Origin of the sequence: Polaromonas sp. YR568, from assembly GCF_900116715.1 — a bacterium.
Classification (GTDB): Bacteria; Pseudomonadota; Gammaproteobacteria; order Burkholderiales; family Burkholderiaceae_C; genus Polaromonas.
Window position 1 is genome coordinate 1 of record NZ_FPBM01000013.1, and the last position, 98,121, is coordinate 98,121.

A 98,121-nucleotide genomic window follows, 5' to 3' on the forward strand; every position below is an offset into this window, starting at 1 on the left:
TGCCCGCAGCGAAGCGGAGGGACGCAGACAGTAGGGTCGCCTTTTCTTTGCTTACTTTCTTTTGGCGAAGCAAAAGAAAGTGAGTCGCCGCCGGGCGACCCCGGCCAGCAGCCTCAACAAAGGGCAAGAGCGCGCAAGCCGGAGCAAGACCCGGCTACAACTTCAACGCTTCACCCCGAGCCGACTCCAACACATCCCGAGTCCGCACAGCCTCACGACGCGCGGCTTCAGCGAAGTCGTCACCAGCCGACGCATAAATAATCGCACGGGAAGAATTCACGATGATGGGCGCCCCGGCACGCCAGCCGGCCTTGACGGTGGCGACGGCATCACCACCCTGCGCCCCCACGCCGGGAATCAACAGCGGCAAAGTCGGTGCAACTGCCCGCACACGCTCAATCTCCGCCGGATAAGTCGCCCCCACCACCAGCCCAAGCTGACCGTTGAGGTTCCACGGCCCTTGCGCCAGGCGCGCCACGTGTTCATACAGCAGCGGCTCGCCTTCAATGGAGGCAAAGCGCTGGTTCTGCAGGTCGTCGCCGCCGGGGTTGGAGGTGCGGCACAGCAGGAACGCACCCTTGCCTTCGTACTTCAAATACGGTGCGACCGAATCAAAACCCATGAAGGGCGAGAGCGTGACCGCGTCGGCGCCGTAGCGCTCAAAGGCTTCCTTGGCGTACTGCTCGGCGGTGGAGCCGATGTCGCCGCGTTTGGCGTCCAGGATGATGGGCACTTGCGGCGCGACGCGGCGCATGTGCTCCATCAGGCGTTCGAGCTGGCCTTCGGCGCGGTGGGCGGCGAAGTAGGCGATCTGCGGCTTGAAGGAAATCACCAGGTCGGCGGTGGCATCGACGATCGCGGCGCAAAAATCGTAGATCTTGTTGGCGTCGCCCTTAAGCTTGCCGGGGAATTTGGTCGGTTCCGGGTCCAGGCCGACGCAGAGCATGGAGTGGTTCTGGCGTTCTGCGGCGCCCAGCATGTCGAGGAAATTCATGCTTCCTATTGTAAGAAGGTCGCTCCCCAGCGGATTTCGCCCCAAAACGGGACAATCGACGCAAACCACCGACCTACCCTCTCATGCAACTCTCCCAACGCCAACTTGTCCTGCTCGTTCTGCTCACGCTGGTCTGGGGTCTGAACTGGCCGGTGATGAAGATCGGGATTGCGGACTTTCCGCCGCTGACGTTCCGGGCGATCTCGATCTGGCTGGGCATTCCGGTGCTGGGGCTGGCGATGGTGCTGTTGAAGGTGCCGTTCTTCATTCCGCGCGACAAATGGCGTGAGCTCTTCTGGCTGGCGGCGGCCAACATGTTTGTCTGGCATGCGCTCATCATCCTGGCGGTGAAAAACCTGAGCAGCGGGCGCGCGGCCATATTGGGTTACACCATGCCGATTTTTTCGGCGCTACTGGGCGCCTGGTTTTTTGGCGCAAAGCTCAAGCCCCGCAACTGGCTGGGTGTGGCGGCTGCGGCTGCGGGCGTGGCGCTGCTGCTCTGGTATGAGTTGACCAACCTGTCGGGCCGGCCGCTGGGTGTGCTGTGCGCGCTGATCGCCGCCGCCGTGTGGGCGCTGGGCACGCAGATGCTGCGCAAGACCACGATACCGGCCGCCACGCTGACGCTGTCGTTCTGGATGACGGTGATGACGGCCGTGATGCTGACGGTGCTGGGCACGGTGTTTGAGATGCCGCAGTGGAAGGCGCCTTCACCTACGACCTGGGCGGCGATTCTTTATAACGCGGTGCTGATTTTTGGTTTTGCGCACGCGGCCTGGTTCACGCTGGCGCGCGCGCTGCCGCCGGTGGCCTCGACGCTGAGCGTGATGATGATTCCCATCCTGGGCGTGTTCTCAGGCGCGCTGGGCCTAGGCGAAGTGCTGCACTGGCAGGACTGGGCTGCGGTGGTGTTGATGGTGGTGGCGATTGCCTCGGTGCTGGCGCCCAGCCGGGACGCCGCCAAGACTTGAGAAAAATCAGCTGGGCGTACTGGTGACCAGGCTCACGGCCAGGCACAGGTCGTCCCACGCCTTGGCCTTGTCGATGGGGTTGCGCAGCAAATAGGTGGCGTCGTAAGTCAACACGGTTTTGGCGCCGTGCAGGCCATGCACCTGGCCGCGCAGCTTGCCAAAGGGCTCGCTGGACTGCAGCAGGGCTTGTGCGGCCAGGCGGCCCATGACCAGCACCACGTCGGGCTTTGCGGCCGCCACCAGCGCCGGCAAGGCCTCGGGCAGGCTGGCACCCACGCCGGCCGCAGCCCCGCGAGCCAGCGGCGCGAGCAACACCACACCGGCCTTGTTCAAACGCGCGGCGCGCAGCATGTTGTCGAGCAGTTTGCCGGCCTCGCCTTCAAACGGATTGAAGGGTCCGCGCTGCAGCGCGGCGGCCGGCGTTTCAGCCAGCACCAGCCAGCGTGAGCCCTCGCCATGCGCGGCATCGGCGTACAACGCCTGGGCTTCACCCATGCTCCAGGCGCCGGTGGCGGCGGCCTCACGCACAGGGGCCTGCGGTACGGCCGTTACGGGGGCCGCAGGTGCGCGAGCGGGGATGGTCCGCGCAGGAGCGGCTTCACGGGGCGCAGACGCAGGCGGCGCAGCGGGCGCAGGCCTCACTTCAGGCACAAATTCGGCTGCAACGCCCGCAGGACGAGCGTAACCCGCTCCTGAATCAATAGCAGGCGCCGCATCAGGCACAGGCGATGCAGGCTGCCACACACGCACGCCCATCTCGCGCAACATGGCGCGCTGGCGTTTGTCGAGGACGAGGCTCATGGGGTGGACCTCACAGCGCCAGGCTCATGACCACGGCGTCTTCGCGCGCGGAAGGGCCGTTGGGGTAGTAGTTGCGGCGCGTGCCGACATGGCGAAAGCCGTAGGTCTCATACACCGCCTTGGCGCGCACATTGCTCACGCGCACTTCCAGCCACAGCCACTGCGCGCCCTGGCCGCGCGCCCACAGGGCCAGCCCGTCCAGCATGACGCGGGCCCAGCCCTGGCGCTGGTGTTCGGGTGCCACGGTGATGTTGAGCAGGTGCACTTCGTCAACGCCCTTCATGGCGACGAAGTAGCCCAACAACACGGCATTGGGTGCGTTGCCGGCGGTGAGCAGCTGTGCCTGGTAGCCGGCGTTGAGCGAATCGGTGAAGTTGCCTTGTGTCCAGGGGTGGTCGTAGGCGGTTTTTTCCACGCGCACCACCTCGCCCAGCCATTGCGGAGTCATGGCTTCGAACTGGGCTTCGAGGGGCTTGAGGATGGCGTTCATGAAGAAAGGGGCGGGGCCTCGGCAAGGAGCTTGGCGGCCTTGACCCGCTCGCGCTCTTCGGTGGTGAGCGCTACTTTATCGCGAACGTAAAGCGGCAGGGCGAGGTCAGCGCTTACGCACTGGCCGGCGGCTGCCAGTTGGGGCGCCAGGCGCAGCAGCGCGGTGGCGGTGGGCAGGGCCTCGGCCTGCGCAAAAGCGGCGAGCCCGGCAGGCAGCCGGCCGGCGTACACCGCAAAGACATTGCCCGCCAGCAGGCCGGCTGATGCATCGGGCACGCAATCTTCAGGCCGCACCAGCTCGCATTCGCCAAGCGCGCGCCACTGCGCCCCGCTGAAGTCAAAGCCCTGCACATACATCTCGTCTATGCGGGCGTCGAGCAGCGCCGTCACGCGCAAAGACTTTTTCTCAGCGCCATCACCCTGAAAGCGCGCCTCTTCGGCCACAGCCATCAGCGTGTCAATCGGCAGCACGGGAATGCCGGCACCTTGGTTGGCGCCCAGCGCCAGACCCTGCGCCACGGCGCAGGCAGTGCGCAGTCCGGTGAAGGAGCCCGGGCCGCGGCCAAAGGCGATTGCGTCCAGCTCGCCCAGCGCCAGCCCCGCCTCGGCCAGCAGCGCCAGCACCGCCGGGATCAGCGTGGTCGAGGCCTGCGCGCCGCCGGGGCCGCTGTGCTGCCAGATGCGCACGCCGTCGGTCACCGCGACCGACATGCGGTCGGTGCTGGTGTCAAAGGCGAGGAATTTCGAGAATTGGGGCATTAAATCGGGCTCCAGCCCTTGTAAATCGAGCGTGAACGGCTACCAAATTAATAGCGTGTTACATATCCACCGGGAAGAGGTCCGGCGGGCAATCCCCTGATTATCCGCGCCAACGCCTCGCCGAGGCTCAGACGGCCAGCCGCGATAATCCACACATGACCCAAGACCCGCAGCGCCCACGCACGCCGCACCTGATTGCGCTGAGCGTGCTGGCCGCCGCGCTGGCCCTTTTCCAGACCGCCGCCTTCGCGCAAGCGCCGCGCCTGCCGGCTCCAATCGAAAAAGCCCTGTCACGCGCCAAGGTGCCGCGCGATGCGGTGTCCATGCTGGTGGTGGAAGCCGCCACAGGCAAACCAGTGCCGCGCCTGAGCTGGCGCATCGACACGCCGATGAACCCGGCTTCCGTCATGAAGCTGGTGACCACCTACTCGGCACTGGACGCACTGGGCCGCGACTTCACCTGGAAGACGAAGGTGATCCTGGACGGCAGCACCTCGGGCGGGCTGCTCAATGGCAACCTGGTGGTGCAGGGCGGTGGCGACCCCAAGCTGGTGGTCGAGCGCCTGCAGGCCATGCTGGCCGAGGTGCAGGCCGGCGGCGCGCGCGTGATTCGCGGCGACATCGTGCTGGACCGCAGCGCTTTCAGCGTGCCGCCCACCGACCCGGGCGAGTTTGACGGCGAGCCGCTGCGGCCCTACAACGCGCGGCCCGACGCGCTGCTCATCAACTTCAAGTCCATCGTGATGACCTTCACGCCGGATGCGACCAACAGCCGCGCGCTGGTGCGCTACGAGCCGCCGCTGGCCGGCGTGCAGGTGGGCGCCAGCGTGCCCATGGTGCGCGTGGCGCGCTGCGGCGACTGGCGCAGCGAGCTGCGCGCCAGCGTTGAGAACCCGGTCAACATTGAATTCCTGGGCACCTATTCGTCGGCTTGCGGTGAAAAAATCTGGCCCAGCGCCTATGCCGACCCGGCAAGCTTTGCCGCGCGCGCCATCGAGGGCTCGTGGCGGCAGCTGGGCGGCCTGCTGACCGGCGTGGCGCGCGACGCCACGCCGCAAGAACTCGCCATGCTGCGCAGCACCGGCACCATCTCGGGCCAGAAAGCCGCCATCCGGTTTGAGCACCAGTCGCCGCCCATGCTGGAGGTGGTGCGTGACGTCAACAAGTACTCCAACAACGTGATGGCCCAGCACATCTTTTTGACGCTGGGCCTGCATGCCAACCTGGGCCAGCCCAAAGCCGGCACGCTTGAGTCGGCCCACGCCGCGCTGGCCGCCTGGTGGAAAAAAACCCTGCCGGGCACAGCGCCGCCCCTGATGGACAACGGCTCGGGCCTGAGCCGCAATGAGCGCGTGACGGCTGCCGGCCTGGGCGCCCTGCTGCTGCACGCCGCCAAAAGCCCGCTGGCCGCCGACCTGGCCGATTCGCTGCCCGTGGCGGGCGTGGACGGCACGCTGCGCGAACGCGGCAAGAGTGTGGCGGGGCAGGCCTTCCTGAAGACCGGCTCGCTGCGCGATGTGACCGCGATTGCGGGCTACGCCAACGGCAACAGCGGCACGCGCTACATCGTGGTGGGCCTCATCAACCACCCGAACGCCGGCGCTGCGCGCCCGGCGCTGGATGCCTTGCTGGAATGGACCGTCAAAGAGGCCGCCCGATAGCCTCAGGCTAAGTACACGGCTGCAAGTTATCCCTGCCGGGTGTGGACAAAGCTGTTGATGACCGCGCGGCTTGCGGGGCAAAACACCATTTGGCGCGGCCTGCGCCACAATGCCTCAAATTTGGGCAGTTGCCTGCCCGGCAAGACAGGCTGAACGGAGCACCACGATGCAAGCACCCCCTCCCCTCGAAGGTAACAAGGCGTACTGCGTGGTGCAGACCGCCACGGCCACGGAAGAAGAAGCCCAAAGCCTGGCGCGCGGCATTGTGGAAGCCCGGCTGGGCGCCTGCGTGCAGATTCAGGCCATCCAGAGCATTTACCGCTGGCAGGGCGCGCTGTGCAACGAAGCTGAATTTCGCCTGTCGATCAAGACACGGCAGGCGCAGTTTGCGGCGCTGGGGCGCTTCATTCGCGCGCACCACAGCTATGAGACGCCGGAGATTGTGCAGATACCGATCACCGCCGGCTCCGCGGCGTATCTGCAGTGGATTGATGAAGCAACTCAGGGCTGATCGCCCAAGGCATCTTATTGAAGCGAAGAAGACCGGTCACGTGTTCTGCATGATGCAGGCCCGCCTGCGCAGCCGCTATTTCCGGACGGCAAAAATCGCGTCATACGCAGGCTCTGAAAAACCCTGCACACGCTGCTCACCCGCGACCAGAAGCGGAACTCCCTTGCCACCGCCGGCCTGGACCAACGCGGCAATTCCAGCCTTCGTGTCGACGTCGATCTCCTGGTAAGGAACACCCTTGCGGGCCAAATAGGTTTTAGCCAGCTTGCAATAGCCGCACCAAACGGCGGAATACAAGACCACGCCGCTGACGGCCACCGGTGCGGGCGAAGCAGCCCGCATCCTGCGCAACTGCTCGACGTAAGAGGTGCTGACTGCGGGCAGCGCGCTAGTGGGCAGGTTTTCAAACTTCAGGGTTTTCTGGACGCGCCCGTCCGGCGGCGGGCGGTCGCTGTAAACCGTTTTTCCGTCGGGTCCCACGGATTTGTAGAGCGTCTGGGCGTGTGCCGCCATGACCGACAGCCACCCTGAAAGCAGGAGGATGCCAAGCTGCGCGAGGAATCTCATGGAAACACCCCAGCGGCACGCACCGCGCAATTTTGGCGTGGCACGCACTAAGACCGCGCCTCGCGCAGTGACGCCGCCAGCAGCCCCAGGCCCAATGCGCCCACGGCCACCGAGGCGATGCGGTCAGCCGTGCCGCGCGTGCGCGCATAGGCGGCCCGAACCCGCTCGCGCGAGAACAAATATGCCAGCAATGTGTGCCAGCACAGCGCGTTGGCCACAATCATGGCCACTGCCGCGACCTGCAAGGCCGGGCTGGGTGAAGCCGGAAACGAGGCCGCAAACACGCTGCCGAAAAAGAGCGCCGACTTCGGGTTGGTGATATTGGTGAGAAAGCCCAGGCGGAACGCGGCGGCCGATGACACCGAAGGACCGCCATCACCGAGTGCCAGCCCACCCGACCGCCAGAGCCGGCTGGCCACATAGAGCAGGTAAAGGCCGCCGGCCACCTGCAGCACCAGGCGCAGACCCGGAAAGATCTGGAACACGGCATTGACGCCCAGCACCGCGCACAGCGCCCAGATGGCCGCACCCACCGTCACGCCCAGTGCCGCGAACACCGCGCTGCGCGCGCGGTCGCTGGCCGCGAGTTGCGAGACCAGCAACACGTTGGCGCCGGGGCTCATCATGGCCGCGACGTGGAGAAACCAGATGGTGAGGAGGATGGAGAGCATGGGGTCACCTTGAGATGCGGGGTGTCAGCCCATGATAGCGGCCCCGCCAAAAATGCGCTTCAGCTCGCGGCAGCGCGCCCCAGCCGGTCGCGTACGCCGTCCCACTCGGCATCCACCGGCGGGTTTTCGATCCAGATCAGCTTGACGCCTTTGGCGTCGAAGTCGCGCAGCACGGCAAAGAGTTGCTGCGCGGTGGCGAGGGCATCGTCAGGCATGCGGCGGTACAGCACACGCTCCGACTTGATGCGCACAATGCTGCGCGCATACACCGCGATGTGGGCTGCGTCGGCGCCCAGCAGGTCGAGCGCGGTCTGAATTTGCCGTGCATCCATCAGGCGCACCTTGGCGTCGGGCGCGTAATGCGCCTCCAGCGTGCCGGAGGCGCGCGGTGTGTCGCCTACATCCGCATCGCTCTCTTCGAATTCGTCTTTGCCCAGCACGGCCTCACCGCACGCGGCCTCGAGCTGCGCGCGGGTGAGGATGCCCGGGCGCAGCAGCACGGGCCGCCCGCGCGTGCAGTCGACGATGCTGGACTCGATGCCGACATCGCAGGGCCCGCCGTCTAGCACGAGCAGGCTGTCGCCAAACTCCTGCTGCACGTGCTGAGCGGTGGTGGGGCTGACCCGGCCAAAGCGATTGGCGCTGGGGCCGGCCACGCCCGTGTCGCAGGCTTTCAGAAAAGCCAGCGCAACGGGGTGCGACGGGCAGCGCAGGCCAATCGAATCCTGGCCACCGGCAGCAGCTGCCGCCACGCCCGGCTTGCGCGGCAGGATCACGGTGAGCGGCCCAGGCCAGAAGGCTTTCATCAGGCGCGCGGCAAAGGGCGGCACGCTGCTGGCGTAAGCCTCTACATGCGCCGCGTCGGCCACATGCACGATGAGCGGGTGGTCTGAAGGCCGGCCCTTGGCTTCAAAAATGCCGGCCACAGCCTTGTCGCTGGAGGCATCGGCGCCCAGGCCGTAGACCGTCTCGGTCGGGAAGCCGACAAGGCCGCCTGCCTGGATGCGGCGCGCAGCCTCGAGAATCGCTTCAGCGTCCGTGCCGGGAAGAATCATCAGAGGTGGCCCAGGCCCGGCAGGCCGAGGATGGCCGCGGCCTTGCGCGCGGTGGCTTTGACGCCGGCGATGTCGGCGCCGGTGATGTTGAGGTGGCCCATCTTGCGGCCGGCGCGTGCTTCGGTTTTTCCGTAGAGGTGCAGATGCGCACCGGGCAAAGCCAGCACGGCCTGCCAGTCAGGCGTGCGGGCTTTGCCCTGGGCATCAAACCACACATCGCCCAGCAGGTTGAGCATGATGGCCGGCGAATGCTGGCGCGGCTGCGGCAACGGCAGCCCCGCCATGGCGTGCACCTGCAAATCAAACTGCGAGACGTCGCAGGCGTCCATGGTGTAGTGGCCGCTGTTGTGCGGTCGCGGCGCCATTTCATTGACGATCAGCGCGCCGTCGGCACTGCCGTCGTCGACCAGGAAAAACTCGACGCACAACACGCCGACGTAGCCCACATGATTTGCTATGGTTTTGGTAGCCGCCTGCGCCCGCTCGGCGAGGGCTACAGGCATATTTCCTTCATAAGCCTCGGTCACAGCAAGGATGCCGTCCACATGCACGTTGCGCTGCGGCGCAAAGCCGACGATGTCGCCGTTCCAGCCGCGCGCCACGATGACGGAGCACTCGGCTTTCAGCGGCAGCATTTTTTCGAGCACGCAGGGTACGCGTTGAAGGTCAGCCCAGGCGGCGGCGAGTTCGGTTGCATTCTTGACGCGAACCTGGCCTTTGCCGTCGTAGCCCATGCGGGCGGTTTTGAGGATGCCGGGCAGCAAGTTGGCTGGCACGGCTTCGAGCTGCGCCTGCGTTTCGATCACTGCGTAGGGCGCGCAAGTCACGCCGGCCAGCACACCCGATTCGGCAGCGCTGGCGGTGAAGTGCGATTTTTCTTCGATACGGTTTTGCGCGATGCCCACGGCGGCGGCGCCCGGCGCGACGGGCAGGCTGGCGGCCAGTGCCTTCAGCGCGCCGGCCGGCACGTTTTCAAACTCGGTGGTGACGGCGGCGCAGAGAGACGCCAGCCTGGCCAGGCCCGCTTCGTCGCTGTAGTCGCTCTCGATATGGTGATGGCTGACCAGGCCTGCGGGGCTTTGTGCGTCCGGGTCCAGCACCGCGGTGAAGTAGCCCAGGCGCTGCGCGGCGTGCACAAACATGCGGCCCAGCTGGCCGCCGCCCATCACGCCCAGCGTGGCGGGCTGGCCGGAGGCGGAAACGGTGCCGGGAAAAACAGGAAGGCCCGTGGGAAGGCTTGGAAGGCTCATGCGGGGGGCAATGTCATGGCGTGGGCGGCGGCGGTTTGCTCGGCGCGGAAGGCCTGCAGTTGGGTGGCCAGCGCCTTGTCGTGCAGGGCCAGCATGGCCACCGCAAACAGGGCGGCGTTGGCCGCGCCGGCGTTGCCGATGGCAAAAGTGGCGACGGGAATGCCTTTGGGCATTTGCACGATGCTGTGCAGCGAATCGACGCCTTGCAGGTGTTTGCTGGCCACGGGCACGCCCAGCACCGGTACGGCGGTTTTGGCGGCCAGCATACCGGGCAGGTGGGCTGCGCCGCCGGCGCCGGCAATGATGGCCTGCAGGCCGCGGCCCTGGGCGCCTTCGGCATAGGCGAACAGCTCATCAGGCATGCGGTGGGCCGACACCACGCGGGCCTCGTGCGCCACGCCGAACTGCGTGAGGATCTGCACGGCGTGCTGCATGGTCTCCCAGTCGCTGCTGGAGCCCATCACCACGCCCACCAGGGGTTTTGCCGAATTGTTGCTTGTTGTCATGCGGGGACCTTCAAGGCCGGGGTTGCAGGCTGCTTGCCCGTAACCCCTGATTTTAAGGGCAGGCCACCGGTAGGCCGGGCCCTGCGTGCTACGCTCTTGCCTCCCAGGAGACTCACCGGTTGAAACCGGCCCCTGACACCCCAACTCTGCAAGATCATGATCGACGTCACCATTGCCAATTTTGAAGCGGAAGTCGTTACGGCTTCCATGACCACGCCGGTGCTGATCGACTTCTGGGCGCCGTGGTGCGGCCCCTGCAAGTCGCTGGGCCCGATTCTTGAGAAGGTCGAGGTGGAATACGCCGGCCGCTTCAAGCTGGTCAAGATCGACTCCGATCAGGAGCAGCAGCTGGGCGCAGCCTTCGGCATCCGCAGCATCCCGACCTGCATCCTGATGGTCAACGGCCAGCCGGTGGACGGCTTTGCCGGCGCACTGCCCGAGGGCAAGGTCAAGGAATTCCTCGACAAGCACCTGCCGCCGGCCGATGAACTGCCTGGAGAGCCCGAACTGACGCTCGAAGAAGAGCCCACCGACCCCGCCGCCGTGCTCGAGAAGCTGCAGCACGCCGTCGCCGCCAACCCGGCCGACGACAACGCCCGCTTTGACTATGTGAAGCTGCTGTTGCAACTGGGCCGCGAAGACGACGCCAAGGTGGCGTTTGCGCCGGTGATCGCACAGACCACGGTGGTGCGGCGGTTTGACTCGCTCAAGCGCTGGATGGACGCTATTGATTTTGTAGCTGTTCACGCAAATGATGCGGGGGCTGCAGCTGGATTTGATGCCAAGATTGCGGCCAACAAGCGTGATTTTGACGCCCGCTTCGGCAAGGCCCGCTGGCTGATGGCGCAGCAGCGCTGGACCGACGCGCTCGATGAGCTGCTGGACATCTTGATGCGCGACAAGGCATGGAGCGAAGACCTGGCACGCAAGACTTACATCGCCGTGCTCGACATCATGGAAGCGCCCAAACCCAAGGTGGCTGACGGGCAGATTCCGCCGGAAGACCCCGTCGTGGCGACTTATCGCCGGCGCCTCAGCAGCGTCGTGTTGAGCTGAGGCGTCGCCAGGGCCGGCTTGCCGCGGGCTTTAGTGCCCAAACAAAAGCCGGCTGAGGTTAAACGCCATGCCGGCCATAAAGGCCTGAAACACAATGGCGCGCCCGGACCATGGCGCCGCGCCCGGCGCAATGGATCTGGGCCTGTTTCTTCGCCACAGCAGAATCAACAGCGCGGCCAGCAGCGGGCTGAGCAAAGCGTTGAGCCATTGAAGAACAGGTTCACGCAGGGCCAGCAGCGGGATGAAATAGACGCTGGCAAGTCCCAATGCAAAACCGAGCGCCGTTCCCACCAGAAGGTCACCCAATGGATTTGCCTCTGGGCGTGTGCGCAGCGATTTGCGCAACCCAAGGTCAAACAACTCTGAGAAAAGAGTCAGTACACCCTCAATCAGGATCTCGGCGATGAACTCAAACATTGGCAGCCGTCCTGCGCCGAGCTTAGCGGCAGTTCAACCCTTCAAGCGCGTCAGGGCTTCCTGATATTTCGCAGCAGTCTTTTCCACAACGTCGGCCGGCAGGCGCGGCGCAGGTGGGGTTTTATCCCAGGGTTTGCCGTTGATGCGCACGGCCTCCAGCCAGTCACGCACAAACTGCTTGTCGTAGCTGGGCGGGTTCTGGCCGGCTGCGTAGGCGGCTTCATAACCCTCAATCGGCCAATAGCGTGAGGAATCGGGCGTCAGCACCTCGTCCATCAGCGTGAGCGTGCCGTCTTCGTCGAGGCCGAATTCGAACTTGGTGTCGGCAATGATGATGCCCTTGGTGAGCGCGAAGGCGGCGGCGGTGCTGTAGATCTCGATGCTGATCTTTTTAATCTGCGCGGCGAGTTCGGGGCCGACGACCTTCACCACCTGCTCGTAGCTGATGTTTTCGTCATGCTCGCCGGCTTCGGCCTTGGCGGCCGGCGTGAAGATGGGTTCGGGCAGTTTGCCGGCGTTTTTGAGGCCCGCGGGCAGCGGCACGCCGCACACGGCCTGGCTGTCCTGGTATTCCTTCCAGCCGCTGCCGGCCAGGTAGCCGCGCACCACGGCCTCGACCGGGATGGGCTTGAGGCGCTTGACCAGCATGGAGCGGTTCACGACCTGCGGCACTTCAGCCGGGGTGACCACGCTTTCGGGCGACTCACCCGTGAGGTGGTTGGGGCAGATGTGGCCGAGCTTGCCGAACCAGAACAGCGCCATTTGCGTGAGCAGCGCGCCCTTGCCGGGAATCGGCTCGCCCAGGATGACATCGAAGGCGCTCAAACGGTCGCTGGCCACCATCAGCAGCCTGTCTTTGCCCACGGCGTAGTTGTCGCGCACCTTGCCGCGCGCCAACAGGGGCAGGGAGGTGAGGGCTGAGGTATGGAGTGCTTGGGTCATGGTGGGGGCAGCGTAACGGGGGGAGTCAAAGTAAAAAGCCCGCGACTCGCAAGAGTCGCGGGCTTTGAATTATCGCCAATCCGCGCGGGCGGTTGGCGGGTTTATTCACGCCGTCTTAATGGACGACCTGGGCCAACTCGCCCTTGGCGTACTTGGCGGCCACGACCTGCAGGTTGTCGCCCTTGATCTTGGCGCCCTGGCCTTCACAGCCGAACTGGATGTAGCGCTGCTTGCAGATCTGCTTGGCGGCTTCACGGGCGGGCTTGAGCCATTCGCGGGCGTCGAATTTCTCGGGGTTTTCGGCCAGGAATTTGCGCACGGCGGCCGTCATCGCCAGGCGGATGTCGGTGTCGATGTTGATCTTGCGCACGCCGTGCTTGATGGCTTCCTGGATTTCCTCGACGGGCACGCCGTAGGTTTCCTTCATGTTGCCGCCGTATTGGCGAATGATGGCCAGCAACTCTTGCGGCACGGAGGAGGAACCGTGCATCACCAGGTGGGTGCTGGGGATGCGTTTGTGGATTTCCTTGATGCGGTCGATCGCCAGGATGTCGCCGGTGGGCTTGCGGGTGAATTTGTAGGCGCCGTGGCTGGTGCCGATGGCGATCGCCAGCGCGTCGATCTGCGTCTGCTTGACGAAGTCGGCGGCCTGCTCGGGGTCGGTCAGCAGCTGCTCGCGCGTCATGGTGGCGTCGGTGCCGTGGCCGTCTTCCTTGTCGCCCTTCATGGTTTCCAGCGAGCCCAGGCAGCCGAGTTCGCCTTCGACCGTCACGCCGTATTTGTGGGCCAGTTGCGAGACTTTCTTCGTCACGTCGACGTTGTATTCATAGCTGGCGATGGTCTTGCCATCGGCTTCGAGCGAGCCGTCCATCATCACCGACGAAAAGCCGAGATCGATGGCGCCCTGGCAGACAGCGGGGTTCTGGCCATGGTCCTGGTGCATGACCAGGGGGATGTTGGGATACATCTCGATGGCCGCTTCGATCAGGTGCTTGATGAAGGGCTCACCGGCGTACTTGCGGGCGCCAGCGCTGGCTTGCAGGATGACGGGCGCGCCGGTTTCCTTGGCCGCTTCCATGACGGCTTGCACCTGCTCGAGGTTGTTGACGTTAAAAGCCGGAATGCCGTAGCCGTTGACTGCTGCATGGTCCAGCAGCTCGCGCATCGAAACGAGTGCCATGATCAGATCCCCAGAAAGTTAAAAACGCTGCCAGAAAAGGCGGGTTACCGGCGGAAGGCCGTGCAGCGCAAGGGCTGCCTGATGGGCCGTAACCGCGAAGTAACCGAAGCATTGATTCTAACGGCTGCGCAAACCGGGGTTATTGGCAGAACTTGTGCCGCACTTGCCTCCAAATACGCGGGGTAACCGCCTGTAAACGCTAGGAGGACGCAGGCAGCCGGCGCGGCGACCGCACAAATGCCGTGACGCGCTCCAGCACCGGCGCCCGCCCCCTGAGCACCGACGCCATGGACGCGATCAGGGTCACGTGGCTGACGCCGCCAAACAGCTCCGACTCCACCGGCACGCCCTGGCTCTTGAGCCGCTGGGCCATGGCCACGGTGTTGCGCTGCGGGTTGACGGTCCGGTCATCCGCAGCGGCCAGCAGCAAGGCCGGCGGGGACGCTCGGGAAGCATGCGCGAGCGGCTGGCTGTCGGCGGGCGTGCCGGGCCATTCAAAGGCCACTTGTGTCTGCGGGTCGGCAATTGGCAAAAAATCGTAAGGGCCGGCCAAACCCATCCAGCCGGCCAGTTGTGAGGGCTTCATGCCTTCGGCCGCCAGCCAGCGCGCGTCCAGCGCGACCATGGCGGCGTTGTACGCGCCGGCGCTGTGGCCCATCACAAACAGCCGGGCCGGGTCAGCGCCGTACTCGGCCGCATGGTCCCTCGCCCAGTGCACGGCACGCGCGCTGTCTTGCACAAAAGCGGGGTAACGCACCGCCGGGCTCAGGCGGTAATCAGCGACCACGGCGACGATGCCTTGCGAAGCCAGCGCCTCGCCGACAAAGCGGTAGTCGGCACGCTCCCCTTTTGACCAACTGCCGCCGTAAAAAAACACGACCACAGGCGCATTGCGAAGCTCGCCCTGCGGCTGGTAGACATCCAGCCGCTGGCGCGGGTCAGGCCCGTAAGCGATGCCCCCGGTGCGCCGGTAGGTGTCCGTCGCCACCGTGGCATTAAGAAGATCCGCACCCGAACACGCCGTGAGCAGCGCGGGCAACATGGCGAAGAAAGAGCGTCTTGGCAAGGAGGAGTCACTGTTGTGCATGACTCCTTGGTACGCATGCCAAGCGACGATGGATTCAATCGATGCCGTCAGCGAGACTCTTCATGCCAGCTTGCGCCGCGGAACCGGCTTTGCCGGGCCGCAGGCGCTGTCCCCTGCAAGGGGAAAAGGGCTACACGAAGTGAGCCCGATAGGGGTGTGCCAATTTTTCGGCTTTGCCGGGCCGAAGGGCGGGCGGCCCCCTCGGGGGGCAGCGCATTACACGAAGTGAAAAGCGTGGGGGCTCAACCTGCTCTGCAGATTTTCAGCATATTCGTGCCGCCCGGCGCCCCCATGGGTTCGCCGCAAGTGATGGCATAAATATCGCCGCTGTCGACGATCCCGCGTTTTTTCAGGTGCGCCTCGGCATCACCGAGTGCGGTGTCACGGTCGGCGCTGGTGTCCATGAGCAGTGGCCGCACATTGCGGTACAGCGCCATCTTGCGCTGGGTTGCCAGTTTGGGCGTCAGTGCGTAGATGGGAATATGGATGCGGTGGCGGCTCATCCACAGCGCAGTGGAGCCCGAGTCGGTCAGCGCCACAATGGCTTTGCAACCCAGGTGATGGGCCGTAAACAGGGCGCCCATGGCGATGGACTGGTCGATGCGGTCAAAGGTCATGCCGGTGAAGTCGGCGTCCAGTTTCACGTCCTCGGCTTTTTCGGCTTCGGCGCAGATATTGGCCATCTCGACAATGGTCTCCAGCGGATAACGGCCGGCGGCGGTCTCGGCAGAGGTCATGACGGCGTCGGTGCCGTCGAGCACCGCGTTGGCCACGTCGCTGACTTCGGCGCGCGTGGGCACCGGGTTGGTGATCATGGACTCCATCATGTGGGTCGCGGTGATGACCACCTTGTCCAGCTCACGGGCCATGCGGATCATGCGTTTTTGCAGCGCCGGCACAGCGGCATTGCCGACTTCGATGGCCAGGTCGCCGCGCGCGACCATGATGCCGTCGCTCGCCTTGCAGATGGCTTCCAGGTTGGGGATCGCCTCGGCGCGCTCGATCTTGGCGATCAAGCCCGGCTTGTGGCGGAACTCGGCGCCGGCCACATTGCACAACTGGCGCGCCATTTCCATGTCGCTGGCGTTCTGCGGAAAGCTCACCGCCACATAGTCGGCCTGGAAGCTCATGGCAGTCTTGATGTCTTCCATGTCCTTGGCCGTCAGCGCCGGCGCCGTCAGGCCGCCGCCCTGCTTGTTGATGCCCTTGTTGTTGGACAGCACGCCGCCAACTTTGACCGTCGCATGGACCTGTTCGCCCTTGACCTTATCGACCGTCATGACGATCAGGCCGTCGTTGAGCAGCAGGGTGTCGCCGGCCTTGACGTCGCGCGGCAGCTCCTTGTAGTCCAGGCCCACGCCGTTGATGTCGCCGGGCTCGGTGCGGGACGCGTCGAGCACAAACTTCATGCCTTGCTCAAGCTGTACCTTGCCTTCGGCAAATTTGCCGACGCGGATTTTCGGGCCCTGCAGGTCGGCCATGATGGCGACTTCGCGGCCGGCGCGGGTGGCGGCCTCACGCACCAGTCTGGCGCGGTCTATGTGGTCTTGGGCCGTGCCGTGGCTGAAGTTCAGCCGCACGCAATTGACGCCAGCGCGGATCATTTGCTCAAGCAAGGCCGGATCGCTGGAAGCGGGGCCAAGGGTGGCAACGATTTTGGTGCCGCGGCGCTGCATCTTCATGTCTGTCTCCTGTAATTTAGTTTCCTATTTTCACATGAAAATGGTTACAAGGACGTTACGAAAATGGGACTTGCGGCACCGGCTGTCGCCGTGCCGCAAGCGTGACGGGCACAAACCGCTCCTGATAAAGGAGCAAGCCACCTCAGCCCGCCGAGCGCTTTTGCAGGATGTCGAAGGCCGGCAGCGTCTTGCCTTCCAGCACTTCCAGAAAGGCGCCGCCGCCGGTCGAGATGTAATCGACCTGCTTTTCAATGCCGTATTTGGCGATGGCGGCCAGGGTGTCGCCGCCGCCGGCGATCGAAAACGCGCTGCTGTCGGCAATTGCGCGGGCAATGCCTTCAGTGCCCTTGGCGAAGGCGTCGAACTCAAACACGCCGACCGGGCCGTTCCAGACGATGGTGCCGGCCGCCTTGAGCTGGGCCGCCAGGCGGGCGGTGGTTTGCGGGCCGATGTCCAGGATCAGGTCGTCATCGGCGACGTCGGTAGCCGCTTTGACGGTGGCCGGCGCATCGGGGGCAAAGGTTTTGGCGGTAACCACATCGGTCGGGATAGGCACCTCGGCGCCGCGCGCCTTCATGGCGTCGATCACGGCCTTGGCTTCGGCCAGCAAGTCGGCTTCGGCCAGGCTTTTGCCGATTTTCAAACCGGCAGCCAGCATGAAGGTATTGGCGATGCCGCCGCCCACGATGAGCTGGTCGACGTTGTCGGCCAGTGATTTGAGGATGGTGAGCTTGGTCGAGACCTTGCTGCCGGCCACGATGGCGACCAGCGGCCTGCGCGGGCTGGAGAGGGCTTTGGAGATGGCGTCCATCTCGGCGGCCAGCAGCGGGCCGGCGCTGGCCACGGGCGCGTATTGCGCAATGCCGTAGGTGGAGGCTTCGGCGCGGTGCGCGGTGCCGAAAGCATCGTGCACAAAAATGTCGCACAGCGCGGCCATCTTGCGGGCGAGTTCTTCGCTGTTTTTCTTCTCGCCCTTGTTGAGGCGGCAGTTCTCCAGCATCACCACCTGGCCGGGCTTCACGTCCACGCCGTCGACCCAGCCGGAGGCCAGCGGGATGTCGCGCTTCATCAGCTCACCCAGGCGCCTGGCCACTGGCGCCAGCGAATCCGCCGGCTTGAACTCACCCTCCACAGGCCGCCCGAGGTGGGAAGTCACCATCACCGCCGCACCGGCGTCCAGCGCCATCTGGATGCAGGGAATCGACGCACGGATGCGCGTGTCTTCGGTGATGTTGCCCTTGTCGTCTTGCGGCACGTTGAGGTCGGCACGGATAAAAACGCGCTGGCCGGCAGCCTTGCCGCTGGCACACAGGTCGGAGAAACGGATGAAGTTCATGAAGGGGCTCGCAGAATGAAAAAGGCTTTGGGCTAAAGCGCCCAAAGCCCTAAATTGTAGGTGGCTGGAAACACCCGACTCGTCAGACAAGGCCGGGGGTGCGCCCCAATTTCAGCATGAGCCGCGGGACTGGCTTTGCCAGACCGCAGGCGGGCGGCCCCCTCGGGGGGCAGGGAGCTACACGAAGTGAGCGACCGTGGGGGCCATATTCACCAGCCAAGCCCCATATGCAGCGGCAAATACACCGCCATCCCAGCCAGAATGGTGCCCAGCACGCCGTGCCGCCAGTAATACCAGGCCGTGCCGGCGAGCACGGCAAAGAGCCGCGCGTCTTTCCAGGTCGCAATGAAATGGCCCTGCGTCATGACCATTTCCGGCACGATCACGGCGGCCAGTGCCGCGATGGGCGCGTAGTGCAGGCCGCGCTGCGCCCAGCCGGGCAGCGTCCAGGGTTTGCTGGAGAGGAAAAAGAAGGAGCGTGTGATGACGGTCATCAGCGTCATGCCGATGATGGTGACCACCGTCCAGAGATCGGTCTGGTTCATGCGGCGTCTCCGGTGCCGGGGGCGGGCGCGGCAGGTTTGGCCGGCGCTTTTTCGAGCAGCAGGCAGACCGCGACGGCGGCGGCGATAGCCACCAGGATGTTGAGCTTGAGCGGCAGCGCGAAAGTAGCCACAGCGGCCGCACCGGCGATGCCGGCCGACACCGCGCGCAGTCGGGTGGTGGCCAGTGAGCACATGATGCCCAGCAGGGCCAGGATACCGGCAAAGCCCAGGCCCCAGGACAGCGGGATGGAATTGGCCAGCGCAATTCCCACCAGCGTGGCACCCACCCAGCTGACCCAGCTCATGCCGCAGCTGCCGACCCAATAGGCGTCTTGCGCTTCGATGCCGGCGGCGTCGGTGGCCGGGTGCGGGTAGCGTTTGGTAAACAGCACGTAGTTCAGGTCGGCCATGCCGTAGCCGCTGGCCATGCGCCGCCACAGGCTTTGGTGCATCACATAAGGACGCAGGTGGGCGCTGAACACCATAAAGCGCAGGTTGACGCAAAAGGAGGTGGCCAGAATCACCCACATGGGCGCGCCGGCCACGATGAGCGGCAGGGCCGCCAGCTGCGAGCTGCCCGCAAACACCAGGATGGCCATCAGCAAGACTTCGGTAAGGCTCATGCCCGACTTGACCATGGCCACACCCGTCATCAGGCCCCAGGCGGCAATGCCCGGCGCGACGGCGGCGAGCTCACTCACCCCCACGCGGAAGTCGGGGTGCTTGAACAATGCTTTCACAAAACCTTCTTTCTACTCATACCGATTGGCGGGCCTGCGGCTGGCTGAATATCATGCCGGGCCGGATATCAAAGCCCCGCAGAAAATCAGCCGCATCCAGCGCCTTGCCCCCGGCTTTTTGCAGGCGTCTCACGCGCAGCACGCCATCGGCCGCAGCAATGTCCACGCCTTCGGCGCCGGCGGCCAGCACCTGGCCCGGCTGCGCACCTGCCGGCAGCGCCGCGCCGGCTAACACTTCAGCCTGCCAGAACTTGAGCGTCTGCCCTTCCAGCACGCCGGCGGCGCCCGGGAAGGGGTTGAAAGCGCGGATGCGGCGCTCAATCGCGGCCACGCTTTGCGTCCAGTCGGTCAGGGCTTCGTGTTTTTCAATTTTGTGGGCGTAGGTGACGCCCTCTGCCGGCTGGACGGCCGGCTTGAAGCCACCGCAAGCGGCGAGTTCCAGCGCCTCGACGATAAGGCGTCCGCCCAGATCGGACAACCGGTCGTGCAGCGTGCCTGTGGTGTCTTGCGGCACGATCCGGAGTTTCTCGCCGAGCAGCATGTCGCCGGTGTCCAGCCCGGCATCCATCTGCATGATGGTGACGCCGGTTTCGGTGTCGCCGGCTTCGATGGCGCGGTGAATCGGCGCGGCGCCGCGCCAGCGCGGCAGCAGCGAGGCGTGGATATTCAAGCAGCCCAGCCTGGGCGCATCCAGAACCCACTGAGGAAGAATCAGGCCATAAGCCGCGACCACCATCACGTCAGCCTGCGCGGCAGCAATGGCCTCGCGGGCTGCGGCGGCGTCATCAGGGAATTTGCCATCGAGCCGCAAGCTGCGGGGCTGTGCGACGGCGACGTGGGCGCTTTCAGCCCATTGCTTGACGGGCGACGCCTGCAGCTTCATGCCGCGGCCGGCGGGGCGGTCGGGCTGGGTCAGGACAAGAGGGATGTCAAAACCGGCTGCATGCAGTTTTTCCAGGGCCACACGGGCAAACTCTGGGGTACCTGCAAAAATAACGCGCATGGGGTCCGATTCTAAGGACTCTCAGGGAAATCCCGCGGCGCAGGCCGCAAAGCCCCGCATCCCCGAACGCATCCCGCATGCATGGCCGGCAGCCCCGGCACGCGGGGCTGGCACTTAACGAACAGCGTCGCGCTCTTCGTCCTTTTTCTGCTTGATCATCTTGGTCTTGATGCGGTTGCGCTTGAGCGGCGACAGGTATTCGACAAACACCTTGCCCATCAAATGATCCATTTCATGCTGGATGCAGACAGCCAGCATGCCTTCGGCTTCATGCACCTGGAGCTTTCCGTCCAGGTTGAGCGCCTGCACCTTGATGGCGATGGAGCGCTCCACGCCGTCATAAATGCCGGGCACCGAGAGGCAGCCTTCGTCGCCCACACGGGTTTCTTCGCTGGCCCAGGTGATTTCGGGGTTGATCAGCACCAAGGGCTGGTCGCGGGTTTCGCTCACGTCGATGACGATCAGGCGCTCATGCACGTTCACCTGGGTGGCCGCCAGGCCTATGCCCTCCGCGCCGTACATGGTCTCAAGCATGTCGTCGACCAGCTTGCGCAGGCGTGCGTCCACAGCCGCCACGGGTTTGGCCACCGTGTGCAGGCGGGGGTCTGGATAACGAAGAATGGTCAGCTGGCTCATGGGGAAGGCAAGGGCAAAGGGAGGGATGTGGGAGAGATGTCGCTATTTTCGCCACTTTTCCCGGTTTTTCAGCATCCCAATATTCCCAGAATCGCTTAATCGTTGCTTAATCAAGGGCTTAGGTACAAAATCGTTAGTGATTTATCAAGATATAGACGCGGCTTTTTCTGCCCGGTTTCACCCGGGTAGTGTCTGCCAGCCTCATAAAAGCGCCGAGGGCTTACAAAGATGCAAACAATTTTTGGTCGTTTCAGTCAAATTTCAATAGCCACCGCCGCCCTCCTGGGCGTGACAGCCGGCCTGCATGCCCAGAATTTCCCCATTACCCCCGCCCAGAAGGCCACGGCCAACCAGGTCGCCCAGGCGGGCGTCCCCCTGAGCGAGCTGGCGCCGAACGCGCCGGACAACTACACCGTCAAGCGGGGCGACACGCTGTGGGCGATTTCCGGCATCTTCCTCAAAAGCCCCTGGCGCTGGCCCGAGCTGTGGGGCATGAACCTGCAGGACATCAGCAACCCGCACCGTATTTACCCCGGCCAGCAGCTCTACCTCGACAAGACCGGCGGTCGCGCCGTCTTGCGCACGCAGCAGGCCAGCTCCAGCGAGGGCCCGCCCTCAGACACCATCCGGGTGTCGCCGCGCACCCGCTATGAAACACTGGCGGACACGTCCATCCCCGCGCTGTCCCCCAACGCCATCGAGCCATTCCTGGCGGAAGCCATCATTGTTGACGGCGCCGCTTTCGCCCGCGCACCCCGTATCGTGGCGGCCCAGGAAGGGCGCGTACTGCTCAGCCGTGGCGACCGGGCCTATGCCCGCGGCGAATATGTCGGAGGCGTCCCTACCGGCAAACCGCTGAGTGATGCCAAGGGCCAGCCCCTCGACTACCGTGTTTACCGCGACGCCACGGCCCTGAAGGACCCGACGACCAACGAAATCCTCGGTTACGAGGCCCAGTACATCGGCAAGGCCGAATTGATGCGCGGCGAATCCGTCGCGCAAGTGACGGGCAAAGACGGCAAAGCACAAACAGAAATTGTTCCCGCCACCATTGACATCACTGCCACCAAAGAAGAAATGAGAATCGGCGACCGCCTGGCCCCCGAACCTCCCAGGGAATTGGTGGGCTATGTGCCGCACGCGCCAGCAACCCCGATTACCGGCCAGATTGTGTCAATTTACGGCAATGCAGTGGCGAGCGCATCGGAAAATCAGGTCGTGGTGATCAACCGCGGCGCCAGAGACGGGCTCGAACGCGGCCACGTGATGGCGATCCTCAAAGACGGCGAAAGGCTTGCCGACAAAACCGACAGCGCGCGGCCGCAGATCAAGCTGCCGAATGAACGCAACGGCCTGATGATGGTGTTCCGCACCTTCGACAGGCTGTCGTATGCGCTGGTTCTGCAGATCACCGACGGTGTGAAAGTCGGCGACCGGTTTAGCAATCCCAACTGACGTCGCCGGTAGCGGTGCGCCCGGGGCGACGCTTGCACAGGGCAAGGCGCGCGGTGCTTGGGCTGGCCGGTCCCTTTTGGCCGGCCGCACACTTTGCCGACGCTTCACACAGAAACCACTGACTTGGATACGCAAGAGCTTAGGGCCTGGCTACGCCTGACCCTGTCTCCCGGAATCGGGAACAACACCGCACGCAAACTGCTGGCCACCTTCGGGTCGGCGCAGGCCATTTTTGCGCAGAGCGCCGATGCCTTGGGGCAGATGGGCACTGGCAAGCTCGTCAAGGCGGTTCAGACCGAACCACCCGGTTTGGAGGCCTTGCTGACAACCACCCTGGAATGGCTGCACGCCGAAGATGACCGCCTGATTGCCACACTGGGCGATGCGGCGTATCCCGCGGACCTGCTCAATATCGAAGATCCGCCCCTGATGCTTTACATGCTGGGCGCGCGTGCAAAGAAAGTGCTCACCGCCGGCCACAACACGGCGCCTCACATTGCCATCGTCGGAAGCCGCAATCCGACGCCGCAAGGAGAAACCAATGCACGGCAGTTCGCCAGGGCTTTCGGCAGTGCCGGCCTGTGCGTGGTGTCCGGCCTGGCCCTGGGCATTGATGGTGCGGCGCACGACGGCGCGCTGCTGGGAGGCGGGGACACCATCGCGGTGGTCGGCACCGGCCTGGACCGGGTGTATCCCAAAAAGCACCTGGCGCTGGCTCACCGGATTGCCCAGCAGGGCATGATCATCAGCGAGTTTCCCCTCGGCACCCCTCCGCTCACGGCAAATTTTCCGAAGCGAAACCGCATCATCTCCGGCTTGTCTCTGGGCACGCTGGTCGTCGAGGCGGCGCTGCAGTCCGGCTCGCTGATCACGGCTCGCCTGGCGGCGGATCAGGGCAAGGAGGTTTTTGCCATCCCCGGCTCCATTCACTCGCCGCAGTCACGCGGTTGCCATGCGCTTCTCAAGCAAGGTGCAAAGCTCGTGGAAGTGGCGCAGGACGTGCTCGAGGAATTGAATCTCATGGCCACCGCCACAAGGCCTCTTGCAACCGGCACACAAGATGATGGCGATGACGAGGCAGAGGCAGAAGAGACCTGCGCCGAAACGCCTCTATTGCAGGCATTGGGGTTTGATGCCGTGAGCCTGGACGCACTGCAGGCGCGAACCGGTCTTGATACGGCGCGGCTGCAGGCGCAATTGCTGGAGCTTGAACTCGAGGGGCGGCTTGCGCGCCTGCCCGGCGGCTTGTTCCAGCGCCTGGCCGCCGGCTGATACCGCCGCGCTTCGCGTCTGGCAAAGGTCTGGCAAGTGCGCTTGACACACCGGCCTGCATCTGCGTTATATTGGGTACATGTTTGAAGTACTGGTGTACGTCTACGAGAACTACTGGCAAGGTGACGCTTGCCCCGAACTTCAGCGACTCAGCCGCAAACTCACGGCGGCGGGATTTGACGCCGAAGAAATACAAGCCGCCCTTGTGTGGCTTGACGGCCTGAATGTCGCGGCCCAGGGCACACAAATCAGCCTTCCCGCCAAGACACCGGAGGGCCCGGAACCTGCCACCTCCAATGTTCTTGCCCACCCGATTCAAGCGCAATCCGCAGGCAGCCTGCGCGTCTATTCGGTGGCAGAACAAGTGCACCTGGGTGCGCAAAGCCTGGGATTTGTGAGTTTTCTCGAATCATCAGGCGTGCTGCCGCCCCATATGCGTGAGATCGTGATTGACCGTGCCATGGCGGCGCCGGGCGACCCGGTCACGCTGGACGACCTGAAGATCATCGTCCTCATGGTGTACTGGAGTTTCGGCGAAGAACCCGACGCACTCGTGCTGGACGAGCTTTGCGACGACACGGAATTTCGCCTGGCGCACTGAGCATTGGCCTTGCGCCATTCGGGGCCAATGCGCCCCACCTCAACCTCTGAATAGACCTACCCGAGCAGGCGCTCGGGATTGGCATCCAGCTTGGCCAACGCATCGCGCGTAGCGCGTACGGTCAGCGCTTCTTCCTCTGTCGGCACCAGCAAACCAGCCTGCAAGTAGGCCGCCAGCCGGCGGGCCTGGATCAGGAAATGGCGGCCGTCGGTGGACGCGAACAGGTGCAACTGTTTGCGGTCGCTGCACCAGGCAAATTGCACGTGGCTGACTTTGCCGTTGTGGTCCAGGCTGAACCAGGTACCCAGCTGAAGCTCTTTGGCCCACGCGCGCATCGCTTCGGTCGGGTGGCTGCCTCCGTCGGCAATCACCTCGATGTCCGCGGCATCGATGCCGATCATGGTCACCAGGCTGTCGGTATCCAGCGGCAGATCACCGACATCCTCGTCGGACAGGTAATCTTCCAGGTTCGTCAGCCGCTTGGCCATGGCCTCGACCTTCTCCATTGAAATGGAATCTGTCTTGGACATAAAGGCATCGGCCAGGGTGTCGCTGATGATCTTCAGGTGGGCGTCCTGCTCGGGCGTTCCCAGACCCAGCATGCCCATGCCCATGCGCAGCAGTTGCAACAGTTTGGGCAGGTCGGCGATGACGCGGGCGCGGTCATTGCGATTGGGCTTGGCGCTTGCCGCCCACACCAGGTCGGCGGCGGCCCGCTTGAGCGTCAAGGTTTCCTCATGCTGCGGGCCGTTTTTCATGCCTGCAATGGCCAGCACCTCGGCCCACACCTTGAACAGGAACTCGCGGATTTCATCGCGCACCGGCATGTCATTGAGCATGTTGCGCATCTCAATGGTGTACTGGATGGTCATGGTCTCTTTTTGCTCGACCTGCTGGGCCACGCTCACCACACGGGCCGCGCTGCCGTGCTGTGAAAGAAACCTGGAGAGGAATTTGTCAAACTCGTCGTACACCAGCTGAAACACCCTGCGCCCGGTCTCAGGGTACTGCTCGATCACCTGAACCACGCGCTTGATTTCGGACTCCAGGGCGCCGCCCGAAATCGTGACGTCGAACCCGAGCACGCAGGAACCCATGCGGTCAATCAGGCGGCGCGCGGGGTGTTGCAAGGATTCGAAAAACTCGGGCTCGGAAATCGCCACGCGCAACACCGGCATCTGCAATCTCGCAAACCATACACGAACCACGGGCGGAATGCGGTCCTCCGCCAGAATGCTCTGGAACATCAGGGCCACAATCTCAATCGTCGCCTTCTCGGAGGAGGTGGACGCCGCCTCTTTGAGTTTGCTGGCACGCTCGCGCAGCACACCCACCGCCTGGTCGACCTGCACCTGGCCATAGACCTGGCCCTGCGGGTCTGCAAGCAGTGTGCGCTCGACCTCGCTGTGCTGTGCGCGCTCCGCGCTGGCCATGGCCTGCGCGAGCGGCGGTGATGCCTGGCTGGGTCGCGTGTCATCAAATCCCGCCACCTGGTTCGACAACAGCCGCTTGAGATGCCCCATGACACCTTGCGCGCGCATGCGGGCCCTGGCCAGCGGCGTGGTGGCGGTCTGCATGCGGGTTTCGTCGTAAACAGGATTGCCCGTGCCGGAGGCCTGCGGGCCTGTCGCTCCATCTGTTTTTTCGTGGTTTTCGGCCTGGCTGCCGGAGCCCGAACCGCCTGGGCGGCCCGTCCCACCGGAGAAGCCTGATCCCCCACCACCTCCCGGGCCAGCCTGACCTGCCGCGCCGCCAGAGCCGCTTGCACCGCCCGTGGAACGGCCACCGCCCGAACCTGTTGCACCACCGGCGCCGGCCGGCCCGCTGCCGCCGCGCCCTCCGCCCTGGTACCCGGATTGCGCACCGTTTCCTGAAGCGCCGCGGCCGCCGCCCGGGCCTGTGGCACCGCCGCCGCCCCGGCCAACACCGCCTCCAGCACCACGCCCGGAATGACCGGAAAAATCGGATGCACCGCCGCCTCCGGTTTCACCGCCGTAGGCCGAGCCACCTCCGCCCATCCGCGAATCAGCCGCAGAAGCGTCCCCGCTTCCGGTGGCGCCTCGGGGCTTGGAGGCTTCCTGGGAATTTTCGGGGACCTGCGGCTTGCCGGCAGCACCGGAAGTGACGGCAGACGGTGTGCGTTTGACGAGCGGCCTGAGGTCAATCTCGGCCATCACACCCTGCTGCACCAAAAACTCATTGGTCGCGTGGTAGGTCTCAAGAAGGTGCTCACCCATTTCCTTCTGAACCTGGCTCTGAACCGTGAGCCAGACTTCGCGAGGCAGCGACGCAAGGCTCCATTGCTCAACCAGGTGCTGGGCCAGCACTTCGGGCCGGAGGATGTCCTGCTTGTGGAGCTCGGCAATCGACTCCAGGCTCTGGATGCGCAGCCTGAGGTCGTTGAGTTCCCAGCTGGCGAAATCCAGCAACCGCAAGGCCAGACGGGAGGCAAGAATCTTGTCCTCCATCACGTCGTTGCCCATGAGTTCAAATTTGCCGCTGTCCAGGAACCTGGCGGGCGAGTTAGCGGCGGAAATCGTACGGGCCCCAGCCCAGGCGGCCGTGGTGCCGCGCACCCAGGCGTCGCCGCTTTTCTGGAACGCCAGCCAGGCATCCCGGCGGTCCTGCATGTCGCGGGCGCTGCCCGGCTCATCGACCAGTGCGGAGAGCCGGTCCTGAATGCTTTTTGCCAGTGCGGGCAGTATCCGTGCGGCACGCTCCGTGAACAGCGCACGTGCCTGCTCTACCAGAAGACCGCTATTTTTGTTACTTGGAGCCACAACCGCCCTGGATGATTAGCCTATAGCTTACACCGTGGCACCTGCATTCGGGTCGTTAGGGTCCTCATCTTTTTTGGTGTTTGCCTTGATGAGATCTTCTCGTTTGATGCCCAGCCACATCGCAATCGCCGCAGCCACAAAGACGGACGAGTAGATGCCGAACAAAATACCGATGGTTAAGGCCAGGGCGAAGTAAAACAAGGTGGGGCCGCCAAAAAGCAACATGGACAAGACCATGATCTGGGTCGAGCCGTGGGTAATGATGGTCCGGCTGATGGTCGAGGTGATCGCGTTGTCGATGATCTCGACCGTGGTCATCTTGCGGTAGCGGCGGAAGTTTTCGCGGATCCGGTCAAAGATCACCACCGATTCGTTGACGGAGTAGCCCAGCACCGCCAGCACGGCCGCCAGCACCGCCAGCGAAAACTCCCACTGGAAGAATGCGAAGAAGCCCAGAATGATGACGACGTCGTGCAAGTTGGCGATGATGGCCGCCACCGCGTACTTCCACTCAAACCGGAAGGCGAGGTACACCATGATGCCGAATACCACCATGCCGAGCGCCTTCAGGCCGTCATGGGCCAGCTCTTCGCCGACCTGCGGGCCGACAAACTCGGTGCGGCGAAGCGTCACATCCGGGTTGGCGGCCTTCAGCGCGGCCAGGACCTTGTCGCTTTGCTGCGCGGTGCTCACGCCCTTCTGGGCCGGCAGGCGGATCATCACATCACGCGAAGTTCCGAAATTCTGGACCTGCACATCGGTCAGGCCCAGGCCGGCCACGGTATCCCGGATTTTCCCGACATCGGCCGCCTGGGTGTAATTCACCTCCATCAGGGTGCCGCCCGTGAACTCCACCGACAGATGCAGGCCGCGGGTGAACAGGAAAAAAACCGCCAGCGCAAAGGTCGCAAAGCTGATGACGTTGAAGATCAGCGCATTGCGCATGAACGGGATATCACGTCGGATTTTGAAGAATTCCATCTGGGGTCCTTGGGAAACTCAGGAAAAAAGGCCGTGATTACTTCGTTGCCACCGTGCCGGACGTGGCAGGCCGCCACACGGTACCGATGGAAACCGACTTGAGTTTTTTCTGCCGGCCATACCAGAGGTTGACCAGGCCGCGCGAGAAAAACACCGCCGAGAACATGCTGGTCAGGATGCCGATGCAATGCACCACGGCAAAACCCCGCACCGGGCCAGAGCCAAAAGCCAGCAGCGCCAGGCCGGCAATCAGCGTAGAGATGTTGGAGTCGAGGATGGTCGCCCAGGCCCGCTCGTACCCCGCATGGATGGCCGCTTGCGGAGAAGCCCCGTTGCGCAGCTCTTCCCGCACCCGCTCATTGATCAGCACGTTCGAGTCGATGGCCATACCGAGCGCCAGCGCCATGGCCGCCATGCCCGGCAAGGTCAACGTGGCCTGCAGCATGGACAGCACGGCGACCAGCAGCAGCAAATTGACAGCGAGCGCCAGGCCGGAGAAAAGGCCGAACAGCATGTAGTAGGCGGCCATGAACGCCACGATCACCACAAAGCCCCAGGACACACTGTGAAAGCCCTTGGAGATGTTGTCTGCGCCCAGCGTGGGGCCGATCGTGCGTTCTTCGATGATTTCCATGGGCGCGGCCAGCGAACCTGCGCGCAGCAGCAAGGCCAGGTCATTGGCCGCATTGATGTTCATGGCGCCGGAAATGCTGAAACGCGTGCCCAGCTCTCCGCGGATGGTGGCCACCGAAATCGCCTGGCCCTTGCCCTTTTCAAACAGCAGGATCGCCATCGGCTTGTTCAGGTTTTCGCGGCTCACATCGCGCATCACGCGGCCGCCCTTGGCATCCAGGGTCAGGGAGACGTTGGGTTCCTGTTTCTGCGATTCGAAGCCGGCCTGGGCGTCCGTCAGGCTTTCGCCGGTGACCAGAATCTGCTTTTTCACGATCACCGGGATGCCGTTGGTGTCGAGGAATTTTTCCGAGCCGAACGGCACCATGCCGCCGGCGGCCGCCGCCTGCCCTTCGGCACTGGCGTCGACCAGCCGCATTTCCAGTGTCGCGGTGCGGCCCAGGATTTCCTTGGCCTTGGCCGTGTCCTGCACACCGGGCAACTGAACCACGATGCGGTCTATGCCCTGCTGCTGGATCACCGGCTCGGCCACGCCGAGCTCATTGATACGGTTGTGCAGGGTCACCATGTTCTGCTTGAGCGCCTGGTCCTGCACGCGGCGCGCCGCCTCGGGCTTGATGGTGGCGGTCAGCTTGTACTCGGTGCCGTCCGGTGTATCCACGGCCTGCAGGTCCGGGAACTGGTCTTGAATCAGGGCCTTGGTGGACGCCAGCGTGGCGGAATCGCGAACCTTGATCTCGATGGTCTGGGCGTTGCGGCTGATGCCGCCGTGCCGGATGTTCTTTTCCCGCAGGGATGAGCGGATATCGCCGGCCAGGGATTCAGCGCGCTTGGTGAGCGCAGCCTCCATATCCACCTGGAGCATGAAGTGAACACCGCCGCGCAAGTCCAGCCCCAGGTACATCGGGAAGGCGTGAAGCGAGGTCAGCCAGGCCGGCGAACGCGACAACAGGTTGAGCGCGATCACGTAGGAAGGATCCTTCGGGTCGGGAATCAGGGCCTTTTCGACGGCGTCCTTGGCCTTGAGCTGCGTGTCGGTGTCGCCGAAACGCGCCTTGATCGAGCTGCCTTCGAGCGTGATCGCATCGGCCGTGATGCTGGCGTCCTTCAGGGCCTGCTCCACTCTGGCCATGGTCGTGCTGTCGACCTTGACGATGGTCTTGCCGCTGGAAACCTGGACGGCAGGCGCCTCGCCAAAAAAATTGGGCAGTGTGTACAAGGCCGCGATCAACAGCGCGACCACAATAATGGCGTACTTCCAGGCCGGATAACGATTCATGAGAGGGCTGTTCCTGGTGACAAACGAACAAAAAGCACAAAAAAGGGCGCCTGGCTTGAAGTCCGCCCTGCATCGCAAGGCCGCTCGGCCTTTCGACGCTTTTGGGTTCTTTAATTACTTGGCCGGGCTGATCGCGCCCTTGGGCAGGACCTGGATGATGGCGCTGCGCTGCAACTGCACTTCAACGCCTGGCGCGAGTTCGAGCGTCAGGTAGACGTCGCCCAGCTTGGTGACCTTGCCCAGCAGGCCGCCGGCGGTGGCGACTTCATCGCCCTTGGCCAGGGCGTCGATCATGGCGCGGTGCTCTTTCTGTTTTTTCATCTGCGGACGGATCATCACGAAATACAGCACCACAAACATCAGCACCAGCGGCAGCATGCCCGTGAGCGAGGACATCATGTCGCCGCCGGCAGCAGCGGCAGGGGCGGTTTGGGCAAAGGCAGAAGAAATGAACACGGCTAACTCCACAACGTTTTAAAACAAACTGGCGAGCGCCGTCCGGACTCGGACGGGGCGCAGAGCCCACGATTGTATGCGGCGGCCTGCCGCACGAAGGAGGTAACTGGCGCGCGCCAAGGGCTTTTCAAGCCGGGTTTACGCGCAAATGTCGGGCGCAGCCCACGCCGGGCTGCGCTTTGGGGTGCGGCACCGTCCCGATATGCGGGTATCGGGCCGCTATTGGCCCGGCGTCAGGCCGGTGCCGCCCCGGATTGAGCCTTAAGCAGCCTGCCGCTGGCCGGTTGCCTGGGGCTGACGAAAGGACGCCATCAGCGCCGCCCATTGCGGGCGCGCGGCGGCCAGGTGGCGCGCCTTGACATGGCCGTAACCCTTGATCATTTCCGGGATCCGGGCGATTTCGACCGCAACGGCATGGTTTTCAGCGCTCAGCCCCGCCAGCACCTCTTCCATGCTGGCGCGGTATTCCTCAATCAATGCCCGCTCCGTGCGGCGCTCTTCGGTGCGGCCGAAAACGTCCAGCGGCGTGCCGCGCAGGCCTTTGAGGCGGGCCAGCACCTTGAAGGCGCCCAGCATCCAGGGGCCGAATTGCTGCTTTTGCAGCTCGCCCTTGTCGTTGGTGGACGCGATCATCGGAGGCGCCAGGTGGTAATTGAGCTTGAAGTCGCCTTCAAACATGCCGTTGACCTTGTCCAGGAAGCCGGTGTCGGTGTGCAGGCGCGCCACCTCGTACTCGTCTTTGTAGGCCATGAGTTTGAAGAGGTAACGGGCCACCGCCTCGGTCAGCAGCGTTTTGCCCAGCGGGGCTTCTGCGGCGCGCACCTTCTCGACAAAGGCCTGGTAGGTCTGCGCATAAGCCGCATTCTGGTAGGCCATCAGGAAGTCGACCCGCTTGGCCAGCATGTCGGCCAGCGCGGGGCGCTTGACGAACTCGATCACCTGGGCCGCCTTGAACAAAGCCTGCACCGCGGCCAGGTCGTGCGCACAGCGACGGCCCCACTCAAAAGCGGCCTTGTTGTTGTCGACCTGCACACCGTTGAGCTCCATCGCGCGCATGAGCGCGGCGTGCGACAGCGGCACCCGGCCTTTTTGCCAGGCAAAGCCCAGCATCAGCGGGTTGGTATAGATTGAATCGCCCACCAGTTGCACCGCCACCTGCTCGGCATCGAAGCTGCCGAGCAAGTCAGCGCCCACTGCGGAAGTCACCGCCGACTCGCAATTGCCACCGGGGAATTGCCAGGCCGGGTTTTTCACAAAGGCTGCCGTCGGCGTGCCGTGCGAGTTCATCGCCACGTAAGTGCGGCCGGGCTGCATGACCGTCAGCGTGTACTTGCTGGCCGCCACGATGGGGTCGCAGCCGATCACCAGGTCGGCTTTTGCGGTGTCGACTTTGGTGGTGTAGATGGCTTCCGGCCGGTTGGCGATCTGGATATGGCTCCAGGTCGCGCCGCCTTTTTGCGCCAGGCCACCGGCGTCCTGCGTAACCACGCCTTTGCCTTCGATATGCGCCGCCATGCCCAGCAACTGGCCGATGGTGATGACGCCGGTGCCGCCCACGCCACCGACCACGATGCCCCAGGCGTTTTCAGCCACCGGCAGCACGGGTTCCGGAATCGCGAACAGGCTGCTCGGGGCACCCTTCTTGTCCTTCTTGGGCTTCTTCAGTTGCCCGCCTTCGACGGTGACAAAGCTGGGGCAAAAGCCTTTCACACAGGAGTAATCCTTGTTGCAGGTGTTCTGGTTGATGCGGCGTTTGCGGCCGAATTCAGTCTCCAGCGGTTCCACCGAGAGGCAGTTGGACTGCACCGAGCAGTCACCACAGCCTTCGCACACCAGCTCGTTGATGACCACGCGCTTTTCCGGGTCGGCCAGGGTGCCGCGTTTGCGGCGGCGGCGTTTTTCCGTCGCGCAGGTCTGGTCGTAAATGATGGCGGTCGTGCCCTTGAGTTCGCGGAACTCGCGCTGGATGCGGTCCAACTCGTCGCGGTGGTGCACTGTCACGCCGTCCAGCAGCGGCGCGCCGTCGTACTTTTTCGGCTCGTCGGTCACGATGACCAGCTTGGCCACGCCTTCGGCGCGCAGGCTTTGCATGATCTGCAACACCGAATGGCCTTCGGGCCGCTCGCCGACCTGCTGGCCGCCCGTCATGGCAACCGCGTCGTTGTAGAGGATCTTGTAGGTGATGTTCACACCCGAGGCGATGGCCTGGCGGATCGCCAGCAGCCCGCTGTGAAAGTAGGTGCCGTCGCCCAGGTTGGCAAAGATGTGTTCGTCGGTCGTGAAAGCCGCCTGGCCCACCCAGGTCACGCCTTCGCCGCCCATCTGGGTGAAGGTGGAGGTGGAGCGGTCCATCCAGGTCGCCATGTAATGGCAGCCGATGCCGGCCACGGCGCGCGAGCCTTCAGGCACGCGCGTGCTGGTGTTGTGCGGGCAGCCGCTGCAAAACCAGGGTGCGCGCTCGCCGGTATCTGATTTACCTTCAGCCAGCGCGCGTTCGCGCCCCTCGATCACGGCCAGCCGCTCATCCATGCGCGAAATGATGTCGGCGGGCACGCCCAGCTTTTTGAGGCGCTTGGCAATCGCCTTGGCGATGATGGCCGGCGTGAGGTCGGCCTTGGCGCGCAGCAGCCAGTTGTCGCTCGGGTTGGAGCGGCCCCATTCGCCGCCGGACTGGTCGCCTTCGGGCTCATCAAACTTGCCCAGCACATTGGGGCGCACGTCGGCGCGCCAGTTATAGAGCTCTTCCTTGATCTGGTACTCGATGACCTGGCGTTTTTCCTCCACCACCAGGATCTCTTGCAGGCCTTGGGCGAAGTCACGCGTGATTGTGGCTTCCAGCGGCCAGACCACGTTGACCTTGTGCAGGCGAATGCCCAGCTGGTGGCAGGTTTCTTCGTCCAGGCCAAGGTCGGCCAGTGCCTGGCGCGTGTCGTTGAAGGCCTTGCCGCTGGCGATCAGGCCGAAGCGGTCTTTGGGACCGGCGATGACGTTGTAGTTGAGCTTGTTGGCGCGGATGTACGCGAGCGCCGCATACCACTTGTAGTCCATCAGCCGGGCTTCCTGCTCCAGCGGGGGATCAGGCCAGCGGATGTGCAGGCCGCCGGGCGGCATTTCAAAGTCTTCAGGGATGACGATCTTCACGCGGTCCGGGTCGACCAGGATGGAGCTGGACGACTCCACGACCTCCTGGATGGTTTTCATGCCCGACCAGACGCCGGAAAAACGGCTCATGGCAAACGCATGCAGCCCCATATCCAGGATGTCCTGCACGTTGGACGGGAAGAACACCGGCAGGCCGCAGGCCTTGAAGATGTGGTCGCTCTGGTGGGCAGCGGTGGAGCTCTTGGAGACATGGTCGTCGCCGGCAATGGCGATCACGCCGCCGTGTTTGGCGGTGCCGGCCATGTTGGCGTGCTTGAAGACGTCGGAGCAGCGGTCCACGCCCGGGCCCTTGCCGTACCAGATGCCGAACACACCGTCGAATTTTTTGCTTTGCGGATACAGGTCGAGCTGCTGCGTGCCCCAGACGGCGGTGGCGCCCAGCTCTTCATTGACGCCGGGCTGGAACACGATGTTTTGCGCAGCCAGGTGCTTTTTGGCGGCCCACAGGGCCTGGTCATAGCCCCCCAGCGGCGAGCCGCGGTAGCCGCTGACAAAACCCGCTGTATTCAGGCCTTCGATGGCATCGCGCGCACGCTGCAGCATGGGCAGGCGGACCAGCGCCTGGACGCCGCTCATAAAGGCGCGGCCGTGGTCAAGCGAATATTTATCGTCGAGAGTGACGGTTTCGAGGGCCTTGCGGATGTGCTCAGGTAGGGGCGCGTTCATATTCGTGGGTCTCCAAAACTGTTTTTTAGTACCGCCTTGTGGGCAGCGTCAGCAGAAGGGTCAAAACCCGGTTAGGGCCAGCCCTCTATGTGCATGCAAAGTGTATGCCGCAAGCCCTGATATGTCTTTGCTTTGTTTGCCTGATTTAGCCCACTTTCAGAAAGAATCTTGCTGTAAAGTGCCATATATGGAAACATTAGACAAGTTTGACATCGCCATCCTGAATGAGTTGCAACTCGACGCACGGTTGACGAATACGGAACTGGCGTCCCGCGTGGGACTGTCGGCCGCGCCCTGCTGGCGGCGGGTGCGGGCGCTGGAGGAGTCTGGCTTTATCACCGGCTACCGGGCCGAGATCAACCGCCACAAGATCGGGCTGGGCGTGCTGGCTTTTGTGCGGCTGGACGCCGACCGCAACAGCGGCGACGCCACACGCCAGCTGGAAGAAGCCATCAAGAAGCTGCCTGAGATCGTCTCTTGCCACTACATCAGCGGCACCGGCACCTTCGAGCTGCAGGTGGTGGCGCAAGACCTGGAGGCCTTCAGCAAGTTCGCGCTGCAAAACCTGATCAACCTGCCGAACGTCAAAGACCTGCACACCAGTTTTTCGCTCGGCGAGGTCAAGGCCAGCAGCGCCCTGCCGCTGGGGCATCTGGCGCGCAACGGATCGTCGTGAGGAATAGAAATGACCGTTTTCCTCAATCAAAATCTAAATCCTTGACTATCATTTTCATAGCGTGAAGTTTTCTTTACTCCCTCTTCCGCCACATCATCTGGAGCCCGACATGCCGAAATCCCGTTACGCCGCCTCAGCGATTTTTTCAATGCTTCTGATGGCGCTGGCCCCAGTGACATTTGCGCAGCCAGCGATGAATTCAACAGCAACACCGGAACCGCTGCCCATGCGCAACCTGCAGATCGAAGTGCGCCAGGTGCGAAACAACGCCCTGTCCCAAAGTGCGCTGGGCGCGCAGGGCGGCGTTACCTTGCAACCCGGCCGCTCGGGCGCCAACGTCAACATCACGGCGCAGGACAACCAGCGCAGCGATTCGCGCGACCTGGTCCAGCGCGTGCTGGTGCTCAACGGCCGCAACGTCAACATCAACCTGGGCAACAGCCAGCCGCTGCGGCTGGTGCAGGCGCGTCAGGCGAGCACCGTGTTCATCGATGCCAACAGCGGCTTTGCGGCCAGGCCGACCTGGTACGGCGGCGACAGCGCGGAGCTGGAACTGGCCGCGGGGCAGGCCAGCCGCACAGGCTCGTCACCGATGGCGCCCTTGTCCTCGTCATCGACCAACACTTCGCTGAGCGTGCGTCTCGGGGAATGGGTCACCGTGGCCGAATCGGACGACGCCGGCGCCGGCAGCAGCAGCGGCATCGCCGACAGCCGGCAGTCCACACGGCGCGAGGGGATGCGCGTAGAAGTCCGCCTCTCCGTGCGTTAAAAAATTCAGTCGCGCACGCAGCGGGCCGACAACGGCAGCATCGGGTAATGCAACCGGGCCTCGCGGCCACTGGCGCCCAGGCCAAACTCGGCGCGCATGCGCGGGTTGCTGTAAACCGTCTGTTGCGGCCCCTGCCCGCCGGCGTCACGGTTCAGGATGTCGTGGCCGCCGGGGCCGTCCAGCACCGCCGTGTCGTCGATGAACTTGACCCGGAACTCGATGCCGTGCTCGCAGCGGTACAGCGGGCCGCCACCCCCACCCTGCCAGTTGCCGCCGCCGGCGCAGCCGCCCAATGCCGCCGCCAGCAGCGCTGCAGAGATGTTCCATGGTTTGTTCATGATGACTCCTGGGGAGTGGTTCAGCGCGGCCAAAGCACCCAGAGCCTGAGCGGCTGGTTCATGCGCGCGGCGAACTGGCCGGCCTCCGGCCCGGTGCCGGCAAAGTAGTCGGCCCGCACCGCGCCGGTGATGGCGCTGCCCGTGTCTTGCGCCAGCACCAGTTTCTGCAGGCTGCCCGCACCGCCGCGCGAAGCCAGCCACACCGGCGTGCCGTAAGGGATGCTGCCCGGATCCACCGCGATAGAGCGCCCCGGCGTCAGCGCCACGCCCTGTGCGCCCTTGGGGCCGAAGGCGGCGTCCAGCTCGCTCAACGGCTGCTCCTGGAAGAAGGTGTAGCGCGGATTGCTCCAGAGCATCTGCTGCACACGCTGGGGCGGGTTTCTGGCGGCCCAGGCCTTGGTGGACTCCACCCAGGGCGTGGTCATGCGGCCTTCGCCCTGGTCCAGCAGCCACTGGGTGACGCTGCGAAACGGCTGCTCGTTGGAGCCGGCATAGGCCACGCGGATCATGCGCTGCGCGCCGTCAGGCTCGGTGATGCTCAAGCGGCCGGAGCCCTGAATGTGCAGCGACATCGCCTCGACCGGGTCCGCCAGCCAGGCGATTTCGCGGCCCTTCAGCGCAGCCCGGGCCTCGGGCAAGGTATCAATTTCCTGCCGTGAAAACCAGGGCTTGCGGCTGCCCAGCGAGGCCGGCGTGCGGTACAGCGGCACATCAAACCCCGCGCCGGGCTGGCGACTGGCCTTGAGGACGGGTTCGAAATAACTGGTCAGCAGCCCGTCGGCCGCGCCTTGCGGGCTTTCGACCCGGTAAGGCTGAAGGCGGCTCACCATCCAGTTGCGCTGCTCTTCGGCGGAGGCAATGCTCAGGCGGCGGACCTCGGCGCACAAGGGCGCAAATACCGGGCCGGGGCGCTCGCAGCTTTTGAGCCAGGCATTCCAGGCCTCGAACAGCTGGTCTTCTTCAAACCCGGGCAGTTCCGCCCAGCGAACCGGCACCCAGCGGCTTTTGCCCTGGACGATGGACGCGGGCAAGGGGCCCGAGTCGCCGGGACGGCTGCCCGCGGCCGGCGGCGCCCCGGAAGAGGTCGGCGAAGGCGGCAAGGGCGGACTGGCGCAGGAGGCCAGCAGCACGGTGGCGATAATCGGCACAAGCCGCGTCAGCCGCATGGAGCGCCCGGCGCGTATGGATGGAATCCAGGGAAATATCATGGCCTTACTTTTGCTCGAAGCCCTAGGGGCGTTGCTGCTGCTGGTGTTCATTGTGTGGTGGACGATGTTTTCAGGCCGCAAGAACGGCGAACTGAAGGACCCGGAGCAACCAGCGCCCGGTGCGGAATCCGACAAGAAATAAAACCGGAAATCGGCGAGAAGCGGCTACAGGCTGCGCAGCAGGTTGGCCAGCTCCACCGCCGACTTGACGCCCATTTTGTCAAAGACGCGTGCGCGGTGGACTTCTACCGTCCGCACGCTGATGTCGAGCTGGTCGGCCACGAGCTTGTTGGGCAGGCCGCCCACCACCAGCCGCATCACGTCACGCTCGCGGTCTGTGAGGCCGTCAAGCCGGGCCTGCAGGCTGGTGGACTCGCTGTGCTGGGACAGCGCCGCCGCGGACAGGTTGAGCGCCTGCTCGATGCGGTCCACCAGGGCGTTGTCTGAAAAAGGCTTTTCGCAGAAATCAAAAGCGCCGCGTTTGACCGCGTCGACAGCGGTGGGCACGTCGGCGTGGCCGGTCAGGAAAATCACCGGCAGGGTCGGCAGCAGGCCGTAGCCGATCAGTTTTTCGAACATGGCCAGGCCGCTGAGCCCCGCCATGCGCACATCGAGCAGCAGGCAGGAAGGCGCCTTGACCTTGAACCCGTCAGACACCCGTGCATCGAACGCTTCGGCGCTGTCAAAGGTCTCGCTCAGCAGCCGCCGCGAGCGCAGCAGCCAGGCGAGCGCATCGCGCACGCTGGCATCGTCATCGACGATATAAACCGTGGCGTCGTAAATAGGTTCCATGCAAATCCTTCAGGGTCGCTCTGATCCGGCATCCTGAGCCAGCGCCGCGGGCAGGGTAAAACTGAAAATCGTACCCTGAGGCTCGGCCGCCTCGAACCCGAGGAAGCCGCCGTGCTGTTCTATCACGGTTCGGCACAGACTCAGCCCCAGGCCCATGCCTTCTTCCTTGGTGGTGAAGAAAGGCGTGAAAAGCCGCTCGGCCACATCCTCGGCAATGCCCTGGCCGCAATCGATCACCGCAAATTCGACCCAGCGGCTGTGCGCATTGGAGGCCGCGGGGCGGATGCGCAGTGTCAGCACCTTCCCTGGCTGCGGCGCCGCGCCGCCGGGCGGTGCGCCTTCAGGCAAATTCTGCATGGCCTGCATGCCGTTGCGCGACAGGTTGAGCAGCACCTGCTCGACCATGGTGCGGTCGCACAGCACCGGCTCGCAGCTTTCATCGACTTCAATCACCACACGCACGCCGAGCTTGCGCGCCTGCAGGCTGACCAGCGGCATGATGGCGTCGAGCAGGGCGCGCGGCTGCACCGCCTCGCGCACCTGGTCGCGCCGGCGGACAAAGTCATGCACGCTTTTGATGACCTTGCCGGCGCGCTCGGCTTGCTCGGCAATGCGGCGCATGGCCAGCTGCAGGTCTTCAGACAGCGGCGGCGTGGGCGCCGCGGCGGGTTTCTCGGCGGCCGTCTCACCTTGCAGCAGATTGAGCGAGCCGGTGGCGTAGCTGGAAATCGCGGCCAGCGGCTGGTTGAGTTCGTGGCTGAGCAGCGACGCCATCTCGCCCACCATCGCAAGCCGCGCGGTGGCCTGCAGGCGGTCCTGGCTGGCGCGCGAGAGTTCCTCGACCCGGCGCTGCTCGCTCACGTCCAGGATGGCGCTCATCCAGCCGGTGTGTTTGCCCACGGCGTTGATCAGCGGGGCCTCCATGATCAGCACGGGGAAACGCGTGCCGTCGCGCCGCATGAACACCGACTCGTGGCCTTCGCGCGGCAGGTTGTTGCCGGCCAGGCGGATTTCCTGGCGCTGCTGGTACATGCTGGCCAGCTCCGGCGGCCAGTACGGGGACGGAAAGCTGTGGTTGAGCAACTCCTTGGCCTCCACGCCCACCATCTTGCAAAACGCCGGGTTCACATAGGTGATGCGCCCCTGCAGGTCGCGGGCGCGCAGGCCTGTCAGCACCGAGTCTTCCATGGCCTTGCGAAAGGCCAGGGCCTCGCCCAGGTCGTTTTCGACCCTCAGCCTGCGCCGCATGTCCCGGGCGAACAGGAAAAGCACCGCGATCAGCGCCAGCGACATGGCGGTCACCAGCGCGGTCAGCACGTTGGGGAAAAGGGCGGGCGTGCCCAGGCGGCTTTCCATGCGCACGACCATGGTGTTGCCGGGCAGGTCCAGCAGCTGCTGCGCAATGTAGATGCGGCTGCCCTTCGCGGGAACGCCATGCAGGGCCAGGCGCGTGCCGTCGGCCTCGGTGAAGGACAGGCCGACGCCGCGGGACAGCTGCTTGCCCACCAGCTCGCTCAGGATGTCCTGCAGTGAATACGTGGCGATCGTAAAACCGGTGATGCGCCCCGCCGCCACGATGGGCAGGCACATGTCCATCACCTCCAGGCCCAGGCCGTTGGGCTGCGGCATGAAGTAGCTGGTGGAATAGGCCGAGCCGCTCAGGCGCCGGGCCGTGGTGCAGGTCAGGCTCACATCGGCCTGCATGCTGCTGCGGCCCAGCCGCTCAAACACGGACGTGCGGTAAGGCGTTTCAGCAAAGGCCTGCACCTCGAGGGCTTCATTGCGCCATTCGAGCCGCATGATCTCGCGGTGCTCACGAAGCAACTCGATCGCGGACTGATGCCAGGACGAGGGCGTGCGCTCGCTGGACTGCAGGGCCTGGAAGGTCTGGATGTTGCGCGTGAGCTCCGAGCGGATGTCCGTGACGGTTTCGCTCGCGTCGTGCTCCAGCCTGCTTTGCACCATGCTGGACTCGTAACGCCCCGCCAGCCAGACCAGTATGCCCAGCAAGGCCACCACCAGGGTGACCATCAGGACCCAGAGCGACCATCGGCGGCTGTCCCTGCTGACGCCCCGCGCAAACGAAAACTTCACGGGGACTGCCTCACAGCACGCAATGCGACAGGGCGGGCAGGCGGCCCCGCACGCCCTGCAGGTTGGCACTCTGGACTTCTGCCATCACCACGCCCGCCTCTTCGGCGCGCTCCGCCAGGATCTGGCCCCAGGGGTCGACCACCATGCTGTGGCCCCAGGTGCGGCGGCCATTTTCGTGGGTGCCGCCCTGGGCCGACGCCAGCACATAAGCCAGGTTTTCGATGGCGCGTGCGCGCAGCAAAACTTCCCAATGCGCCTGGCCGGTGGTGTAAGTGAAGGCGCTGGGCACCAGCAGCACATCGGCCTTCAGGGCGCGGTACAGTTCGGGAAAGCGCAGGTCGTAGCAAACGCTCATGCCGACGGTGTAGCTGTGGCCGTCGCGCGAAGGCAGATCGAAGCGAACGGGTTGCGCTCCGGGCTCCAGCACGCGCCTTTCGTCGTAGTCTTCCTGGCCCTGCGCGAAGCGAAAGAGGTGGATCTTGTCGTAGCGGGCCACACATTCGCCGGAAGGCGCATAGGCCAGCGAGCAGTTGCGGGCACGCGCGGGGTCGGCCGTCGCCATCGGCAGCGTGCCGCCCACGATCCAGAGCCCCAGTTCGCGCGCCGACCGGCTCAGGAAATCCTGGATCAGGCCTTTGCCGGGCGTCTCCTGGAACTGAAGCTTGTCGGTGTCTTTGCGGCCCATGATGCAGAAGTACTCGGGCAGCACGGCCAGCTCCGCGCCTTGCGCCGCGGCCTGGCCCAGCAGCTGGTGAGCCACCTGCAGGTTGTCCTCGATCCGGGTGCCCGACACCATCTGAATGGCAGCTATTTTCATGATCAGCGCGTCTCCGTAGATGCTTCGCCCGGCTTGCCTTCCGCCTGGGCCTTGCGGTCCAGCTTGGTGACTTTCGGGTCGGACCAGGCGCCGTCGATATGGAACTCCTGGGTGGCCGCCTGCATCAGCGGGCGGCGCAAAAACATCTGCGCCAGGAAGCTGCCCAGGCCGATGGCCGGGTTGATCGCGGTCGCGATCAGGGAGGCTGTGCCGGCGTTGATTTCCGGCACCACCACCACCTTGATATTTTGCGTTTCCTTGGCAATGTCGGCGCTGCCCTCCATCAGGACGGCGGCATTGACGCCGCGCATCTGCAGGTTGTTGGTATAGGCCACACCCTGGTTGATGTTGACGTCGCCGCGGACAAAGTCAAACGCGAATCCTTCGGAAAAAACATCCCTGAAATCGAGCGCCAGCCGCCGCGGCAGGGACTGCAGGCTCAGCACGCCCAGCAGCTTGGCGATGCCCGGGTCGGCCTTGACGAACTGCCCGGACTCGACGTTGATGTTGAACTGCCCGCTCATGGTCGGGTAGTCCAGGCTGAGGGGCGAACCGACCCAGGCCACCTGGCCCTCCAGCTTGCCCTTGCCGCGGCGAATCACATCGCCCATGCCGAAGCGCTTGAGCAATGCGCCTGAATCGGCGATGTCGAGCTTGAAGTTCATCACGGTGCGCCGCCGCTCCGACGGCGCGCGCGCCCCGCGCGCACCACCGGCGGCTGCAGCCGCGCCGGCCTGCGCATTCAGGGCCACCCAGTTGCCGGTGGCGGTCAACACGGCCTCGGGAAGCGTCACATTAAATTTGTTCAGCCGCCATTCACGGACACCTTCGCGCGCCGCTACCGACGCGCCGCGGTTGACGGCATCGATCTCGACGCGACCCAGCTTTTTGCCGCGCAGCTCGAGGTCTTCCACCACGACGTCAAGGGCCGGAATGCTGGCGGGCTGCTCATTCAGGATGGCCTCGACGTCGCTGGCGGTTCCGGTCTCCAGGCTCAGGCGCGACAGCCGTGCGTACACGCGCCCCGCGCCAATGCCGCCGGCCTGGCGAAACTCGACATAGCCATTGAGTTCGGAGGCGTCGATATTCGCCCGCCAGGTGAGGCCTTCGCGAGACCCCCCGACCACGACATTGTTGAGCTTGCGCCCTTCAATCACGAGCTCTTTCGCGCGTATGGCCATCACGGTCGGCATGTAAGTCAGCGCGGCAACCGCCGCTGCGCGGTTGGTGGCCGCGGTGGCCGCCGCCGGCGGCGGCGCGGCAAGCGCGCTGCTGCCGGAGGAGTCTGTCAGCAAGCGCTGCCAGGCGTCCAGGTCGACATGGGCCAGGTTGATGTTGGCCGCGACACCCGCTTCCTGCATGGGCGCCGTCTCGCCCGGCTCCAGCCCAACGCCGATTCCGCCCCGTATCACCCGCGGCTCAGCGCCGCTCACGTCGCGCACATAGCTGACGGTCGCCACGCGCCCGAGGGTGACCGAGAGCTGGTCCTCCAGTTTTTGCCCCGGCGCCAGGGAGGCCTGCAGCAGCGTATTCTCAAATCGCAGCGGCAGCGCCGATTCAGCGGTTTTGACCAGGGGCGCGGGCAGGTTCAAAGCCATGCCTTGCAGGCTGCTGGAGATGGTGACCTCAGGCTGGCCGCGGCGAAAACCCAGGGTGGCCGTATAGGGTGCGCTGCCGCTGGCGTTTTGGGCCATGCGAGCCAGCGGCCCCAGCTCTTTGGCCTGGCGCAAGCCTTCGGCGGTGACGGTTCCCTGGCCTTTGAAGGACGCGACGGTTTCGGTCTCTACGCTGCCCGGCGCACGCGGCTGCGAGCGCATGCCGCCGTCAAAACGGATGTCGCCGCCCAGCAGCCGCGCCTGGCCCCCCGCAACGGAGAACCCGCGCTCGCTCACGGTCACCACGCCCCGCAGCCGCGCCAGCGTGGGAACGGCAGGTGCAAACTGCACGTCGTTGCCGGACAGCGTGACGGTGCCGTCCACATTGGATTTATCAATGGAATGGATGGGAAGCTTCAGGCGAAAGCGGTAATCGCCCGTGCCGGTCGCCACGGCCTTGGCCAGCACATGGTTGGTCATGTTGCCCACCGGCGACTGGTTGACGAAGCCCAGCGCGTCGGACAGCGCGCCCTTGATGTCCACATTGACCTCCACCGTGGAGTCGTGGGTCAAATCCGGGATGCGGGCGTCCGCCTTGACCAGCTGCAGGCCCGGCAGGCCGGCGACCTTGCCCGTGGCGCCGTTGATCTCCAGCGCCGCGCGGTTGAACACCAGCTCGCCGGTGAGTTCGGTCAGAGCAGGCCAGGCGGCCGCGCCGGCCGGCTGTATGGTCTTGGGCACGTAGGCAAAGTGCCCGTTGCGCACCTTGGCCGACACCCGGAACTCGCCGTGCGCCGGGTTCTTGAAGGGCAACTCTTCGACTGGCCCCTTGACCTTGAATTTCACGTCGCTGACCTGACCCTGCACCACGGCGTCCCGCACGTAATGGCGCACGGGGTCAGGCAACACCAGCGGCAAATAGCGGTGAACCCGGTCGCCGTCACCCCGGCTCAAGGCGCCCTGCAAATCCAGCACGCCGGGAAAGCGGTGATCCGGCGCGCCTGCGGCAGGCGCGGGGCCGGCGCCCACATCGGCCGTGTGCCAGCTGATCTGGGCGTCACCCTGCGCGTCGGCATTGGAAAACTGCAGGTTGCGCAGCTGGGCTTCTATCTTTCGCCCCGAAAACTTCCACTGGGCGTCCGTCGACAACTGGTCGAACGGCACCACCGGGTCTTCAAAAACGCCCGGCAAGGCCAGCGCACCATTGGTGATTTTGACTTTGGCCTGCCCGCCGTCCTGCGTCAAATCGAAATCAATCGCCGCGCCGCTGATACCGGGCCGGCCGGGCCGGGGGTGCGCCGGCGCCGGGCCGGCAGCGGCCGGCTGGGTCGACTGGGCCGGCGCTGGCAGCGCGGCCACATTCAGGCCGACCACACGCCCTTTGGCCGCATAGGTGGAGGGCGCGTCCATTGGCCCCTGCCAGCGGGCCTCGACGGTTTCGACCAGGCCCTTGGGAGCGAAAGAAGCAATGAGCGCGTGCGTAGGCGCATCCAGCGGCAGGCGGTTGGCGATCTGTGCCAGCGCGGCGAGGTCTAGCCTGTCGGCCTTGAATTCGGTGTGCTGCGGCGCGCCGGCCTCGTCGCCGGTATGCACCAGCGCCACATTGCCGCCTGGCCACTGCAGGCCGTCGCGCGTGCGAAAGCGCAAGCCTTCGGTGTTGAAGTCAAAGCCGTTGGCGCGTTGCCCGCCGCCAATGCGCCCGGCGACCGATTCAAACGCCAGCGGCTGGAGCTTGGCGCCCAGCCTGGCGTCCACGTCCTGCAAGGCCACGTCGGCCGTGCCGCCGATGATCTGCCCCTTGCTGACGTCCGCCCAGGCGCGCAGCGCGCCATTGCCGCGAATCAGCTCCACGCCCAGCGTGTCCACGCTGACGTATTGCCTGACGCGGGAGGCATCGACACGGCCGAAGTCGGCAAACATCTGGCCGCTCCAGCCCTCGAAATTGCCCGCATCGGTGGACAGCAGCGATTGCCGGAATATGCCCCTGAAGCTGAAGCGGTCACCCCACTCCGGCGGCGGCGTGGCGTCCAGCCGCATCAGGTGGCGGCGGCGCGCATTGCGCATCACCCAGTCGACCTGCGTCAGAGCCAGCGTGGGCGCCTTCTGCAATTCGTCGGTCCAGCGCACGGTGCCGCCCTTGATCACGAATTCGGTCTGGGAGAAAAACCAGTCGGCCGCGGCGCTCTGGCCGCCGGCGCGATTCTGCGACACGTCCAGCCCGCCGACATAGATTTTCCCGTCGGCGGCGCGGCGGATATCGAGTTCAGGCTTGTCGATATACAGCTGCTCAAAACCCAGGCTCCAGATGGACGACGGAGACAGCGCACCCAGCAGGCGCGGCAGGCGCAAGGCTTCGCGGCCCTGGGGGTCCAGCAGCGTCACATCACGCAGCTCGAAGGAGGGGATCATTCCCTGGGAATGGGCGGTGATTTCACCGATGCGTACAGGCACCCCCAGGGCCTTGCTGGCCTCTATTTCAAGGCGCGGACGGAATTCCCCGATTCGCGGCACAATCCAGCCATGCAGCACGATCCAGCTCAGGCCAAAGAGCACCCAGGCCCCTGCGACGAGCCATAGCAAAATGCGCACGGCGAAAGCCAGCCATTGCAGGCGCCGGGGCAGCAAGGCTGGCATAGGGATAGTGCTGGGAATCGTTGGCTCCATTGACATGAGAATTATGACCGCCGGGGCCAGTGTCCGCCCGGCGGGAGACCATGAAGTTTTGTGAAGTAGTGTGATGACAGTCGTCCCAACCGCCCGCCTTGAGACCCTACCCGCCACCGGGCCGGCCGCATCGGACTATTCACGGTTCGTCCAGCGGGTACGCCGCCGCTATGCTGGCGAGCTCCCACTCCTGCCTGCCGGCGCGCCTGTGCGTGCGGGCATGCAAGTCACCCTCGACGCACTGCTGGGCCAAGGCCTGGAAATCGGGGCCGCGCTGCGGGTGCTGCGCCAGCTCGTGATGGAGCGGCTGGTGGTGCTTGATTGCGACGGCGCCTGCGAGCACCAGGCCCCCCTGGTGGTGGTGACACGGGCCATGACCGAGCTGGCGGAGCTGGCGCTGGATGCCGCCATGCGCGACTCCAGCCAAAAGCTCGATGCGCTGTACGGCCCGCCGCAGGCCCCCGACGGCTCGCGTGCCCGGATGTGGGTGGTAGGCATGGGCAAGCTCGGTGCGCGCGAGCTCAATGTCTCCAGCGATATCGACCTGATCTACGTCTATGACCACGATGGCGAGACTGCGGGGCGCAGCGATGGCCGCGGGCAGATTTCAAACCACGAGTATTTTTCACACCAGGTCAAATCCGTCTTCAGCCTGATCGGCGACGCCACCGAACATGGTTTTGTGTTCCGGGTGGATCTGGCGCTGCGGCCCAATGGCAATTCCGGGCCTGCCGCTGTTTCGCTCAGTGCGCTGGAGGAATACTTCCAGGCCCAGGGCCGGGAGTGGGAACGCTTTGCCTGGCTCAAGAGCCGGGTGGTCGCACCACTCGAATGCGTGCAAAGCGGCGCCGCGCAGGCCCTGCGCGGGCCGGTGCTGCCCTTCGTGTTCAGAAAGTACCTGGACTACAACGTGTTTGACGCGCTGCGCATCCTGCACAAGCAGATTCGCGAGCATGCGGCCAAGCGCTGCGCGGGACACCCGGAGCGCGCCAACGACGTCAAGATGTCCCGCGGCGGCATACGCGAGATCGAGTTCACCGTGCAGTTGCTGCAAGTGGTGCGCGGCGGGCAATTCCCGGAACTGCGCACCCGCCCCACGGTGGATGCCCTGCAGCGCGTGGCCCGCGCGGGCCTGATGCCGCAAGAGACCGCCGACGCGCTGGCGCGTGCCTACGATTTCCTGCGCAAGGTGGAGCACCGCATCCAGTACCTGGACGACCAGCAGACGCATGTGCTGCCCACACGCGACGACGACCTGGCGTGGATTGCCGAGACGCTGGGCTATGGCAACTGCTGCCCCTTCCTCAGTGAACTCGATGCCCACCGCGAGCTGGTCGCCGGTGAATTTGACAAGCTGCTGGGCGGCAAGGCGGACTGCAAAGGCTGCGGCGGCAAGACAGCCAAGGCCGCGCCGCAGCAGCTTGACGACCTGTTGGCGCAGTTGTCGGAACAATGGCCTGAGAAGTTCCGCGAACGGCTCACGCTGTGGCGCCAGCACCCGCGCGTGCTGGCCCTGAGAGAGGATTCACGCGCGCGCCTGACACGGCTGGTGCAACGCACCGCCAGCTGGCTGGCCGAAGGCGCGGTGACTGAAGAAGCGGCCATACGGATCATCGACTGGATTGAGCCGCTGCTGCGGCGCGAAAGCTACCTCGCATTGCTGCTGGAGCGGCCCGCCGTGCACGAGCGCCTGCTGCGCCTGCTGGGCGCCGCCAGGTGGCCCGCACGCTACCTGCTGCAACACCCCGGCGTGATCGACGAGCTGGCCAGCGACGAACTGCTTAAGGAGCGCTTTGAAGCAACGGCTTTCGCGCGCGACTTGCGCCAGCGCCTGGCCGCACTCAAAAGCACCGGCGAAGACGATGAGGAAACCTGCCTGAACCTGCTGCGCCGCGCGCACCATGCCGAGGTGTTTCGCACGCTGGCACGCGATCTGGAAGGCGTGCTCACCGTCGAGCAGGTGGCCGACGACCTCAGCGCACTGGCCGAAGCCGTGCTGTGCGTGACCACCGACTGGTGCTGGCAGCGCCTGAAGAACCGCCACCGCGAGACGCCGCAGTTCGCCATCATTGCCTACGGCAAACTGGGTGGCAAGGAGCTGGGCTACGGCAGCGACCTCGACATCGTGTTTGTCTATGAGGACGAGGACGAGCGGGCGCCCGAGGTCTATGCCGCCTTTGTGCGCAAGCTGATCAACTGGCTGACCATCAAGACCGGCGAAGGCGACCTGTTCGAGATCGACACGGCCCTGCGGCCCAACGGCAACTCAGGCCTGCTGGTCACGAGCTTTGACGCCTACACCCGCTACCAGCAGCAGCGCGGCAGCAACACCGCCTGGACCTGGGAACACCAGGCCATGACGCGCGCCCGCTGCGTGCTGGGCGATGACGCCCTGCGCAAACGTTTTGACGAGGTGCGGGAATCGGTCATCACCGCGCCGCGCGACACGGCGGCGCTGCGCGGCGAAATCGTCGCCATGCGCGAGAAAGTGCGCAATGCCCACCCCATCAAGCGCGCCCACACTCCGCATCTGTCAGACGGAGAGCCCACCGCCCCCGAGCCCGAGAAGTTCGATGTCAAGCACAGCCCCGGCGGCATGGTGGACGCTGAATTTGCCGTGCAGTTCCTGGTGCTGTCGCAGTCCGCGCAGCACCCGGAGCTGATCGCCAACGTCGGCAATATCTCGCTGCTGCAACGCGCCGAGGTTGCCGGCTTGCTGCCGCCCGGCGTGGGCCAGCGCGCGGCGGCCGCCTACCGCGAACTGCGGCGGGTCCAGCACCGGGCGCGCCTGAACGAAGAACCCACCCAGGTCACCCCGCCCACCTTGCAGGCCGAGTGCGACGCCATCCAGGCCCTGTGGGTTGCCACTTTTAAGTCAATCAACTGATTTAATTCAATCATTTGTTTGATTCATGTGCTTTAATGCGGGCACATGAATGCCGACGTCCGCCCCAAAACTCCCTTGCGCGCCGCAGGCGCCGAAGGCGAAACCCGCAAGCAGCGCTCCGATGGCGCCCACGCCCGGGCCCACCTGCTGCACACGGCACTGCGCCTGTTTTCTGAAAAAGGGTTTGCCAAAACCTCCATCCGCGACATCGCCCAGGCAGCGGGCGCCAACGTGGCGGCGATCAGCTACTACTTCGGCGACAAGGCCGGGCTGTACCGCGCCGTGTTCACCGAGCCCCTGGGCAGCGCACGCGACGACATCGCGCTGTACAACCAGCCCCACTTCACCTTGCGCCAGTCCCTGGAAGGTTTTTTCTCGGGTTTCCTGGAGCCCCTGCGCCAGGGCGAGCTGGTGCAGTTGTGCACCAAGCTGCACTTTCGCGAGATGCTGGAGCCCACGGGTTTGTGGGCCGAGGAAATCGACCAGGGCATCAAGCCCGCGCATGCGGCCCTGGTGAAAGTGCTCTGCCGCCACCTGGGCCTGACCAAAGCCGACGACGACGTGCACCGGCTGGCCTTTTCCATCACCGGGCTGGCGATTCATATGTTCATCAGCCGCGAGGTGGTGGACGCGATCCGGCCCCAGCTCTTCGGCGCGCCTGACGCCGTGGAACAGTGGGCCGCCAGCCTGGTCGCCTACGCGGAGGCGATGGTCGCCGTCGATGAAGCGCGGCGCAAACATTCTCTTGACCACCCAGCGGCTGGCAAGCCGCGCCTGAAAACTGCACACCATGAATAAGCCTGACCTCCGTCGCAAGCCTTTTCGCCTGCTCTCGCCGGGGCCGCTGGGGTCATTGGCGGTCGCGTGCACACTGCTGCTCGCCGGCTGCGCGGTGGACCTTCCCCACCACACGCCGGCCGCGCCTGTCCCCACACAGTGGCAAGCGCCCTTGCCGGCCAGCGGCACCACCGCAGCATTGCCCCACGGCGGCAGCCTGACAGGGTTGTCCCAATGGTGGCAGCAGCAAAACGATCCCTTGCTGGTTGAGCTGATCATGGCCGGCGAAGCGGTGAACCCGGATGTTTCGACGGCACGCTCCAATATCGAGCAGGCGCGGGCGTCGCGCGTGGCCTCTGCGGCGGCCATGCTGCCCACGCTGGACGCTAGCGCCAGCGCCAGCCGCGGGCGATCGGCGCCCATAAATCGAGCGGCAGCGCCGCCGATTGCCACGACACTGGAGGCAGGCTTGCAAACGGCCTGGGAAATCGACCTGTTTGGCCAGTACGCGGCCAGCCGCGACGCCGACCAGCACCGTTTTGAAGGCGCGGAGGCGATGTGGCATGCCGCGCGTGTATCGGTCGCCGCCGAAATCGCGACGCAGTACTACAGCTATCGCGCCTGCGAAAAACTGCTGGACGTGGCACGCTCCGACGCGGCCTCGCGCGCCGAAACCGCGCGGCTGTCGGACCTCAGCACCAAGGCCGGCTTCCAGGCGCCCGCCACGGCGGCGCTGGCCCGGGCCAGTGCCGCGGAGGGCCACGGCAACGCCATCCAGCAGCGCACCTTGTGCGACCTGGACATCAAGGCGCTGGTGGCGCTCACCGCCGTCGAAGAACCGGCCTTGCGGCAAAAGCTGGCCAGCGCGCCGGTTGACCTGACGCAGGAATCCATGGCGCCCGTCATCAGCGTGCCTGCCGAAGTGCTTGCCCAGCGGCCCGATATCTTCAATGCGGCACGCGAAGTGGACGCGGCCCGGCTGGAAGTGGGCAGCGCGCGGGCACAGCGTTTCCCCCGGCTGACGCTGAACGGCTCGATCTACACCACCAAAAGCCGCACCAGCGCTTCCACGCAGCGCTTTGACACCTGGACGGTCGGGCCGCTCCAGCTGACGATTCCGCTGTTTGACGGCGGCGCCAGCGAAGCCAATGTGGAAGCCGCCAAGGCACGCTATGAAGATGCCGCGACGCAGTACCGGGCCAGCGTGCGAAAAGCCGTGCGCGAAGTTGAGGAGGCGCTGGTGAACCTGCAAAGCACCGCCGAGCGTACCGACGATGCCGCCATCGCCGCGCAAGGCTACCGCGCCTCGTTCACCGGCACCGAAGCCCGCTACAAAAGCGGGCTGGCCAGCCTGGTCGAGCTTGAAGACGCCCGCCGCACCCTGCTGGCGGCCCAAAGCGCCGTGGTCACCTTGCAGCGTGACCGCCGCAGCGCCTGGGTGTCGCTGTACCGCGCGCTGGGCGGCGGCTGGACCACTGCCGAGCCGCCGGTGCCGCCCGTGGTTTCAGATGTACCCGCTCCCTTCACTCCCGCCGCCATCACCGCGCCCTGACGCCGCGGCCTGATGACCCTGCCACCTCCATGACAGACCCCTTGCACACCATGCCCAACTTCAAACTCAAACCCGTTGCGATTGCCTTGATAGCTGCCGTCGTAGTGATTGCCGGGGCGGCTGCCCTGTTTATCCCGAAATCCGATGCCAAGCCGGACCCCAAGGCCGCGACTTCCAAGCCGGCCCTGACCGTCGCCACCGCGCTGCCGGTTCAGGTGAACCTGCCGGTCAAGCTCAGCGCCAACGGCAACATCACCGCCTGGCAGGAAGCCGTGATCGGCTCCGAGTCCAACGGCCTCAGGCTGGTGCAGGTGCAGGCCAACGTGGGCGACCAGGTCAAGGCCGGGCAGGTGCTGGCGGTGTTCTCGGGCGACAGCGTGCAGGCCGACACGGCCCAGGCCCGCGCCAGCCTGATCGAGGCCCAGGCCAATGCCTCGGACGCCGCCGACAACGCCGCGCGCGCCCGCACGCTGGCAAGCTCCGGCGCCTTGAGCGAGCAGCAGATCAACCAGTACAACACGGCCGAGCAAACCGCCAAGGCGCGTGTCGAAGCGGCCAAAGCCGTGCTGGACGCCCAGCAGCTGCGCGGCAAGAACACACAGGTGCTGGCGCCCGACAGCGGCGTGATTTCAGCACGCACCGCGACCGTCGGCTCTGTCGTGCCCCAGGGCACCGAGCTCTTCCGGCTGATTCGCGGCGGACGCCTGGAATGGCGCGCGGAAGTCACCTCCGCCGAGCTGGGCCGCATCAAGGCGGGCACCATGGCCACGGTTGTCGCCGCCAGCGGCGCCGAGCTCAAAGGCAAGGTGCGCATGATCGCCCCGAGTGTCGACCCGCAAACGCGCGCCGCACTGGTCTACGTGGATTTGCCGGTCTCTGCCGGCATGGCGTCGCCGGCCAAGGCCGGCATGTTCGCCCGCGGGGAGTTTGACCTGGGCACAACGCCGGCGCTGACCGTGCCGCAACCCGCGCTGGTGGTGCGCGACGGTTTTAACTATGTGTTCAAGCTCAACCCCGACAACCGCATCAGCCAGCTGAAGGTGCAGACCGGCCGCCTGGCCGGCGACCGGCTGGAGATCACCTCCGGCCTCGCAGCCGATGCACGCGTCATCGTGAGTGGCGCTGGCTTTCTGAACGACGGGGACCTGGTCCGCGTCAATGATGAGGCACCCAGCAAGCCCGCAGCGCCTGCCAGCCGGGCGCAAGCCGCTACCAAATAAGGAGCACTCCAGATGAATGTCTCCTCATGGTCGATCAAGAATCCGATCCCCGCGGTCATGCTGTTCGTGCTGCTGACCTTTGCCGGCATGCTGTCGTTCAAGGCCATGAAGGTGCAGAACTTCCCGGACATCGACCTGCCCACCGTGACGGTGTCGGCCTCGCTGCCGGGCGCGGCGCCCGCCCAGCTTGAAACCGAAGTCGCGCGCAAGCTGGAAAACTCGATCGCGACGGTACAGGGCCTCAAGCACATCTACACCAAGGTGCAGGACGGCGGGGCCACCATCACCGCCGAGTTCCGGCTTGAAAAGCCGGTGCAGGAGGCAGTCGACGATGTGCGCGCCGCCGTGGCCAAGGTGCGCGGTGAGCTGCCCGCCGATGTGCGCGACCCGGTCGTGACCAAGATGGACCTGGCCGGACAGCCGGTGCTGGCCTTCACCATCCGCTCGCCGCGCATGGACGAAGAGGCCCTCTCCTGGTTTGTCGATAACGATATTTCCCGCAAGCTGCTGTCCGTGCGCGGCGTGGGCGCCGTCAACCGCGTGGGCGGTGTGTCGCGCGAAGTGCGCATTGCGCTGGACCCGTCTCGCCTGCAAGCCCTGGGCGCGACGGCGGCCGATGTGTCACGCCAGTTGCGCCAGGTGCAGACCGAGAGCGCAGGCGGGCGCGCCGACCTGGGCGGCAGCGAGCAACCCATTCGCACGCTGGCCACGGTCAAATCCGCCGCCGAGCTGGGCAGCATGGAGCTGGCGCTGAGCGACGGCCGGCGCATACGGCTTGACCAGGTGGCCACCGTGAGCGACACCACCGCCGAGCCGCGCGCCGCCGCCCTGCTGGACGGCAAGCCTGTTGTGGGCTTTGAGGTCTCGCGCAGCCGTGGCGAGAGTGAAGTGGCTGTGGGCGCCGCCGTGCAGGCAGCACTGGCCGACCTCAAGCTGCAGCATCCCGACGTCGAGCTCACGGAAGCGTTCAACTTCGTGCAGCCCGTGCAGGAGGAATACGACGGCTCCATGCACCTGCTCTATGAGGGCGGCATCCTGGCGGTGCTGGTGGTATGGCTCTTCTTGCGCGACTGGCGCGCGACCTTTGTGTCTGCCGTGGCGCTGCCGCTGTCGGTGATCCCGGCGTTTATCGGCATGCATATGCTGGGCTTTTCCATCAACGTGATCACGCTGCTGGCGCTGTCGCTAGTCATCGGCATTTTGGTGGACGACGCCATCGTGGAAGTCGAGAACATCGTGCGCCACTTGCGCATGGGGAAAACGCCTTATGAAGCCGCCATGGAAGCGGCCGATGAAATCGGCCTGGCGGTGGTAGCCACCACCTTCACGCTGATCGCCGTGTTTTTGCCGACCGCCTTCATGAGTGGCGTGGCCGGAAAGTTCTTCAAGCAATTCGGCTGGACGGCGTCGCTGGCGGTGTTCGCCTCGCTGGTGGTGGCGCGGGTGCTGACGCCCATGATGGCGGCCTACATCCTCAAACCGGTAGTGGGCACGCACAGCGACCCGGCCTGGATGAGGTGGTACATGCGGGCGGCCACCTGGTGTATGCAGCACCGTGTGAAGACCATGATCATGGCGACGCTGTTTTTCTTCGGCTCGGTGGCACTGGTGCCGCTGCTGCCCACGGGCTTTATCCCGGCCGACGACAACTCGCAGACCCAGGTCTACCTGGAACTGCCCCCGGGCACCACGCTGACCCAGACCAAGGCCTCCGCCGAACATGCGCGCCAGCTCATCAGCAAGGTCGAGCACGTCAAGAGCGTCTACACCACCATAGGCGGCGGCTCCGCGGGCGGCGACCCGTTTGCCATGCAGGGCGCGGCGGAAACCCGCAAAGCCACGCTGACGGTGCTGCTGGACGAACGCAGTCAGCGGCCGCGCAAGCAGGGCATCGAGAACAAGATGCGGGCCGCACTCGAGGCGCTGCCCGGCGTGCGCAGCAAGGTGGGCCTGGGCGGCTCGGGCGAGGCCTACATCCTGATGCTGACGGCCGAGGACTCCAACGCACTGCTGGCAGCGGCGCTTGCCGTCGAGAAAGACCTGCGCACCATACCGGGCCTGGGCAACATCTCGTCGAGCGCCAGCCTGGTCAGGCCTGAGATCGCCATCAAGCCGGACTTCGCCCGCGCCGCCGACCTGGGCGTGACCAGCGCGGCCATGGGCGAGACGCTTCGTATTGCCACGGTGGGCGACTATGAGGAGTCATTGCCCAAGCTGAACCTGTCGCAGCGCCAGGTGCCCATCGTCGTGCGGCTGGACGATGCCGCGCGCAAGGACCTGAGCGTGCTCGAGCGCCTGGCGGTGCCCAGCGTGAAGCCGGGCGTGGGGCCGGTGATGCTGGGCCAGGTGGCCACCCTGGAAGTGACTGGCGGGCCGGCCATCATCGACCGCTATGACCGCTCGCGAAACGTGAAGTTTGAAATCGAACTCTCGGGGCGCGCGCTGGGCGACATCACCGAAGAGGTCAAGCTGCTGCCGACCATCAAAAACCTGCCGGCAGGCGTGAAAGTAGTGGAGGTTGGCGACGCCGAAGTGATGGGCGAGCTGTTTGCCAGCTTTGGCCTGGCCATGCTGACCGGCGTGCTGTGCATCTACATCGTGCTGGTGCTGCTGTTCAAGGATTTCCTGCACCCGGTGACCATTCTTGCCGCTTTACCCTTGTCCCTGGGCGGCGCCTTTGTCGGCCTGCTGATCGCGCAGAAGAGTTTTTCCATGCCCTCGCTTATCGGCCTGATCATGCTGATGGGCATTGCCACCAAAAACTCCATCCTGCTGGTGGAATACGCCATCGTCGCGCGGCGGGACCACAACCTGTCACGCTGGGACGCCTTGCTTGACGCCTGCCACAAACGTGCGCGGCCCATCATCATGACCACACTGGCCATGGGCGCCGGCATGATGCCGATTGCACTGGGCTTTGGCGCGGCGGACCCGAGCTTTCGCTCGCCGATGTCGATTGCGGTAATTGGCGGCCTGATCACCTCCACCGTGCTCAGCCTGCTGGTGGTGCCCGCGGTATTTACCTACATCGATGACCTGGAACACCTGATCAAACGCATGACGGCACGGCTGCGCGGCAAGCAGGGTGACGGAAAAACCCCGGAAAACCCGGCTGTAGAGGCCTCCTCCAAATAGAGGAGACACGGGCGGCGCCAAAAAAAGCGCCGCAACGTGCGGTTTTACGGGAATTCGAAGGCATTTAGACGCCTGCGCCCACCGGGGTTTTGTTGGCCGGCCCCTCTGGCTGGCTTATACTCGTGGGTTCAGCTTTACATTTCTTCACATGTCAAAACGCGTACTGCTTTCGGGCGCAACTGGCCTGATTGGCGGCGAGTTGATGCTTCTTCTGGCCGCGCGCGGCGTCTACAGCACTGCTGTGGTGCGCGCCGCCGATTCGAACCAGGCCCGCACCCGCCTCCTGGAGCGCCTTCAAAAGAGCGTTTTGTGGAAACCCGAATTTGCCGACATGGTGTCGGCCGAGGCGGGCGACGTCATTGAACCCAATTTCGGCCTCAGCACGGCGGTCCTGCAATCGGCCGACGTGATCCTGCATTCGGCGGCCAGCACCTCGTTCAAGCCCGGCGCTGGGGTTTACCCTATCAATATCAAGGCGGCCGAGCACTTTTCGGTCATCCTCAAGAACCTCGCCCCCTCCCAGCGCGGCTTTTTTGTCGGCACGGCGGCGGTTACCACCGAGCCGCGCGGCGTGATCACCGAAGACATGCCCTTTGCCGGCTATGCCAACGACTACATCCGCTCCAAACGCGACGCCGAAACGCTGCTGCGCGCCGGCGGCAGCCCCTTTGTGAGCCTGCGCCCCGGCATCGTGCTGTCGCGCGGCATTGACGACGCCAAGCTGGCGCGCAACATGTTGTGGTCGATTCCAGTGATGGCCGAACTGGGCGATGTGCCCCTGGACCCGCTGGCCAGGCTCGACTTCGCGCCCGTGGACTTCATTGCCGGCGCCTTTGCCGAAATGCTGCTCAAGGACACGCTGGCGCACGACTGCTACCACGTGTCAACCGGCGAAGACTCCATGACGTTTAAAGCGCTGGCCGATGAGTTGACGGCCACGATGCCGGGCATCGGCAAGCTGGTGATGCGGGGGCGCGACTACGTGCCGACACCCAAATTTGCCCGCCAGCGATGGATGTTCGACGCACTGCAGCCTTACCTGCCTTTTTTGACAGCCGACGCGGTGTTCAGCAACGCCCGTTTGCGCGCCGAAATCGGTGCGGCAGCCGTTGCGCCCGCACCGGTCAGCTATCTGGGGGAGCTATTGGGAACGTTCAGCCTGTCGGACGCCGTCCGGCAGATGTACACCCCTTGAGGCACAAAAACAACGCCATCGCTTTTGTAGAATGACTTTGAGGCTCGAGCAATCGTCAGCTTGTCATGGCGATGGTGGGACAATGACGCTTTGTATACACATGTACTGGTTGGGTGATGAATTCTGATTTGATCAATCTTTTTGCCGAGACGTTTGGCATCAGCGAAGAAAAACTGCTGCCGGATGCCACGCTGGAGAGCCTCGGGCTGGACTCGCTGGCCGTCATCGAATTCCTGTTCCAGATCGAAGACCAGTTCGGCATCCAGATCCCTGACCAGGCCAACCCGCCTCGCACGCTTGCCGAAATGGTCCAGCTGATCGAGCCTTTGCTGCCAGCGGGCAAACCTGCCGCCTGAGCCCTGACGGGGCCCTTTCAGGATACCCATGCGTCGCGTTGCCATTACGGGTCTGGGCGTCATCTCCGCCGTCGGGACCGGCACCTCCGCATTCTTTCAAGCCCTGCTGTCGGCACAGTCCGGCATCCGGGCCGTAGACATCCCTTTTCCCACCGGCACCGAAAGCGTGCTCGCCGGTGCGATCGACTTTGATCCCGACCCTCACTTTCCGCGCGCGCGCCTGCTGACCATGGACCGCGTCAGCCAGTTCGCGCTGGTGGCGGGCCGCGAGGCCATGGCGCAAGCCGGGCTGGGGACAGAACCCGGCTCCTTGCCCAATGGCCTCACACCGGAACGTTTTGGCGTATCGCTCGGTACGGGTAGCGGCGGCGCCGGCTCCACCGAGGCGGCGTACACAGCCTTGCTTGAGCAAAAAGTGGCGCGCCTGCGCCCCATGACGGTCGTGCTGGCGATGAACAACGCGATTGCCGCCCATGTCTCCATGGAGTTCGGCCTCAAAGGGCCGAGCAGCACAGTCTCCAACGCCTGCGCTTCCTCGGCCACCTCCATCGGCGAAGCCTTCCGCCAGATTCGCCACGGTTATGCCGATGCCATGCTGGCAGGCGGCTCCGAGGCGCTGCTAAACCGCGGCACCATCAAAGCCTGGCAGGCCATGCATACGCTGGCCAGGCCCCACGCCGGCGGCGCCGAAACGTCATGCCGCCCGTTTTCCGTCGACCGGACCGGGCTGGTGCTGGCCGAAGGCGCGGCCATGCTGGTACTGGAAGAGTGGGAAAGCGCCAAACGGCGCGGCGCCAACATCCTGGCAGAGCTTTGCGGCTACGCCTCGACCACGGACGCCCACCACCTGACGCAGCCCGACGCCCAGGGCCAGGCGCGCGCCATGACGCTCGCGTTGGAAGACGCGAAACTGCAGGCATCCGACATCGGCTACCTCAATGCCCATGGCACGGCGACCGACGTGGGTGATGTGATTGAAACCAGCGCCATCAAGCTGGCCTTCCAGGACCTGGCCGCGCGCCTGCCCATCAGCTCCAGCAAAGGGGTGCACGGGCATGCAATGGGTGCGGCGGGCGCCATGGAATTCATCGCCAGCGTGCTGGCCCTGCGCGCCGGGCAATTGCCGCCCACGGCATTTCTTGAGAACCCGGACCCGCGCTGCGATCTCGACTACGTGCCGCTCACGCCCCGGTACGCCAAAGGCCTGCGCGCGGTGATGTCGAATTCCTTCGCCTTCGGCGGCTCCAATGCCGTGCTGATCGCCAAGTCGGCCTGACGCCTGCAGCCATCCCGGCACAAGGGATGTCAGCTGCGATACAACCCGGCTCTACGTCGACCGGATTTTCTTCACCAAGGCCGTTGTTGAATACCCGTCCACAAATGGAATCGCCTGCGCCTTGCCGCCGTAGGCTTTGACCACAGCGGTTTCGGCGAGCTTGTCCATGTCGTAATCACCGCCCTTGACCAGCAGGTCGGGCTGCAATTCAGAGATCAACTCAAGCGGTGTGTTCTCGTCAAACCAGGTGACCAGGCTCACCGACTCCAGCGCCGCCATCATGACGGCGCGGTCCTGCTCGTTATTGAGCGGCCGGTCTGGCCCCTTGCCCAGGCGGCGGGCCGATGCGTCGGTGTTCAGCGCCACCACCAGGCTGCCGCCCAGCGCACGGGCATGGGCCAGATAGGTAGCATGCCCCCTGTGCAAAACATCAAAGACGCCGTTGGTAAAAACAATGGGCCGGGGCAGCTCGGCCAGGCGCTGCGGCGCCTCCTCGCGGGACACGATTTTTTGCAGGAATTGGGGCGGCTGGGGAAGTAGGGGCTCGCTGGGCATCACGCCACTTTACCGGAAGGCCTGGGCCACGATCTCGACCAGCAGCCCGCCGTCGAGCTGCGCGCCCACCACCGCACGCTGCGGCCAGGCGGCGCTGTCATCGCCGACCCATTGCCGCCAGACGGCATCCAGCTGCTTTTTGTCTTGAAGGTCCGCCAGGAAAATCTGCACGCTCAGCAAGCCCGCGCGCGATGCGCCGGCATAGGCCAGATGCTCGTCGAGCATGAACAGCGTCTGCGCCAATTGCCCGGCGAAATCCAGCGAAGCATCGCTGGCGTTGGCTACCGCAAACACCTGCGCGCCGCGGGCCACCACCCGGCTGCGCCCGCCCGAGGCGCTCGGCCAGCGGACGTCCTGCATCAAGCCCCTGCGGCTGCGGGCTTGGTGGCGATGGACTCTGCAAGCTCCTTGCCGAGTTCCTTGCGGTAGCGGTTCAACTCCTGCACGGTCTTGAAGCTCTGGTTCATGAGCAGGCTCATGTTGTGCAAGATGCGCTCGACCACTTTGCCTTCCCAGACCGCATCAAATTTGATCTGGGTGTCGAGCCAGTGCTCCAGCCACTCGGGGTTGGGCAGGCGGCTCTGGATGGTGTCGCGCGGAAAGAGGCTTTTGTTCACATGCAGGTTGGTCGGGTGCAGGGCCTGCGCCGTGCGGCGCGCGCTGGCCATCAGCACGCCCACCTTGGTGAAAGCGGATTTGGCTTCATTGCCGAAGTTGTTGATGGCCCGCTTCATGTAGCGCAGGTAGGCGCCGCCGTGGCGCGCTTCGTCCTGGCTGAGCTGGGTGTAAATCTGCTTGATGACCGGCTCGGTATGCCATTCGCTGGCGCGGCGGTACCAGTGGTTCAGGCGAATCTCGCCGCAAAAATGCAGCATCAGGGTCTCCAGCGCGGGCGCCGGCTCAAATTCAAAGCGCACCTCGTGCAGTTCTTTTTCCGTGGGGGCCAGGTCCGGGCGGAAGCGCTTGAGGTACTCCATCAGCACCAGCGAGTGTTTTTGCTCTTCGAAGAACCAGATGGACATGAAGGCCGAGAAATCGCTGTCGTCCTTGTTGTCGCGCAGGAACATCTCGGTGGCCGGCAGCGCGGACCATTCGGTGATCGCGTTCATCTTGATGGTCTGGGCCTGCTCGTCCGTCAGCTTGGCCGGGTCAAAACTGGCCCATGGAATGTCCTTGTCCATGTCCCAGCGGACGGATTCAAGTTGTTTGAACAGTTCGGGGTAAAGCATATGAGCTCCTTCGCAATCGAATACGCAGATAAATCTGCCTTGGATGCCCTCCCGGCGCATCCTGGGTACTAGGGTGATTTTAGGCGGCTAATGTGACAACTTGCGACTTGTCAGCAATTTACCGGCAAATCAGGTGATTTCGACCCCCATTCCGGCGTGTTCGCCTACCCAGGCCGCTGTTTCAAGCCCCATGCTGCCCTCGAACCAGGCTGAATCCAGCCGCTGCCGGGCTGCGTATTCCCAGGGCGGCGCCTACCCCGCGCCGCGCCAGCTTGTGCCACGGCCCCAAGAACGACAAAATGAAATACGCCTTCCACCTAACTGTCCACGATGTCCGCGAGTCCCATCATGCCTGCCTGCACGCCCAAAAACCTCCTGCTGAGCACGCTGTGCTGCGGCGCCCTGCTGGCAGCCCACCCGGGCGCGATGGCCGCCCCGTCCGGGCCGGCCACGCCAGCCGCCACCCCGGCGCCTGCGGCCTGCCCCAGCCTGCTGCAACAGGACTTTTTGCGCCTGCAGGACGAAAAACCCCAGTCGCTCTGCCAATACAGCGGCAAAGTGGTGGTCGTGATCAATACCGCCAGCTTTTGCGGCTTCACGCACCAGTACAAGGGGCTGGAAGCGCTTCACGCCAAATACAAAGACCAGGGCCTGGTGGTGCTGGGCTTTCCCTCCAACGACTTTTCGCAGGAAACCGGCAGCAACAAGGAGATTGCCGATTTCTGCGAAAGCACCTTTGGGGTGAAATTCCCCATGTTCACCAAGACCAGCGTGACCGGCAAGGACGCCAATCCGCTCTTCAAACAGCTGACGGCCAAGACAGGCACCACGCCCCGCTGGAACTTCTACAAATACGTCATCGCGCGCGACGGTGTGAGCGTCACCAGCTTCAATTCCATGGCCGACCCGGCCAGCGGCGCCTTGCTCAAAGAGATCGAGAAACAGCTGGCCGCCAAGCCGCCCCGTTAACGACAAAGCCGTTAACAAAAATTTACCTGGGGGACCTTTTATTTCAGGGAACTACCCCGCAGTTGTGCTCTCATACTTCTGCAAGCGCAATCTGCTTACACAGGCTGCGCGGGCAAGAAAACAGTTTCATTGTTGCGAAGCCTTCTGAGCCGATCCGGTTCAGCTGCAATCCCGGGGCGCTCCTCCTCCTCCCTCCCTCCCTCGTTCGCGCCGGGGCGCTTCGCAGCATTTTTATATTCCAGCCGGCAGGGCCCCGCCAATGAGCGGCGCGCCCTTGCGTGTGGCGGTCATCGGCTCCGGCATCTCCGGGCTCGCCGCGGCCCACAGCCTGCACGGCCTGGCCCATGTCACCCTGTTTGAAGCGGGCAGCTATTTCGGCGGCCACACCCACACGGTAGATATCACCCTGCCCACCCCCAGCGGGCCGGTCACGCACGGCGTGGACACCGGCTTCCTGGTGTTCAACGAACGCACCTACCCGCAGCTGATCAAGCTCTTTGCCGGGCTAGGCGTGGAAACCGCACATTCGGACATGTCGTTCTCCGTCAAAGTGCCCGGCGCGGGCCACAACGGAACGAGCCTGGAATGGAGCGGCTCCAGCCTGAACAGCGTTTTTGCCCAGCGCGGCAACCTGGCCCGCTGGAAATTCCTGCGCATGCTGGCCGACATCGTGCGCTTTAACCGCATCACCACCCGGCTGGCTGAATCAGGCGCCGATGCCGCCATGGCGCAGCCGCTGGGCGATTTTCTGCAGGCCCAGAAATTCTCGGCCGAGTTCCGTGACTGGTATTTCCTGCCCATGATGGGCTGCATCTGGTCCTGCCCGACCGACCAGATGCTGCGCTTCCCGGTGGCCACCATGATCCGGTTTTGCCACAACCACGGCCTGCTCCAGATCACCGACCGGCCCCAGTGGTGGACCGTGCAGGGCGGCGCCCGGCACTACGTTGAAAAAATCATCGCCCGGATTGCCGACAAGCGGCTGAACACCCCCGTGCGCCGCATCGAACGCGACGCAACCGGCGTGCAAATCGTCACCGACAGCGGCACCGAGCGCTTTGACAAGGTCGTGCTGGCCGCCCATTCCGACGAATCGCTGGCCCTGCTGGGCGAGCCGAGCGATGCCGAACGCAGCGTACTGGGAGCCATTCGCTACCAGCCCAACCACGCCGTGCTGCACACCGATGCCTCGGTGCTGCCCAGCCAAAAGCTGGCCTGGGCCGCCTGGAACTACGAACGTGCCCCCCAAAACCCCCCAGGCCACGGCCAGGAATCCCCCCGCGTCTGCCTGCACTACCTGCTGAACATGCTTCAGCCCCTGCCGTATTCGCAGCCTGTGCTGGTGTCGCTGAATCCGGTGCGGGAGATAGTCCGTACCCACATCATGGGTGAATTCGACTACGCGCATCCGGTGTTTGACCTGGCGGCAATCCGCGCGCAGCGGGATGTGCCTGCCCTGCAGGGCCAGCGCCACACCTATTTCTGCGGCGCCTGGACGGGCTACGGCTTTCACGAAGACGGCCTGAAGTCGGGCCTGCAGGCCGCAAACCTGCTGCTGCAGGGCGCCGGGGAGGCTGTATGAATACGGATGCAACGCAGGCCATGATCGGCTTCGGCCAGGTTCGCCACACGCGGCTGCGCCCTGCGCGCAACGCTTTTGAATACCCGACCTGCTTTCTCATGCTGCCGATGCGCAGCCTGAAGCAGCACGGCAGCGGCGCGCTGGCGCACAACCGCCGGGCCGCCATCAGCTTTTTTGACGCGGACCACGGCGACGGCGGCAATGACGCCCTGGCCTGGCTGGACGCCATGCTGCTGCGCGAAGGCGTGGAAGACGCAACCGGCGAGGTCTGGCTGCACGCTTACCCGCGCGTGCTGGGGTATGCCTTCAAGCCGGTGAGCTTCTGGTACTGCCACCGGGCCGATGGCGCCCTGCGCGCCATCGTGGTCGAGGTCAACAACACCTTTGGCGAACGCCACTGCTACCTGCTCGATTCGCCGCAGTACGGACAGGAGCTCAAGGCTGACAAGGTGTTTCACGTCTCGCCGTTTTGCACCCTCGAAGGCGGCTACCGCTTTCGCTTTCTGCACATCGACAACGACGGCCTGAAAAAAACCATTGCCCGCATCGACTACGACGACGGGGCCGGCCCGCTGCTGGAGACCAGCGTGAGCGGCACGCTGGAGCCCGTCACCGCCGCCAGCCTGCGCAAGGCGCTGTGGGGCCATCCCGCGATGACGCTCGCTGTCATCGCGCGCATTCACTGGCAGGCCTTGAGGCTGTGGCTCAAGCGCGTGCCCTTTGTCCGCAAACCCAAACCCCCTGAAACCTTTGTGACGCGATGAACACACTCAATACTTCCTCCGCCGCGCAAACCTTCGCCATGCCTGGCGATGCGCCCAGTGCCGCCCGCACCGCCCTGAAGATGCTGCTGCGCCTGAAGCACGGCACGCTCACCGTGCGCCTGCCCGACGGCTCGCTACAGCGCTTTGGCTCGGGCAGCGCTCCCACGGCCAGCCTGCACCTGCACAACTGGAACCCCTGCAGCGCGGCCCTGCGCTCTGGCGACATCGGCTTTGCCGAAAGTTATATCGCCGGCGACTGGACCACGCCGCACCTCACCGAGCTGCTGCAGGTCTTTATCCTCAACCGCAAGGAAGTGGAAGACGCGATCTACGGCAGCTGGCTGGGCCGCCTGGCCTACCGCATCAAGCACCTGCTCAACCGCAATACCAAAACCAACAGCCAGAAAAACATCCACGCCCACTACGACCTGGGCAATGCGTTTTACGAGTTGTGGCTGGACGGCACGATGAACTATTCATCGGCCATTTTTGCCACCCCCGACACCACGATGAAAGACGCCCAGCACGCCAAGGTTCGCCGGGCACTCAGCATGGCGCGCGTCAAGCCCGGTGACCGCGTGCTGGAGATCGGCTGCGGCTGGGGCGCACTGGCCGAGATGGCGACGGCCGGGTTCAACGCATCCCTCGTGGGCGTCACCTTGAGCACCGAGCAGCTGGCCTGGGCCCGGCAGCGACTGGCGCGCCTGGGCACCGCGTCGCAAGCGGACCTGCGCCTGCAGGACTACCGAGACATCGGCAAAACCACGCCTGACGCACCTTTCGACGCCATCTGCTCCATCGAGATGGTGGAAGCCGTGGGCCGCGAATACTGGCCGGAATATTTCCGCACCGTTCACCGCCTGCTCAAGCCCGGCGGCCATGCCTGCATCCAGAGCATCGTGATGGCTGATGAATTGTGGGAGCGCTATATCGCCTCCACCGACTTCATCCAGCAGTACATCTTTCCGGGCGGCTGCCTGCCTTGCCCGCGAGAGTTTCGCGCGCAGGCCGAAGCGGCCGGTTTCGACGTGGTGGACGAGTTTGCTTTCGGCCAGGACTACGCGCGCACACTCAAGCTCTGGCGCGACGACTTCATGGCGCAGGAGTCTCGCGTTCTGCAGCTGGGTTTTGACAAAAGGTTTATACGCATATGGGAGTTCTACCTGTGCTACTGCGAGGCCGCTTTCGCGGAGGCCAACACCAGCGTGGTGCAGTTCACGCTGCGCAAGCGCTGAGGCGCCTGGCCCGCGCGGCCACGTCAGCCGGCTTGCTGCTGGCGCTCTGCACGGGTGCGGCGCTGGCGCAGTCGCCCGCGCCGGGTGGCAACACGCCTGCCGCAACTCCTAGCTCTAGCTCCACCGATGCGGATCCGGCCGACTACCGGCCCGAACTGAAAGAAGCGCTGCCCCAAGGCCGCCTCATGGGCAAAGGCCGCCTCACGGTGTGGGGCTTTCAGGTTTATGACGCACGCCTCTGGGCACCCGCAGGTTTTGGCGCCAGCAGCTATGCCAGCCAGCCGCTGGCGCTGGAGCTGGCCTACCTGCGCGCCTTTGACGCCGTCGACGTGGCTGACCGGTCCATGCAGGAAATGCGCCGCAGCGTGGCCATCAGCGACGCCCAGGCGGCCCTGTGGAAGGCCGAGATGCTGCGCGTGATCCCCGATGTGAAAAAAGGCGACCGCATCATGGGCGTGCACCGCCCCGGCGTGGGCGCGGCCTTCTGGGTGAACGGCAAGGCCAACGGCGAAATCCGCGACGCGGAATTTGCCAAACTGTTTTTCGGCATCTGGCTGTCGCCCAAAACCTCTGAACCGAAACTGCGCGACGTGCTGCTCACAGGAGCCGGCGGGTGACACAGCCCCGCACCTCCGCAAGCGCCGGCGCCTTCGGTGCGCGCAACGGCCTGGCGTATGGCTTGCTGGGCCTGCCGCTGGCCTTCGTGGCACTGCCGCTTTATGTCATCTTGCCCAACCACTACGCCCGTGAATTCGGCGTGCCGCTGGCCACGCTGGGCGCCATCTTGCTGGGCGCGCGCCTGTTTGATGCCTTCATCGACCCCTTGCTGGGCCGGCTGAGCGACCGGCTGTTTGCGCGCTCGGCCCGCGCAGTGCTGGCGCTGGGCGCGGGTGCGGCGCTGCTGCTGGCGCTTGGTTTTGCCTTGCTGTTTTTTCCACCGGTGACGGGGCCCGCGGCACTGGCTACGTGGGCGGCGGTGATGCTGGTGCTGACCTACGCGGCCTACAGCACGCTCAGCATTTCGCACCAGTCCTGGGGCGCCATGCTGGGCGGCAATGAGGCCGAACGCAGCCGCATCGTGGCCTGGCGAGAAGGACTGGGCCTGGCCGGCGTGGTGCTGGCTTCGGTCACGCCCGCCTTGCTGGGCTTGCCGGTGACCACTGCTGTCTTTTTTGCCGCGCTCGCTGCCGGCTGGTTGGCCTGGTCGCGCGCGGTGCGGCCGGTGGCGCGCGCGCATGCAGAGGCCGCCACGCCTTCAGCGATCTGGCTGCCCTTCAAGTCAGCCGCCTTTCGCCGCCTGCTGGCGGTGTTCATGCTCAACGGCATTGCCAGTGCCGTGCCCGCCACGCTGGTGCTGTTTTTCATCCAGGACCGCCTGCAGGCGCCGCGGCAGATGGAGCCGCTTTTTCTGGGCAGCTATTTCCTGGCCGCAGCGCTGTCCATGCCGCTGTGGCTGTCCATCGTCAAGCGCCTGGGCCTGGCGCGCACCTGGCTGGCAGGCATGCTGCTGGCGATTGCCGTGTTTGGCTGGGCCACGCAGCTGGGCGCGGGCCAGGTGGCCGCGTTCACCGTGGTGTGCGCGCTCTCTGGCCTGGCGCTGGGCACCGACCTGGCGCTGCCCGGCGCGCTGCTGGCCGGTGTGGTGCAGGCCAACGGGCAATCGGGCCAGTCTGAAGGCGCGTACTTCGGCTGGTGGAATTTTGCGACCAAGCTCAACCTCGCACTGGCAGCCGGGCTGGCCTTGCCGCTGCTGGGCCTGTTCGGCTACGCGCCCGGCGTGCGTGATGCGGGTGCGCTGGACGCGCTGGTGATCGCCTACTGCGTGCTGCCCTGCCTGCTCAAGCTTGCGGCGGCGGCGGGCCTGTACTTTTTTGTTCTCCCTATGTCCGTGCCACCCCTGCCTGAAAGGGCCTCGCCATGAACCGCATCTCACATAGTCTGGCCGCCATCGGCTCGGCCCTGCTGCTCTGCGCCGCGTTGGCGGCCTGCAGCAGCCCGCAGGTCAGCGACTACGCGGCCGAACAACCGGTGCTGGACCTTCGCCAATACTTCAACGGCACGGTCGATGCGTACGGCATATTCACCGACCGCTCGGGCAAGGTCATCAAACGCTTCACCGTGGTGATGACCTGCAGCTGGCAAGGCCCTGCGGACGCGGAAACCGGCGTGCTCGACGAAGCGTTCACCTATTCCGACGGCAGCAAGGAGCGCCGCGTCTGGACGCTTAAACGCAGCGAAGGCGGCCGTTACACAGGCACCGCAGCAGACGTCGCAGGTGAAGCGGTGGGTGAAGAAAAAGGCAACGCGTTTCGCTGGGGCTACACATTGAAGTTACCGGTCGACGGGAAAGTGCTTGAAGTGCAGTTCGATGACTGGATGTATTTGATGAACGACAAGGTCATGCTGAACAAGGCAAAGATGAGCAAGTTCGGTTTCGGGCTGGGTGAGGTGACGCTCTCGTTCGTCAAACGCTGACTGCCGGCCAGGCTCCCTCAAAAACCGCAAATGGACACACCATGCCCCTGAATCCCCCTATTTCCCAATGGCGCGACAAGACCATCTGGCTGGTTGGCGCATCCAGCGGCATTGGCCTGGCCACCGCCAAGGCTTTGCATGCACGAGGCGCGCGCGTGTTCGTGTCGGCACGCAATGCGGCGGCGCTGGACGCCTTCACAGCAGTACACCCCGGCGCCACCAGCCTGCCACTGGACGTGACGGATCATGCGGCGGTGACGGCGGCTGCACAGCAGGTGCAGGCCACCGGCCCGCTGGACCTGGTGCTGTATTGCGCAGGCTACTACCAGGCGCAGCGCGCCAGCGACTACAAGCTCGCAGAGATGCTGCGGCATGACGACATCAACTACCGCGGCGCCCTGCATGTGCTGGACGCCGTGTTGCCCGGCTTTCTGGCGCGCCAGGCCGGGCACATCAGCCTGATCAGCAGCGTAGCGGGCTACGGCGGCCTGCCCCAAAGCCTGGCCTATGGGCCGACCAAGGCGGCGTTGAACAACCTGGCCGAGACGCTCTACATGGACCTCAAAGACAGCCACATCGGCGTCAGCCTGATCTGCCCGGGCTTTGTGGAAACTCCGCTGACCGCCGGCAACCACTTCACCATGCCGGCGCTGATCACGCCGGCGCAGGCGGCTACGGCCATCTTGCAGGGCTGGGAGGCCGGGCGATTCGATATTCACTTTCCCAAACGCTTCACCCTCTGGATGAAAGCGCTGCGCCTGCTGCCTTACCCGGCCTACTTCGCGGCGGTGCGCAAGTTCACCGGGCTGTAAGCTCTGGCCTTATGAACGAGACCGATCCCTCCAGCTCACCCAACGCCCGCGAAGCCGCAGCGCGCGTCGCCGCCTATTACGAAACGCTGAGCCCGCAAAGCCTGGCCCAGCTCGATGCGTTCTACACGCCCAACGCCTGGTTCAAGGACCCCTTCAACGAAGTGCGGGGGCTGGAGGAGTTGCGCGCCATCTTCAGCCACATGTACGAAGCCCTGGAGCAGCCGCGCTTTGCCGTCACCGGCAAGCTGGTCGACGGCGACCAGTGCTTTCTGACCTGGAACTTCGAGTTCCGCTTCAAGACTTTTGACAAAGACACGCTGCAAACCATACGCGGCGGCTCACACCTGAAGTTCACCGCCGGCGGTTTGGTGGACTACCACCGCGACTACTGGGACGCAGCCGAGGAGCTGTATGAAAAGCTGCCCTGGGTGGGCGGGCTGATGCGCTGGCTGAAGAAACGGGCGAAACAGTGATGACCGCAAAGCCCCACCGGCGCGCCGCCTTTCAGCCGTTATAGAAGTACAGAATCTTCTTCTTTTTCGGGCTGACAACAATGATGCCGATACGCCCCTGCGCGTAGTAGCTGCCTGCGCTGTTGACGATCTCGTTCGCATCCTTCACCACGTCCGGCGCGACATCAATGCAAAAGCCGTAGACACAGATGTAATCCATGACGTCCAGGCGGCCGGTTTTTGCGTTCAGCTTCCACTGCGGGTTGGCAACCGGGGTTTCCAGCCAGGTTTCGTAGTTGCCCTGCCAGCCGCGGGTCTCCTGGTTTTGATTGCGCGGCATGTTTTGCAGAAACTGCACGCCGCCCTGCTCGACCTGCCGCGACAACTCGCCAGACAAAGGGTAGACCAGGATGCCCGCCTCATTGCCGCCCGGCCCGAAACCCCAGGACTCCTGCAGCTCATAGGTAATGCTGCTCACCCCCAATGCGTCAGGTACATGGTTCAGGTAGAAGCGCCGTTCATAACTCTTGTACGCGGCGACTGATGCGAATACGAGAACACCGATGAGCAAAAGAAATGCCCAGATGCGGAGCTTGCGGTAAGCGTAAATGAGCGCCCAGAGCAGAGCAAAAGGCGACGCCAGCAGCGCGAACAGTTTTACGAAAAACATTCAGCGCCCCGGGGCTCGCGCCAGGCGGCCGCCTCAGGCCGCCGCACGAATCTTCTGGCCATGCGCATGGTAGTGGTTAAGTTTTGGTGCCCGGCGTGAGCAGGAGTTTTCTGAGCATGTTCCACTTCGGGCCGGGCGGTTGCCATGGATGTCTTCGCGTTTTCTTCTGGAACGCGGGCGCTCAGGGAAGCCGCCCCGTCAGAGCGCTCCTTCGGTTGTGGCGCCATAGAAGAATATTCCGCCACATGCCGGCGACGCCTGCCATAGTGGCGAGATAGAACTGCCATGTGCCAAAGCGGATGTGAAAAAGTGAAATGGCGGCTGCAAATATCAGAACTGCCAGTCCCATACATGCCGCCATGACGGCAAACCGTCCGGCAATCAGATGGGCGTCTGGTATGGGCTTACCCCTGTCCCGAATCAACGATAGCCGGGCGCGAAACGCCACCTGATACGCCACCCACAGCAGCGCAACGCCCAAGGCGACAACCAACGAGTGGAGCAGGAAGACCAGCCAGCTCACGGGGCTCTAACCGCGGGAACTCAACCCGGCGGCACCGTTTCCGCAAAACTGGGTCGCTGCATCAGCTTGTCCTGCAGCTTGGCCAGGTTGGGGTACATCTCGCGCCAGTTGATCTGGGTGAAGCGCAAATCAAGATAGCCCAGCGCGCAGCCGACGGCTATGTCGGAGAGGCTGAAATGGATGCCGCTGCAAAACGCCTTGTCGCCCAGGCCGGTGCTCATGGCTTTGAGGGTGGCGTCGATCTTGCCCATCTGGCGGCTGATCCAGGCGTCGCTGCGCTGCTTGGCGCCGCGGCCGGCCCAGGTGGCTTCCAGGCGTGCCAGGATGGCGGCGTCGACCAGGCCGTCGGCCAGGGCTTCCCAGGTTTTGACTTCGGCGCGTTCGCGGCCTTGCGACGGGATCAGCTTGCCGACGGGTGACAGGGTGTCCAGGTACTCCACGATCACGCGGGAGTCGAACACGGCTTCGCCGCCTTCCATGACCAGGCAGGGCACCTTGCCCAGCGGGTTGGACGCGGTGATGGTGGTGTTCGCCGCCCAGACATCTTCCAGGATGAACTGGAAGTCGAGCTTTTTCTCGGCCATTACGATGCGCACTTTGCGTACGTAGGGGCTGGTGGCGGATCCGATGAGTTTCATGGTGGTGGGAAGAATCGTGGTCCGAGGGAAGTGCATTCTATCGACTTAGCCCGGGCCCCTGACTGACGGGGATCAAGGCATCGCAAAACAATACAGTTGCCGGCGCCGGACGGCGTCCTGCGTTTGGAGGAGGCCGGGGGATGCCCGGCCTACCCCGGCCTACAATTGGAGGATGAGCTCTTCCAACCCGTTTTCCACCATCAACGCCCTGTCCCCGCTGGACGGCCGCTACGCCGCCAAACTCAGCCATTTGCGCCCCCTGATGTCCGAGCAGGGCTATATGCACCGCCGCGTCCAGGTGGAAGTGGCGTGGTTTATCGCACTTTCCGACGCCAAATTCGCCGAATTCAAGCCGCTGAGCCCTGGCGCCCGTACTTATTTGCTGGGCCTGGTCAAGAATTTCTCTGAAACCGACGCCGCGGCCATCAAGGAAATCGAAAAAACCACCAACCACGACGTCAAAGCCGTCGAATACTGGATCAAATCCAAATTCGAAGCCCGGCCGGAGCTCAAGGGCGCCAGCGAATTCGTGCACTTTGCCTGCACCAGCGAAGACATCAACAACACCAGCCACGCGCTGCAGCTCAAAAGCGGCCGCGATCTGGTCGTGCTGCCGGCACTCGACAAAGTCATCACCCAGCTGCGCGACATGGCCCACGTGTATGCCGACCAGCCCATGCTCAGCCGCACGCACGGCCAGACCGCCAGCCCGACCACCGTCGGCAAGGAGCTGGCCAACGTGGTGGTGCGCCTGGCCGCCGCGCGCGAAAAGATTGCGGCCGTCAAGCTGATGGGCAAGATGAACGGCGCCGTGGGCAACTTCAACGCCCACCTTTCGGCCTGGCCCGACTTCGATTGGGAAGCCTTCAGCCGCAATGTGATCGAAACACCCGAGCCGCTGGGCCTGGGCCTGACTTTCCAGCCCTACAGCATCCAGATCGAGCCGCACGACTACATGGCCGAGCTGTTCGACGCCGTGGCGCGTGCCAACACCATCCTGATCGACCTGGCCCGCGATATCTGGGGCTACGTGAGCGTGGGTTACTTCAAGCAGCGCCTGAAGGAAGGCGAGATCGGCTCTTCGACCATGCCGCACAAGGTCAACCCGATCGACTTTGAAAACGCCGAAGGCAACCTGGGCCTGGCCAATGCGCTGCTGCGCCACCTGAGCGAAAAACTGCCGATCTCGCGCTGGCAGCGCGACCTGACCGACTCGACCGTGCTGCGCAACATGGGCGTGGCGCTGGGTTATGCCGTGCTGGCCTACAACTCCCTGGGCACCGGGCTGAACAAGCTCGAGCTCAACCGTGAAGCGCTGGACGGCGATCTCGATTCGTCATGGGAAGTGCTGGCCGAGCCGATCCAGACCGTGATGCGCCGCTACGGCGTGCAGGGCGCGTATGAAAAGCTCAAGGAAGTCACGCGCGGCAAAACCGTGAAGGCCGAAGATCTGCATGCGCTGATCCGCTCGCTGGAAATTCCTGAAGCCGAGAAAGAGCGCCTGCTGAAAATGACGCCGGGCAGCTACACCGGCAAGGCGGCAGAGCTCGCGAAACGCGTCTAGGCGCTTGCGCCAGGCGCTGTTGGCATCGCGGCGCCGCACTGCCAGCATTGCTCAAAACCACCCTCGACCACTTCACCGCAGCTGCACAGCCAGCGGCGCTGTGGCATGTTCTGCAGGCTGTGCAGCAGCTCGCGGGCCTGGGGTTCGTCTTCTTTGTGGGTGAGCCAGACTTCGGGCTGGCATTGGTCGGGCGGGAGCTCTCCGGCCACGCTGCCCAGAAAGTAGCGCTGCACACTGGCTGCAAAGCCGGCCTGCTGCAGGGCGTCGGCCCACAGGGCGGCGATGGCGATATTGGGGGCGCGGGTCAGCCTGATCATGACTCAGTGTAGCCCTTGCCCTGACATGGCGCTACCAAATTGATAGCTGCCTGCGTTCATCCTTATTGGGCTGAATGCCAAAAAGGGCTGCGATTTCAGTTGGACTCGTCCGCAGGGGCCGGACTTTTGTTTTCCAGCGCCCGGTCGGCATAACGGCCGAAGCGCCAGGCCGTGGCCTCCTGTGTGATGCGCCGCCAGGTGGCACGCTTTTCACCCGGGCTCATTTCGGGCCAGTGCTGCACTTCGTCAAAGCTGCGGCCGCAACCCTTGCACAGCGCGTCGCCCTGGCTGGTGGAGCAGATGGCGATGCAGGGTGTGTCGGCCGTGGTGTCGTACCAGGCGCGCCAGGCGGCCAGCGCCTTGGGCGGGAAGGTCTTCTCGTCGGCCTCGTCCTCATGGTAAAAAATCAGAAGCGCATACACCTCCGCCAGCGCGCGCAGCTCGGGCGCCAGCGTGATGCCGTCGGGCGACGGCTTTTTCTCGCGCCAGTAATTGATGGCGGCTTCGATGTCGGTGATATGGATGCCGGGCATGGGGACGATCAGGTAGCGAAGAGGTGGTTGGCCCCCCGCCTAAGCAGGGAACGCGAAGCTGTAAAGCCGGGCTGTTCATTATCGGGCAGACGGCAAAAACGCTCTTTTGGCGCGGTTTTTGGGGGAAACCGACAAGGTAACGGGAGGTTTAGCGCGCTTTGGCGGCCAGGCCCCACACGACCAGCGCCCCGCACCCGAGCAGCCCCACCCATTTGGCCAGCGCGGCCGCCGTCATCGCCAGCCCCAGCACGGGCTCCACCCCGGCCAGCAGGGGCCAGGGGAAGGCCGACACCAAGGCCAGCGTGAACAGGTTTTCCAGCACATCGCCGCCCACGGCCAGCGTGGCGGCCAGCCCCAGCAGGTTGAGCAAGGCGGGTGGCCGGTGGCTGGCGCGCCGCAGGCGCACGATGTGGGCAAAAGCCCAGGTCACGGCGCGAGCCAGCAGGAAAGCGTAGGCCGCAATCAGGCCGAAATCGGCCCAGATAGCGCCCGCCACGCGGCCTGGCGGCTGCGGCAGGGTTGCCAGCGGCCAGGCCATGGAAAACACCCATTCCAGCTGCCAGCGGGCCAGCGCAAGGTTGGCGGCTGCTGCCTGCCCGGCCTGGCCCACCCCCTGGCCCAGCGCCAGCAGGCACTCCCACAGCGTCATGCGGGCCGGCACGATCGTGCCTTGCAGCAGGCCGCCGGCGAGCAGCCAGAATGCCGCGGCCAGGGCCAGCGCCACCAGCAGCCCGCCAAGCGGCCGGCGCCGGGCCCAGACGGTGTCGGCGGGAAACGACAGGCCGAAGGCCGCCACCGAGGGGTGCTCCACCGGTACGACTTCCTGCGGCTCGCCCGCGTCCAGTACAACGTGCGGATTGCGCTGTTGCAGGCCGGCCAGGGCCCACCAGGCTGTTGACCAGGTTTCGCTATGGACCTGGGGCTGCGGCGGCTGAATCCCGGATGGCGGCTCCAGTGCGCCCAACACGGCCTGTGTGTCGATCTGGCCCGCAGCGTCCAGCAGGCCGGCGCGCAGGCGCAGCTGGCAGTTCACCCCCTCCTGCAACATCCAGAGCAAAGCCTCCTGCGACAGGCGCGCCTCGGACCGCGCATAACCACCTCCCACATCGCAGTGAGCGCCCGCAAACCACTGCTGGGCAATGCTCTGGCCCGTGGCGATGTAGTTGTGTGTGGGGTCGATGTAATAGGGGCGTGGTTCGAAGGAGCGGCGGTATTCGTCCAGCGCCAGGGCCTGCCGCACGTGGTGAAAGCGCTTGCCGACAATGGTCGGTGAGGCTGTGATGGTGCGGCTGAGCAGAGGTGCTCCGACCGACGAGACCGTGTCCCACACGCCGACAAACCAGACGGGCGTGGCGCGCGTCTGGTCAGACGTAAAGAGCCGGCTGATCTGGTCGCGGATGGCGGTGTATCTTTTGCCGCCGCGTTCACGGTTGGAAAAATAGACGTGCAGCAGGGTAGGCACCAGGCCTTCCATTTCGGGCCGCAGCAGGCCGAATTGCGTCACCAGCCCGCCTATGCTGCGCGCGGTGAAGGCGCCGCGCGAAAACCCGAAGAGGAAAATCTGGTCACCGGGCTGGTAGTGCCGCATGAGGAAGAGATAAGCCTCGGCAATATTTTCATACACGCCCTTGCCAAAAGCCAGGCCATGCAGGCGCTCGAAGATGCGGCTCAGGTTGTCGGTCAGCGACGCGCCGGGCAGTTCGCCCGGATTGCCCACGCCCGGGTCGTAATACAGCAACTGGCTGTTGGCGTCGGGCGCCAGCAGGTCGCAGAGTTTGGTGACGTTGGTGTCCCTGGCGCCGCCGGTGAGGTTGTTGTTGGTGCCGTCGCAGCAGATGATCAGTTGCCTGCTCATGGAAAGTACTCCTTCGCTTGTGGCCGGGGTCTTGAACTGAGGAACCTTAAGCTTCGCGCATGCGGGTGTCATCCCTAATATGGCGGAGGTGCGGGGCGTACGGGCCGGGCGCAACGAACGGCAAACCCGCCCCGGCGAGGCTCCCGATTTGCAAAAAATCCTTTTTTCATGTCAAATATGCAGACGAAGGGGAGTAACTCCCTCGTTTTGCTGCAATATACGAAAACAGACACCACAGCAAAATCGCTAACAACAAGTCGTCATTCCGAAGTTCACACTTCCGGCTTGTTGGTCATGCAGCGACACTGCATGTCGAGCCAGACCTTCGATTGAAACCTGAACAGGTTTGATCGAGGCGTTCGCGGCGTAAATTACAGACCCGAACCACTCACAGGCCTATTCCGGTTTCACGAAGCCGGAAATCCGCGCGTACGGATTTCCACGTCGAAACTTGATATGGAGTGTGAACTTGGAACTATTTACCGCCCCCTGGTGGTCCGCCCTGCTGGCGATCATCCTCATCGACCTGGTGCTGGCCGGCGACAACGCGATCGTGATCGCGCTGGCCGCCCGCAACCTGCCACCCACCTTGCAGAAAAAAGCCATTGTCTGGGGGACAGTCGGCGCCATCGTGGTCCGCTCCGCGATGACGGTCGGCGTGGTCTGGCTGCTGAAGATTCCGGGCCTGATGCTCGTCGGCGGCCTGGGGCTGCTGTGGATCGCCTACAAGCTGCTCGCCGACCAGGGCGACAAAGATCACGATGGCCCCGTGGCCAGCACTTTCTGGGGCGCGATGAAGACCATCGTCGTGGCCGACGCCCTGATGGGCGTTGACAACGTCCTGGGTGTGGCCGGTGCCGCGCACGGCTCGTTCGACCTGGTGGTCATCGGCCTGCTGGTGAGCATCCCCATTGTGGTGTTCGGCAGCACGATGGTGCTCAAGCTGGTGGAACGTTTTCCCATCATCATCAACCTGGGCGCCGCCGTCCTGGCCTTCACCGCCGCCAAGATGATCGTGAGCGAACAACTGCTGGACCCGATCTACGGCGGCCCAGGCAACACGCCCTCCGAGAACATCCAAATCGCCGCGCAATGGGCAACCTACGCACTCGCAGTGGCAGGTGTTCTGGGCGGCGGCTGGCTAGCCACCCGGCGCTCCAAATCTTCCAACCCCAACCTTATTCCTCACTGAAACCCAGCAATCCCCGGGGGGCTTATGCCCCTCTTGTTTAGCAACCAGCAAGCTCTAAAACCACGACAACTCAAGGAGAACTTTATGGACAACATCATTGTGTACATTGACGATGCAGCTTATGCCATGCAGATGCTGCAACCCATGCTGCCCGCCGGCGGACAGCGCAACCCCACCCGCTGGATCGTGGTCGGCTGCGCACCGCGCGTGACGCACCGCGTCAGCAAGTGGGTTACACACAGTGCCCGGGAAAGCTGGCGCGGCAAGTGGGCCGAGAAGGTTTTTGCCCAGCTGACGCCTTTGCTCGACAAGGAAGGCGACACGGTATTGACCCAGCTGGCGCAAACCACGCTGATCACCCAGACCGAGTCCCTCATCAAGCAATATGGCGTTGCCCGCGTGCTGGACGCCCGCCGGCCGAAATTTGGCCAGGACATGCAACCCGTCACGGCAGCGCAAGCTCAGGAAACCCACGGGGTTCTGGGCTACGCCACTGCGCTGGCCAGCGCCGGGCTGCTTGTAGCGACGGACTGACCGCCCCGCGCGCTTGCTGCTTGTCATGCACAGCCCCCGCAAGGGGGCTGTTTTATTTGGGGCGTGGCAAAGCCTGCTGCGCACCCTTGTTGGCGGTGTTCCGGTGGTATTCTTTGGCCATGAAACTCATCCTCAAATGGCTTCTCAGTGCGGCCGCCTTGCTGGCGGTGGCTTATCTTTATTCAGGCGTGACGGTGAGCAGCTTCACCGGCGCGCTGATCGCGGCGGCCGTGCTGGGCGCGCTCAACCTGGTAGTACGGCCCATCCTGGTGTTGCTGACGCTCCCGGTGACGCTGGTGACGCTGGGGCTCTTCCTCTTCGTCGTCAACGCACTGATGTTTTGGGCCGCAGCCAGTCTGGTCAGCGGACTCAATGTCGCAGGGTTTGGCGCCGCGTTGATCGGTTCGTTGATTTACTCGGTGCTGCAGCTAGCGATCGAGTTTGTCCTGGAGCGCCTGTTCCTTAACAAGTGACTCTATCTGGCGGGTTCGCGTGTCGAGGATAGAGCCCTCCACATAATCCGCACCGCTGGGGTTGCTGCGCATCAGGCCTTGCGCGGCCTTGAAACGGTCCAGCGCCGCCGAATAGTCCAGCTGGGCCGCCCGGCTTTCCGCATCCGCACGAACCGCGCGGATGTTCTGGTTCTGCCGGCCATACGCAGTCGCCAGCAACTGCCAGGCCATCGCATCTTTGGGGTGGAGCGCCACCCAGGTCTGCAGCCTGTCTGACACCGCCTGGACCCTGTTGGCCGCCATCAAGGCCTGCGCCTGCGTCAACACCTCCGCACGCGACGTCGCCCTGCTGATATCGGTGGAAGATGCCGCGGGAGGAACCACCCCAGCCAGGAGATCGATTTCGGTGCCCAGCAGGTCTATCGTGCCGGCGACCTGCGGAACGTCCTGGGTGCCCAGGGCCTTGAGCTGGCCCAGCAGGGTTTTCGCCACGGCAAAGTCGCGCAGTTGCGCCGCGGCAAAGGCGCCGCCATACAGCGCACCCGCGTCACGCACGTTCTCGGGCGTCGCAGGTGACTGCAAATGCGCTAAAGAGACAGGGCGGCGCTGGGCCTCGGCCACCATGGAGCGCAGTCCATCGACACCGGGAGCGGCAAGGATGCGCGCTCGCGATGCCATCATGGCGTGCAGCAAACGGGCCTTGCCGGACTCAATCTCTTTTTCCCGCGTCGGCTTCGCGGCTTCCGCGGATACCAGCTGCACGCGCGCCTGCGCTTCGGCAATGCGTTCGGTCGTCAGCGGATGGGAGCGCAGATAAGGGAAGGAGCCGTTGTCGTTCAGGCGGGCGGCTTGCTGGAGCTTCTCAAACATCGCTGTCATGCCGCGGCTCTCGAAACCGGCATCCGTCATGACACCGAAGCCCACCCGGTCGGCTTCTCTTTCCATGTCCCTCGAAAAATTGAGCTGGTTCTGTGCGGCAACTGCCTGCCCGCCCACGATGGCAGCACTGGCGACGTCGCCGCTTTTCCCTGCCGCCAGGGCGCCAAGAAGCATGGCGGCGATCATCCAGGGCGTCTGGCGTGCCTGCTGGGTCAGCATGCGTGAGATGTGGCGCTGGGTCACGTGACTGAGTTCGTGGCCGAGTACGGCGGCCATTTCATCCGGGCTGCCCACCGCGGCAACCAGCCCCAGGTGCAGGCCGAAGTAGCCGCCGGGCAGCGCAAATGCATTGATGCTCCGGTCGCGTATCAGGAAAAGTTGCCAGGCAAACCGCTCCTCGAGCTCCGCATGCAGCTCACCGCGCGTTCTTGCGGCGGCCACCAGGGGCAGCCAGATACCCTGGACGTAATCGGCGAGCACCGGGTCATCGATATAGTCCGGATCCCGGTAAATGCTGGCGGCGATGCGGTCACCGATCCGGCGCTCGGCGGCGGCGGCCAGTTCGGAGGTTTCACCCAGCGAGGGGAGCGAGCCCGAAGTAGGACCCGCTGTGCTGGTTGTCGGCGCCTGCGCAAGCGAAAAATTCGCGGAAACCATCAGCGCCGCGATCCCCAGCGCCAAGCGGCCCAAGACAGGGCCGCGTTTTAGCCGCTTACATTCAGAATGAATCGATGGGTACAAAAGCAATTACCTCTGCGGTACGGGTATCAATCAGGGCAGTCCAGAAAGTCTTGCGCCCTATCATGGGCAGGTAGCCGGTGGCCTTCATCGTATCGCTTCCACGGGACGCAGAAGCCAGGGCGCCATCAATTTCCGCAACACGGGCCGGGAAGCGGGTCTTTAGCTCCTCCAGCGGACGCGCATGGGCCAGCACCTGGGGCTTTGCCTGCGCGTAAGTCTGCCAGAGGCCTGGGCGCGCACCGAGTGGCACCCCTTGCAGCGCCGTCATGGTGGCCTCAAAACGCTCCTTGTCGTCTTTGAAATTTCGCAATGAAAGCAAGGTTGGCCCTGTCAAAGGCAATCGCTGAAATTCCGGTGGCGCCTGCGTCAATTCGTCTGCGGGTATCTCGAGGGCGTGGATGACCCGAAAACGATCCATCTCAAACGCCAGATGCACCGGACGGACAACAACCACTGTCCATAAACCATAGGCAAGCGCCACGAGCTGAAACAATCCAATCACTGCGAGATCGAGCCTCAAGGTTTCCAGTGATTTCTTGATGTCAAATACTGCCAGCGTCAGGAGAGGGCCCAGAATCACGTCTACCGTCACCACAATCAGGAACAGCTCGCGCCCACCGGAAATTTCCCGGTAGGGATAGGGGTACCAAACCGCAAAAACCAGCCACGCCGCAAGAGCCGCAATGGCAATGCTGATACCCAAATGCACACCCGCAGCCAGCAGACGGCGCTTTAAAGGATGCTGACTCATAAACATGGTCTTATGATGAAGGCTTGTTGTAAAGGTTTCGTAAAAGCATGGCATCCCCTCCCGCACTCACCCACTTTGACGGCCAAGGCCAGGCCCATATGGTTGACGTGGCAGGCAAGGCGGCCACACACCGTGTCGCCATTGCGCAGGGCCGTATCGTAATGAATCCGGCGACGCTGTCCATCATTCTGGAGGGCAGCGCAAAAAAGGGGGACGTGCTAGGCATCGCGCGCGTCGCCGGCATCATGGCCGCCAAGAAAACCAGCGACCTGATCCCCCTGTGCCACCCGCTCGCGTTGACGCGTGTCGCGATCGACTTTCTGCCTCAGGAAGGCGACTCCAGCATCACATGCCGGGTGACCGTGGAGACCGTGGGCCCGACGGGCGTGGAAATGGAAGCCCTCACCGGTGTACAGGTCGCCTTGCTGACGATCTATGACATGTGCAAGGCTGTTGACCGCGCCATGGTCATCACCGATGTGAAGCTGCTGGAAAAGCACGGCGGAAAATCGGGCAGCTTCACCCATCCCTGAGCCGGTTTACCTTACCCCGCCGCTTTCGACCCGGTATTTGCCGCGGCCCAGCGCGCATACTCCTTTGGGAAGGCCGCCCGATAGCGCGCCAAGTGGGCTAGTGCTTCGTCATCCAGGCCCAACATGACGGCGCTTTCAATCACCTTTTCAATGACGGATGGCTCCGGCGAATAGTGCAGAAGGGCTGTCGCCGTGTCAAAGGTCCACTGGGCGTTGTCTCTCGTTAAGGGTGTCAGGCTCAGCTCGGCAAACCGCACCTGGTTGCCGAACAGCCGTGAATCGCGGATTTTGGCCAAGGTGCCATCACGGTAGGCCACATCGCGCTCCTCGGGGCCTTTGTAGATCTGGCTGACCCGGTGATAGTCCCACGCGGCATAGGCACATCCCGCCAATATCGCCATCATGGCCAATGCCCTGACAACAGGAAACGGCGAAGCAGCTGGGCGCGCCGCCGCCTGTTTCTGGGCGTCTCCGGAGGCACCGGGAATGCGCCACAACAAGGCCACGCACAGGCCGAAAGCGACCTGGAACGGTCCGTACCACAACGGGTATTCCAGCAGGCTGTGCAGCAAGATCACTGCCAACACGCTCCAGGCCATCTGACGAGCGGCATCCGTCTCACGCCAGGGGCGTCTGCGCACTGTCCACCACACACCCAGGCTGCAAAGCACAAGCGCGATCGGGATGCCCAGTTCAACCGCCAGATGCAAGGGCAGATTGTGGGCGTTGTCCAGAATTTCGCAGAATCGCGGGCCGGCATACAAGGTGTAGTAATGCGCATAGTCCAACTCCCCCCAGCCCCAGCCCAGCCAGGGCTTCTGCCCAATCAGATTCAATACGTTGGACCACAGCGTGAGGCGGCTGGCGCATGCCAGTTCGCCCCCCCGCAGCCGGGCCAGCATGCCGTGTGCAGCCGGGTCAAACCCCAGCAACCAAGGCAGCGCCACCACCGACAAGGCGTAGGCCAGCACGGCTGAAATCAGGATGCGCAATACCTGAGGCTTGCGCCAGACACCCCAAATCACGGTCAATGCACACAGCACAATAAGCTCCAGCAATCCCGCGCGCGAGGACGACGCGGCGTTACCGGCCGCAAGCAACCCCGCTCCCACAAGCATCAACCACTGGCGGAGTCCGGCGTCGCTGCGCCGGCTGGCGACCCAGAGCAAGGCCGCCATGGCAATGTTGGTAAGGCTGGCGAACTGGTTGCGCTGGCGAAGATTGGCGAATGCTTCCCCGGGCGCCGTCGTCTGACTCACCCAAGCGCCCAGCGCGGCCGTGGCGCCGAAGTATTGCAGCAGACCTATCAGGCTGCTGATCAGGCCGGCAATCAACCAGGCCCATGCTGCCGGCACGGCCCAGCGTCGCGCAAAAGACACATCGCTGGTGGCTTGACCCGGAATCGTGCGTAGCGATATCGACAAGACCAGAGCGGCCGATGCGGCGACCGCCACCAACCAAGGCACAACGCCGGGGGAGGGACCGGACGCAAGCGGGTTCAACCAGGGCAGCGCTAGTAATAAGGTGGCAATCGATTGCATAAACGTGGGGCACCGGGAAACCGGAACCGGTCACTCCATCGAAATGAGGAGATCAAGACCGAAGCTTGCGAGATTAACTGATCCGGGCGATTGGCGGATTTGCAGCGGCACAGGTCGTTCGCGGACACGGCTATCAAACCCGCCCAGTGCCGTCGGTCCGCAGGATTGCGCCGGTAAGGCGTCCGAAGCGCAGCAGCATCGCCTTTTCGGGCCCTCTTGCGTTAGCATCGTATCGTTGTGTCCTGAAACCGCTTACAGACAAGGCCATCTGCGCCCATAAAGTCAGCAATCACTGAAAAACATGCACCTCCCTTGTGATCAAGCGCTAGCGGGCGTCCCTCGACCTGGCTTCAGTATGGCGGCATGTAGAGCATCAACCACGTCATGAACACGGTTGCCTTAAACCCCTTGCGGATCATCTCCGATATCTGGCGCCATCGCTATCTGCTCGGCCAGCTCATCAAGCGGGACGTACTGTTGCGCTACAGAGGCGCGATGTTCGGCGTGTTATGGGTTTTCCTTAGCCCGCTGCTGATGCTGGGGATTTTTGCCTTCATCTTCGGTCAAGTTTTTCAAACACGCTGGCCTCAGCAAGATGGCGGCCTGCCGTTCTGGCTATTGCTTTACAGCGGCTTGATCATTTTCAATATTTTTGCCGAGACGGTCTCGCGCGCGCCAACTTCAGTTCGCGGTCAGCCCAGTTTCGTGAAGAAGATCATTTTCCCAGTGGATATCCTGCCGATTGTTCCGCTGGGGGCAGCTCTGGTTCACGGTGCGTTCAACTTTCTCATCCTGGTCGCCGCCTTGGGGTGGGCGGGTGGCCTCCACGGACAAATAGTGCTGTTTCCAGTTCTGCTCCTTCCAGTGATATTGCTGGCCGTGGGGCTCTCCTGGTTTGTGGCAGCGTGGGGGGTGTTTATCAAGGACATGTCACAGATCGTGCCTGTGTTCGTCCAGATGCTGATGTTCCTGTCGCCCGTGTTTTACCCGGTGAGCGCCGTTCCCGAAGTATTGCGCCCCGCCTATCAATACAACCCTTTGGGAATAGTGATCGAGGCCTCTCGCGCCGTAGTCACGGGTGCATCAATCGACTGGGGAGCATGGGGCATGACGTTGGGCCTCTGCCTAGGAGCTTCAGTACTGGGCTATGCCTTCTTCAAGCACAGCAGGGAGGAATTTGCCGATGCGCTCTGATGCTGCGATTTCAGTAAAAAACCTGACCAAAACTTACCGAATCTTTGGTCATCCTGGCGACCGAATCAAGCAGGCACTAACGCTGGGCCGGATGCGCTTTCACCGTGAGTTCACCGCCGTAAAGGACGTCACGTTTGAAATCAAGAAAGGCGCAACCGTTGGCATTATTGGCCGCAATGGCTCTGGCAAAAGCACCTTACTGCAATTAATCTGCGGGATCCTCACGCCGACTGCGGGGACCGTTAAAGTCAATGGTCGCATCTGCGCCTTGCTTGAGCTGGGGGCCGGCTTTAATCCGGAATTCACGGGTAGCGAGAACATCTATTTTCAAGGCGCACTGATGGGGCTGAGCAAGGATGAGATGGACTCGCGGTTCGATGGGATCGTTAAATTTGCCGATATTGGCGCGTTCATCGATCAACCCGTAAGGACATATTCAAGCGGCATGTTTGTAAGACTTGCCTTTGCTGTGGCAACGTCAGTAGATGCCGAGGTCATCCTTATTGACGAAGCAATGGCGGTCGGTGATCTCGCATTCCAGTCACGCTGCTTTAGCCGCATACATCAGCTGAAAAGTAAGGGAGTTACCTTTCTTTTGGTGTCACATTCAATGGCACAAATCCTGAATAACGCGGACAGCGCATTGCTGATGGATCGCGGCTCGATTCTTATGCATGCCGAGGACGTTAAGTCAGTAGTCGCAGCCTATGAGGCCGCCGTCCGCAATACTTCCGGAGCAGCGATATCAGAACCAGAAATTGTTGGAACAGGCGCTCAAACGAATGCCATCTCCCGCACGCAATTAGGTGCCGATGCCGTGAAGCAGACAAGGCAAGATTTGCATGAAAATAGATTTGGAACCTTTGAAGCCATCATCACCAAGGTAGCTTTTCTGCAAAACAAATCGGAAAGCCTTTATCTTTGCCCGGGAACAGAAACCGTTGTTCGCTTTCATATTGAGTCATCCGGCGCATTGAGTGACGTAGTGTTGGGAATTTCAATAAGACTGCCAGGCACAGGCGATTTATGGGGGGACAATAATTTACTGGCGGAGCATCCCCTCACACTTCATCCAGGCCGGAACACTATTGAGTATGTTTTTGATCTTCCCGTCTCTAACGGCGAGTATCTGGTTTATTGTGGACTGGCTGCCTTTGAGTTCGGCAACCGCATAGAGATTGACCAACGGTGGCCTGTAGAGCAGATTACCGTTGCTTCGGACCGTGTCCAGATAGGGCATATTTATGCCCCTGTAACAGTAAGAGTCGCAGCTTAGATGTTTGCAGTCTTTTTACCCGCTCTTAATTTCAGAGGAAACCGCTCACCTTATCTTTGGTGGTTTTATAAGTTCCTGAGTGAATTCGGTGAAAGTGCCGCCTATGTATGCGGGGATGAGTATTTTCTCGATCCTAAGGTTCATCATCAGAACGGCAGAGATGAAGCCAGCGGTGAGGTTGCGAATCAACTTGGATACCAGCTCCCGGATGAAAGGCTATTGCACGCACTGCGGAAGGCTGATATCCAAGTTGAAGTCTGGCAAGCCCTGGAGCAGATGTTCCCCGGCAATCCACTCGAATCATTTCGCCATTTTTGCCTCAAAAACGATGAGCTCCTGCATGAGGCTCTTACTCGCGCGTTTAATCAACTCAAGCAATCGCACGGCAATATTGAAGTCGTCATTACGTGCGTCAACTGCGCTACGTTGCAGCGTTTCTGCAGAGAACAATCCCTACCGCTTTTGCATATTGAACTGGGGCCATTTCGCAGCCCCCAGTACCTGGCAACAGCATACTTCGATTTCAGTGGCGTGAATGGAGGCACGGAATCTCAACGGAGGTTCAATAGTTCCAGCAACTCCATGGATCCCCAAAATGATCCGTTGACCGTTGATGCCGTGCGCTCCCTGTTCATGGTGGGAAAACCTCCATTGCAAACTCAGCCGTCGTGCGAGTTAGGCATCGGTTTGCAAATAGAGGACGACAGCAACATCATTTGCTATTCCAACGGTTTCTCCTCGTTGTCACTTCTCAACAACTCTCGAAAGCTCTTAGCCGAAAGAAAGCTGAAAGCCCCTGTCCTGGTTAGAGGACATCCGGGTTCCTTTTTTTCGCCAAAAAACTTGCCTCCAGGGCTCAGCATTGATCCTTCAGAAACGGCAATGAAATTCATTCAATCCTGCAAGGAAGTTCATACGATTAATTCCAGCCTCGCCGTCGAATTTCTTCTGCAAGGAAAAAAAGCAACAGTCTTTGGAGAGAGTCCATTTTCTTTCTGCATTGATGCCGATACGCGTGAACACTTGACGTCCGCTCTCTGCTTCTTCTGCCTTAACTATCTCGTTCCCTGGCGGCTGGCAATTTCTAGTGACTACATACGATGGCGACTGCTCAACTCAGAAGAACAAGCGATCAGGGACATTCATATGGAGTTCTATATGCGTGAAAAAATCACTTTGCTCGAAACACAAATAGCCGATCTTGAAAGAGAGTTAAGTGAGAAAAACAAACAGATTGCGGTACTTCAGTCCTCAATTTCCTGGCGTCTCATTTACTTTTTCCGGAAGATTTTCAGATTTGTCTCGCGACGGTTGGGCTGGGCAAATAAGTGACCTTTCGTCGTCATTTGTCGAGCGCAACAATCCTTCAACTTGATTAAATCAAAGTCATTCCCGTACAACTTGCACGAGGCCAGCTTGCTATCTCGTTTGGATAGAAGAGAAACACCGCGCAATTTTTGGCTCGATGCTTGCCGCAGCCTGGCAATCATCATGGTCCTGGCCTCTCATGGACGGCACTTCCTCATCCCAGCCTGGAAGGATGCCGCGATATTCCGCCTCGGTGGATTTTTAGGGGTGGAACTATTCTTTGTTCTTTCCGGTTTTTTGATCGGAAACATCGTTTGGTCAAGCTTCAAACAGGCCGGAACCGGCCACAAGTGGGTGTTGAGTTTTATGATTCGCCGGTGGCTGAGGACGCTACCTACCTACTACTTGTTTCTCTTTATCAATGCGCTATTGATTGGCGGCGCAGTGTCTGGTGGGCACGTTGCGGATCTCCTGCCTTTCGTACTTTTCACCCAGAACCTGGCATGGCCTCATCCTGTGGTCTTTGGCGAAGCCTGGAGTCTTTCTGTCGAGGAAATTTTTTATCTGATCCTGCCGATTTCTTTAGTCCTGTTTGGCCACATCTTCTCGAGCAAAAAGGCCGCGTTCCTTTCAGTTGTTGCGCTGTTATTGCTCCTGCCCCTAGTCGCAAGAACAATTGCGGTAGGAATATCAGAACCATCATGGGATGCAGGCATTAGAAAGGTGGTCGTTTTCCGGCTTGATGCTCTTATGATTGGGGTTCTAACCAGCTGGTTGCTCTATGAGAGGCCACCTCTTACTCGCATAATGCGTGTCTCATTCTTGCTTTTGAGTCTTTCAATCGTGACGGGAGCCGTGACGTTCTTTTTACTGAATGAGGCCACACTGAATACTGATGTATTCGCAAGAGTTTGGTTGTTCCCCTTGGTTTCCGTAGGTTGTGTCTTGTTGGTAGTGGCTGGGCTGACGTGGCATAGCGCACCCGCAATAATTGGCAGACCGGCGGCGATCTGCGCACGCTGGTCATATGCGCTTTATCTTGCCCATATGCCCGTGTTTAATATCATCCTGTGGTCTCACGGGAATGCCCAGCCCGAAAATACTTTCGGCGCTCTCGTGCGATGGGGGGTGTTCATTGGGGGCAGCGTGTGTGCGGCCGCTCTGGTGGAACGATTTGTTGAGCGGCCCACGCTTCGCTGGCGTGACCGGATTGCTCCCCGATAGATCTGGACCAGGTGATTTGATAGTGCCCACACCATTAGTCGAAGATAGAAAAGTGGCTTCTGCCGTATCAATCCGAGGGAGAACTATGTATACCGCTAGCCCAGTTGTCCGACACCTGAAACAGGTTGATGGTAGTGGCGCTGGAGTTCACGGAGTAAGTAGGCTGCCGCAGATATTGGAGAGCCAGTTAAGCATGCAAAGACTTGCTTTAGCGTTCACTAAACGCCGATCGACCATTTCGCATCGCCAGTATTGGGCTCCACAATGGCATCCTGATCAGCGCGGTGCGGACCCTGTCTCTCTATCTCCACGCACAGAACGATCTTTATTGCTAACCCAGGAAGAGACACGGGGTCACCCGCAATGACGTCGCCGAATTACGAAACCATTGACGATCTTCCGTTTCTTGACTTGTCTGCAGTCACGTACAACTCGTTCAAGTGGATTACCGGTTTTTTCGAAAGCCTCGCCAATCAGAACTATCCACTCAGCAAAGTCAGGTTGTTTGTCAGAGACAATCATTCAACCGATGACACTGTAGCGGCCTGTCACCAGGCCCGCTTACGCTATGGCGAGTTGTTTCATGAGTTTCATATCACCACCGGATCAAACATCGGGTTTGGCGGTGGGCATAACCATAACCTTGAGCAAGGCAACGCGGCCTATTTTCTTGTCACCAATGTGGATCTTGAGTTCTCCTCCGACTCGATTCGGCAGGTTGTGGCCATGGCCAGGCGCGACACCGAACAGGTCGCCTCCTGGGAACTGAGGCAAAAACCCTTCGAGCATCCAAAGTGGTACAACCCCGTAAGCCTCGAAACGCACTGGTCATCTAGTGCTTGCATACTTTTTAGACGCTCCGCGCTGGAAGCAGTTGGTGGCTACGAAAAGCGCATGTTCATGTACGGGGAAGATGTGGAACTTTCCTATCGCTTGCGCGACCATGGGTACAAGCTCAGATACTGCCCCAAAGCCGTCTGCTGGCACTACAGCTATGAGACTGCCGGGCAAGTTAAGCCGCTGCAGTTTTTCGGAAGCACTCTTGCCAATTTTTATATCCGGCTACGCTACGGCTCTTTCCTCCAGATCCTGCTTGGCGTCTTTTTATACTTTTCGCTGTTTGTGGCCCATCCTCCCATTCCGCATTTTTGGAAAGGGCTGCTACGCAATGGCTTAGCCATGATTCGCAATGCGCCCTATTTTCTCAGGACTCGAAAGCTAAGCAAAGAATCCTTCCCTTTATCGCATTGGGACTACGAGCGCGCACGCGAGGGAGCGTTTTACGCGTGCAAAGACTCTCCAGCCTCCGCCCCGATGGTCAGTGTTGTGATGCGAACTTACCGCGGCAGGCTTCCCTGGCTACGAGAGGCAGTGAGCTCTGTGTTAAATCAGACCCATTCGAGGATAGAACTGGTTGTGGTGGAAGATGGCTCGGACGATGCCAAGGCGTATATGGAGGAAGTTGCCGGAACCGGCACGCTTGCCTCGGTGATTTACCGGGCATTGCCAAAGGTCGGTCGCAGCAAAGCAGGCAACGCAGGGTTGGCGCTAACAACCGGGGAGTTTCTGGTTTTTCTGGATGACGATGATCTGTTTTTTGCCGAACATGTCGAAACTCTGGCAACCGAGCTGGCGGCACGACCGACCCTTGGCGCAACGTATTCACTGGCTTATCAGGTTTCAACCGAAGTTCACTCGCTGGATCCGTTGCGCTACGAGGAAACGACACACGACATCGTTCATAGGCAACCTTTTTCTCGTCCGGTACTGTGGCATCACAACTACATGTCTATTCAGGCAGTCTTATTTCGACGGGCACTTTATGAACAGCATGGTGGCTTCGATGAGTCAATGGAAAGCCTGGAGGACTGGAATTTGTGGACGCGCTATTCGCTTCAGCAAGACTTTTTGCTGATCGAGAAAGCGACTTCTCTTTATCGGGTACCGGGAAGTTGGGGGAAGTACAGGGAGCGGCAGATTCAATTGGACGCCTATTACGCCCTGGCACAAAGCAAGCAAAGAGAAATGGTGATCGCGCTCACTCCGGCCGACGTCATTAGTTACTCGTCGGAACTCTCCAGGAACATCTATGCGGTGGTGATACCCAAATCCCAAATCCGGAATATTCTTGTTAAAAGCCAATGGCTTAATATTCTTTACTACATAGCAACCCGAATAGTTGCTAAAGTCCGGGCCAAACGCCGTGGATCGCGCTGAACTTGAGTTCAACGGCCTTTTTTAGCCACCAGCAGGATGTGGTGAGGACCAATCTCCTGCACTGCATCAACGTTCAACCCGACATGCTCGACGAGCTCACGCGCCAGGCGGGAATCAAATACGTGGTGGTGTAAGCAACGGTTTTCCAGATTTCGCATGGAACGAGCCTTAAAGGCCTCCATGCTGCCGGCGTCGGGATCTCGTTCAAGGTCGTGCAGCGCCAGGATCTCGGGTAAGTGCGTCAGGTCTTCCTCACCCATCCCGGCGTTGAAGTCATCGATCAAATGCGCCAGGCCGGTGACCGGGCGGCGGTGATCGAACGTGTGGTGCTTGTCGGGTAGCAAAAGTACCAATGTGCCACCATCCGCCAGCAAGCGCTTCCATTCCAGCAAGGCGAGTATGGGGTTGGCGGTATGTTCCAGCATGTGCGAAGACAGCACAAAGTCGTAGGCCCCGGATGCAAGTTCGCCGAGTGCCGTCGTTTCAGCGAGGTACTGCTGGCCGGCGGGCTTTCCTGAATCAAATACGAAGGTTTTTCCTCGCTGGAGATGGCCTTCCCATACCGTACTCGCACCGAAATTGCAGTTATCGAGACTTCCCAACACCGGATAGACAGGGAAAACGCCTCGTCGCGAAAAGGCCTGGCTGGGTCCACCGATTTCGATGCCTGACTTGCCGGCAAAGGAGTCTCTGTAGGTAAATATGAGCGCCGACGGTTTCGTCAGCAAGCCACGAACACGGGATACGGCCGCACGCGCCAGCCCCCGGACTCCTCGGGATCGCAATATGTTGATGGCCCTTCGGATCATGATGCTTTCACTGAAATTTCAGGTATGAAAAACTGGCCATCAGTTAAACGCACAGGGTGCAAGTCTAGGATGTGCGGGCACGAGGGCGAAGGATCGCCTCTCTGGTACATGGCCCCATGCGCCCGCGCAAACCATCCATGACTCCACCGGCAAACGCAAGAACCTTGGTAAGACCTTGGTCCTCCAGGAAAGCCATCCCGCCAAGCCCCAATAGCAGGCGCGCCAGACGGCGCAGACACCACTCGGGCTCTCTCCACCAATACCCCATCACCGTGACCACGGTGTTGCGGGCGATATAGTATTTGCGCACCGGCGGATGATTGGGAAGAACACCCAACAAAGGCAGACGCACTCCACCAGACTCGCCTACGCTATGGGTCATGACCGGCTTGCGGCTGATGACCACCTGATGACCTTGCGCGCGCGCGCGCAGGCAGAACTCGTGGTCCACCTGGTCGATGAAGTAGTCTTCGCGAAATCCTCCCAGGCCCAGCGCCACATGCACGTCAACCAGGCATCCCGAGGTGATGACTGTTTTTCTGGCCAGAAAATCCCCTGCTTCCCCAATCGCCACATCGGGGCGTTTGTTCCTTGGATCCAGGTAGTTCCCCCCTATCACCGCAGGCACCGGTACGCAGGTTTTGGAGACAGCCAGAAGGGTGTCCACCATGTCGGGGAAGCACAGCGTATCCTGGTCAAGTGTCAGCGCCCATTTGAAGCCGGCTTCCCGTGCATGATTCAAACCTTGATTCAATGCAGCCGAAATGCCCAGATTGGACTGATTCGAAATAAGCTGAATTTTCGCCAGGCCTGTCAGCACATCCGCAATACCTGGCCCGGTACTCTCTTGTGGCGTATTGTCGACAACGACTACCCGCCCGACTTGGGACAGTACGGCCTGAAGCCGGGCATTGAATCCCTCGTCCGGAAAATACGCGACAACTATCGCACACACCGAATCAGGAAACCTGCCGGTTGTCATGGCTGCTGCCGTAGCCATTCCCAAGTCCTTTTCACGCCCTCTTCGAGAGGAACTTCAGGCGTCCAGAGCAGTTTTTTTTCAAGGCGGGAAATATCCAGCACCACATCGCGCACATCAACTGCGCGTGCCGGATGATGGATTTTTTTCAACTCGCGGCCGCTTACCTTTTCGGCAATGCGCCACACCGTGTTGACGCAGTGGCCCTGCCCACTACCGAGGTTGTAGGTCTCGCTGTCTTGCGGGAGAGACACCAGGCGAGCGCAGGCTTCGGCAACGTCGTCGACGTAGATAAAGTCCCGTACATTCTCACCGTCGCCCCAGATCTCCAGCGTGGTTCCCCGGAGCGCATGCTCCAGCATTGTCCGCACCAGACCGAAGCCAGTTTTCATCACCTGATCCGGACCATAGGCATTCGAGGGACGCAAGATAGTCACGGCATGGCCGCGAGCCCGAAAAGCCCGGCAAAAAACCTCTTGGGAAACTTTGCTTGCTCCGTGATTGGAAAGAGGCAGGACCTGGCTGTCTTCTGTCACCGGAAGAATCTGGGGGTTGCCGTACACAGTACCGCCGGATGAGAAGAAAATCAGATGTATCTGTGGGTAGTTCACCAGCAAATCCAGCAAACGCAAGGTCAACGCGAGGTTGCTCAGTTCGAGGCTGGAACTCGCAGCGGACGCACCCGGCGTTGTGGAGCAGGCAAGATGAACCACGGTGCCGCACTGCGGCAGGGCATGCTCGAGCTGGCTCTCCTGGTGGCGGCCGAGGACATACACGGGTAGTCCATCCCGCGCCAGACGCCTGGCCAATGCGGCGCCGATGAAACCGGCACCGCCGAGTAACAACACGCCATCGCGCCTCACGTCTTTCGCTCCAACAGGTCTTGATAGGCGGCCGCATAACGGGTTGCGCAGTCGTCCCAGGTGCCGATCGACTGTTTGATCCAGCTACGGGCCGCTTGTCCGGCCGACTGGTTCTGCAGGGGGTCTTCCAGCCAGTCCAAACCCTGGCAAAGTTCGTCGCGACTGGCCGCAAGCCAGCCGGTTTCGCGGTGTCGCACCATGTCACGATGAGCCGGTAAAGAGGAAGCAAGCACCGGGATACCCGCAGCCATAGCCTCCAGCATCACCTGCGGTCGTCCCTCGTCGTGGCGACTCAGGGTGATCAACCCGCAAGCTTGAGGAAACCAGTTTTCCAGCAGGTCCGCCGGATGCGTTGCACCGTGGTAGCGAACCCAGGAAGGAAGTTCAAGCGTTTCCTGCATGGGGCCAAACAGGTGCAGTTGCCGCGCATCGTTAAAAAGCCCCTCCCCCCAAGTGAAGAGGTCGCCTATTTTGTTGTGAGTCAGACGGGTCACCGCGAGCCACTGCTTCGGGTTATTTGCCGGTGGATGACGGACGACCTCAAACCAGGGGTCATCGACCCCAAAAGCAATGGGGCGAATTTCGGCCAGGTCTCCAAAGGTACGTTCCAACCCGGGCCGCATCCAATCGGCGTTAGGAGCAAGGATCGCACGACGCTGACGCAGCACGGTGCGCAGCATGGCTTTCATGCCGGGCAGACGTAACAGGCCGAAATCACTTCCCAGCACGGTGATCAGCGCCGGCGTCTTGGAGCCCCATAAGGGCAATGCATTTTGAAGCCAGTTGACATGGACAACATCGACCGGCAGGCGCCGGTAGGCGCGGCCCAAGCGCCCCAGCAGGCCCACAATGGCGCCGGCGGCCAACACTTTGCGAGTCCGCAGCAGGTGCGCAATCCCGCCTCGTTGCGAAAGCCGCCCGAGCCACAGAGCATCGGCGGATGTGGTCGCGGCGCTCACACCGTCAGGCAGCTCACCGGGCGGCGCCCACAGCGAAAGACTGACATCGCCGCGCCGCGCCAACGCAGCAGCCTGATTGGCAATGAAACGGCCACGCCAGTCACGGGAAGTTTCCGGATAGGAGGTACTGCTCATCAGGATGTTCAAACTATGCCCTTCCAGGTCCATGTGCCTCAGTCAGCATACATCGACGGTGCGGTATTCCCGGCAGGCTTGGCATTTGATAACACTGCCCAACTACTCCAGAAGATTGACAGGCCGGCGGCCACTGGCACCAACGGGCTCAACTGGGGAGAAGCGTGGTCAACGTCCGACGCTCTACTCACCTTCATGGTCCCGAGTGTCGATATTTTTATAGTGCAACGCAGATATCTGCTCTGAAACAATGCCGATCAGAAAGGTGAAGACCGCGGATATGAATAGCAACGCACTCATATTGGTGAATCGGCCGGCGGTCAGATAGGTATACAGGTAATAGGAGAGGCCTGTCAGAAAGAACCCTGCGCTGATGGGAAGAAACAGCTTTTGCGGGGAGAAGAGCGTACCAATCCTGATGATGATCAGTAAAAACCGCAGGCCGTCACGCATGGGATGAACATGGCTGGTGCCACTGATCCTTCGGGGCGTGTGTATCGGGACGTAGGCCACGCTGTAACCGGCGCGAAAGAAACTCATGGTGATCGTCGTCGGATACGAAAACCCATTTGGCAGCAAGTAAAGAAACTGACGAAACCTGGACGCGCGCACCACCCTGAAGCCTGAGGTAAGGTCTGCGATCGGTTGTGCCACCATCCAGCTGGCGAAGCGGCTGAAGATGTCATTGGCGGCGGCGCGATGAAGCCCCGCCTGTGAGCCCGCCTGCCGCGCTCCGACCACCATGTCGTAACCCTCCATGAATTTTTCGAGCAAGACGGGGACATCTTCCGGTTTGTGCTGGCCATCACCATCCATAAAAACGATGACATCGCCGCAGGCTGCGCGAGCACCGGTCTTGATGGCCGCGCCATTACCCTTGGGATAGAGATGGCGCAAGTGCTTGACCCGCGACTCAAGGCACGCGGCAGCTGTATCGTCGCTTGACCCATCGTCGATAACCAGTATTTCCGCGTCAGGTAAAAGAGCCACAAGGCCGGGCAAGATAGTGCGCAGGTTTGCCGCTTCGTTCCTGGCCGGTATAACAACAGATATCTTGGCTGGATGGTTCATGAGACTTAAATAGTTCGTATCAACGCTGCACGGCGGTGTTCAGCGTCAGCAATTCGTTGAGCGTGTTTCGCTCATCTTCAGAAAAATTCTCGCCCTGCATCCCGAGCAGCAAACGCCTCGCTTCGTCCTTTTCTCCGGAAATCAGCAGCAGCTGCGCCCATTTGAGGCGATTGCTCGGATTTCCCGGATTCAGCGCCAGCGACTGGCCAAGGGCGCGCCGGGCGGCGGCGCCGTCGCGTTCGTGCAACCATAAGTAGTCCGCATGCCAGGAATACAACATGGCCTGCACTGCAGGCGATACACCCGGATTGGCCAATGCCGACGCAAATAGACCATCGATCTCAGACCGGTTCAGGCAGATTTTGCCCGCGATGGTCATTTCTTTGAGACTGTACAGCACGCCCCTGTCACCGGGTGCAAATGGCACCTCCCGTAAACGGCGAGACAGCTCATGGAGATCGGAGGGTTTTATGACTATCCCCGCCTTGCAGTTCAAGTGAATCAATCCAAGCCAGCTCATCTTGAAATAGGGATCAAGCTGTCCTGCCGCTTCGTAATGCTTTCGGGCGGCCGCGTAAATCGCCGAGTCCGGCTGTGCGGCCTCCGGTAGTTCGGACAACGAAAGTCCAGCCTGGTGCCGGGCCCTGGCCGATGCCGGATGATGCAGAGCCTCGATCTGCGTGCGCTGCAACTCATCGCCGAACGTATTTGCGCGCAACGCCGTTATCAGGCCAGACACCAGCAGAGCCGCACTCGCCAGAATAATGCCAACCGATCTGCGTGGACCATCAAGCGCAAAAACCAGCGCCCAGCCGGCCGGCAACAGAACGCCGAAAAGAGGAAGGTAATTTCGGTGCTCATGTGCGAGCTCAAGAGGCAACACGGTGGATTCCAGGGCGTGCCCAATCAGGAACCACCCTATCCCGAAGGCAACGACAGGTACGCTTCTTCGTAATCGCCACACCAGCCAGACCAGGCCGGCCAGACCGAGTAGCGCGGGCAGCGTGGTCCATGGCGAGAGAATGCCTGTCGAAACGGCGATATCGTCGTGATACAAGCCAAACGCATCCAGGCGCGGTGCAACCATCAAGCCTAGGTAAAACCAAAGCACCCGCCCTTCCGTCAGCAGACGCTCGACGAGGGTGAACGGGCGCAAGTCATACCCCGCCCACAACCATTGCATGCGAGGCAAGAGGGCATACACCACGCCCGCCGTCAATGAGATACCCGCGACAACAAAGAAACCACGGGCAAACCGGTCGAGCTTGCCGCATGCGGCCCGGCGCATGATCAGCTCCCAGGCCAGTGCGAACGCGGGGAAGAGCAGGCCCGTTTCCTTGCTGAAAAAGGACAAGGGCCACAAAAGTCCCCACGCCAGCACAAGGTATGCGGCGCCTGTGCGATCACCCCGCTCTCGCCCACGCACATGAAGCAAAAGTGCGGCCAGAAGGAAAAAGGCCGACAAACTCGCCATGCGCTGCACCACGTGCAGAACAGGGAGTAGCTGAATGGGATGCAACAGCCACAAGACCGCTACCGCACAGGATGCAATCAACACGTTGCGCCGGCTTGCGGATACTGCCGACGCCAGGAGAAGGTGAAACGCCAAGGCAAACACCAGGAAACCACACGCAAGGTGAACGGCGAGGTTGGTGGCCTTGAACGCAAAGGGGCTGAAGCCGCTGAAATAATGATTGAGCGCGAAACTCAATTGAGCCACGGGACGACCGGAGGGGCCCGCACCGCCGCTTACAAGGGCTTGATAGATAGCGTCAACGGAGAGGCTTTTGAGGCGGACACCCTGCGCAAAAAGAATACTTGGCCCATCATCAAAAAAGAAATCACCATGCAGGCCCGGCCAGTAGAGGGCTACAAGGAATACCCCCGCAATAAGCGCAGCTAGTACAAGGGCACGAGCGGTTCGCATACGTAACGCCAAAGAAAAAGCCCCTTGGCAAGGCCAAGGGGCTTTTTAATCAGATCAAATGATCAGAAGTCTTTGCACGAGCTTGGCAGGAACTTGGCCGGAACTGGAGAACCAGTGCCGCCGCCGCAGGTCCAACCCACTTGACCAGTGGTGGTGTTTGCGGTGCCGCGCAGCACCACAATTTTACCGGCTGCCGCAGTAGGCAATCCAGACGTGCTGTCCTTGGTGGTCACAATAATGTCGCCGGTGGTCGCGCTGGTGCCAGAGTAAGTTACCGAGGCAACATACTTGGAAACCTGATCCTGAACGCCCATGGACGCAGCGGACAGCGACATGGTCGACTTTTGAGAGAAGGTTTCGGATACAGCGGTACGGCCCGAAGATCCAGCCAGAATAACTTCAGACATTTTGGCGCGAACCATATAGTCTTGATAAGCGGGCAACGCCACAGCAGCCAAAATACCGATGATCGCAACAACGATCATCAATTCGATCAGGGTAAAACCCTGTTGCAGAGAACGCTTCATGAAAGCTCCTTAAATTAAAAAAATGGATTCGCCAAGAGGCTTCCTCGATACCGCAGTTTTCGTGCCAAGCACCTAGAACGCCCCAAGCCTGCATTTTTGAGGTGAAATCCGCTGGGATCGGGAGTTTTTGTGCCGTGCATTGTCAGTTACAACGCCCAATATGACACTTTTGTCAGGCCGTTTAGGCTAGCCTCCAGACCCAACACACCTTTATCCCATTTTTTGCATTAACCACTTTGTTATCTCGTCAGCATAGTCAGCCGGAACATTGGCATCCAAAAGTGCCCACTTGAACACATTGCCCAGCTGAGCCTTTTTATAGGTATTCAATTTATGCTGCTGCTTGAATTGAACAATCTGCACGATCATCTTTTCCAAGACATGGTCCACTTTTTTTGAAAACTCCTTGTCCCCTTTTTCCGATGCCTTGGGAATTCTTTCAAGGAAAAATTGTGCCAGTGATGCACCAAATTTTTTTGCTTCAGCGGCGTCGAACCAGCTCAATATCATATGGATCCCCAGTAGTCTTGCTTGTACTGCCATTATAGAATTTGTAAACGCGGCCTCGCGCTGAGGCAACCTTGATCAGCATTCAATCCAATCAACCCCGAGCTGCACCCGGCAGCCTACACAGCAGAATGAACTATGGGGCTTTTTGATCGATTTGCTCTAAAAAGGACAAGCACGCCCCAAACTACCGGTGCAACACTGGACCTTGGTCTGAGCGCCCAAGATTGGCTGGAAAAAGGCCTGCAGTTTGAGCAAGAAGGCCAAATGGATGAGGCCTTGAGCTGTTACGCCTCCGCCATCCAGGTAATGCCGGAACTGGCACGAGCACACTTCAATCGCGGCAACATTTTGCTAGACCGTGGCGATGCAAAAAGTGCGCTGGATGCCTATTTAACTGCCGTTAAATACAAACCAGATTCGGCTACCGCTTACTACAACATCGGCGGCGCCCACCTTCGGCTTGAAGACCCGGGAGCAGCGGCGGCGGCCTATCGTCAGGCTATTGTATTAAGGCCTGATTTTGTCGATGCCCAGGAAGGGCTGCAGACAGCGCTCGAGATGGCGGCGGATTACGCTGAAACCAGCTTTCAGCAGGGTCTGGCCCAGCACGACCTTGAACACTTCGAGCAGGCGAAAGCGCTTTACCGTCAGGTCATAAAAATAAAACCCGATCACGTTGAGGCATGCAACAACTTGGCCAGCCTCCTGATGAAGGACGAGGCGTTCGATGAGGCGGCGGCCTATTTTCGCCGCGCAGTAGAAACCGATCCAGCCAACACAGACACTCAACTGAACTTGGGTAAGGCCTTGAAGGCCGCTGGCCTGCTGACCGAGGCCGCTGCTCACTATCGCCACCTGATAGACATCATGCACGAGCCACTGGCCGCGCTTTTACTGCTGGCCGATTTGGAAGGCGATCTTGGCGACGATGCTGGCGCGATTGCCACCTATCGGCGTGCCCTCGAGATCGATCCTCGCAATACCCAAGCAATCCTGAACCAGGGCCACGCCTATCTGAACCTTAAACAACATGAGCTGGCAGAGACCTGCTTTCGACTCCTTCTTGAAATTGAGCCGACTTTTGCCGAAGGCCACAGTAACCTGGGTGTCATCCTAAAGAAACGCAAGAATCTCGATGCCGCGGCGGCCTGTTTTCGGCAAGCATTGGCCATTCGTCCCGATTTTGCCGCCGCGCACCTCAACCTGGGCAATGTTCAGCAGGCACAGGGGCAGATTGACGACGCCATTGCAAGTTATCGGCGTGCACTAGAGATCAAGCCCGATTTTGCCGCCGCACATTCCAACTACGGCACGGCTCTCCAGTTTCTCGACAAACTCGACCTGGCGGAACAAAGCTATCGACGGGCACTGGAAATTGATGCCGATATGGCCGAGGCGCACAACAACCTCGGCATCGTGCTGAGCTTTGTACGGCGGTCCGAAGAGTCCATAGCATGTTATCAACGGGCAATAGCAGCCAAACCAGACTACGCGGAAGCGCATGCGAACTTGAGCGGTGTCCTGAAAGATGTAGGCCGTCTTGATGAAGCACTTGTGAGCGCCCGGCGCTCCCTGAAGCTAGACCCGGACTGCGTGATAGCGCACAACAATCTGCTGTTCATCCATAACTATGTAGCCGACCAGCCCGCCGAGCTTTTGCTCGCCGACGCGCAACGCTTTGGCAACATGGCGGCGCGGCTGGCGCAGCCCTACACCGATTGGCCAAACTCACCTGATCGCGAACGGTGCTTGCGTGTGGGCTTTGTCTCCGGCGACCTGTGCGATCACCCGGTCGGCTATTTTCTGGACGGCGTGCTGGCCGCCCTCTCATCGCAAGCGTCCAGGCGGCTGGAGCTGTTTGGCTACCCCAACCGCAGCTATGACGATGCGACCAGCCAGCGCCTGAAGGCCAACTGCACGGGCTGGCATCCGACAACCTGGCTGTCTGACGAGGCAGTAGCCCAGCGTATCCGGGACGACGGCATCGATATCCTGATTGATCTGTCCGGGCATACGGCGCACAACCGCCTGTCGGTGTTTGCCTGGAAGCCGGCGCCCGTGCAGGTGAGCTGGCTCGGCTATTTCGCGACCACCGGGGTGGCAGCCATCGACTACTTCGTCGCCGATCCCTGGACCCTCCTGCCAGACCAGGAAGCTCATTTCAGTGAGCAAATATGGCGCCTGCCGGAGACCCGTTTGTGCTTTACGCCGCCGGCTGCCGATATCGCCGTCAATGAGCTGCCCGCACTAACAAATGGCTATGTCACTTTCGGGTGCTTCAACAATCTGAGCAAGATGAATGATGCCGTCGTGGCATTGTGGGCGCGGGTTCTCCATGCAGTGCCAGGCAGCCGCCTGTTTCTCAAATACCAGCAACTGGCTGAGGCGTCGGTGCGGCAACGCACTTGCGACCGGTTTGCCATTCATGGCATTGAACCCGGGCGTTTGATCTTTGAAGATTACGGGCCCAGAGCAGACTATCTGGCCGCCTACCGGCATGTGGATATTGCCCTTGATCCATTCCCTTTCCCGGGAGGCACGACCACAGTGGAGGCTCTGTGGATGGGCATTCCCGTGCTGACGCTGGCCGGCCAGAGGTTCCTGTCGCGCCAAGGCGTGGGGCTGCTGATTAATGCAGGTTTGCCCGAGTGGGTCGCCGCCGACGCGAACGACTACGTCGCGCGCGCGGTGTCCCACTGCGCTGATCTGCAGCGCCTGGCTTCGCTGAGAAACGGCTTGCGCCAGCAGGTCCTGGATTCACCCATCTTTGACGCACCGCGCTTTGCACACCACTTCGAGACCGCCCTGCGCAGCATGTGGCATATATGGTG

88 protein-coding genes are annotated in these 98,121 nt (G+C 62.7%); 38 read left to right on the top strand and 50 right to left on the bottom strand.

Annotated elements, in window-relative coordinates; genetic code table 11:
- Positions 1–154: 154 nt before the first annotated feature.
- The gene (gene pyrF, locus BM408_RS20640; protein WP_175541864.1) at positions 155–994 is read right to left on the bottom strand and encodes an orotidine-5'-phosphate decarboxylase; all 840 of its coding nucleotides are present in this window, start codon (positions 992–994) and stop codon (positions 155–157) included.
- An 83-nt stretch (positions 995–1,077) separates the two neighbouring features.
- Here pyrF and BM408_RS20645 point away from each other — a divergent pair, with 83 nt between their 5' ends.
- Entirely contained in the window at positions 1,078–1,965 is an 888-nt protein-coding gene (locus BM408_RS20645; RefSeq protein WP_092132388.1) for a DMT family transporter, read from the top strand.
- 6 nt (positions 1,966–1,971) lie between these two features.
- On the opposite strand, the gene BM408_RS20650 is transcribed toward BM408_RS20645, so the two are convergent.
- Genes BM408_RS20650 through tsaB form a run of 3 tightly spaced genes read right to left on the bottom strand, consistent with a single transcriptional unit; the run spans position 1,972 to position 4,014 of the window.
- Positions 1,972–2,766, bottom strand: coding sequence for a uracil-DNA glycosylase family protein (locus tag BM408_RS20650; protein ID WP_092132389.1), 795 nt, complete (start codon positions 2,764–2,766; stop codon positions 1,972–1,974).
- A gap of 10 nt (positions 2,767–2,776) precedes the next feature.
- A complete protein-coding gene (gene rimI / locus BM408_RS20655) occupies positions 2,777–3,256 on the bottom strand; it encodes a ribosomal protein S18-alanine N-acetyltransferase (RefSeq protein ID WP_092132391.1) in 480 nt (159 codons plus the stop codon).
- Positions 3,253–4,014 carry a tRNA (adenosine(37)-N6)-threonylcarbamoyltransferase complex dimerization subunit type 1 TsaB gene (tsaB, locus tag BM408_RS20660; protein ID WP_092132392.1) on the bottom strand — a complete coding sequence of 254 codons (762 nt, stop codon included), beginning with the start codon at positions 4,012–4,014 and terminating at the stop codon, positions 3,253–3,255. Before tsaB ends, rimI begins: the two co-directional genes overlap by 4 nt.
- Before the next feature lie 155 nt (positions 4,015–4,169).
- Here tsaB and dacB point away from each other — a divergent pair, with 155 nt between their 5' ends.
- Positions 4,170–5,675 (top strand): D-alanyl-D-alanine carboxypeptidase/D-alanyl-D-alanine endopeptidase, encoded by a 1,506-nt coding sequence (dacB, locus tag BM408_RS20665; protein WP_092132394.1) that lies wholly within the window; start codon positions 4,170–4,172, stop codon positions 5,673–5,675.
- A gap of 166 nt (positions 5,676–5,841) precedes the next feature.
- Entirely contained in the window at positions 5,842–6,186 is a 345-nt protein-coding gene (gene cutA / locus BM408_RS20670; RefSeq protein ID WP_092132395.1) for a divalent-cation tolerance protein CutA, read from the top strand.
- 75 nt (positions 6,187–6,261) lie between these two features.
- Here cutA and BM408_RS20675 read toward each other — a convergent pair whose 3' ends face one another.
- Genes BM408_RS20675 through purE form a run of 5 tightly spaced genes read right to left on the bottom strand, consistent with a single transcriptional unit; the run spans position 6,262 to position 10,235 of the window.
- Positions 6,262–6,753 carry a glutaredoxin family protein gene (locus BM408_RS20675; RefSeq protein WP_092132397.1) on the bottom strand — a complete coding sequence of 164 codons (492 nt, stop codon included), beginning with the start codon at positions 6,751–6,753 and terminating at the stop codon, positions 6,262–6,264.
- Positions 6,754–6,800: 47 nt separating this feature from the next.
- Complete coding sequence (locus tag BM408_RS20680; RefSeq protein WP_092132398.1) at positions 6,801–7,424, bottom strand: LysE family translocator; 624 nt, start codon at positions 7,422–7,424, stop codon at positions 6,801–6,803.
- A 59-nt stretch (positions 7,425–7,483) separates the two neighbouring features.
- The gene (locus tag BM408_RS20685) at positions 7,484–8,479 is read right to left on the bottom strand and encodes an L-threonylcarbamoyladenylate synthase (RefSeq protein ID WP_092132400.1); all 996 of its coding nucleotides are present in this window, start codon (positions 8,477–8,479) and stop codon (positions 7,484–7,486) included.
- Complete coding sequence (locus tag BM408_RS20690; RefSeq protein WP_092132402.1) at positions 8,479–9,729, bottom strand: 5-(carboxyamino)imidazole ribonucleotide synthase; 1,251 nt, start codon at positions 9,727–9,729, stop codon at positions 8,479–8,481. Before BM408_RS20690 ends, BM408_RS20685 begins: the two co-directional genes overlap by 1 nt.
- A complete protein-coding gene (purE, locus tag BM408_RS20695) occupies positions 9,726–10,235 on the bottom strand; it encodes a 5-(carboxyamino)imidazole ribonucleotide mutase (RefSeq protein WP_092132403.1) in 510 nt (169 codons plus the stop codon). Before purE ends, BM408_RS20690 begins: the two co-directional genes overlap by 4 nt.
- Before the next feature lie 156 nt (positions 10,236–10,391).
- Between purE and trxA the strand changes: the two genes are divergently transcribed.
- Positions 10,392–11,291: a thioredoxin gene (gene trxA, locus BM408_RS20700; protein WP_092132405.1), complete on the top strand. Its 900-nt coding sequence runs from the start codon at positions 10,392–10,394 to the stop codon at positions 11,289–11,291.
- A 30-nt stretch (positions 11,292–11,321) separates the two neighbouring features.
- Here the strand turns inward: trxA and BM408_RS20705 are convergent, their stop codons facing one another.
- The 10 genes from BM408_RS20705 to def form a co-directional block, all read right to left on the bottom strand.
- Entirely contained in the window at positions 11,322–11,708 is a 387-nt protein-coding gene (locus BM408_RS20705) for a hypothetical protein (protein WP_092132406.1), read from the bottom strand.
- A 33-nt stretch (positions 11,709–11,741) separates the two neighbouring features.
- Positions 11,742–12,650: a phosphoribosylaminoimidazolesuccinocarboxamide synthase gene (locus BM408_RS20710; protein WP_092132408.1), complete on the bottom strand. Its 909-nt coding sequence runs from the start codon at positions 12,648–12,650 to the stop codon at positions 11,742–11,744.
- Between the two features lie 115 nt (positions 12,651–12,765).
- On the bottom strand, positions 12,766–13,830 hold the full coding sequence (gene fba / locus BM408_RS20715; protein ID WP_092132409.1) for a class II fructose-bisphosphate aldolase: 1,065 nt from the start codon (positions 13,828–13,830) through the stop codon (positions 12,766–12,768).
- 199 nt (positions 13,831–14,029) lie between these two features.
- Positions 14,030–14,917 carry an alpha/beta hydrolase gene (locus tag BM408_RS20720; RefSeq protein ID WP_092132411.1) on the bottom strand — a complete coding sequence of 296 codons (888 nt, stop codon included), beginning with the start codon at positions 14,915–14,917 and terminating at the stop codon, positions 14,030–14,032.
- Between the two features lie 242 nt (positions 14,918–15,159).
- The gene (pyk, locus tag BM408_RS20725) at positions 15,160–16,593 is read right to left on the bottom strand and encodes a pyruvate kinase (RefSeq protein ID WP_175541869.1); all 1,434 of its coding nucleotides are present in this window, start codon (positions 16,591–16,593) and stop codon (positions 15,160–15,162) included.
- Positions 16,594–16,741: 148 nt separating this feature from the next.
- Complete coding sequence (locus BM408_RS20730) at positions 16,742–17,935, bottom strand: phosphoglycerate kinase (protein ID WP_092132414.1); 1,194 nt, start codon at positions 17,933–17,935, stop codon at positions 16,742–16,744.
- Between the two features lie 209 nt (positions 17,936–18,144).
- Entirely contained in the window at positions 18,145–18,480 is a 336-nt protein-coding gene (locus tag BM408_RS20735; protein ID WP_092132416.1) for an AzlD domain-containing protein, read from the bottom strand.
- Positions 18,477–19,220: an AzlC family ABC transporter permease gene (locus tag BM408_RS20740; protein ID WP_092132417.1), complete on the bottom strand. Its 744-nt coding sequence runs from the start codon at positions 19,218–19,220 to the stop codon at positions 18,477–18,479. The genes BM408_RS20735 and BM408_RS20740 overlap by 4 nt, the downstream gene beginning before the upstream one ends.
- 16 nt (positions 19,221–19,236) lie before the next feature.
- Positions 19,237–20,223 carry a methionyl-tRNA formyltransferase gene (fmt, locus tag BM408_RS20745; RefSeq protein WP_092132419.1) on the bottom strand — a complete coding sequence of 329 codons (987 nt, stop codon included), beginning with the start codon at positions 20,221–20,223 and terminating at the stop codon, positions 19,237–19,239.
- Positions 20,224–20,337: 114 nt separating this feature from the next.
- Positions 20,338–20,859 carry a peptide deformylase gene (gene def, locus BM408_RS20750; RefSeq protein WP_092132420.1) on the bottom strand — a complete coding sequence of 174 codons (522 nt, stop codon included), beginning with the start codon at positions 20,857–20,859 and terminating at the stop codon, positions 20,338–20,340.
- A gap of 228 nt (positions 20,860–21,087) precedes the next feature.
- On the opposite strand from def, the gene BM408_RS20755 reads away from it, so the two are divergent.
- The 3 genes from BM408_RS20755 (at position 21,088) to BM408_RS20765 (ending at position 24,187) form a co-directional block, all read left to right on the top strand.
- Positions 21,088–22,314 (top strand): LysM peptidoglycan-binding domain-containing protein, encoded by a 1,227-nt coding sequence (locus BM408_RS20755; RefSeq protein WP_092132422.1) that lies wholly within the window; start codon positions 21,088–21,090, stop codon positions 22,312–22,314.
- Between the two features lie 123 nt (positions 22,315–22,437).
- Positions 22,438–23,586 (top strand): DNA-processing protein DprA, encoded by a 1,149-nt coding sequence (gene dprA / locus BM408_RS20760; protein WP_092132513.1) that lies wholly within the window; start codon positions 22,438–22,440, stop codon positions 23,584–23,586.
- 79 nt (positions 23,587–23,665) lie between these two features.
- Positions 23,666–24,187, top strand: coding sequence for a Smg family protein (locus BM408_RS20765; protein WP_092132423.1), 522 nt, complete (start codon positions 23,666–23,668; stop codon positions 24,185–24,187).
- 56 nt (positions 24,188–24,243) lie between these two features.
- On the opposite strand, the gene BM408_RS20770 is transcribed toward BM408_RS20765, so the two are convergent.
- From BM408_RS20770 to BM408_RS20790, 5 genes are all read right to left on the bottom strand, one after another.
- The gene (locus tag BM408_RS20770; protein ID WP_092132425.1) at positions 24,244–26,967 is read right to left on the bottom strand and encodes a DUF1631 family protein; all 2,724 of its coding nucleotides are present in this window, start codon (positions 26,965–26,967) and stop codon (positions 24,244–24,246) included.
- A 27-nt stretch (positions 26,968–26,994) separates the two neighbouring features.
- Positions 26,995–27,948, bottom strand: coding sequence for a protein translocase subunit SecF (gene secF / locus BM408_RS20775; protein WP_092132426.1), 954 nt, complete (start codon positions 27,946–27,948; stop codon positions 26,995–26,997).
- A 37-nt stretch (positions 27,949–27,985) separates the two neighbouring features.
- Positions 27,986–29,860 carry a protein translocase subunit SecD gene (secD, locus tag BM408_RS20780; protein ID WP_092132428.1) on the bottom strand — a complete coding sequence of 625 codons (1,875 nt, stop codon included), beginning with the start codon at positions 29,858–29,860 and terminating at the stop codon, positions 27,986–27,988.
- Positions 29,861–29,974: 114 nt separating this feature from the next.
- Positions 29,975–30,316: a preprotein translocase subunit YajC gene (gene yajC / locus BM408_RS20785; protein ID WP_092132430.1), complete on the bottom strand. Its 342-nt coding sequence runs from the start codon at positions 30,314–30,316 to the stop codon at positions 29,975–29,977.
- Positions 30,317–30,577: 261 nt separating this feature from the next.
- Positions 30,578–34,144, bottom strand: coding sequence for an indolepyruvate ferredoxin oxidoreductase family protein (locus BM408_RS20790; RefSeq protein ID WP_092132431.1), 3,567 nt, complete (start codon positions 34,142–34,144; stop codon positions 30,578–30,580).
- Positions 34,145–34,331: 187 nt separating this feature from the next.
- Here BM408_RS20790 and BM408_RS20795 point away from each other — a divergent pair, with 187 nt between their 5' ends.
- Together BM408_RS20795 and BM408_RS20800 are read left to right on the top strand one after the other, a co-directional pair.
- The gene (locus BM408_RS20795; protein WP_092132433.1) at positions 34,332–34,820 is read left to right on the top strand and encodes an Lrp/AsnC family transcriptional regulator; all 489 of its coding nucleotides are present in this window, start codon (positions 34,332–34,334) and stop codon (positions 34,818–34,820) included.
- A gap of 109 nt (positions 34,821–34,929) precedes the next feature.
- On the top strand, positions 34,930–35,589 hold the full coding sequence (locus BM408_RS20800) for a hypothetical protein (RefSeq protein WP_254774899.1): 660 nt from the start codon (positions 34,930–34,932) through the stop codon (positions 35,587–35,589).
- Positions 35,590–35,594: 5 nt separating this feature from the next.
- Here the strand turns inward: BM408_RS20800 and BM408_RS20805 are convergent, their stop codons facing one another.
- Entirely contained in the window at positions 35,595–35,927 is a 333-nt protein-coding gene (locus BM408_RS20805) for a hypothetical protein (RefSeq protein ID WP_092132435.1), read from the bottom strand.
- A 20-nt stretch (positions 35,928–35,947) separates the two neighbouring features.
- Positions 35,948–37,186: a murein transglycosylase A gene (locus tag BM408_RS20810; protein ID WP_175541865.1), complete on the bottom strand. Its 1,239-nt coding sequence runs from the start codon at positions 37,184–37,186 to the stop codon at positions 35,948–35,950.
- Between BM408_RS20810 and BM408_RS23005 the strand changes: the two genes are divergently transcribed.
- A complete protein-coding gene (locus BM408_RS23005; protein WP_175541866.1) occupies positions 37,134–37,277 on the top strand; it encodes a hypothetical protein in 144 nt (47 codons plus the stop codon). The two genes, BM408_RS20810 and BM408_RS23005, sit on opposite strands and share 53 nt — an antisense overlap.
- Before the next feature lie 23 nt (positions 37,278–37,300).
- Here BM408_RS23005 and BM408_RS20815 read toward each other — a convergent pair whose 3' ends face one another.
- The 4 genes from BM408_RS20815 to BM408_RS20830 form a co-directional block, all read right to left on the bottom strand.
- Entirely contained in the window at positions 37,301–37,927 is a 627-nt protein-coding gene (locus tag BM408_RS20815; protein ID WP_092132439.1) for a response regulator transcription factor, read from the bottom strand.
- A 9-nt stretch (positions 37,928–37,936) separates the two neighbouring features.
- Positions 37,937–39,958 (bottom strand): two-component system sensor histidine kinase NtrB, encoded by a 2,022-nt coding sequence (locus tag BM408_RS20820; RefSeq protein ID WP_175541870.1) that lies wholly within the window; start codon positions 39,956–39,958, stop codon positions 37,937–37,939.
- Between the two features lie 73 nt (positions 39,959–40,031).
- Positions 40,032–40,838, bottom strand: a complete 807-nt coding sequence (locus BM408_RS20825; RefSeq protein WP_092132442.1) for a carbon-nitrogen hydrolase family protein — start codon at positions 40,836–40,838, stop codon at positions 40,032–40,034.
- Positions 40,839–40,840: 2 nt separating this feature from the next.
- A complete protein-coding gene (locus tag BM408_RS20830; RefSeq protein ID WP_092132444.1) occupies positions 40,841–45,097 on the bottom strand; it encodes a YhdP family protein in 4,257 nt (1,418 codons plus the stop codon).
- A gap of 73 nt (positions 45,098–45,170) precedes the next feature.
- On the opposite strand from BM408_RS20830, the gene glnE reads away from it, so the two are divergent.
- The 8 genes from glnE to BM408_RS20870 all read left to right on the top strand — a co-directional run bounded on the left by glnE (position 45,171) and on the right by BM408_RS20870 (position 57,495).
- Positions 45,171–47,984, top strand: coding sequence for a bifunctional [glutamate--ammonia ligase]-adenylyl-L-tyrosine phosphorylase/[glutamate--ammonia-ligase] adenylyltransferase (gene glnE, locus BM408_RS20835; RefSeq protein ID WP_092132446.1), 2,814 nt, complete (start codon positions 45,171–45,173; stop codon positions 47,982–47,984).
- Between the two features lie 45 nt (positions 47,985–48,029).
- Positions 48,030–48,782 carry a CerR family C-terminal domain-containing protein gene (locus tag BM408_RS20840; RefSeq protein WP_092132447.1) on the top strand — a complete coding sequence of 251 codons (753 nt, stop codon included), beginning with the start codon at positions 48,030–48,032 and terminating at the stop codon, positions 48,780–48,782.
- Complete coding sequence (locus BM408_RS20845) at positions 48,775–50,313, top strand: efflux transporter outer membrane subunit (protein WP_092132449.1); 1,539 nt, start codon at positions 48,775–48,777, stop codon at positions 50,311–50,313. Before BM408_RS20840 ends, BM408_RS20845 begins: the two co-directional genes overlap by 8 nt.
- Before the next feature lie 29 nt (positions 50,314–50,342).
- Positions 50,343–51,533: an efflux RND transporter periplasmic adaptor subunit gene (locus tag BM408_RS20850; RefSeq protein ID WP_092132451.1), complete on the top strand. Its 1,191-nt coding sequence runs from the start codon at positions 50,343–50,345 to the stop codon at positions 51,531–51,533.
- Positions 51,534–51,545: 12 nt separating this feature from the next.
- Positions 51,546–54,668: an efflux RND transporter permease subunit gene (locus BM408_RS20855; protein WP_092132452.1), complete on the top strand. Its 3,123-nt coding sequence runs from the start codon at positions 51,546–51,548 to the stop codon at positions 54,666–54,668.
- A 148-nt stretch (positions 54,669–54,816) separates the two neighbouring features.
- Positions 54,817–55,863 (top strand): SDR family oxidoreductase, encoded by a 1,047-nt coding sequence (locus BM408_RS20860; RefSeq protein ID WP_092132453.1) that lies wholly within the window; start codon positions 54,817–54,819, stop codon positions 55,861–55,863.
- A 116-nt stretch (positions 55,864–55,979) separates the two neighbouring features.
- The gene (locus tag BM408_RS20865) at positions 55,980–56,219 is read left to right on the top strand and encodes an acyl carrier protein (RefSeq protein WP_092132455.1); all 240 of its coding nucleotides are present in this window, start codon (positions 55,980–55,982) and stop codon (positions 56,217–56,219) included.
- Between the two features lie 28 nt (positions 56,220–56,247).
- The gene (locus BM408_RS20870; protein WP_092132457.1) at positions 56,248–57,495 is read left to right on the top strand and encodes a beta-ketoacyl-[acyl-carrier-protein] synthase family protein; all 1,248 of its coding nucleotides are present in this window, start codon (positions 56,248–56,250) and stop codon (positions 57,493–57,495) included.
- A 51-nt stretch (positions 57,496–57,546) separates the two neighbouring features.
- Here BM408_RS20870 and rfaE2 read toward each other — a convergent pair whose 3' ends face one another.
- From rfaE2 to BM408_RS20885, 3 genes are read right to left on the bottom strand one after another with little or no spacing between them, the layout of a single operon-like run.
- Complete coding sequence (gene rfaE2, locus BM408_RS20875) at positions 57,547–58,050, bottom strand: D-glycero-beta-D-manno-heptose 1-phosphate adenylyltransferase (RefSeq protein WP_092132458.1); 504 nt, start codon at positions 58,048–58,050, stop codon at positions 57,547–57,549.
- 9 nt (positions 58,051–58,059) lie between these two features.
- Positions 58,060–58,410, bottom strand: a complete 351-nt coding sequence (locus BM408_RS20880; RefSeq protein WP_092132460.1) for a Rid family hydrolase — start codon at positions 58,408–58,410, stop codon at positions 58,060–58,062.
- Positions 58,410–59,279 carry a ferritin family protein gene (locus BM408_RS20885; protein WP_092132461.1) on the bottom strand — a complete coding sequence of 290 codons (870 nt, stop codon included), beginning with the start codon at positions 59,277–59,279 and terminating at the stop codon, positions 58,410–58,412. The genes BM408_RS20880 and BM408_RS20885 overlap by 1 nt, the downstream gene beginning before the upstream one ends.
- A gap of 330 nt (positions 59,280–59,609) precedes the next feature.
- On the opposite strand from BM408_RS20885, the gene BM408_RS20890 reads away from it, so the two are divergent.
- From BM408_RS20890 to BM408_RS20930, 9 genes are all read left to right on the top strand, one after another.
- Positions 59,610–60,248, top strand: coding sequence for a glutathione peroxidase (locus BM408_RS20890; protein WP_371327037.1), 639 nt, complete (start codon positions 59,610–59,612; stop codon positions 60,246–60,248).
- Between the two features lie 259 nt (positions 60,249–60,507).
- A complete protein-coding gene (locus BM408_RS20895; protein WP_371327038.1) occupies positions 60,508–61,830 on the top strand; it encodes an NAD(P)/FAD-dependent oxidoreductase in 1,323 nt (440 codons plus the stop codon).
- The gene (locus BM408_RS20900) at positions 61,827–62,594 is read left to right on the top strand and encodes a DUF1365 domain-containing protein (RefSeq protein ID WP_092132463.1); all 768 of its coding nucleotides are present in this window, start codon (positions 61,827–61,829) and stop codon (positions 62,592–62,594) included. Before BM408_RS20895 ends, BM408_RS20900 begins: the two co-directional genes overlap by 4 nt.
- Positions 62,591–63,829, top strand: coding sequence for an SAM-dependent methyltransferase (locus BM408_RS20905; RefSeq protein ID WP_092132464.1), 1,239 nt, complete (start codon positions 62,591–62,593; stop codon positions 63,827–63,829). The genes BM408_RS20900 and BM408_RS20905 overlap by 4 nt, the downstream gene beginning before the upstream one ends.
- A 32-nt stretch (positions 63,830–63,861) precedes the next feature.
- Positions 63,862–64,446: a chalcone isomerase family protein gene (locus BM408_RS20910; RefSeq protein ID WP_254774901.1), complete on the top strand. Its 585-nt coding sequence runs from the start codon at positions 63,862–63,864 to the stop codon at positions 64,444–64,446.
- Entirely contained in the window at positions 64,443–65,750 is a 1,308-nt protein-coding gene (locus BM408_RS20915; RefSeq protein WP_092132466.1) for an MFS transporter, read from the top strand. The genes BM408_RS20910 and BM408_RS20915 overlap by 4 nt, the downstream gene beginning before the upstream one ends.
- Positions 65,747–66,304, top strand: a complete 558-nt coding sequence (locus BM408_RS20920) for a DUF3833 domain-containing protein (protein ID WP_092132467.1) — start codon at positions 65,747–65,749, stop codon at positions 66,302–66,304. Before BM408_RS20915 ends, BM408_RS20920 begins: the two co-directional genes overlap by 4 nt.
- Before the next feature lie 41 nt (positions 66,305–66,345).
- Entirely contained in the window at positions 66,346–67,116 is a 771-nt protein-coding gene (locus BM408_RS20925) for an SDR family NAD(P)-dependent oxidoreductase (RefSeq protein ID WP_092132469.1), read from the top strand.
- Positions 67,117–67,127: 11 nt separating this feature from the next.
- The gene (locus BM408_RS20930; protein ID WP_092132470.1) at positions 67,128–67,589 is read left to right on the top strand and encodes a nuclear transport factor 2 family protein; all 462 of its coding nucleotides are present in this window, start codon (positions 67,128–67,130) and stop codon (positions 67,587–67,589) included.
- Between the two features lie 31 nt (positions 67,590–67,620).
- On the opposite strand, the gene BM408_RS20935 is transcribed toward BM408_RS20930, so the two are convergent.
- From BM408_RS20935 to BM408_RS20945, 3 genes are all read right to left on the bottom strand, one after another.
- A complete protein-coding gene (locus BM408_RS20935) occupies positions 67,621–68,238 on the bottom strand; it encodes a hypothetical protein (protein WP_092132472.1) in 618 nt (205 codons plus the stop codon).
- A gap of 181 nt (positions 68,239–68,419) precedes the next feature.
- Entirely contained in the window at positions 68,420–68,761 is a 342-nt protein-coding gene (locus BM408_RS20940; protein WP_092132473.1) for a hypothetical protein, read from the bottom strand.
- A gap of 20 nt (positions 68,762–68,781) precedes the next feature.
- Positions 68,782–69,399 carry a glutathione S-transferase N-terminal domain-containing protein gene (locus tag BM408_RS20945; RefSeq protein ID WP_092132475.1) on the bottom strand — a complete coding sequence of 206 codons (618 nt, stop codon included), beginning with the start codon at positions 69,397–69,399 and terminating at the stop codon, positions 68,782–68,784.
- Positions 69,400–69,571: 172 nt separating this feature from the next.
- On the opposite strand from BM408_RS20945, the gene purB reads away from it, so the two are divergent.
- Positions 69,572–70,963 carry an adenylosuccinate lyase gene (gene purB / locus BM408_RS20950; protein WP_092132476.1) on the top strand — a complete coding sequence of 464 codons (1,392 nt, stop codon included), beginning with the start codon at positions 69,572–69,574 and terminating at the stop codon, positions 70,961–70,963.
- Here purB and BM408_RS20955 read toward each other — a convergent pair.
- The 3 genes from BM408_RS20955 to BM408_RS20965 form a co-directional block, all read right to left on the bottom strand.
- Positions 70,960–71,280, bottom strand: a complete 321-nt coding sequence (locus BM408_RS20955; RefSeq protein ID WP_092132478.1) for a hypothetical protein — start codon at positions 71,278–71,280, stop codon at positions 70,960–70,962. The two genes, purB and BM408_RS20955, sit on opposite strands and share 4 nt — an antisense overlap.
- A 95-nt stretch (positions 71,281–71,375) precedes the next feature.
- Positions 71,376–71,813 (bottom strand): DUF3717 domain-containing protein, encoded by a 438-nt coding sequence (locus BM408_RS20960; protein WP_092132480.1) that lies wholly within the window; start codon positions 71,811–71,813, stop codon positions 71,376–71,378.
- A 148-nt stretch (positions 71,814–71,961) separates the two neighbouring features.
- A complete protein-coding gene (locus BM408_RS20965) occupies positions 71,962–73,668 on the bottom strand; it encodes a T6SS phospholipase effector Tle1-like catalytic domain-containing protein (protein WP_092132481.1) in 1,707 nt (568 codons plus the stop codon).
- 469 nt (positions 73,669–74,137) lie between these two features.
- On the opposite strand from BM408_RS20965, the gene BM408_RS20970 reads away from it, so the two are divergent.
- From BM408_RS20970 to BM408_RS20980, 3 genes are all read left to right on the top strand, one after another.
- On the top strand, positions 74,138–74,860 hold the full coding sequence (locus BM408_RS20970; protein ID WP_092132483.1) for a TerC family protein: 723 nt from the start codon (positions 74,138–74,140) through the stop codon (positions 74,858–74,860).
- 84 nt (positions 74,861–74,944) lie between these two features.
- Positions 74,945–75,394, top strand: a complete 450-nt coding sequence (locus tag BM408_RS20975) for a hypothetical protein (RefSeq protein WP_092132485.1) — start codon at positions 74,945–74,947, stop codon at positions 75,392–75,394.
- Positions 75,395–75,513: 119 nt separating this feature from the next.
- Positions 75,514–75,867 carry a phage holin family protein gene (locus tag BM408_RS20980; protein WP_092132521.1) on the top strand — a complete coding sequence of 118 codons (354 nt, stop codon included), beginning with the start codon at positions 75,514–75,516 and terminating at the stop codon, positions 75,865–75,867.
- On the opposite strand, the gene BM408_RS20985 is transcribed toward BM408_RS20980, so the two are convergent.
- Both BM408_RS20985 and tfpZ read right to left on the bottom strand, forming a co-directional pair.
- Positions 75,823–77,382, bottom strand: a complete 1,560-nt coding sequence (locus tag BM408_RS20985) for a M48 family metalloprotease (RefSeq protein ID WP_092132522.1) — start codon at positions 77,380–77,382, stop codon at positions 75,823–75,825. The two genes, BM408_RS20980 and BM408_RS20985, sit on opposite strands and share 45 nt — an antisense overlap.
- A 61-nt stretch (positions 77,383–77,443) precedes the next feature.
- Entirely contained in the window at positions 77,444–78,223 is a 780-nt protein-coding gene (tfpZ, locus tag BM408_RS20990) for a TfpX/TfpZ family type IV pilin accessory protein (RefSeq protein WP_092132486.1), read from the bottom strand.
- A gap of 41 nt (positions 78,224–78,264) precedes the next feature.
- On the opposite strand from tfpZ, the gene moaC reads away from it, so the two are divergent.
- Positions 78,265–78,750: a cyclic pyranopterin monophosphate synthase MoaC gene (moaC, locus tag BM408_RS20995; RefSeq protein ID WP_092132488.1), complete on the top strand. Its 486-nt coding sequence runs from the start codon at positions 78,265–78,267 to the stop codon at positions 78,748–78,750.
- A gap of 11 nt (positions 78,751–78,761) precedes the next feature.
- Here the strand turns inward: moaC and BM408_RS21000 are convergent, their stop codons facing one another.
- A complete protein-coding gene (locus BM408_RS21000) occupies positions 78,762–80,291 on the bottom strand; it encodes a PglL family O-oligosaccharyltransferase (protein WP_092132489.1) in 1,530 nt (509 codons plus the stop codon).
- 384 nt (positions 80,292–80,675) lie between these two features.
- Here BM408_RS21000 and BM408_RS21005 point away from each other — a divergent pair, with 384 nt between their 5' ends.
- From BM408_RS21005 to BM408_RS21025, 5 genes are all read left to right on the top strand, one after another.
- Positions 80,676–81,485: an ABC transporter permease gene (locus tag BM408_RS21005; RefSeq protein ID WP_092132491.1), complete on the top strand. Its 810-nt coding sequence runs from the start codon at positions 80,676–80,678 to the stop codon at positions 81,483–81,485.
- Positions 81,475–82,761, top strand: coding sequence for an ABC transporter ATP-binding protein (locus tag BM408_RS21010; RefSeq protein ID WP_175541867.1), 1,287 nt, complete (start codon positions 81,475–81,477; stop codon positions 82,759–82,761). The genes BM408_RS21005 and BM408_RS21010 overlap by 11 nt, the downstream gene beginning before the upstream one ends.
- Entirely contained in the window at positions 82,762–84,093 is a 1,332-nt protein-coding gene (locus BM408_RS22840) for a GT99 family glycosyltransferase N-terminal domain-containing protein (RefSeq protein ID WP_139237387.1), read from the top strand.
- An 84-nt stretch (positions 84,094–84,177) separates the two neighbouring features.
- A complete protein-coding gene (locus BM408_RS21020; protein ID WP_139237388.1) occupies positions 84,178–85,293 on the top strand; it encodes an acyltransferase family protein in 1,116 nt (371 codons plus the stop codon).
- 363 nt (positions 85,294–85,656) lie between these two features.
- Positions 85,657–87,510, top strand: coding sequence for a glycosyltransferase family 2 protein (locus tag BM408_RS21025; protein WP_092132497.1), 1,854 nt, complete (start codon positions 85,657–85,659; stop codon positions 87,508–87,510).
- Between the two features lie 8 nt (positions 87,511–87,518).
- Here the strand turns inward: BM408_RS21025 and BM408_RS21030 are convergent, their stop codons facing one another.
- From BM408_RS21030 to BM408_RS21065, 8 genes are all read right to left on the bottom strand, one after another.
- Positions 87,519–88,238, bottom strand: coding sequence for a methyltransferase domain-containing protein (locus tag BM408_RS21030; protein WP_254774902.1), 720 nt, complete (start codon positions 88,236–88,238; stop codon positions 87,519–87,521).
- A gap of 145 nt (positions 88,239–88,383) precedes the next feature.
- A complete protein-coding gene (locus tag BM408_RS21035) occupies positions 88,384–89,319 on the bottom strand; it encodes a glycosyltransferase family 2 protein (protein ID WP_092132501.1) in 936 nt (311 codons plus the stop codon).
- On the bottom strand, positions 89,298–90,146 hold the full coding sequence (locus BM408_RS21040; RefSeq protein ID WP_175541868.1) for an NAD-dependent epimerase/dehydratase family protein: 849 nt from the start codon (positions 90,144–90,146) through the stop codon (positions 89,298–89,300). The genes BM408_RS21035 and BM408_RS21040 overlap by 22 nt, the downstream gene beginning before the upstream one ends.
- 11 nt (positions 90,147–90,157) lie before the next feature.
- On the bottom strand, positions 90,158–91,288 hold the full coding sequence (locus tag BM408_RS21045; protein WP_254774903.1) for a glycosyltransferase family 4 protein: 1,131 nt from the start codon (positions 91,286–91,288) through the stop codon (positions 90,158–90,160).
- A gap of 150 nt (positions 91,289–91,438) precedes the next feature.
- Positions 91,439–92,326 (bottom strand): glycosyltransferase family 2 protein, encoded by an 888-nt coding sequence (locus tag BM408_RS21050; protein ID WP_092132504.1) that lies wholly within the window; start codon positions 92,324–92,326, stop codon positions 91,439–91,441.
- A 19-nt stretch (positions 92,327–92,345) separates the two neighbouring features.
- On the bottom strand, positions 92,346–94,253 hold the full coding sequence (locus tag BM408_RS21055) for a tetratricopeptide repeat protein (protein WP_092132505.1): 1,908 nt from the start codon (positions 94,251–94,253) through the stop codon (positions 92,346–92,348).
- 62 nt (positions 94,254–94,315) lie between these two features.
- The gene (locus BM408_RS21060) at positions 94,316–94,780 is read right to left on the bottom strand and encodes a pilin (RefSeq protein ID WP_092132507.1); all 465 of its coding nucleotides are present in this window, start codon (positions 94,778–94,780) and stop codon (positions 94,316–94,318) included.
- A 210-nt stretch (positions 94,781–94,990) separates the two neighbouring features.
- Entirely contained in the window at positions 94,991–95,323 is a 333-nt protein-coding gene (locus BM408_RS21065) for a hypothetical protein (RefSeq protein WP_254774904.1), read from the bottom strand.
- Positions 95,324–95,425: 102 nt separating this feature from the next.
- On the opposite strand from BM408_RS21065, the gene BM408_RS21075 reads away from it, so the two are divergent.
- Positions 95,426–98,121: tetratricopeptide repeat protein (locus tag BM408_RS21075; protein WP_139237389.1), on the top strand; the 2,696-nt coding region annotated here is incomplete at its 3' end.

Coding starts and splice junctions, on each gene's coding strand:
- BM408_RS20830 (WP_092132444.1), bottom strand. CDS start 45,097: ATGGAGCCAACGATTCCCAGCACTATCCCTATGCCAGCCTTGCTGCCC.
- BM408_RS20685 (WP_092132400.1), bottom strand. CDS start 8,479: ATGATTCTTCCCGGCACGGACGCTGAAGCGATTCTCGAGGCTGCGCGC.
- BM408_RS20720 (WP_092132411.1), bottom strand. CDS start 14,917: ATGCACAACAGTGACTCCTCCTTGCCAAGACGCTCTTTCTTCGCCATG.
- BM408_RS23005 (WP_175541866.1), top strand. CDS start 37,134: ATGGCCTTACTTTTGCTCGAAGCCCTAGGGGCGTTGCTGCTGCTGGTG.
- BM408_RS21000 (WP_092132489.1), bottom strand. CDS start 80,291: ATGCAATCGATTGCCACCTTATTACTAGCGCTGCCCTGGTTGAACCCG.
- cutA (WP_092132395.1), top strand. CDS start 5,842: ATGCAAGCACCCCCTCCCCTCGAAGGTAACAAGGCGTACTGCGTGGTG.
- BM408_RS21010 (WP_175541867.1), top strand. CDS start 81,475: ATGCGCTCTGATGCTGCGATTTCAGTAAAAAACCTGACCAAAACTTAC.
- BM408_RS20735 (WP_092132416.1), bottom strand. CDS start 18,480: ATGAACCAGACCGATCTCTGGACGGTGGTCACCATCATCGGCATGACG.
- BM408_RS20790 (WP_092132431.1), bottom strand. CDS start 34,144: ATGAACGCGCCCCTACCTGAGCACATCCGCAAGGCCCTCGAAACCGTC.
- BM408_RS20905 (WP_092132464.1), top strand. CDS start 62,591: ATGAACACACTCAATACTTCCTCCGCCGCGCAAACCTTCGCCATGCCT.
- BM408_RS20815 (WP_092132439.1), bottom strand. CDS start 37,927: ATGGAACCTATTTACGACGCCACGGTTTATATCGTCGATGACGATGCC.
- BM408_RS21065 (WP_254774904.1), bottom strand. CDS start 95,323: ATGGCAGTACAAGCAAGACTACTGGGGATCCATATGATATTGAGCTGG.
- rimI (WP_092132391.1), bottom strand. CDS start 3,256: ATGAACGCCATCCTCAAGCCCCTCGAAGCCCAGTTCGAAGCCATGACT.
- BM408_RS20795 (WP_092132433.1), top strand. CDS start 34,332: ATGGAAACATTAGACAAGTTTGACATCGCCATCCTGAATGAGTTGCAA.
- BM408_RS20800 (WP_254774899.1), top strand. CDS start 34,930: ATGCCGAAATCCCGTTACGCCGCCTCAGCGATTTTTTCAATGCTTCTG.
- BM408_RS20880 (WP_092132460.1), bottom strand. CDS start 58,410: ATGCAGGACGTCCGCTGGCCGAGCGCCTCGGGCGGGCGCAGCCGGGTG.
- secF (WP_092132426.1), bottom strand. CDS start 27,948: ATGGAATTCTTCAAAATCCGACGTGATATCCCGTTCATGCGCAATGCG.
- BM408_RS21060 (WP_092132507.1), bottom strand. CDS start 94,780: ATGAAGCGTTCTCTGCAACAGGGTTTTACCCTGATCGAATTGATGATC.
- fmt (WP_092132419.1), bottom strand. CDS start 20,223: ATGCGCGTTATTTTTGCAGGTACCCCAGAGTTTGCCCGTGTGGCCCTG.
- BM408_RS21005 (WP_092132491.1), top strand. CDS start 80,676: ATGAACACGGTTGCCTTAAACCCCTTGCGGATCATCTCCGATATCTGG.
- BM408_RS20945 (WP_092132475.1), bottom strand. CDS start 69,399: ATGAAACTCATCGGATCCGCCACCAGCCCCTACGTACGCAAAGTGCGC.
- BM408_RS20930 (WP_092132470.1), top strand. CDS start 67,128: ATGAACGAGACCGATCCCTCCAGCTCACCCAACGCCCGCGAAGCCGCA.
- BM408_RS20825 (WP_092132442.1), bottom strand. CDS start 40,838: ATGAAAATAGCTGCCATTCAGATGGTGTCGGGCACCCGGATCGAGGAC.
- BM408_RS20935 (WP_092132472.1), bottom strand. CDS start 68,238: ATGTTTTTCGTAAAACTGTTCGCGCTGCTGGCGTCGCCTTTTGCTCTG.
- pyk (WP_175541869.1), bottom strand. CDS start 16,593: ATGCAGCGCCGCGGCACCAAAATCGTTGCCACCCTTGGCCCCGCTTCC.
- BM408_RS20820 (WP_175541870.1), bottom strand. CDS start 39,958: ATGGTCACCCTGGTGGTGGCCTTGCTGGGCATACTGGTCTGGCTGGCG.
- BM408_RS20900 (WP_092132463.1), top strand. CDS start 61,827: ATGAATACGGATGCAACGCAGGCCATGATCGGCTTCGGCCAGGTTCGC.
- BM408_RS20680 (WP_092132398.1), bottom strand. CDS start 7,424: ATGCTCTCCATCCTCCTCACCATCTGGTTTCTCCACGTCGCGGCCATG.
- BM408_RS20975 (WP_092132485.1), top strand. CDS start 74,945: ATGGACAACATCATTGTGTACATTGACGATGCAGCTTATGCCATGCAG.
- moaC (WP_092132488.1), top strand. CDS start 78,265: ATGGCATCCCCTCCCGCACTCACCCACTTTGACGGCCAAGGCCAGGCC.
- BM408_RS22840 (WP_139237387.1), top strand. CDS start 82,762: ATGTTTGCAGTCTTTTTACCCGCTCTTAATTTCAGAGGAAACCGCTCA.
- BM408_RS20980 (WP_092132521.1), top strand. CDS start 75,514: ATGAAACTCATCCTCAAATGGCTTCTCAGTGCGGCCGCCTTGCTGGCG.
- tsaB (WP_092132392.1), bottom strand. CDS start 4,014: ATGCCCCAATTCTCGAAATTCCTCGCCTTTGACACCAGCACCGACCGC.
- BM408_RS20755 (WP_092132422.1), top strand. CDS start 21,088: ATGCAAACAATTTTTGGTCGTTTCAGTCAAATTTCAATAGCCACCGCC.
- BM408_RS20810 (WP_175541865.1), bottom strand. CDS start 37,186: ATGAACACCAGCAGCAGCAACGCCCCTAGGGCTTCGAGCAAAAGTAAG.
- BM408_RS20960 (WP_092132480.1), bottom strand. CDS start 71,813: ATGCCCGGCATCCATATCACCGACATCGAAGCCGCCATCAATTACTGG.
- BM408_RS20645 (WP_092132388.1), top strand. CDS start 1,078: ATGCAACTCTCCCAACGCCAACTTGTCCTGCTCGTTCTGCTCACGCTG.
- BM408_RS21050 (WP_092132504.1), bottom strand. CDS start 92,326: ATGAACCATCCAGCCAAGATATCTGTTGTTATACCGGCCAGGAACGAA.
- BM408_RS20985 (WP_092132522.1), bottom strand. CDS start 77,382: ATGGTTTCCGCGAATTTTTCGCTTGCGCAGGCGCCGACAACCAGCACA.
- BM408_RS21055 (WP_092132505.1), bottom strand. CDS start 94,253: ATGCGAACCGCTCGTGCCCTTGTACTAGCTGCGCTTATTGCGGGGGTA.
- purE (WP_092132403.1), bottom strand. CDS start 10,235: ATGACAACAAGCAACAATTCGGCAAAACCCCTGGTGGGCGTGGTGATG.
- secD (WP_092132428.1), bottom strand. CDS start 29,860: ATGAATCGTTATCCGGCCTGGAAGTACGCCATTATTGTGGTCGCGCTG.
- BM408_RS20920 (WP_092132467.1), top strand. CDS start 65,747: ATGAACCGCATCTCACATAGTCTGGCCGCCATCGGCTCGGCCCTGCTG.
- BM408_RS20765 (WP_092132423.1), top strand. CDS start 23,666: ATGTTTGAAGTACTGGTGTACGTCTACGAGAACTACTGGCAAGGTGAC.
- BM408_RS20805 (WP_092132435.1), bottom strand. CDS start 35,927: ATGAACAAACCATGGAACATCTCTGCAGCGCTGCTGGCGGCGGCATTG.
- tfpZ (WP_092132486.1), bottom strand. CDS start 78,223: ATGTTTATGAGTCAGCATCCTTTAAAGCGCCGTCTGCTGGCTGCGGGT.
- rfaE2 (WP_092132458.1), bottom strand. CDS start 58,050: ATGCCCAGCGAGCCCCTACTTCCCCAGCCGCCCCAATTCCTGCAAAAA.
- BM408_RS20705 (WP_092132406.1), bottom strand. CDS start 11,708: ATGTTTGAGTTCATCGCCGAGATCCTGATTGAGGGTGTACTGACTCTT.
- BM408_RS21025 (WP_092132497.1), top strand. CDS start 85,657: ATGACGTCGCCGAATTACGAAACCATTGACGATCTTCCGTTTCTTGAC.
- def (WP_092132420.1), bottom strand. CDS start 20,859: ATGAGCCAGCTGACCATTCTTCGTTATCCAGACCCCCGCCTGCACACG.
- BM408_RS20710 (WP_092132408.1), bottom strand. CDS start 12,650: ATGACCCAAGCACTCCATACCTCAGCCCTCACCTCCCTGCCCCTGTTG.
- BM408_RS20850 (WP_092132451.1), top strand. CDS start 50,343: ATGACAGACCCCTTGCACACCATGCCCAACTTCAAACTCAAACCCGTT.
- BM408_RS20955 (WP_092132478.1), bottom strand. CDS start 71,280: ATGATCAGGCTGACCCGCGCCCCCAATATCGCCATCGCCGCCCTGTGG.
- BM408_RS20890 (WP_371327037.1), top strand. CDS start 59,610: ATGTCCGCGAGTCCCATCATGCCTGCCTGCACGCCCAAAAACCTCCTG.
- BM408_RS20895 (WP_371327038.1), top strand. CDS start 60,508: ATGAGCGGCGCGCCCTTGCGTGTGGCGGTCATCGGCTCCGGCATCTCC.
- BM408_RS20885 (WP_092132461.1), bottom strand. CDS start 59,279: ATGCTTTACCCCGAACTGTTCAAACAACTTGAATCCGTCCGCTGGGAC.
- BM408_RS20860 (WP_092132453.1), top strand. CDS start 54,817: ATGTCAAAACGCGTACTGCTTTCGGGCGCAACTGGCCTGATTGGCGGC.
- trxA (WP_092132405.1), top strand. CDS start 10,392: ATGATCGACGTCACCATTGCCAATTTTGAAGCGGAAGTCGTTACGGCT.
- BM408_RS20845 (WP_092132449.1), top strand. CDS start 48,775: ATGAATAAGCCTGACCTCCGTCGCAAGCCTTTTCGCCTGCTCTCGCCG.
- BM408_RS20865 (WP_092132455.1), top strand. CDS start 55,980: ATGAATTCTGATTTGATCAATCTTTTTGCCGAGACGTTTGGCATCAGC.
- purB (WP_092132476.1), top strand. CDS start 69,572: ATGAGCTCTTCCAACCCGTTTTCCACCATCAACGCCCTGTCCCCGCTG.
- BM408_RS20965 (WP_092132481.1), bottom strand. CDS start 73,668: ATGAGCAGGCAACTGATCATCTGCTGCGACGGCACCAACAACAACCTC.
- BM408_RS20675 (WP_092132397.1), bottom strand. CDS start 6,753: ATGAGATTCCTCGCGCAGCTTGGCATCCTCCTGCTTTCAGGGTGGCTG.
- glnE (WP_092132446.1), top strand. CDS start 45,171: ATGACAGTCGTCCCAACCGCCCGCCTTGAGACCCTACCCGCCACCGGG.
- BM408_RS20690 (WP_092132402.1), bottom strand. CDS start 9,729: ATGAGCCTTCCAAGCCTTCCCACGGGCCTTCCTGTTTTTCCCGGCACC.
- BM408_RS20650 (WP_092132389.1), bottom strand. CDS start 2,766: ATGAGCCTCGTCCTCGACAAACGCCAGCGCGCCATGTTGCGCGAGATG.
- BM408_RS20870 (WP_092132457.1), top strand. CDS start 56,248: ATGCGTCGCGTTGCCATTACGGGTCTGGGCGTCATCTCCGCCGTCGGG.
- BM408_RS21035 (WP_092132501.1), bottom strand. CDS start 89,319: ATGGCTACGGCAGCAGCCATGACAACCGGCAGGTTTCCTGATTCGGTG.
- dacB (WP_092132394.1), top strand. CDS start 4,170: ATGACCCAAGACCCGCAGCGCCCACGCACGCCGCACCTGATTGCGCTG.
- BM408_RS20855 (WP_092132452.1), top strand. CDS start 51,546: ATGAATGTCTCCTCATGGTCGATCAAGAATCCGATCCCCGCGGTCATG.
- BM408_RS20925 (WP_092132469.1), top strand. CDS start 66,346: ATGCCCCTGAATCCCCCTATTTCCCAATGGCGCGACAAGACCATCTGG.
- BM408_RS20840 (WP_092132447.1), top strand. CDS start 48,030: ATGAATGCCGACGTCCGCCCCAAAACTCCCTTGCGCGCCGCAGGCGCC.
- pyrF (WP_175541864.1), bottom strand. CDS start 994: ATGAATTTCCTCGACATGCTGGGCGCCGCAGAACGCCAGAACCACTCC.
- BM408_RS20730 (WP_092132414.1), bottom strand. CDS start 17,935: ATGAACTTCATCCGTTTCTCCGACCTGTGTGCCAGCGGCAAGGCTGCC.
- BM408_RS21045 (WP_254774903.1), bottom strand. CDS start 91,288: ATGGACCTGGAAGGGCATAGTTTGAACATCCTGATGAGCAGTACCTCC.
- fba (WP_092132409.1), bottom strand. CDS start 13,830: ATGGCACTCGTTTCGATGCGCGAGCTGCTGGACCATGCAGCAGTCAAC.